General features: G+C 51.2%; 105 protein-coding genes and 1 tRNA gene (2 of these 106 cut by a window edge). 76 read left to right on the top strand and 30 right to left on the bottom strand.

All coding sequences use genetic code 11. The annotated features are described in order from the left end of the window. The 12 genes from H6624_06540 to H6624_06485 all read left to right on the top strand — a co-directional run. Positions 1–603: the 3' portion of a hypothetical protein gene (locus H6624_06540; protein ID MCB9083982.1), read on the top strand. The gene continues 30 nt to the left of window position 1, outside the view; the window shows 603 of its 633 coding nt (coding positions 31–633); its start codon lies off the left edge, out of view; the stop codon is at positions 601–603. 217 nt (positions 604–820) lie between these two features. After that, positions 821–1,144, top strand: coding sequence for a hypothetical protein (locus H6624_06535; GenBank protein MCB9083981.1), 324 nt, complete (start codon positions 821–823; stop codon positions 1,142–1,144). Between the two features lie 59 nt (positions 1,145–1,203). Next, on the top strand, positions 1,204–2,151 hold the full coding sequence (locus H6624_06530; protein ID MCB9083980.1) for a hydrogen peroxide-inducible genes activator: 948 nt from the start codon (positions 1,204–1,206) through the stop codon (positions 2,149–2,151). A gap of 156 nt (positions 2,152–2,307) precedes the next feature. Further along, positions 2,308–2,874 carry a peroxiredoxin gene (gene ahpC, locus H6624_06525; GenBank protein MCB9083979.1) on the top strand — a complete coding sequence of 189 codons (567 nt, stop codon included), beginning with the start codon at positions 2,308–2,310 and terminating at the stop codon, positions 2,872–2,874. Positions 2,875–2,946: 72 nt separating this feature from the next. Beyond that, the gene (gene ahpF, locus H6624_06520) at positions 2,947–4,494 is read left to right on the top strand and encodes an alkyl hydroperoxide reductase subunit F (GenBank protein MCB9083978.1); all 1,548 of its coding nucleotides are present in this window, start codon (positions 2,947–2,949) and stop codon (positions 4,492–4,494) included. Between the two features lie 113 nt (positions 4,495–4,607). Then, entirely contained in the window at positions 4,608–4,892 is a 285-nt protein-coding gene (locus tag H6624_06515; GenBank protein ID MCB9083977.1) for a hypothetical protein, read from the top strand. 73 nt (positions 4,893–4,965) lie between these two features. Continuing rightward, positions 4,966–5,436: a hypothetical protein gene (locus tag H6624_06510; protein ID MCB9083976.1), complete on the top strand. Its 471-nt coding sequence runs from the start codon at positions 4,966–4,968 to the stop codon at positions 5,434–5,436. Between the two features lie 22 nt (positions 5,437–5,458). Next, a complete protein-coding gene (locus H6624_06505; GenBank protein ID MCB9083975.1) occupies positions 5,459–6,931 on the top strand; it encodes a multicopper oxidase domain-containing protein in 1,473 nt (490 codons plus the stop codon). 428 nt (positions 6,932–7,359) lie between these two features. Beyond that, complete coding sequence (locus H6624_06500) at positions 7,360–8,043, top strand: DUF4956 domain-containing protein (protein ID MCB9083974.1); 684 nt, start codon at positions 7,360–7,362, stop codon at positions 8,041–8,043. Further along, on the top strand, positions 8,033–9,064 hold the full coding sequence (locus H6624_06495; GenBank protein MCB9083973.1) for an HlyD family efflux transporter periplasmic adaptor subunit: 1,032 nt from the start codon (positions 8,033–8,035) through the stop codon (positions 9,062–9,064). The genes H6624_06500 and H6624_06495 overlap by 11 nt, the downstream gene beginning before the upstream one ends. Further along, positions 9,049–10,239 (top strand): hypothetical protein, encoded by a 1,191-nt coding sequence (locus H6624_06490; GenBank protein MCB9083972.1) that lies wholly within the window; start codon positions 9,049–9,051, stop codon positions 10,237–10,239. The genes H6624_06495 and H6624_06490 overlap by 16 nt, the downstream gene beginning before the upstream one ends. A 3-nt stretch (positions 10,240–10,242) precedes the next feature. Continuing rightward, positions 10,243–10,995: a polyphosphate polymerase domain-containing protein gene (locus H6624_06485; protein MCB9083971.1), complete on the top strand. Its 753-nt coding sequence runs from the start codon at positions 10,243–10,245 to the stop codon at positions 10,993–10,995. 65 nt (positions 10,996–11,060) lie between these two features. Here H6624_06485 and H6624_06480 read toward each other — a convergent pair whose 3' ends face one another. From H6624_06480 to H6624_06465, 4 genes are all read right to left on the bottom strand, one after another. After that, entirely contained in the window at positions 11,061–12,560 is a 1,500-nt protein-coding gene (locus tag H6624_06480; GenBank protein ID MCB9083970.1) for a mechanosensitive ion channel, read from the bottom strand. A gap of 262 nt (positions 12,561–12,822) precedes the next feature. After that, on the bottom strand, positions 12,823–13,884 hold the full coding sequence (locus tag H6624_06475; GenBank protein MCB9083969.1) for a hypothetical protein: 1,062 nt from the start codon (positions 13,882–13,884) through the stop codon (positions 12,823–12,825). Positions 13,885–13,969: 85 nt separating this feature from the next. Continuing rightward, complete coding sequence (locus tag H6624_06470) at positions 13,970–14,860, bottom strand: hypothetical protein (GenBank protein MCB9083968.1); 891 nt, start codon at positions 14,858–14,860, stop codon at positions 13,970–13,972. A gap of 24 nt (positions 14,861–14,884) precedes the next feature. Continuing rightward, positions 14,885–15,574 carry a nitroreductase family protein gene (locus H6624_06465; GenBank protein MCB9083967.1) on the bottom strand — a complete coding sequence of 230 codons (690 nt, stop codon included), beginning with the start codon at positions 15,572–15,574 and terminating at the stop codon, positions 14,885–14,887. Between the two features lie 144 nt (positions 15,575–15,718). Here H6624_06465 and H6624_06460 point away from each other — a divergent pair, with 144 nt between their 5' ends. Next, positions 15,719–16,618, top strand: a complete 900-nt coding sequence (locus tag H6624_06460) for a LysR family transcriptional regulator (GenBank protein ID MCB9083966.1) — start codon at positions 15,719–15,721, stop codon at positions 16,616–16,618. A gap of 17 nt (positions 16,619–16,635) precedes the next feature. Here the strand turns inward: H6624_06460 and H6624_06455 are convergent, their stop codons facing one another. Further along, positions 16,636–17,379: a hypothetical protein gene (locus H6624_06455; protein ID MCB9083965.1), complete on the bottom strand. Its 744-nt coding sequence runs from the start codon at positions 17,377–17,379 to the stop codon at positions 16,636–16,638. Positions 17,380–17,521: 142 nt separating this feature from the next. Between H6624_06455 and H6624_06450 the strand changes: the two genes are divergently transcribed. The 8 genes from H6624_06450 (at position 17,522) to H6624_06415 (ending at position 31,458) form a co-directional block, all read left to right on the top strand. Continuing rightward, positions 17,522–18,082, top strand: a complete 561-nt coding sequence (locus H6624_06450) for a hypothetical protein (GenBank protein MCB9083964.1) — start codon at positions 17,522–17,524, stop codon at positions 18,080–18,082. A gap of 454 nt (positions 18,083–18,536) precedes the next feature. Further along, positions 18,537–19,196 (top strand): hypothetical protein, encoded by a 660-nt coding sequence (locus tag H6624_06445; protein ID MCB9083963.1) that lies wholly within the window; start codon positions 18,537–18,539, stop codon positions 19,194–19,196. A gap of 126 nt (positions 19,197–19,322) precedes the next feature. Then, the gene (locus tag H6624_06440; protein ID MCB9083962.1) at positions 19,323–24,623 is read left to right on the top strand and encodes a M48 family metalloprotease; all 5,301 of its coding nucleotides are present in this window, start codon (positions 19,323–19,325) and stop codon (positions 24,621–24,623) included. A gap of 151 nt (positions 24,624–24,774) precedes the next feature. Continuing rightward, the gene (locus H6624_06435) at positions 24,775–26,658 is read left to right on the top strand and encodes a hypothetical protein (protein ID MCB9083961.1); all 1,884 of its coding nucleotides are present in this window, start codon (positions 24,775–24,777) and stop codon (positions 26,656–26,658) included. Between the two features lie 111 nt (positions 26,659–26,769). After that, positions 26,770–27,837 (top strand): helix-turn-helix transcriptional regulator, encoded by a 1,068-nt coding sequence (locus H6624_06430; GenBank protein MCB9083960.1) that lies wholly within the window; start codon positions 26,770–26,772, stop codon positions 27,835–27,837. A gap of 103 nt (positions 27,838–27,940) precedes the next feature. Next, positions 27,941–28,849, top strand: coding sequence for a ThiF family adenylyltransferase (locus tag H6624_06425; GenBank protein ID MCB9083959.1), 909 nt, complete (start codon positions 27,941–27,943; stop codon positions 28,847–28,849). After that, positions 28,839–29,672, top strand: coding sequence for an outer membrane lipoprotein-sorting protein (locus tag H6624_06420; protein MCB9083958.1), 834 nt, complete (start codon positions 28,839–28,841; stop codon positions 29,670–29,672). Before H6624_06425 ends, H6624_06420 begins: the two co-directional genes overlap by 11 nt. Further along, on the top strand, positions 29,644–31,458 hold the full coding sequence (locus tag H6624_06415) for a hypothetical protein (protein MCB9083957.1): 1,815 nt from the start codon (positions 29,644–29,646) through the stop codon (positions 31,456–31,458). The genes H6624_06420 and H6624_06415 overlap by 29 nt, the downstream gene beginning before the upstream one ends. Here the strand turns inward: H6624_06415 and H6624_06410 are convergent. The 4 genes from H6624_06410 to H6624_06395 all read right to left on the bottom strand — a co-directional run bounded on the left by H6624_06410 (position 31,442) and on the right by H6624_06395 (position 36,817). Continuing rightward, positions 31,442–33,727: an MMPL family transporter gene (locus tag H6624_06410; protein MCB9083956.1), complete on the bottom strand. Its 2,286-nt coding sequence runs from the start codon at positions 33,725–33,727 to the stop codon at positions 31,442–31,444. The genes H6624_06415 and H6624_06410 overlap by 17 nt on opposite strands. Positions 33,728–33,807: 80 nt before the next feature. Then, on the bottom strand, positions 33,808–35,094 hold the full coding sequence (locus H6624_06405; protein MCB9083955.1) for a hypothetical protein: 1,287 nt from the start codon (positions 35,092–35,094) through the stop codon (positions 33,808–33,810). Further along, positions 35,091–35,867, bottom strand: a complete 777-nt coding sequence (locus H6624_06400) for a helix-turn-helix transcriptional regulator (GenBank protein MCB9083954.1) — start codon at positions 35,865–35,867, stop codon at positions 35,091–35,093. Before H6624_06400 ends, H6624_06405 begins: the two co-directional genes overlap by 4 nt. 203 nt (positions 35,868–36,070) lie before the next feature. Then, positions 36,071–36,817, bottom strand: a complete 747-nt coding sequence (locus H6624_06395) for a TIGR02147 family protein (GenBank protein ID MCB9083953.1) — start codon at positions 36,815–36,817, stop codon at positions 36,071–36,073. A 100-nt stretch (positions 36,818–36,917) separates the two neighbouring features. Here H6624_06395 and H6624_06390 point away from each other — a divergent pair, with 100 nt between their 5' ends. After that, on the top strand, positions 36,918–37,817 hold the full coding sequence (locus tag H6624_06390; GenBank protein MCB9083952.1) for a class I SAM-dependent methyltransferase: 900 nt from the start codon (positions 36,918–36,920) through the stop codon (positions 37,815–37,817). Between the two features lie 2 nt (positions 37,818–37,819). On the opposite strand, the gene H6624_06385 is transcribed toward H6624_06390, so the two are convergent. Both H6624_06385 and H6624_06380 read right to left on the bottom strand, forming a co-directional pair. Then, a complete protein-coding gene (locus tag H6624_06385) occupies positions 37,820–38,602 on the bottom strand; it encodes a helix-turn-helix transcriptional regulator (protein MCB9083951.1) in 783 nt (260 codons plus the stop codon). 41 nt (positions 38,603–38,643) lie between these two features. Beyond that, entirely contained in the window at positions 38,644–39,894 is a 1,251-nt protein-coding gene (locus H6624_06380) for a PilZ domain-containing protein (GenBank protein MCB9083950.1), read from the bottom strand. A gap of 354 nt (positions 39,895–40,248) precedes the next feature. Between H6624_06380 and H6624_06375 the strand changes: the two genes are divergently transcribed. From H6624_06375 to H6624_06365, 3 genes are all read left to right on the top strand, one after another. After that, positions 40,249–41,127, top strand: a complete 879-nt coding sequence (locus H6624_06375) for a glycerophosphodiester phosphodiesterase (protein ID MCB9083949.1) — start codon at positions 40,249–40,251, stop codon at positions 41,125–41,127. A 183-nt stretch (positions 41,128–41,310) separates the two neighbouring features. Next, positions 41,311–41,727 carry a hypothetical protein gene (locus H6624_06370; protein MCB9083948.1) on the top strand — a complete coding sequence of 139 codons (417 nt, stop codon included), beginning with the start codon at positions 41,311–41,313 and terminating at the stop codon, positions 41,725–41,727. 254 nt (positions 41,728–41,981) lie between these two features. Further along, entirely contained in the window at positions 41,982–42,374 is a 393-nt protein-coding gene (locus H6624_06365) for a hypothetical protein (GenBank protein MCB9083947.1), read from the top strand. Between the two features lie 36 nt (positions 42,375–42,410). On the opposite strand, the gene H6624_06360 is transcribed toward H6624_06365, so the two are convergent. The 4 genes from H6624_06360 to pgsA form a co-directional block, all read right to left on the bottom strand. Continuing rightward, positions 42,411–42,487 (bottom strand) — tRNA-Gly (locus H6624_06360). Between the two features lie 163 nt (positions 42,488–42,650). Then, positions 42,651–44,105, bottom strand: a complete 1,455-nt coding sequence (locus H6624_06355; protein ID MCB9083946.1) for a PQQ-like beta-propeller repeat protein — start codon at positions 44,103–44,105, stop codon at positions 42,651–42,653. Further along, on the bottom strand, positions 44,081–45,307 hold the full coding sequence (locus tag H6624_06350) for a hypothetical protein (GenBank protein MCB9083945.1): 1,227 nt from the start codon (positions 45,305–45,307) through the stop codon (positions 44,081–44,083). The genes H6624_06355 and H6624_06350 overlap by 25 nt, the downstream gene beginning before the upstream one ends. 111 nt (positions 45,308–45,418) lie before the next feature. Next, complete coding sequence (gene pgsA, locus H6624_06345) at positions 45,419–45,982, bottom strand: CDP-diacylglycerol--glycerol-3-phosphate 3-phosphatidyltransferase (protein MCB9083944.1); 564 nt, start codon at positions 45,980–45,982, stop codon at positions 45,419–45,421. Positions 45,983–46,042: 60 nt separating this feature from the next. Between pgsA and H6624_06340 the strand changes: the two genes are divergently transcribed. The 9 genes from H6624_06340 to H6624_06300 all read left to right on the top strand — a co-directional run bounded on the left by H6624_06340 (position 46,043) and on the right by H6624_06300 (position 54,146). Next, a complete protein-coding gene (locus H6624_06340; GenBank protein ID MCB9083943.1) occupies positions 46,043–46,843 on the top strand; it encodes a hypothetical protein in 801 nt (266 codons plus the stop codon). 9 nt (positions 46,844–46,852) lie between these two features. Beyond that, positions 46,853–47,623 (top strand): PilZ domain-containing protein, encoded by a 771-nt coding sequence (locus tag H6624_06335; protein ID MCB9083942.1) that lies wholly within the window; start codon positions 46,853–46,855, stop codon positions 47,621–47,623. Further along, positions 47,623–48,054 (top strand): acyl-CoA thioesterase, encoded by a 432-nt coding sequence (locus H6624_06330; protein ID MCB9083941.1) that lies wholly within the window; start codon positions 47,623–47,625, stop codon positions 48,052–48,054. Before H6624_06335 ends, H6624_06330 begins: the two co-directional genes overlap by 1 nt. After that, entirely contained in the window at positions 48,024–48,986 is a 963-nt protein-coding gene (glpX, locus tag H6624_06325; protein MCB9083940.1) for a class II fructose-bisphosphatase, read from the top strand. The genes H6624_06330 and glpX overlap by 31 nt, the downstream gene beginning before the upstream one ends. Before the next feature lie 13 nt (positions 48,987–48,999). Next, a complete protein-coding gene (locus H6624_06320; GenBank protein MCB9083939.1) occupies positions 49,000–49,287 on the top strand; it encodes a hypothetical protein in 288 nt (95 codons plus the stop codon). Positions 49,288–49,425: 138 nt separating this feature from the next. Continuing rightward, the gene (locus tag H6624_06315) at positions 49,426–50,880 is read left to right on the top strand and encodes a cobalamin B12-binding domain-containing protein (protein ID MCB9083938.1); all 1,455 of its coding nucleotides are present in this window, start codon (positions 49,426–49,428) and stop codon (positions 50,878–50,880) included. A gap of 104 nt (positions 50,881–50,984) precedes the next feature. Further along, positions 50,985–51,629, top strand: coding sequence for a hypothetical protein (locus H6624_06310; protein MCB9083937.1), 645 nt, complete (start codon positions 50,985–50,987; stop codon positions 51,627–51,629). Further along, positions 51,629–52,630 carry a transglutaminase domain-containing protein gene (locus tag H6624_06305; GenBank protein MCB9083936.1) on the top strand — a complete coding sequence of 334 codons (1,002 nt, stop codon included), beginning with the start codon at positions 51,629–51,631 and terminating at the stop codon, positions 52,628–52,630. The genes H6624_06310 and H6624_06305 overlap by 1 nt, the downstream gene beginning before the upstream one ends. Positions 52,631–52,784: 154 nt before the next feature. Next, positions 52,785–54,146 carry an OmpA family protein gene (locus tag H6624_06300; protein MCB9083935.1) on the top strand — a complete coding sequence of 454 codons (1,362 nt, stop codon included), beginning with the start codon at positions 52,785–52,787 and terminating at the stop codon, positions 54,144–54,146. Between the two features lie 109 nt (positions 54,147–54,255). Here the strand turns inward: H6624_06300 and H6624_06295 are convergent, their stop codons facing one another. Continuing rightward, complete coding sequence (locus H6624_06295; protein MCB9083934.1) at positions 54,256–56,112, bottom strand: hypothetical protein; 1,857 nt, start codon at positions 56,110–56,112, stop codon at positions 54,256–54,258. Between the two features lie 301 nt (positions 56,113–56,413). Between H6624_06295 and H6624_06290 the strand changes: the two genes are divergently transcribed. The 3 genes from H6624_06290 to H6624_06280 all read left to right on the top strand — a co-directional run bounded on the left by H6624_06290 (position 56,414) and on the right by H6624_06280 (position 57,778). After that, a complete protein-coding gene (locus tag H6624_06290; protein MCB9083933.1) occupies positions 56,414–56,854 on the top strand; it encodes a hypothetical protein in 441 nt (146 codons plus the stop codon). Between the two features lie 83 nt (positions 56,855–56,937). Next, complete coding sequence (locus H6624_06285) at positions 56,938–57,372, top strand: SRPBCC family protein (GenBank protein ID MCB9083932.1); 435 nt, start codon at positions 56,938–56,940, stop codon at positions 57,370–57,372. Next, entirely contained in the window at positions 57,362–57,778 is a 417-nt protein-coding gene (locus H6624_06280; protein MCB9083931.1) for a hypothetical protein, read from the top strand. Before H6624_06285 ends, H6624_06280 begins: the two co-directional genes overlap by 11 nt. Positions 57,779–57,835: 57 nt before the next feature. On the opposite strand, the gene H6624_06275 is transcribed toward H6624_06280, so the two are convergent. Further along, positions 57,836–58,507: a hypothetical protein gene (locus tag H6624_06275; protein MCB9083930.1), complete on the bottom strand. Its 672-nt coding sequence runs from the start codon at positions 58,505–58,507 to the stop codon at positions 57,836–57,838. Positions 58,508–58,874: 367 nt separating this feature from the next. Between H6624_06275 and H6624_06270 the strand changes: the two genes are divergently transcribed. Next, positions 58,875–60,977 carry a trypsin-like serine protease gene (locus H6624_06270; GenBank protein ID MCB9083929.1) on the top strand — a complete coding sequence of 701 codons (2,103 nt, stop codon included), beginning with the start codon at positions 58,875–58,877 and terminating at the stop codon, positions 60,975–60,977. A 4-nt stretch (positions 60,978–60,981) separates the two neighbouring features. Here the strand turns inward: H6624_06270 and H6624_06265 are convergent, their stop codons facing one another. Together H6624_06265 and H6624_06260 are read right to left on the bottom strand one after the other, a co-directional pair. Then, positions 60,982–61,635: a DUF1109 family protein gene (locus H6624_06265; GenBank protein MCB9083928.1), complete on the bottom strand. Its 654-nt coding sequence runs from the start codon at positions 61,633–61,635 to the stop codon at positions 60,982–60,984. Next, entirely contained in the window at positions 61,625–62,191 is a 567-nt protein-coding gene (locus tag H6624_06260; GenBank protein ID MCB9083927.1) for a sigma-70 family RNA polymerase sigma factor, read from the bottom strand. The genes H6624_06265 and H6624_06260 overlap by 11 nt, the downstream gene beginning before the upstream one ends. A 178-nt stretch (positions 62,192–62,369) precedes the next feature. Between H6624_06260 and H6624_06255 the strand changes: the two genes are divergently transcribed. Further along, entirely contained in the window at positions 62,370–62,603 is a 234-nt protein-coding gene (locus tag H6624_06255) for a hypothetical protein (protein ID MCB9083926.1), read from the top strand. Between the two features lie 16 nt (positions 62,604–62,619). Here the strand turns inward: H6624_06255 and H6624_06250 are convergent, their stop codons facing one another. After that, positions 62,620–63,645, bottom strand: a complete 1,026-nt coding sequence (locus H6624_06250; protein ID MCB9083925.1) for a hypothetical protein — start codon at positions 63,643–63,645, stop codon at positions 62,620–62,622. Between the two features lie 284 nt (positions 63,646–63,929). On the opposite strand from H6624_06250, the gene H6624_06245 reads away from it, so the two are divergent. From H6624_06245 to tsaE, 8 genes are all read left to right on the top strand, one after another. Further along, positions 63,930–64,436 carry a hypothetical protein gene (locus H6624_06245; protein MCB9083924.1) on the top strand — a complete coding sequence of 169 codons (507 nt, stop codon included), beginning with the start codon at positions 63,930–63,932 and terminating at the stop codon, positions 64,434–64,436. Then, a complete protein-coding gene (tilS, locus tag H6624_06240; protein ID MCB9083923.1) occupies positions 64,418–65,467 on the top strand; it encodes a tRNA lysidine(34) synthetase TilS in 1,050 nt (349 codons plus the stop codon). The genes H6624_06245 and tilS overlap by 19 nt, the downstream gene beginning before the upstream one ends. A 67-nt stretch (positions 65,468–65,534) precedes the next feature. Further along, complete coding sequence (locus H6624_06235) at positions 65,535–67,517, top strand: ATP-dependent metallopeptidase FtsH/Yme1/Tma family protein (protein MCB9083922.1); 1,983 nt, start codon at positions 65,535–65,537, stop codon at positions 67,515–67,517. A 13-nt stretch (positions 67,518–67,530) separates the two neighbouring features. Further along, the gene (locus H6624_06230; GenBank protein MCB9083921.1) at positions 67,531–68,334 is read left to right on the top strand and encodes a TIGR00159 family protein; all 804 of its coding nucleotides are present in this window, start codon (positions 67,531–67,533) and stop codon (positions 68,332–68,334) included. Next, a complete protein-coding gene (locus H6624_06225) occupies positions 68,331–68,750 on the top strand; it encodes a hypothetical protein (GenBank protein MCB9083920.1) in 420 nt (139 codons plus the stop codon). The genes H6624_06230 and H6624_06225 overlap by 4 nt, the downstream gene beginning before the upstream one ends. 83 nt (positions 68,751–68,833) lie before the next feature. Continuing rightward, on the top strand, positions 68,834–70,195 hold the full coding sequence (locus H6624_06220; protein ID MCB9083919.1) for a phosphoglucosamine mutase: 1,362 nt from the start codon (positions 68,834–68,836) through the stop codon (positions 70,193–70,195). A 3-nt stretch (positions 70,196–70,198) separates the two neighbouring features. After that, positions 70,199–71,713, top strand: a complete 1,515-nt coding sequence (locus tag H6624_06215; protein ID MCB9083918.1) for an NAD(P)H-hydrate dehydratase — start codon at positions 70,199–70,201, stop codon at positions 71,711–71,713. Positions 71,714–71,723: 10 nt separating this feature from the next. Further along, positions 71,724–72,185 carry a tRNA (adenosine(37)-N6)-threonylcarbamoyltransferase complex ATPase subunit type 1 TsaE gene (tsaE, locus tag H6624_06210; protein ID MCB9083917.1) on the top strand — a complete coding sequence of 154 codons (462 nt, stop codon included), beginning with the start codon at positions 71,724–71,726 and terminating at the stop codon, positions 72,183–72,185. Here tsaE and H6624_06205 read toward each other — a convergent pair. Next, positions 72,166–73,914 carry a hypothetical protein gene (locus H6624_06205; protein ID MCB9083916.1) on the bottom strand — a complete coding sequence of 583 codons (1,749 nt, stop codon included), beginning with the start codon at positions 73,912–73,914 and terminating at the stop codon, positions 72,166–72,168. The two genes, tsaE and H6624_06205, sit on opposite strands and share 20 nt — an antisense overlap. An 89-nt stretch (positions 73,915–74,003) precedes the next feature. Between H6624_06205 and H6624_06200 the strand changes: the two genes are divergently transcribed. Genes H6624_06200 through H6624_06170 form a run of 7 tightly spaced genes read left to right on the top strand, consistent with a single transcriptional unit; the run spans position 74,004 to position 82,192 of the window. Further along, positions 74,004–75,215 (top strand): cysteine desulfurase, encoded by a 1,212-nt coding sequence (locus H6624_06200; GenBank protein MCB9083915.1) that lies wholly within the window; start codon positions 74,004–74,006, stop codon positions 75,213–75,215. Continuing rightward, positions 75,215–76,318 (top strand): tRNA 2-thiouridine(34) synthase MnmA, encoded by a 1,104-nt coding sequence (gene mnmA / locus H6624_06195; GenBank protein ID MCB9083914.1) that lies wholly within the window; start codon positions 75,215–75,217, stop codon positions 76,316–76,318. Before H6624_06200 ends, mnmA begins: the two co-directional genes overlap by 1 nt. After that, positions 76,315–77,649 (top strand): tRNA (N(6)-L-threonylcarbamoyladenosine(37)-C(2))-methylthiotransferase MtaB, encoded by a 1,335-nt coding sequence (gene mtaB / locus H6624_06190; GenBank protein ID MCB9083913.1) that lies wholly within the window; start codon positions 76,315–76,317, stop codon positions 77,647–77,649. Before mnmA ends, mtaB begins: the two co-directional genes overlap by 4 nt. Positions 77,650–77,703: 54 nt before the next feature. Next, positions 77,704–78,381 carry a ribonuclease III gene (rnc, locus tag H6624_06185; protein ID MCB9083912.1) on the top strand — a complete coding sequence of 226 codons (678 nt, stop codon included), beginning with the start codon at positions 77,704–77,706 and terminating at the stop codon, positions 78,379–78,381. Continuing rightward, positions 78,378–79,280, top strand: a complete 903-nt coding sequence (era, locus tag H6624_06180) for a GTPase Era (GenBank protein ID MCB9083911.1) — start codon at positions 78,378–78,380, stop codon at positions 79,278–79,280. Before rnc ends, era begins: the two co-directional genes overlap by 4 nt. Then, a complete protein-coding gene (gene der, locus H6624_06175) occupies positions 79,258–80,763 on the top strand; it encodes a ribosome biogenesis GTPase Der (protein MCB9083910.1) in 1,506 nt (501 codons plus the stop codon). Before era ends, der begins: the two co-directional genes overlap by 23 nt. Then, positions 80,750–82,192: a sodium-dependent transporter gene (locus H6624_06170; protein ID MCB9083909.1), complete on the top strand. Its 1,443-nt coding sequence runs from the start codon at positions 80,750–80,752 to the stop codon at positions 82,190–82,192. The genes der and H6624_06170 overlap by 14 nt, the downstream gene beginning before the upstream one ends. On the opposite strand, the gene H6624_06165 is transcribed toward H6624_06170, so the two are convergent. Next, complete coding sequence (locus tag H6624_06165) at positions 82,189–82,986, bottom strand: outer membrane beta-barrel protein (GenBank protein MCB9083908.1); 798 nt, start codon at positions 82,984–82,986, stop codon at positions 82,189–82,191. The genes H6624_06170 and H6624_06165 overlap by 4 nt on opposite strands. A 466-nt stretch (positions 82,987–83,452) precedes the next feature. On the opposite strand from H6624_06165, the gene H6624_06160 reads away from it, so the two are divergent. The 9 genes from H6624_06160 (at position 83,453) to H6624_06120 (ending at position 93,884) form a co-directional block, all read left to right on the top strand. Beyond that, the gene (locus H6624_06160; protein ID MCB9083907.1) at positions 83,453–84,751 is read left to right on the top strand and encodes a hypothetical protein; all 1,299 of its coding nucleotides are present in this window, start codon (positions 83,453–83,455) and stop codon (positions 84,749–84,751) included. 223 nt (positions 84,752–84,974) lie between these two features. After that, complete coding sequence (locus tag H6624_06155) at positions 84,975–85,997, top strand: phosphoribosylformylglycinamidine cyclo-ligase (GenBank protein ID MCB9083906.1); 1,023 nt, start codon at positions 84,975–84,977, stop codon at positions 85,995–85,997. 28 nt (positions 85,998–86,025) lie between these two features. Next, entirely contained in the window at positions 86,026–87,318 is a 1,293-nt protein-coding gene (locus H6624_06150) for a hypothetical protein (protein MCB9083905.1), read from the top strand. Positions 87,319–87,342: 24 nt separating this feature from the next. Further along, a complete protein-coding gene (locus tag H6624_06145) occupies positions 87,343–88,641 on the top strand; it encodes an adenylosuccinate lyase (protein MCB9083904.1) in 1,299 nt (432 codons plus the stop codon). A gap of 14 nt (positions 88,642–88,655) precedes the next feature. After that, entirely contained in the window at positions 88,656–89,393 is a 738-nt protein-coding gene (locus tag H6624_06140; GenBank protein ID MCB9083903.1) for a phosphoribosylaminoimidazolesuccinocarboxamide synthase, read from the top strand. Then, the gene (purS, locus tag H6624_06135) at positions 89,390–89,629 is read left to right on the top strand and encodes a phosphoribosylformylglycinamidine synthase subunit PurS (GenBank protein ID MCB9083902.1); all 240 of its coding nucleotides are present in this window, start codon (positions 89,390–89,392) and stop codon (positions 89,627–89,629) included. The genes H6624_06140 and purS overlap by 4 nt, the downstream gene beginning before the upstream one ends. A gap of 1 nt (position 89,630) precedes the next feature. After that, entirely contained in the window at positions 89,631–90,290 is a 660-nt protein-coding gene (gene purQ, locus H6624_06130; protein ID MCB9083901.1) for a phosphoribosylformylglycinamidine synthase subunit PurQ, read from the top strand. Positions 90,291–90,307: 17 nt separating this feature from the next. Next, the gene (gene purL / locus H6624_06125; GenBank protein MCB9083900.1) at positions 90,308–92,524 is read left to right on the top strand and encodes a phosphoribosylformylglycinamidine synthase subunit PurL; all 2,217 of its coding nucleotides are present in this window, start codon (positions 90,308–90,310) and stop codon (positions 92,522–92,524) included. Then, complete coding sequence (locus tag H6624_06120; GenBank protein MCB9083899.1) at positions 92,505–93,884, top strand: amidophosphoribosyltransferase; 1,380 nt, start codon at positions 92,505–92,507, stop codon at positions 93,882–93,884. Before purL ends, H6624_06120 begins: the two co-directional genes overlap by 20 nt. Positions 93,885–93,900: 16 nt before the next feature. Here the strand turns inward: H6624_06120 and H6624_06115 are convergent, their stop codons facing one another. The 3 genes from H6624_06115 to H6624_06105 all read right to left on the bottom strand — a co-directional run bounded on the left by H6624_06115 (position 93,901) and on the right by H6624_06105 (position 96,980). Beyond that, positions 93,901–95,217 (bottom strand): hypothetical protein, encoded by a 1,317-nt coding sequence (locus H6624_06115; GenBank protein ID MCB9083898.1) that lies wholly within the window; start codon positions 95,215–95,217, stop codon positions 93,901–93,903. After that, positions 95,214–95,714 carry a hypothetical protein gene (locus H6624_06110; GenBank protein ID MCB9083897.1) on the bottom strand — a complete coding sequence of 167 codons (501 nt, stop codon included), beginning with the start codon at positions 95,712–95,714 and terminating at the stop codon, positions 95,214–95,216. Before H6624_06110 ends, H6624_06115 begins: the two co-directional genes overlap by 4 nt. 69 nt (positions 95,715–95,783) lie before the next feature. Next, positions 95,784–96,980 (bottom strand): hypothetical protein, encoded by a 1,197-nt coding sequence (locus H6624_06105; GenBank protein MCB9083896.1) that lies wholly within the window; start codon positions 96,978–96,980, stop codon positions 95,784–95,786. Positions 96,981–97,232: 252 nt separating this feature from the next. Between H6624_06105 and H6624_06100 the strand changes: the two genes are divergently transcribed. The 3 genes from H6624_06100 to H6624_06090 all read left to right on the top strand — a co-directional run bounded on the left by H6624_06100 (position 97,233) and on the right by H6624_06090 (position 100,874). Beyond that, positions 97,233–97,547: a cytochrome c gene (locus tag H6624_06100; protein MCB9083895.1), complete on the top strand. Its 315-nt coding sequence runs from the start codon at positions 97,233–97,235 to the stop codon at positions 97,545–97,547. 366 nt (positions 97,548–97,913) lie between these two features. After that, entirely contained in the window at positions 97,914–99,416 is a 1,503-nt protein-coding gene (locus tag H6624_06095; GenBank protein ID MCB9083894.1) for a hypothetical protein, read from the top strand. A 180-nt stretch (positions 99,417–99,596) separates the two neighbouring features. After that, complete coding sequence (locus H6624_06090; GenBank protein ID MCB9083893.1) at positions 99,597–100,874, top strand: hypothetical protein; 1,278 nt, start codon at positions 99,597–99,599, stop codon at positions 100,872–100,874. Between the two features lie 290 nt (positions 100,875–101,164). Here H6624_06090 and H6624_06085 read toward each other — a convergent pair whose 3' ends face one another. Further along, positions 101,165–102,094, bottom strand: a complete 930-nt coding sequence (locus H6624_06085; GenBank protein ID MCB9083892.1) for a hypothetical protein — start codon at positions 102,092–102,094, stop codon at positions 101,165–101,167. Positions 102,095–102,550: 456 nt separating this feature from the next. Here H6624_06085 and H6624_06080 point away from each other — a divergent pair, with 456 nt between their 5' ends. The 4 genes from H6624_06080 (at position 102,551) to H6624_06065 (ending at position 106,354) form a co-directional block, all read left to right on the top strand. Then, positions 102,551–103,171: a hypothetical protein gene (locus H6624_06080; protein MCB9083891.1), complete on the top strand. Its 621-nt coding sequence runs from the start codon at positions 102,551–102,553 to the stop codon at positions 103,169–103,171. Positions 103,172–103,316: 145 nt separating this feature from the next. Beyond that, positions 103,317–104,309, top strand: a complete 993-nt coding sequence (locus H6624_06075; GenBank protein ID MCB9083890.1) for a VWA domain-containing protein — start codon at positions 103,317–103,319, stop codon at positions 104,307–104,309. Positions 104,310–104,321: 12 nt separating this feature from the next. Next, the gene (locus H6624_06070; protein ID MCB9083889.1) at positions 104,322–105,035 is read left to right on the top strand and encodes a hypothetical protein; all 714 of its coding nucleotides are present in this window, start codon (positions 104,322–104,324) and stop codon (positions 105,033–105,035) included. Positions 105,036–105,355: 320 nt separating this feature from the next. Further along, positions 105,356–106,354 (top strand): hypothetical protein, encoded by a 999-nt coding sequence (locus tag H6624_06065; protein ID MCB9083888.1) that lies wholly within the window; start codon positions 105,356–105,358, stop codon positions 106,352–106,354. A 3-nt stretch (positions 106,355–106,357) separates the two neighbouring features. Here H6624_06065 and H6624_06060 read toward each other — a convergent pair whose 3' ends face one another. After that, positions 106,358–107,470, bottom strand: a complete 1,113-nt coding sequence (locus H6624_06060; GenBank protein ID MCB9083887.1) for a glycosyltransferase family 4 protein — start codon at positions 107,468–107,470, stop codon at positions 106,358–106,360. Positions 107,471–107,526: 56 nt separating this feature from the next. Between H6624_06060 and H6624_06055 the strand changes: the two genes are divergently transcribed. The 3 genes from H6624_06055 to H6624_06045 all read left to right on the top strand — a co-directional run bounded on the left by H6624_06055 (position 107,527) and on the right by H6624_06045 (position 110,109). After that, complete coding sequence (locus H6624_06055) at positions 107,527–107,970, top strand: hypothetical protein (protein MCB9083886.1); 444 nt, start codon at positions 107,527–107,529, stop codon at positions 107,968–107,970. A gap of 105 nt (positions 107,971–108,075) precedes the next feature. Beyond that, the gene (locus H6624_06050) at positions 108,076–109,035 is read left to right on the top strand and encodes an LD-carboxypeptidase (protein ID MCB9083885.1); all 960 of its coding nucleotides are present in this window, start codon (positions 108,076–108,078) and stop codon (positions 109,033–109,035) included. Between the two features lie 12 nt (positions 109,036–109,047). After that, positions 109,048–110,109: a serine hydrolase gene (locus tag H6624_06045; protein ID MCB9083884.1), complete on the top strand. Its 1,062-nt coding sequence runs from the start codon at positions 109,048–109,050 to the stop codon at positions 110,107–110,109. Positions 110,110–110,318: 209 nt separating this feature from the next. Here H6624_06045 and H6624_06040 read toward each other — a convergent pair whose 3' ends face one another. From H6624_06040 to H6624_06030, 3 genes are all read right to left on the bottom strand, one after another. Then, positions 110,319–110,981: a hypothetical protein gene (locus tag H6624_06040; protein MCB9083883.1), complete on the bottom strand. Its 663-nt coding sequence runs from the start codon at positions 110,979–110,981 to the stop codon at positions 110,319–110,321. 125 nt (positions 110,982–111,106) lie between these two features. Further along, positions 111,107–111,967, bottom strand: coding sequence for a hypothetical protein (locus H6624_06035; GenBank protein ID MCB9083882.1), 861 nt, complete (start codon positions 111,965–111,967; stop codon positions 111,107–111,109). A 65-nt stretch (positions 111,968–112,032) separates the two neighbouring features. Next, positions 112,033–112,434, bottom strand: coding sequence for a DUF2784 domain-containing protein (locus tag H6624_06030; GenBank protein MCB9083881.1), 402 nt, complete (start codon positions 112,432–112,434; stop codon positions 112,033–112,035). Positions 112,435–112,580: 146 nt separating this feature from the next. Here H6624_06030 and mpl point away from each other — a divergent pair, with 146 nt between their 5' ends. From mpl to H6624_06015, 3 genes are all read left to right on the top strand, one after another. After that, positions 112,581–113,981 (top strand): UDP-N-acetylmuramate:L-alanyl-gamma-D-glutamyl-meso-diaminopimelate ligase, encoded by a 1,401-nt coding sequence (mpl, locus tag H6624_06025; protein MCB9083880.1) that lies wholly within the window; start codon positions 112,581–112,583, stop codon positions 113,979–113,981. 17 nt (positions 113,982–113,998) lie between these two features. Beyond that, on the top strand, positions 113,999–115,078 hold the full coding sequence (locus H6624_06020; protein ID MCB9083879.1) for a hypothetical protein: 1,080 nt from the start codon (positions 113,999–114,001) through the stop codon (positions 115,076–115,078). Between the two features lie 185 nt (positions 115,079–115,263). Continuing rightward, positions 115,264–115,343, top strand: partial view of a PilZ domain-containing protein gene (locus H6624_06015; protein MCB9083878.1) — the start only. The gene runs 1,258 nt beyond the window's last position; the window shows 80 of its 1,338 coding nt (coding positions 1–80); the start codon lies at positions 115,264–115,266; its stop codon lies beyond the right edge, outside the window.

Below are 115,343 nucleotides of genomic sequence, written 5' to 3'. Positions count from 1 at the left end.
CTGGTTCTCATGGAGACTCCCGCTTGGGGAAGCCCTTTGGGAGTGGAACTACAAACCGGGGACGTGATCCTCTTGTCCTTGGATTGCTATGAGTGTCGGATGATCGAAGATGAAACCCAAACTCGGTTCTCCCACTCAGGTTTGGTCATCGTTGATAGCCGAGAACAGGTCTTTGTGGCCGAGGCCTTAGGTGATGTTCACCATGTGCCTCTAGCAGATTTTATTGCCCGCTCCTCACCGGGTAGACCTCCGGTGGTAATGAGACTACGGGAGCTGCAGAGCCTTCAGCCTACTCCCAGCGAATTGAAACGACGACAACAGGATCTTATCCGCCGCTATGTTAATCACTTTGTAGGCCTGCCATTTGATTCCGACTATCGGTGGAATAATTTTACATCCGATGGGGTGGAGCTTCTTTACTGCTCAGAATTTATCGTCAAGCTTCTCAACGAGATCCTGGAGAAGCCAATCCAAGCCAAGCCCATGTCGTTTAAGCGCAATTGGGAATACTGGCAGAAGCACTTTCCGCAAGGAGTCCCCGAGGGGCTACCCGGCTATTCCCCTGCCGATTTCTACCAGTCCCCTTTAATGATTCGGCTTTGAGTGTTTGCTTCGGAACAATCGATTGAGAGGTTTCCGGTTTTGAGGAGCTCAAGCTCATCCAAACCGGGGTAGGGTTCTTGGCAAAGCTGGGACTATCCTCTTCTTTCTGTTTTTTAACCACGAGTCCTCTTGGTGGTCTTTGGCGCCCAGCCTGAGTCGGCATGAGAAGTGCTAATTAAAACATCAGGGGCAATTTGGCCCCGGATAGGGGGTTGTGGTGAGTACAAATAGATTTGGATCAATGGCCGTCCTTCTTTTGGGCAGTTCGCTATGGTTTGCAGCCGGACCGAAGGCCAGCGCAGCGACGGTTTCGAAAGACACTCTGAGGGGTGCCTGCGAAAGAGCTGGCGGAGAGTTCAACGAGCTGGAAAATGGGGACTATGAATGCCTTCTTCCCGATGGGCGTCACGTCTACTGCGTAGGATTTCTCGAAATGTGTGAGTTCATCCAAGACGTGAAGCCGACACCTGAGGAGGTTCAGCCCATCCGAAGGCTGCCGGCACCGATTCGCAATGGCAACCGGGTATTGCGCGGTCCCTAATCAATGATCACTTGAGATAAGTATTGGTCGGCGGTATTTTGAGCTTACGAGGGATTGAAATGCCGACGATCACACAGTTGGAGTATTTGCTGGCGGTGGACAAGGAGCGCCACTTTGGCAAGGCGGCGCGAGAGTGCAATGTCTCCCAGCCATCTCTCTCCACTCAAATCCACAAGCTTGAAGAAGAGTTGGAGACGGTGATTTTTGACCGCTCCAAAAAACCCATCATCGCCACTGAAACTGGTAAAGAGATCATCGATCAGGCCAAGCTGGTGTTAAAAGAGCACCGCAAACTAGGCTCGATTGCCAGCCTCGGACAGAGGGAGCCCAAAGGGGAATTTCATTTGGCTGTGATTCCCACCCTTGCTCCTTATCTCATCCCCTTGTTTATTGGTGAGTTCTCTGAGGAAAATCCCAAGGTCAAGCTTAAGGTCAACGAGCACAAGACCGACGATATCATCAAGCTCCTCGTCAATGACGAAATCGACGCCGCTCTTTTGGTGACACCACTGGGTGATGATCGATTGATTGAGCGGCATCTCTATTTTGAGCCTTTTTATGCCTACATCTCCGAGGGGCACCGACTGGCCAAGAAAAAACAGATTTCGGAAAGCGACTTGGATGAAGAGGATCTATGGCTTTTAGAAGAAGGCCATTGTTTTCGCGATCAGGTTTTGAGGGTCTGTTCCCTCGACAAGAAGAACCGAGTCTTGCCTAATGTGGAATTCGAGAGTGGAAATCTGGAAACTCTGAAGAACCTGATAAAGAAAAACTCCGGGTACACGCTGTTGCCACAAATGGCTGTGGACGATTTGCCTAAAGATGAGGCAGGTCTCCATGTGAGAAGGTTTGTTAAACCCGTGCCCACCCGGGAAGTGAGTTTGGTGTATAGTCGGACCTTTCTCAAGGAAGCCATTATCGATGCCATGGAAAAGATGATCCTCAAGAACCTGCCTCGGAACATCCGCTCCTTAAAGAAGCAAGATGTTGAAATTATTGATATATAATGGAATTCCTTTAGATTTCGCCCTGTATTAAAAACTATCGACACGCGGCATTCCAATAGGTAAAAACTATTAGCCCATTGAGGCAAAGAATTGGAAAATTCTCTGTCGAAACCGTAAATTGGATATGTAACCAAGACGTTTAATTGAGGAGGTCAAATGCAAACGTTAATTAACACCAAGCTGCCTGAGTTTAAGGTTCAGTCTTATCACAACAACGACTTTAAAACTGTGACTCACAATGATTTCAACGGCAAGTGGTCCATTCTGTTCTTCTACCCTGCGGACTTTACTTTTGTATGTCCTACAGAGTTGGGAGACATGGCCGATAAGTATGCCGAATTCCAAAAAATGGGAGTCGAGGTCTACGCGGTGAGCACAGACACTCACTTTAGCCACAAGGCTTGGCACGACACTTCTGATACAGTTGGTAAGATCAAGTACCACATGTTGGCTGACCCCACCGGTCACCTGTCCCGCGCCTTTGGCGTGTACATTGAAGAGGCGGGTCTTGCCTACCGTGGAACTTTCCTGATCAACCCAGAAGGTCAGATTAAGCTGGCTGAAGTTCAGGATAACGGCATTGGCCGCAATGCGGATGAGCTGATGCGCAAAGTGCAAGCGGCTCAGTTTATCGCCAAAAACCCCAAGGAAGTCTGCCCCGCAAAGTGGAAGCCGGGTGCAGATACTTTGAAGCCAGGCTTGGATCTCGTCGGTAAGATCTAACAACAGCCCTTTGGCTTAGCAGTAGTAGTTTTAAATGGCCGCCTTTGGGCGGCCTTTGTTTAGGAGGAAGTCATGTTGGACAATCAGATGCTCGAACAACTCAAACAGGTCTTTGCCAAATTAGAGAACAAGGTGGAATTGGTCTATGAATCATCGGCTCACGAAAAACAGTCCGAGCTAGTGGATATGCTGACGGCGGTCGCCGGGACCTCAGATTTGATTTCGGCCAAGGCCTCAGATGTGAAGAGCCGTCTTCCTCAATTTAGTGTCCACTACAAGGGCCAGCCAACCGGAGTTTCCTTTGTCGGGATTCCCGGAGGGCACGAGTTCACTTCGTTGATCCTGGCGATTCTTAATGTGGACGGCAAAGGCAAACTGCCTGATCCTCAGATGATCAATCGGATTAAAAAAATCAAGGGACCGATTGAGATCAAAACTTATATTTCTCTTTCCTGTGAGAACTGCCCGGATGTGGTTCAGGCTTTGAACCTAATGGCTTACTTTCACCCCAACATGAAGCACCAAATGATTGATGGGGGCTTAGACCAGGAGGAGATCCAGAGGTTGGGAATTCAAGGTGTGCCCAGCGTGGTCAGCGGAGACAAGCTGATCAGTGTGGGGAAAGCCGGATTTCTTGATCTTCTGCAAAGCCTTGAGGAAACCTACGGCTCAGACCAAGCAGGTTCCGGGGAGCCAGTGGATCTGGGAGAATTTGATGTGGTCGTCATCGGCGCCGGCCCTGCCGGAGCCTCCTCGGCCATTTACTCAGCCCGCAAGGGTTTAAAGACCGCGGTGATTGCAGAAAAGTTTGGCGGTCAGGTTCAAGACACCAAGGGAATTGAAAACCTGATTTCAGTTCCTTATACGGAAGGCCCTCAGTTGGCGGCTCAACTGGCAACCCACATGAAGGAATACGACATCCAGCTATTAGAACACCGCCGGGTTCAGTCCGTTGCCGACGAGGGGAAAAAATTGATTAAGCTGGATTCAGGAGAGTTTCTTAAGACCAAATCCCTGATCGTCGCAACTGGCGCAAAATGGCGGGAGTTGGGCATACCAGGTGAAAAAGAATACATTGGCCGGGGAGTGGCCTTTTGTCCTCACTGTGACGGCCCCTTTTACAAGGGCAAAGATGTGGCGGTGATCGGTGGCGGCAACTCAGGAGTTGAGGCGGCGATTGATCTGGCAGGCATTGTGAAATCCGTTGTTTTAATTGAGTTTGCGCCGGAATTGAAGGCCGATGAAGTACTGGTTAGAAAACTTCAGTCCCTGCCTAATGTGACCGTGATCAAAAACGCCCGCACCAGCCAGGTTGTGGGTAATGGGGAAAAAGTTGTCGGTCTTGAGTATGAAGAACGCGCCACAGAGGAAATCAAAAGAGTGGAGCTCAATGGTGTCTTTGTGCAAATAGGCCTGATCCCCAACAGTGCTTTCATCAAAGACCGGGTGGAAACCAACAAGTTTGGCGAAATCATGATTGATGAAAAGTGTCGCACCAGCACACCAGGCATCTATGCTGCGGGCGACGTGACCACGGTTCCCTTTAAGCAAATCGTCATTGCCATGGGTGAGGGGGCCAAAGCAGCCCTTACGGCCTTTGAAGATCAGATGGTTTCCTGAGATAAAGCTCTTTTTAAAGCTGTAACACGGCGAATTAGTGTTGAATTTCTGACCCTCCCGGATTATCAATTCAAATACCCCAAGGGGGTATTTGAATAGGGGAGGGAAAGTCTATGAAATTGATGATGGTTTTTGCTGTGGTGTTTGTCTCAGTCGGCGCTTGGGCCCATGGATCAAGAGTGCAGGCCGTGGAGCAGGCCACAGTGGTTGCTCTTGAAATGTTTGAGACCACCGAACCTCGCGTTGCGGTCGATTCTTTTAATGCTGTGAAGTCTTGGATCAGTGGAGATCAGCTCATGGTCCGTGCTTACTACAACAACAATGCCGAAAATGTTCTTTACGCTTGCGAGTGGGACCACTCAGGCCACGAAGAAAAAATGGTTTGTGAAAAGCGGTAGGACAGGCTTTTCTTATTGCTGCGGAAAATTGGCTGCGGTTGCACTAGGAGCCTTGCTCAGTGGGTGCCCCCTGATGGAGGCCATCCACGATCCGGGTTCCAATGGCCTTGGTGACCTTAAGCCCACATTTAAGTCCGTCTCTGCGGTCATTTTTGCCAACAAGTGTGTCGAGTGTCACTCGGGTGCTAAAACCCCACACGGGATTGATTTGTCCTCTTATGGGGTGATTAAGGGCAATAATTCCTTCCCACCCTTACTTGTTCCGGGAAATCCCCTGGCCAGCAGTCTCTATCGCAGTATTGCCAACGACTCCATGCCAAAGGATCGCCCCCCACTCAGTTTTCAGGAAAAGCAGGCCATTTACGAGTGGATCTTACAGGGTGGTTTGGAAGTTCCCAAAAAAGATGGGGAGCCTGAGTGTGAGAAAGAGGACTGCCAACCAGGGGAGCCGCCAGATGAGCCAGGGCCACTGCCGGGAGAACCTCCTGATGAGCCGCCTAATGAATGTGAACCGGGGGAACCATGTGATGAAACAGAACCCTAAGGGAAAACAAAAGGTGTAAACAATGGCAAAAAAGGAATTTAGCGCCTCAAGGCGCGAGCTAGTAAAAACAATGGGTGTGGTTGGTGCCGGTGGGCTGATGGCTGGATTTCCCATTACGGCCCAAGCGTTTTCTTGGATGGATCGAGTTTCAAGTCGCAAGCCTCTCGCCGCAGTGGATGTGGAGCTAGAGCTTGAAGCGGTTCCGGCCCAATTTGAAATCTTCAGTGGTCAGAACACGGCGATCTTTCAATACCGTGGACGGGTACTGACTGGTTCGGCAGGAACCCTTGTTCACAATGCAAATAGCTATTTGGGGCCAACGATTCGCGTGACCAAAGGTCAACGGGTGCGGATTCATTTTAAGAACAATCTGCCCGAAGCGACGATTGTTCACTGGCATGGTCTCGACGTGCCGGCTGATATGGACGGCCACCCCCAAAGTGCCCAAGAGCCTGGTGGAACTTACCTGTATGAGTTTACCGTCGCGAACCGAGCCGGACTCTATTGGTACCACCCTCATCCCCATGGTCGCACAGGCATTCAGGTCTATCAGGGATTGGCAGGTCTTTTTATTGTCGAGGATCCGGAAGAAAAGGCTTTGGGGCTTCCCAACGGAAAGCAAGAGCACATTGTTGTTCTGCAGGATCGAAGGTTTTCCGCAGACAAACAGTTTGAATACATCCAGAGTGGGCATGATCGCATGATGGGATTGTGGGGTGACACCTATTTGATCAATGGTGCCCTGCAAAGTCCACGTAGCATGACGACTGGCAGTCAGCGCATTCGTGTCCTCAATGGGTCTAATGCCCGCATATACAAACTGCAGTGGAGTCATGGTGCTAATTTGACGGTGATTGGCACGGACGGGGGACTGCTGGACGGGCCTCAATCGATGGCCGAAATCCTTATGGCGCCGGGCGAGCGTTTGGATTTGTGGTTGGATGTGGATCCGACGCTGATTGGTCAAACGATTGTACTGAAGAATCTTATTGTTCCCCAGGGAGAGCCGCCAGAGAATCTGGTGACTTTCCAAATTGTCGAAGAGGTAGGGCCTCAACTCACTTTGCCGAGTCGTTTGTCGGAGCTTTCCGCGTTAAGGGAAGAGGACGCGGTCAACTTTGGCAATCCAAAGCGCTTCACACTGGAGCCAACAAGAAGTGTGGGCTGGTCCATTGATGGTTTAGGATATGAAATGGGGAAGGTCAGACCTAAAGAGACCATTCAAATGGGCACCATGGAAATCTGGGAGTTCCACAATCCCACTGGTATGCCTCATCCCATGCACATTCATGGCTCTCAATTTCAGATATTGGGCCGCGAGCGGAGCCACCCGGCCATCGTGGACCGAGGATGGAAGGACGTCGTCCTAGTATTGGGTGGCGACACGGTTCGTGTCCTCAAGCGCTTTGATCATCACAAGGGCTTGTTTGTCTTTCACTGCCATAACCTGGAGCACGAAGACATGAGCATGATGAGAGATTACCTCGTGGTGTAGGGGTCTCCAAGATCCGTTGTTCGAAAGCTCAGCCCATTGGCGAGCAATTTCCGCAAATCCTCACGCGCCTTATCGGCCGCAGGCTCGTCTTCGGGTCGCATCAGCCTTGCTGCTGCGACTCGGATACGCCCTGCGCGACGGCGAGGATTCGGATTTCCGGAATTGCTCGCCAATGGGCTGCCCTTGTCGCCAGCGGCGGTCTTGGGATTTCATCATAAAAAGTTATATGCAAGATTGAGAAGGGTCAGCTGCAAATATGCTGGCCCTTTTGTTTTCTGACTGTCCAAACTCTAGTCAGTCACTGGAATGTTTTCCTGTAAAGGGATCAAAAATGGCAGCAGAGACCGAGTTGAGGTAGATTCCGCGGTTACGGTTATTGAGGTTATGTCTGAAATTCTAATTGGCTGTTCAAAATCGGGGGGCAGCTTATGCTCGATCACACAGTGATCAAGTCGACACTATTAAATGCGAGTCTGATCGACATACTTTATGCCTGTATGTTGGCCTTCTTGTTTGGCGTGACCATCGCTCTCACCTATGTGCGGACTTTTAGCGGTCTCACCTACTCGCGGGCATTTATCCAGGCGGTGATATTTGCACCTTTGCTGACATCCGTTGCGATGCAGGCCATTGGCGACAGCATGGCCCGTGGTTTGGGCATGATGGGGGCCTTTTCGCTGCTCCGATTTCGCACTAATATTAAGGATTCACGGGACATGATGTTTATGTTTGCCGCATTGGCTTCGGGCCTGGCCTGTGGTGTTTACGCCTATCAGATTGCCTTAGTGGCCGTGGTCTTCTTTTGTCTTGCGGTTTTTGTGGTTCACAACATCCCCTTTAGTGTGGAGGCCGATTACGATGCCGTGTTAAGGCTTCAGGTCGCCAATCAACCAGAAAGCCAAAAACTCATCGACCTGGTGTTGGCCAAGTATGCCCGGCGCTTTTCCATTCTTTCTCTTAAGGACGCGGCCCAGGGGCAACGACTGGATTTATCCTATCAGCTCCGAATGAAAGATTCTGGGGTGCAAAGCTTAATTATTAGTGACCTGTCTAAAATCAACTCCGCTCGGGACATACACCTTTTTATGCAGGACAAAGCTCATGAAGTTTAAGAGCATTTGGCAAAGCACCAGGGATTTTACCGAGGTCAATCGCAAGTTGGTGATTGCCTTCGTGGTGTGTTTGCTCGGAGTCTTTCTTCTGCAGTTTTACGTGACCCGGCCGACCCTGGAGATTCTCGGCATTGCCGACTCCAAAGAGACAGCGATCGCCTATGAGTCCGCTGTGGTGGTGAAGCGCATATTTGTTTTACCGGGTCAAAAAGTCATCAAAGGCCAGCGTTTAGTAGAGGTGGAGCAGAATGAAATCAACCTCAAGCTGGCTGAGCTTGAAACTCAATTGGATACATTGAAGTCACAAAAAGAGCTAAGGGATGTGCTTGTTTCCAGTCTTCAGGACAGGAAACCGAGGAAAGTAAAGGGGAAGAAAGGGAAGAAGGGGAAAGCGGTACGTGAGGCGCCGTCTCCCACCTCCTCACCCATGGATGAGGAGATCATTGGTCTGGAAAAGCAGATTGACCAGATCAAAAAACAAAAGGAGATGGCTGTCCGCTACGCCAATCATGATGGCGTAGTGGCAGCTGTCAATTTTAAAGCACATGAGTCTGTGGCCCCCTTTCAACCCATATTGACCCTCACCACCCATGTTCCCAATCTTGTCTATGGCTTTGTAAACGAAAACCGGCATTCACAACTTCACGTCGGGGACTGGGTCCAGGTGGAGGCTGCCTCCGGCGAACCCCGCCGGGTGAGGGGTGAGATTGTTTCCCTGGGAAGTCGAATCACCCCATTCCCGGAGCGCCTACAGAGTCCTTTAGGGAATCTCTATTGGGGGCGTGAAGTGGTGGTGGCCCTGCCGGATTCCAATGAGTTTTTGATGGCCGAGAAGGTAAGAATCAAACTGGGTTATGGCTCAGCGAAGATTGAATCGGGGGAGCGCATCGACTACGCCCTGAGAACAGGTGGGGAAGTCGATGGCGGTTCTACAGAAGAATGCATGGGCCCTCGGGTGGGGCTAAAAAGTGATGGTCGTCTCACGCCTATGTTGGAGACGAAGGTATGCCAAACCAAGTAAAATTGGGCCTGGCTGTTTTGCTGGCCCTTTGTTGCCTGCAGACCAGGGCCGATCAGATTTCAAATCTGCTCGTAGAGGCTTATAAATCCGGAGAAGTTGAGGATTCAGTTGATTCTGGCGCCACATCCTACGGTCTGGAACGGCTGGTTCCTGTTCAGTCTATCGAATACCACTATGGAGCCGAAGAGAATGAGTCCAATAGGACTCATATATTTCGCCTTAAGATGAAGAGCTTTAGGGAGATGACTACGGCATCCGAATCTCACCGTCTCTCCCAAGAGCTCAAGGATCTCACGCAAAAATCAGCCGTGAATCAGGTTGCCTTCGAAGCTCACCGACAGGTGGTCGAGTCCATTTTGCACTCACAGCTGTTACATGTCATTTCCCAGAGGCAAAAGGAAACCGATCGCCTGATCAATCGTAAACTTCACTTACTTAGTGAAAGCAGATCAAGCGCCAAAGAACTGCTCCGGGAGAGCCTTGGCTCTCAGCAGCTGCAGGGGCAGTTGGCCATCGTTCAGGGAGCCTTGGTTGGTAAAGAGGAGATATCCTCTGCAAAGGCGGAATCCCTGACACAGACTCTGGTTTCTCGGGCTTCACGATTAGCCAACAAGATCAAAAGATCTGCCCTGCAGTCTCAAGAGCTGCGACGTCAACAGTTGGCAGCCAGACTTGAGCACATCGACAAGGAAGTGGATTGGGCGAACGACAGCAAGATTCTTTCCCAGGTGGATTTTCGTTACGATTCGGAAAATCGTGAGAATTCCTTCCGCGTGGGATTCAACATCCCCTTCGCTAGATTTGACCGCAGCAAAAAGGAGAGAGAAAGTGCCTTGCTGCGGTCCAAAGAGGCAATAGGTCAAGTCAAGCAGCAGGAGACAAAACGGGAGGTAGAAGAACGCGCAGCCCGAGTGCAGAGTTTGGCTGAAGCTCTGCGGATCTCCCAGGAGAAGCTGGCACAAATTGCAGCGGTTAAGCAGAGGCTTCGTAAATCAAAAGATGCCGAGGTTTTGCTGGCCATTAGGCAAAGCCTCTACGAAATGAACAAAGAGGTGGCTGAGCTGGCTTTGGAGTTTTATCTGACCTATCTCACCCATCTGAGAGATCTGGGCGAGTTTTCCGCCAAAGAGTCAGTGAATTTTTTAGATCCCTCTTGGGCCGCACTTAAGAGGTAAGATATGGATCTGTTTAGACGAGAGATTAAGTTTCAGATTAACCAGGAGCAAATGGACGGCATCTGTGATTTCCTACGTGCCCACTGCGAAATGGACAAACACTCGGTTCTTTCTGCTGACGGCCACTACACCATTAATTCCTTGTATTTGGATACGGAGAACATGCTGCTCCTGGAAACCAAACGTAAAAACCTGTCGAGCCGCTTTTCCATTCGCATCCGCTCATATGGGGATCCTGCCGTTGACTATCCGGTGTTTTTGGAAATCAAAAAGAAGGTCAACGGGATGGTGGCTAAACAAAGGATTACAGTCACCAACCCTCAGGTTTGGGAGTTCCTTGAGTACGGAATTGCAGATGAAGGTAATGCAGATTTTCGGCAGGCCTTTTTATCGCCCATTGCCTATCAGATTTGGCGTTTAGGTTTAGGGCCGAGAATCATGACTCAATATCGGCGTAAGGCCTATTTCGGCCGTAATGAGCCGTACACTCGTGTGACATTTGACCGCAGTTTACGCTGTTACCCGGAAACCACCTACAATCCCTTTCCTCGTGAAGAGAAATTCGCCAATTACGACAATATTGATGTCTACAAGAGTCCAACGAGCAATATCATTCTAGAGCTTAAGTGTGAGCTGAAGGTTCCCCTGTGGATGAGGGATCTGGTCCGTCGCTTTGGTCTTAAGCACTCGTCCTTCTCCAAATTTGATTCGAGTTACACCTTCGCCAGCGACAAGCTCACTTCTGTCGGCTTGTGAAGGGTATGGACACACCTTTGAGACGTACAGCGTCTCAAAGGTGTGTCCATACCGAAGTCGAAGTCTTATTTGAACTTACTAAGAAGCTCTTTAACTAAATCAGAGGCACTGTCTTTGCCGCCGAGTCCGAAAGCAATGCCGGTGGCAATGGCCAGGGCGCCAAGTACCAGGCCAAAGGTGATGGTGACGATTTCATCGGCAATACCCATCTGCTTAAGTCCCATGGCGAAGCCAAGAATCAACACAGCGGTGCGCGCCAGGCCTGAAAGAAACTTCGCCTGTGGGGCAGAGCTGGATGCAACGACCTTGGCGACAATATTGGCGATATAAAAACCCAGGCCAATAATGACCAGGCCAAAGGCCACTTGGCCGGCAAAGACGGTAAACTGACTGAGAATCTCAGCCAATGACTGAAATCCAATGAGATTGAGAGACTCTATCCCAGCAAACAAGAGGACAGCAATTAGTGCCACGACACCCATGACTTCCGAGGGTTTTTTATGATTGGCATCGGGGCGAATGGAAATGCCTAACTTGGACAAAAGATTATCAAAGCCCACGCTCTGTAAAAACTTGGAAACTAGATCGGCGATGACGCGACCAACAACGTAGGAAATAAACAAAACCAAGATGGCCGCAAAGACGGCGGGGATGGCCTGCAAAAATGTATTCAGCATGGCGCTGGCGGGTTGGGTGATGGCCTCAAGCTTTAGGGAATTCAAGCTTGAAATGAGGACAGGGATAATAATCAGAATATAAACCACCATCCCAGCGACCTCAGACAGCTGCTGGTCGCCAAGAAGAGCCTTAAGGCCCAACTTATCCGATAGGCGGTTGGCTCCGGCTGAGCTGAGAAGGTTGACCACGATCTTTTTTACCACTCGCGCTACGAACCAACCGATGGCAAAAATAACGATGGCGGCAAAGACGTTGGGGAGAAAACCCAAAAACTTGTGAACCATGGCATTCACCGGTTCAATCAGGCCCTTCAATGCAAGAGCGTCAAGAACAGCCGGCAAAAACAGGAGAAAGACCAGCCAGTAGACGGTTTCAGCAAAGGCTGTTGAAACAGGGAGGTCCTTGGCTAGATCTCGTTCCTCAACCTGTTCGCCAATTTTCTCGTCCAGCTTGGCTTGTTTGGATAGGCGCAGAATCAAAAAGCGCAGAGCACTGGCGATGATCCAAGCCAGAGTCAGGAGGACGATGGGTGCCACCAGCCGTGGAGCATACTCAAAAACGGTGGCCAATAGACGGTTAATCGGTTCATTGAGAAGGCTGAGCCCAAGAGACTGGAAAAAGCCCACCAAGACAAAAAGCATTAGGATAAAAAACAGCACCTGTCCGGCGGCAACCTCAAACTCGGCCACCCGCTTGGTCTCATCAGCGCCGATAAGTCGAGAGATCTTTTCTCCCACCTTAAACTTGCGACAAGTGGCGATAAAAAGCTTTGAGGTCAAATGGGCGACCAGCCAACCTAAGATAAGCACGGCCATGGCGCCGATGAGGTTAGGGATGTAGGAATTAACAAGACTCAGAATCTGTTCCATGGAACTGGACAAGTCCATTTAGTTAGCCCTCCTGATAAAATCGGGTCCACAACTCTACTGAAAAGCTGCTCAACTCAATCTGTTGTGTGACAAACTGTTGCTATATATAAGGAACAAACCAGCAAGAGACGCCAGTTCTACAGCTTTCGCGACCAATGAATATTGTCTATTCATGTTGTTATCATTATTGAATTGCGGATGGGATGCAAGGTGCAAAGCAGTATTGGCCAGGGAAAAGGAGGCAGTCCACTAGTGGGAAGTGAACTGCCTAAAGAAAAGATTAACGAGTGGTGACGAGCAGAATACCCAAGGGGTTGAGTCCTGACTCGACTGTTTTGAGAAATTTGGAATCTCCAGCGACGGAGAACAGAGAAACATTGGTGTTCAGGTTTCCGTCTTTGTTTGGACCTGAATGGGTGACAAACATCACCTGGTTGGCAAAGTCCACGGTCACATTATGTGCCTTGGCATCTTGAAGAGCGTGGGTTTTGATCAACTTAGCCTGGAAGTTCAATGTGCCTTCCTTTTGTCTCACTTCATAAACCGACATGGGGCCTTGGGAAGTGAAGTTGGCCAGGTAGATTCGCGAAGCATCGCTGTTCCAGTAAATGCCGTGAGAGCCGGGAACACCTTCCACGGTAGTGACCACTTTAAAGGTCTTTTTGTCGACAAAGTTCAGGCGGCCGGCGGTCTGCTCGGGAATCAAAAGATAAGGTGATTCGGCAGGAATTCCCAAATGAGTGTCAAAGCTCAAACGCATTTGATCCAACAGAGCGAGCGTGCGGCGGTTGTACTTGAGGATGTAATCATACTTGCTACTGCCTTCCTCAACCCCGATCATGGTGATAAAGATATAATCTTTGTCAGCCACAATGTCATGGGGCTTGCCGGTGGCAAACAGGGCGCCCACATCAATCCGGTGTTTGTGGTAGGCAATTTGGTCGTCAAATCGATTAATGGCAACCACATCAACCACGCGATCAATGTCCGCCACAGCGTAAATCTCTTTTTGATCGGGTGAGGGCCACATGTGAAACATGCCCTGGGAGGTCGGCACAGATCCCAGGTAACGAAAGTCGCGGTTGTCAAAGAACAAGAGCTGACTGTTCTTGCGATCTGAAACGGCCACTGTCTGATACCGTGGAACGCTGGAGGCGTAAATCGGTTCAAAAGATTGACCCACATGGGTGGCATCTACTTTTTGAATCACATCCCCTTTAGGGGTGCTCAAGAGCGTAATGGTGGAATCGCTGCGATTGGGGACGACCACATATTTGTCGGGAAGTCCAAAGGCGAGCGAGGTGGTGGTAGCTAGAGATAATAGAGCGATAAGTTTAAACATGAATGTCTCCTAATGGTGTAGCCAGAAGCCTGAAGGGACCTCCCCACTTGGGCGGGGAGGCTCAGAGGTTCTGTGTGAACATGTGTTAGTGGAGGTGGGCCTGACCGCTGGGTACAGTGTCAGAGATGTTGTTCAACATCATGGGTGTCATGCCTGGTGCATTGGCGTAAACACCTGCCATCAAGATCTTGATCGCATAAGGAGCTGGATCAAAATCAGGGTAGGGTTCAACTGTGACTACAATGGCATGAATACCGTCATCCAAAACAACTGGAGTGCGCACGATGTCCTGGCCTGGAACTTTAGGGAAGTTCAGCTTCAGTGGGCCGGCCAGAGGACCTGCATTGTCAGAATCGGCCAAAGTGGCATCCTTGAATACTCCGGTGGAAAACTTACCACCATTTTCAGTGTTCACAATCCATCCCTCGTAGGCCCATCCATCAGGAAGGCTAGGTAGGCTAAGAGAACCCTGGCCGTTTCCGGGATTAAGAAACCAAACCCCTTGATTGGGCATGCCACCAGTGGGTGCGGCGAGAATAAAACTTCCCTGGGCCGCCGCAAAGTCAGTGGCAATACTTGAGCCATGGGCCACGGAAAGACTGGCTTGCCGTCTGCTGTAGTCGCCCCCCATTACGTGAACATCGCTGGGACCCATGTCAGTATCACCATTGGGTTCGATGGTGAGGACAAACAGACTGGCCTTTAGGTGACTGCGGTCGACGGGAAAACTGGCGTGACCATTTTGCCCGACCTTCTTAAGGCTTTTTCCCATGGCATTGACAAGGTACACGCCTCCGTCTTTGCCAATGGAGAAGCGTCCAGTGGACAGAGCTGCTCCGTCGACGATGTTCCAGCCTTCATAGTGTTGGCCTTTCATCGGCTCAAGACCTGAAAGCTCCAGGCCTAGCTGGACTTGACTGGCTTGGGCTGTGGAGACAGCAACCGAGGCTAATAGAGTGAGTAATGCGGTTTTCATGTGATTCCTCCCCTGAGTGAGTGTTTAGGTTTCAATGGTTGAGTTGCGCTCGCTGACATTTTTATAAATGGTGAGTATGTCAGAGAGGGTCTTTTTGCTGAGTTGTGGGACGCGGGCTTCCGGGTGGGGAAGGCCGACGGCTAACACCAAAAAGGCGTTTTCGTTTTCCTGCCGATTCAACAGGCGGGTCATAAATCGGCGGTTGGAAGGGGTATAGGTCAGGACTGATAGGCCTGCCAAATGAAGGGCTGCGATCAACAGTCCGGTGGCAATGCCGACCGATTCCTTGGCATAGTAATGGGTGGACTTGGCCCCTTGGGCATCCACATCAAAAGTGGCGTAGAAGATGGGGATCAAATAGCTGGCTTCAGTGAGAAACTCCTTGGTCGCATCTGTATGTAAAGGCTCTAGATCGCGAAGCCACTTTTGTGGAGCTCGCTCGGCATAAAAGAGACTCTCTTCCTCTTCAGCCTTTTGGCGAATTGCCGATTTGAGCTCTTGCTCTTGGATAATGGCAAAGGACCAAGGCTGTTTGTTGGCCCCGCTGGGAGCCGTACCGGCAATGGCCACGGCCATCTTGATGATTTCAATGTCTATGGGGGCTTGATCAAAGTGCCTGGTGCTTCTCCTCTTGCGGAACACGGACAGCAAGGACCTGACAATCGTCCGGGCTGTTGCGTTACTAAATTCTTGTTGTGTGAGCTTTTCCAGCACCTTTTACTCCTTGGGGCAGTGACGCCATCTGTTTCGCACATTCTTTATCGCGCACTTGCCGAGATAAAAAAAATGAATTAAAAGAATCCGTGATATAGCTAAAAAGAATATGGCTAAGGATTGGGGTATGAGAACGGAGAATCGATGCGGCTCAAAGATCACTTGGAAAAACTGAGCTATTTTTATCAAGTTGGAAAAGAAGGATCGATCAAGGAGGCCTCATCAGTCCTAGGGATCACTCAGCCTTCGCTGACTAAATCCATCAAGATTCTCGAAGATGCGGTGGGAAGCGATCTCTTCGTGCGTCTTCCCCGGGGAGTGGAGCTGACTAAGCAGGGCCGGGTTCTCTTTGAGTACTGCCATCAGTTGTTCGCGGGTCTGGAGGACTTGGAGGCAAGACTTCTGGCCCCGGATGATCCCATGTCGGGGCATTTGCGCGTGGGGACTTATGACAGTATTGCGATTTACTTTTGGCCCAAGTTTTTGCGGAGTTTTCTCCATGAGTTTCCCAACCTGGATTTGGAACTCACCACCAACCGTAGTCATGAGATTCAGAGCATGGTGGAGTCCGGAGAGCTGGACGTGGGTTTGATCATTGAGCCGCAGTCGACGGCGCAACTCGACGTAATGGACCTGGCTACGGACACCTTTCAGCTCTATGCGGCCACAAAAATGGCCAGTGAGCAGGAAGCGCAATTATCTGCCCCCTTGATCTATATGCCCGATGCCCTAGCGGGGGAAAAGGGGCGGTTGGAGCACATGATCTCTGCTCAAGGTGGAGACTATGGACGGGCCAAGCACTACGGGACTTCCAGCCTGGAGTCAGCGAAGGAGTTGGTGATCAATGGTATCGGTGTGGGGCTGCTACCAAAAATGGTGGCCCAGGACGCGGTTAAGAAAAAACGCATCAAGCAGATTTATCCCAAGGGATTTCCCAAATCTGGAATCGGCAAACACCGCATCGGAGTGGTGTTTGCCAAACATAAAAAAGATTCGCGGATCATGAAGGAGCTCTTTTCACGGTTGAAGAGTCATCCTTGGTAGTCCGCAATCTGGTGTAATCAGTTGCAGTTACCTTTGACCTTGCTGGCTCCAGCGACTTGGAGAATATGATCGACAAAGGTTTTGGCTCGTCGGGGAGTGCGAATCCAGGTCAGGGGAATGGATTCCGCCAAGCCACGGGATTGGCACAGGCCGGACTCACATTCGAAACATTCAGCGCAATCCGAGTCCCAAGTGCACTCAAAGCCGCCACGACCGGTGGCAATGCACTCACCGCTCTCGCATTCGTAACCATCTATGCAGTCTGAATCCCAGGTGCAGCCGCCATCGGGCCAGCGTCCCATTCGGCAGGTCCCATCATTACAGTGAAACCCCTCGGAGCAGTCGGAATCAAATGTGCATTCAGAGCCACTCCAGCCCTCTTGTTCACATTCGCCGGAGCTGTTACAGGAATAGCCATCCATACAATCCGAGTCCCAGGTGCAGCCGCCGTCAGGCCAGCGTCCCATACGACAGGTGCCGTCATTACATTGAAAGCCATCGGAGCAATCGGAATCAAAGGTGCATTCTGACCCTGACCACCCGGACTTTTCGCACTCCCCTGAGCTGTTGCAGGAATAGCCGTCGAGACAATCCGAATCCCAAGTACAGCCGCCATCGGGAAATCTGCCCATGCGACAGGCATTGGTGGACGAGTCACAATAGAATCCATCGTCGCAGTCGGAATCAAAGGTGCAGGCATTGGCACTAGCGCCAAGCATTAAAAACAATGCAGCAAACAATGCTGAATATACTGGTGTCATTATATCCCCCCAAAAAACGTTTAAGCCTGGAATTGCAAGTGGGGGGCCACGCTCGCGGGCTTGTCAGATATCTAAAGACGTGTTGCACTAAGGCCCACCGCTCCGAATTGCGCGGCTGGGTGGAATTGAAAAGGTGAACGAAATGGGTGATGAGCTTCAGAGTTGGCAATCAGTTTTCAAATCTCCGTCTTGGCAGGCTTATGAAAGACTGTGGCTGCAAATCAATGCCCTTCAGGAAGTGGGCAAAGTGGATTCCCTTTTTGATCAGATCACGGAGTTGGAGAGGCGACTCGATCCGCTATTTTCGACCGATGGTCGGGACGGTAATCATCTTTCCCTGGTAAAGGACTTGTCCTATTTGTTGTACGACCGCCTCAAGTCAGTAGAAAAGCGCTTGCGACCCAGTCGGCGGCGAGAACCAAAACCTGATTGGTGTCGAGAGCTCTCCCGTTCTCATCAGCGGGTTTGCGCTGGACTTAACATTCTCACTTTCTGCCAAGACCGAGGGCTACAGTTTTCTTTTCTTCAAGTGGAGTTGATGCCTGACTTTAAGCGATCCGTGGAGATCATGCTTGAAAACCAAAGGCAGGTGGCGAGTGATCCTCAGCTCAAGAATTCATCCGCAGGGGCTGAGTCCCTGGAACAAGTGGCATTGACCCTTGTCGATCTCAAGCCCCTGATGAAGGAATTGGCCAAAGAGTAAAATGCTAACGATCTGGTTATGAGATCCCACAAAACGCTTTATGTAAATCCGGTCCATAATTGTGAACCACAAAATCCTTTGTCAGTGAAGGCGGTCCTTTGCCGACCGTTCTCCCCAAATCCTCACGCACCTTTTCGGCCGCAGGCTCGTCTTCGGGTCGCGTCAGGTTTCCTGCCGCGCCTCGGATACGCCCTGCGCGACGGTGAGGATTCGGATTTACGGGAACGGCTCGGCAATCGGACCAATTCCCAGGCAATGGCGACACATAGTATTGTGGTTCAAAATTAAGGGCCTGGATTTCTTTGTGTACACCATGAGTTCAAGATTCCACGTAGTTAGGATTGCTGTACACATCCTACATATAGCCATTAGTTATATATAAATAGATATAAGCGATTTGTTTTTGTCTCTGATTTACTCCACAGTTGGTTTCAATAAACCAAAAGGGGGAGACATGAAAAAGATATTCCTAGTTTTACTGGCTACGACTGCCATGAGCAGTCAGGCTCTCGCTGACCAGTTTTCTCAGTTCGCCTGCGAAAATTTGTCCTTAAACCAACCAGCTCCACGGCTTTTTGATAAGGTGCAGTTTCCGGAAGTGGGAATGGCCGTGCTCGCCTTGGGCTGTCAAACTAAACTCACTTTCTCTAACGGCCTCACGGCACTGGTGGAAAGAGATGTTGTAACTGATCAGGGTGAGAATCAAAAGCAGTTGCTTGTGGTTTCGCTACAGACCCAACAGATCAATCCCATTCTTGCCAGCTCTCGCTATTTGCGGGCACGATTCACCGATGGTCATCCCATTGGCCCGGACCGGGGAGGTACACCTTTGCCGCCTTCTTTGGATCAAATTGAAGTATTGAAGACTCGTAGCCTTGGACTCAGTAATGTTGGTCTGGAGACTTTTGACGTGGGCTTTAGCTATACTCGAACCTATCGCCGGTCGGCCAATGGCCGGGAGATCACGGACGAAACCAAGTTTCGCTCGGAATTTGATCTTTGCGGCAATCGGCTTGATCGACGTTATATGAGTGCCATTCTCAGTAACATTAAAAACTGCTCTCACTACACGGCCACAGAGCTGCGTGAGTTTGAGGAATTTCACAACCTCTAAGATAGAGGAAGTCTCAGAAAACGTGGCCTTGCCTGAAGGGAAGCACCGAATCCCACAGGCGAGGCCATTTGCTTTTCTGGCCCTTGGCCTCTGTAACCAGGGAGTGGTGAAGCCGATAAGCTATCTATGTTATGGCCCTTTCTCCTTACGGACTTTAGTCTCCGTCATGTTTATAAAGTCATTTTGACGTTCGCTTATTCCGTTTTTTTGGCGATCAGTTTTGGTCAAGTGGCCGCAGGCCAGGAGCAACAGGTGATTGCCGTGTCCGATCCTGCCTTTGTACTTCCCGGAGGAGAGCCTTTGCGTGTCGTTCTTGGCGAGATAGGTGAGACTCCCCTGGATGCGGATTTGGCCAAAAGACTGGACGGGGTCACGGATCAGGTTGCCGGGCTGGTTAAGCGTCTCATCAAAACCAAAGATGGCAAAGGTCCCTTTCATGTGGTGGTCAGTAACAATCTCAGCCCAGGCGCCTTTGTCTATTTTAGCCCACAGTCGACAGAGCGGTTGATCGTGGTTTCAGCCGGTCTCCTGGAGACCGTCAAAAGCGATGATGAACTGGCCTATGTCATCGGCCATGAATTGGAACATCCAATTTCGAACCTCGGCAGGTACCGAGACGAGTTGAAGAAAAAGGGTTACACGAGTGAGGAGACAATGCCCTGGCGGCGCATCGAGGAAATTGAAGTCGATGTGAAGTCGGTGATTGAACGGACTCATGAAGGGGGGTTCAATCCCAATGCAGGACCTGAGCTGCTCTCCCGAATGTCCAATCACAGGGAAGGTTCCCTGGCTCAGCACGCCAGTGATCGCTCCCGCATTGACGCAATGAACTCGGCCATCACGGCTCTTGAACGGGTCTTTGGTGAGGACCTTTCCAAACGCCAACCGCAAACGGCCATCGTCGAGCGCTATCGTCCGACCTTCGAGTCAAAGTTCTATCTGCGTAAGAGAATGGCCTTGATTCAAGAGGTCGTCAGCCGTCCAATACCAGAGGCACTTGACCTATTTGAGAGAATTAAAAAGGGGGATTTTAAAAATCTTCCGCCTGACCGCATTGATGAACTTATCAATGAGGAGATTAGATTTCGAATAGAACAGTTGCGCATGTATGGTGGTTTTGCCCTCAGCGAAAAACAGTTTCTCCATTACGAACAGCAGATCGCGGCCCAAGTGAACCAGGAGTTGGAAAAGGCGAGAAGGCAGGTGCTGGGAACGCGGTTTAAGCCCACTCACCCGGATCAGGTGATTGCCCTTTACCAAATCGACAATCGAACTTCAGTCACTTCGTCTGGTGTGCGCAGCTATCGGCCGAAAGTCATGACCCTAGAGGATACGCTTTCTGGATTCAATTCGGCCGAGGCAAGACTCAAGAAGGAACTAGCTGAGAGTAAAGGCGAAGCCAAGGAAGCCGCCCAATCGAGACTTAACGAACTCTATGCCAAGCGCAAATTGGTGGAAAAGGAGTATGCTGATCTGGTTTCCTCCTATGAAGGCAACTGGCGAGGGGTCCTTCGCCAGATGCGCAATCGGTTGGACAACATGCCTGCCGGCTCCCGACCGGCAGAAGATCCTGTTTATGCAGCATTGATGACTGAGCTTGATAGCCGTCAGCGCTTTATCGGCAAGCAGGTCAGGAGAAACCGGGACCGGGCGCAGAAGATGGTGGTGGATGAATTTGAGCAGCTGGCTAAGGGAATTGACGGAAACATGGATCGGGCCATCCAGGTGGCTGAGATCTACGGAAGACTGCCCGATGCCGATCAGGCCAAGCACTTTGATCTGCTCATGGAGAACTTTCACAAGGCCTACAAGGATAATTTGTCGAAGGCCAATTCGACTTTGAAGGCGACAAGAGTCAATAACAAAGGAGTGCAGTTTTGGCAGAGAGTTTCAGAGTCCCGCTATTTGTCAGAGAAACCAACTAAGGTGGCGAGAGAGAAGTTGGGGACCAATCTGCGTCTGTTTTACGACGTCACCAATAGTGAGGCTAAGGTTCCCTTGCACCCCAATCGACTGATACCTCAGGCAAACCCACGCATGTGGGGGAGAGCGATGTTTGTTCCCACGGAAGGGGAAAGAAGAGGCTCCGGAAAAGAGAGGGTCAAGGGTGTCATTCAAATTCCCTCTGCCCAGGTCGACGAAGTTGTTTCGACTGAGAGTTTTCTCAAGGCGATCAAGGCTCAGATGTTGAGAAGCAAGCGGCTGATAGATGGAGCGCAAAATCCAAGGTCGGCCCGTCAGGCCCTGGAGACGGTGGACCAAGTCCTGTCCCGTATTGAAGATTATCTGCGCTATAAAAAACTATCTCCGGTTGAAAAGGCAAATATAGTCAAGGAGCTGGCCGCCCATTTTGAGACCGAGGTGTCGACGTCATTCGAAAAAATGGTCACCCGGCTCGGCATGGAGGGCGACGGCCATTCGGCACGGGCTCTGCTTAAACTTCGTTTTCCCAAAATTGCCAACATTGGCTTGCCCCAGATACCGGCGCAAAGCTATCGGGGTGTACTCACCAGAGCTGCAGCCAGTCCAGAAATCTCACAAGTCTTTCGCCATGAGCTTCAGCTGCCCGACACCTTGGGTGTTATGAGGGGGGCCTATCGAAAGGAAGCGGAGAGATTTGCCGAGGTCGTCAACGGGCGGGAGCTGTTCAAGCATTTTGATGACGGCAGATCCATTTATTCAGAATTAAACCGCCGCCAGCAGCGGGAGCATTACCGTTTATCCCGTTGGGCCATGGTGAACCGTTCAGACGATTTTGGTGAGGTCTATCGAACCTCTCACATTTGGGATACCCATCTTCCTCACAGGAGGGGGCCAGGAAACAAAAGGCAGGAAAAGAGTTTTTATCTGAAAAGGTATGAACAGCTGGTGAATTCTTACCGAGCAAAAGGCCACAAGAATGCCCAGAGAGCAGCTGTTGATCAAGTGGTCGGGGAAATGGGTTTGAACAGGGATGCAATGAAAAGGATCGCCTCTGCTCAGTCGGGTTTCGAAGGCCGCATGCGTTTGGCGGCGGACTTCTCATTTGCAATCAAAAAGCATTTTTTGAACGACACGGTTGATGGCTACACCAGGTCCAAGGCGCAGGATTTTGCGCCGGATTACATCAATCAGATTACGGGTGAGGTTTCCCAAAAAAGAATCAAGGGTGTCTCGGGCGAGGTGTTGACGGACTATTTTAGGGATACTCACGGAGTTCTGTCCAACACGGCCTCCCGAGATGGTGTGTTTGAGGAAGTCTGGAAGAGGACAGAAAAAGACCCCACTCTGAGAGCGATGCTTCGAGATGAGGACTTGGCTTCTGGGCTTCTATTCTCTCGCAATCAGGAGCAGCTGGTAATGTGGCAACTGGAGGACTCTTTTGGCCTGGAGGACAAAGCCAAGGCCTTGCGCGCGCCAGGTGGCCAACCTCCCCCCAATCGCAAGATTAGACCTGAAATGGTGGAGATTAGAAAAAAAATGGACCGCATTTACCCTCAACCTGGGTTGGTTAAGGATTCGGTACTGGATAAGGTCCAGACCGCCCTTCAAAGCAATGATGTGGAAACCCGCTATTTGGGGCAAAGCCGCATCAACCAGGGCAATTGGCACCGGGCACCGGAAGTGATCGTGGGTGATATGCCAGACTTAGTTTCCCAGGGGATGACTTCCCAGTACGACCGCTTTGAACTGGTGGAGTATGTCTTGGGCAAGCGAAAAAAATATCCTGGATTCGCCGATTGGGCGGTTAAGGAACAAGGGAAGATCATGCGCAATCTGGGAGCTTCCCGGCACGAGGCCAGTCGCTCTAAAGAACTACTTCAATATCTGGATACCTTAAGGCGTCACTTCGGTGAAGCCAACGTGGTGGCCAAGAACTACTTTCTCCAGTCCTTCCTGGGAGAAACAGATGGCATTTTGAGTGAGGCCGCCTCGAAAGAGAAGCTGTATCGTTTGATATTAGGGGACAACTATGACAACAAAGTCATCAACCGCTTGTTCAATGGTTATATGGATGCCATCCCTGAAAACCAAAAAAAGGCCGTGCTTGGTCACATCGTCGCATCCATTGGTTCCAGTGGTGAAAAAGTCAGTCGTGGGAAATCGGCGAAGCTTGTGCTGGAGTCTTTGGGCCCGTTTGGAGTCAAGGCCGCTCAGTTCATTCGCACCAACGGGCTTGCGCCTGATGATGTACTGCGAGAACTCGATACGTTTTTGGATGATGCTCTGAAGCCCATGCGGGGACAGATCTTCACGGACATGAAAAAGGTCTTTGGCAAGGAGCTCAAAGGTGTGGTGTTGGAGGACCTGGCGGGATCAGGCTCAGTGAATTATGTCGCCAAGGTAAAAGTCATTCGCCATGGCAAAGATCCACTGTACGCAGCCGTTCGCATTCAGCGTCCGAATATTGCCGGTGTGGTGGAAAATGAAAATGCCATTTGGGAGAAGGTCGTCAAGGACATGATTGATGATCCGGATATGGACATTAAGGACCTGGCCATGGGACTTGATGAAATTCGAAGAGGAGCACATGACACTCTAAAACCAGGTGGAGTGGAACTGGATCAAAGAATCGAAAGAGCCTCACGGGCCGATATGGCCCGCTCCTACGAAAGATTTTTTCCCGATTCCGGAATTCGTGTTGAGGTGGTGGACACCATCGATGAGCTGCAAAAGAGAGTTCCGGCTGAACTTCAAGGAGAGATCTCCTTTTTCGAATATGTGGACGGGCAAACCGTTCACAAGATCAAAGATCGAGCCGTCAGAGAGGAAGTCTCGCGAATTGTAGCTGATACGGAACTGAGGGCGATGTTTGAAAACGGTGTTTTCGACCCCGATGGTCATCCGGGCAACTGGATCTATGATGAAAAAAACAAAAGGCTGGTTCGCATTGACTACGCCCAGGCGCAGACGCTAACCGAGGCCGAAAGGAATTCCTTCAAAACAATCTATAGGGCTTTGCTCGCTCCGGAAATCACGGACGAAGCCGTTGATACGATTCACGCCAACCTGAGCACGATGTTTGAGCTGGAAGAAGGAGTTCAAATCGACCGTGAAACGGTCAGAAAGATTTTGCAGAATCGCAAGTATCCTTCTTTTAGTCAGCCCTCCAAGCGGCTATTCGCGTTGCAGAAAGGCTTGGAACAGGCTCTCAAAGAGAAGGGGGTGGCTGATGCGAAAGTGGTTCTGACCTCTCCCATGCGTAACACTTTGGGGTCGCTGGGCCGGGTTTCGACCTATGCGGAACACATGGGGTCCTTAAATTTCTATCGTTTGGTGGCCGATCATGTGGATCTGGATATCAGTCGTAGTCGAGGCGCCATTGCCATGGAGGCCGTGAAAAGGGCGGTCCGCGAGCCGGCGCGAACCTTTCAAGAGGTCAAAGCCGGATTTAAGGCCAAAGTCATGCCCGGGTGTTTTGAATTGTTGTCTGAGGTGGTCAACTAGACTCGTTCCTAGATAAGAGCCCCATTGCATTTTAGTTTTTGTCTGCCGATGACAATAGGTCATGGTGTATGCAATTTTTTGCTCAGGATATTGGTCGAGGTTACTTGGAAGCAGGGGCTATGCGAGTCTCTGTTTGTTGGGGTTTCTACTTTTGTCTTCTGCCATGATTCCGACTCACGTAGGTGCAGAGGAGGAGAAATCCAAATTTGCTGCCTGCCAGAAAGAAGTCATCGACAGAGATTACATGGACGTGGAGAAGTGTGAGAAGGCCACGGCCGATGGTCTTATGGAACAAATGCGAAAAACCCAGGGGCAGGCGCTACTTGACTTCATGAAGACGCGCACCTTGAACAACATGAAGCACCAACACAAGGCCTTTGTGGCACTTCGCGATTGTGCCTCAGGAAAGATCAAAAGCCACAATAACCTCTCCTGTGAAGACATTCTTCACAAGGTGAAGGTGGAGTCCTTGATGGTGGGGCTTCCGGAGATTCGCACAGAGCTGGCCTTAATCGACACGGCTCTTCCGGCGGGAGGGAGTTCGCCCCTAGTTCCCCTCGATTCGGAGAAGGTGAGGGAAGAAGCTGGTAGTGAAAAAGGTCTTTCCCACTACTCTGAACGGGCCATGATGCAAAGATTTAATCCCCAACTTGAGCACGAACTGACTGACGTAAAAATTCCGCCATTGACCACAGCTGAAATGTTGGACGTACTTGACGTCTACGAAAATGAGGAAGAACTCCTTCGCCAAGAGCATCGCAAAGGACTTCATCCGGTGGATTGCGACAAGATGGTGATGACTTCTCCGGCACTGTGCCGGGCCAACATCAATAAGGCCGAAAGAGATGCGATCGCCACGGGGATAAGAGCTTTCAGAAAGTCTCATCGGGCCAACTACCTCAGATTGATCCACGACAATCCACTGTTGGCTCACATTGACGCCCGGGAGGTGACAGATCCCGACATTGACAAAAAGATTGGCGAGGCGGCATCTCGCTACCTAAAGATTCTTGAGAGAGAATACAAAAAGCTACAAAAGAAAAAGGGTGATGATCTCTTGTATCTTGTGGCCAACAATGAGTTGGTGGAGAGTACAATCAAGAGTCTTCCACCTGAGCATCGATCGACGACCTGTAATGTGGCCGAAGGCCTGAGTAAGGATTTGTTCTGGGACGAACTTGGGATGGATCTTTTGCTGGGGGCAGGAATTGCCCTTGGAGGAGTGGCCGTTTGTGCAGCGACGGCAACTTTGGGTTGCGTCGGTGGAGTGGCGGTTGCCGTCGGCGTGGCTTCAGCCGCAGTGGGTGAGGCGGCCATCATTGCCAAGGAGCAGGCCAAGTATGAGCAGACGGTGGCCAATGTTCTCATGGGAACTGGATCGGCGGAAGACGCCGAGGCCCAGCGCATGACCCGCAACCTGTCGGTCGCCATGTCTCCCTTGGCCATGTGGGGAACAGGAGTGGGATCACATATTGTCACGCGAACTTTACGAACTCGGTTTACCAACGAGACTTTTGATCGCATGTGGACGAGGGGGCTGAGTAAGGCCCAGAGGGAGGCATTGCCCACGAAGCTAGTGGGGGATTCGGCGCTAAGAGAAACCCATGGGCAACTCAAGGACACACTCATACAGCTATCGCGAGATAAGTCCAAAGTGTTGCCGGCTCGCGCTCAGGACGATTTGATGAAAAACGTCAACCGGGCTATTGCTGACTTGGGCACTGGAGAGAGTCTTCCCCCCATGGACGTGGCATTGGCGGCCCTTAAGGAAATGGCCGCATCACCAGTGACTTCTCGGGCCTATAAAGAAGCTCTCGGAAGACTGAACACCTACACCAAGGCACTCAAGGAAATAAATCTGGAAAAGGACACTCGCTTTCGCGCCCGCGTGGTGAAGTGGGTCCACAAGCTTGTGGGTCGGGGAAAGATCACTCAGCAATCTGCAGAGAAGCTCCAGCGTTGCCTCCACGAGCCCGGTGGAGGTGCGACCTCTAGAGGAAAGAGCCCCATCTCCGTTGCCAGTTGCTGGTTTTAAGGGATTTAACGAGTGTTTGGGTCCTCAATAATGCATCTTGTCGGCATTTCCCAGTAGAATTCAGGTGATTTTCTTGCAACTCCCGACGGGGCCCTCTATAGGCAAAAGAGTATGGAAACTCAATTTGCCGATAGTGAAATTCGCAGTGAGATGATTAAGGCCCTGAGGGGAGACGACTCCCAATTCGATCTCAGTCGAGAGTTGGGCTTTAGCTTTAACCAGGTTCACAAGTGGGAATCGGGTGCCAAGCGATTTTTGTGGCCCGAATTTGTGGCCCTCTGCCAACTGAAGAAGATTCCGATTTTGGAGATCCTGCGCAAAGTCTTTTCCTTTTTGGGCGACGACCCGGCCGATGCCCAGGAGCTGATGTTTTGTCTCAAACAGTTCTTCGCTCATCTGTCCATTGATGGGTTGGCCAAGGAAGTCGAAGTTCATCCCTCAATGCTGCGTCGTTGGCTGGCCGGGAGCGTGGTGCCGGATTTGGACATTGTTCTGAAGTTGTTGAGCCTCAGACCAGGACTGCTCCAGTCCTTTTTGGCAAATGTGTTCCCGGATCGACAGTTACCGATTTTGCATGAGTCTCTTGATCGTTATAAAAATCAAAAGCTCATGGAAGCCCAATTGCCAATTGCACCAGCGATCGAGGCTGTTTTGTCCACCGAGGATTACCGAAAACTGGTGGACCATTCTGACAACTGGGTGGCTGAGAAAGTTGGAACCACAGCAGATGTGATCAATTCCGCTATGGCTGTTATGTTAAAGGCCGGAACTATTAAGCAAGAGGACCGCAAGTTTGTGGTGACCTACAATCGCATTGATATGCACGGTCTCGACCAAAAAGATCTCTTACGCCTGGCTTGTTACTGGACCCTTAAAGCTGCCAATCGTTTTGCTGTCGAGCGAGTACCCGAGCCGTCAAATGATCCTCATCGGGTCGCCAATTTGCTGGGATATCGGATTGTTCCCATGTCCAAAGAGTCGGCAAAGAAAGTGACAGGGAAGTTGGTCGAATGCCTCGAAGAAATTCTTCGCATTGTTGAAGCCGACGAAGGTCCTATGACCGAAGCCCGGGTGGTGCTGATGCACCACTTTGCGGTGGCTGACCGACCTTTGCCTTCGGATCTTAGTCTAATAGGTCGGGATCTCACCCAGTTGATTGCCAGTTTTGAAAAGCTATAAGCTCATTTGGCGATAGAAATTAAGTCAAAAAAAGCCATTGTGAGATCCGGAGTGCAGCGAGATAATTAAAGAAGGTAGAAAACCCTCTTAAGGTGTCTGGCAGATGATTTCCGGATTTGACTACAATGTGGCTTTTTCCCGCAACTTTGGATGGTTGGGAAAAGCAGAGATGGATCAACTCCGTCACAAGAAGGTGGCCATCGCCGGGTTGGGCGGAGTGGGCGGGCAGTATTGTGAAGTTCTGGCTCGTCTAGGGGTTGGTCATTTTCACATCGCCGATATGGACCACTTTGCCGTGGAAAATTTCAATCGCCAAGCGGGCGCTGCCATGAGTACGGTCGGGAGGCGCAAATCGGATGTGATGAGAGATCGCATTCTCGATATCAATCCTCAAGCTCAGATTCAGGTTTTTGATCAAGGCATTTCACAATCCAACTTGGATGCTTTTTTACAGGGCGTGGATCTTTATGTGGACGGGCTTGATTTCTTTGTTCTGGATCTGCGCATTCCTCTTTTTGATCGGCTGCGTGAACTCAAAATCCCAGCAATTACGGTGGCACCAATTGGAATGGGAGCCGCTTCTCTTGTTTTCACAGACAAGAGTATGAGCTTTCGCGACTACTTTGGACTTCATACGGGCAAGACCCTGGCCGAAAGGGCCCTGCTTTTTTTGGTGGGATTGTCTCCGACACTTATCCAGCAAAAGTATGTGGCTGACAGATCGGCTGTCGATCTTGTCGCCCAAAGGGTTCCCTCCACTCCGATGGGTGTATTTCTCTGCGGAGGGGTGGCTGGGGCCTTGGCAGTAAAGGTTCTGTTCGATCGTGGACCATTGCCACTGGCGCCGACCAGTATGCACTTTGATGCCTACCTGGGGAAGTTGAAGAAACGGACGATTTGGTTTGGTTATCGAAATCCATTGCAAAAGCTCAAGCTTTATATCGCCAAACTATTTCTTAAGAAGACTGGGGACATCAGTTTGCAAGAGAGGAAAGATCAGGATGCAGCCTAGGACATTGCTCACCACGATCGCCAGCCATCTACTCCCTTTGGCAGCTATTATGAGCTTGGTTCTTTCTTTGCCCTCTCATGCCGACAAAAAAGGGGAGGGACTCATGAAGCAGGCCTACGATCACCCCAGCCGGGGTGGAAGTCTAGGGCGATTCAAGATGATCCTTAAGGACAAAGCTGGTGGCGAGAGAACGCGGACATTTTATAGTTTTTCGCATAGGGAAAAAGGAAACTTTGTGTCCTTGATTCGTTTTGTGAATCCGGACAACGTCAAGAATACGGGCCTTTTGACAATGGATAGGCCCGGCGATTCCGGGGATCAGTGGCTCTATATGCCGGCTCTCGGCAAGAGCCGACGTATCGCCTCAAATCGAAAGGGTGGTCGCTTTGTCGGCTCTGATGTTTTTTTTGAAGATCTCAGAGATCGTGAAGTGGAGCTGGACGAACACCGTTATCTGCGGGAAGAAACCATGGGCGGGAGTAAGGTGGCTGTGATTGAGAGTCGACCTCGCAACGCGGGCAATTCTTTCTACTCCAAACGCTTGGTGTGGGTTCACCAGGATATCAAGATTCCTCTGAAGATTGAGTTCTACAAGGGCAAGAGAAAGGAGCCCATCAAACGCTTGGAAGTGAAGAAGCTGGAGCAGATTGATGGTGTATGGACGGCAACCCATAACATTATGTCCGACATTCAGAATGGCTCGACCACAGCCTTGATCGCAGAAAAGATCCAATACGACAATAAAATTCCCAAGTCTTTATTTACGGTAAGATCCCTTGAGGAGCCCTCCCAGGATGAAAAGCTGCGCAGCAGGGTTCGTTGATCTGTTGTCGCCAAGAGGGGCGGCCCTGCTATTCCTCCTTCTTGTAATTTTCGGGACATCTCAGGGTTTCGCCGATGAACAGACCACAACCCACTTGCAGACATTTAATCGCCAACGGGCAAAGGCCACTCTCAAGAAACTAAAGACCCAGGGTCACTCGTCTTTGAGCCTCAAAAAGAAAAGAGTCAGAAAGTATTTCTACGAGTTTCAGTTTTTGACGACAAGTAAGGTCAGGAGCCGAGATCTATCGGCCCTGCGGTTTCTGTCAGTCACCCGAATCACCCAAGGGAAGGAAGCCAGTCAGGTTGTAGTCACCCAGATAACCACTGTCCGAGATGCGAACAAAGTTTTGCAGAGGGCAAAGCTGCTCGGCTGGAAGAAGCTCTCAGGTGAAAGAAAGAGGGCCAAGCTGATCCTCTATTCCTTAGTCGAAACGAAGAAGGCGGCCCCTCAGGTCATGGTCTTTGATACAGTTGCAGAAATGCCATCTCTTGAAGAGTCTGAAACCACTGAGGGAGAGGCCGTCGAGGAGGATGAAGCAGGTGTCGATGCCACCTTGATCTTGCGTCGCGAAGGTTTGGCTTCGGAAAAGGGTCAGGGCCGACCATCCGGTCAAGGGAGCTTGTGGATTGATATTGGACGAAGCTTCAAGCTGAATCCAAAATTTGAGTTTCGGCTTGGTGGGCACTATGATGTAGATGCCATCGAGGGTTCTGAGGAGAACTATCAGTACGCGGATCTGGCCGGCAGTGTTTTCCAATACAAAGACAGGAATTCTAGCCTGTCGGCAGGAGTGGAAAAGATCCAGTGGGGGCGACTGGAGGAAAACTCAACTTTGTTGCGACTAGGAAGAATCGACTGGCGACGAGGACCAGCTCAGCCCTATGAATTTCTCAAGCGCGGAGACCCTCTTCTGCGCTACCAGCGGTTTTTGGGAAATTGGTCTCTCGATGTGGTGGCCATCCCCAGGGCCAAACTCCCCATAGTGGCCAAGGCAGATCAGCTTTGGTCGATTGTTGATCGCTATAATGGTCGGGCATTGGGTCTATCAAAAGAGCCAATTTTGTCTCAATTGATACAACTGGGAAGCATTTCGGAGGAACACCCTGACAAACCGGCTTCTGGGATTTTACTGGAGAGAGTGGGGGAAAGCCTTGATATCGGTTTTTACCTTGTCCATGCTCCGCGACTGATACCCCTAGTAATTCCCAACAAAGAGGTTTTAGCCAGAATTGCTTTGGGCCAACCCCCATCTCTGGCCATTGCCAGCACCAAGGGCTCCACCTTTGTTGAGAAGTCACCTCAGTCGACAATGGTTGCACTGGATGGGTCGGCGGAAATGTTGGGCGGGGTGTGGATGTTTGAAGTGAGTCATGACCCCAGCTATCCGGTCCTGAACACCTCCTTAGAGGTGATTGAGAGGAGTCGTTTGGCATGGAGGTTGGGCTTGGAGTTGAGTGATCTTCCCTGGTTGGGGCAGCTGGCCTTGCGATTGAGCGGGGATAAGGTGAGGGTTAGTGAGCCCATCACTGAACTCAATGAATTTTATGACCTTGGGGTACGCTGGTGGAAAAGATATTCGGCCGACAAATGGGAATTATCGATGAGATCCCTGGTTGCTCTGGGGCGTCACAACCTGTACATCAGTCCCCAGATCCAGTACCTGGGCTGGGAACCGCAAGTGATATCCTTGGAGTACCACTACTTTTCGGGAGCGGAGCGTGAGTTGGGTGGCTTTTACAACAAAAAGGATGTGATTAGTCTGTCTCTCAGATCGTCCTTTTAGAGAGACTTCTTTTGTCGGCAAACGAAAACAAGACCATGATCAGTGCAGGCAACAAGAATAAATCAAATACGAGAGCGCTGGCCAGAGAAATAGCACATAGAAGTCCATATTCAGCACTTGGGATAAACTCCGAGGATGTCAAAATGGCGAATTGAGAGCATATCACCAGGGTCGTCGAAACAACGGATCTGCCCGTCGAATGAAGAGCGCGGGTTATGGAACGCGCTCGTTGAGGTTCCGTGGCGAGAGAGTTGCGCTGAAGGGAATGAACAATGTGAATCGTGTCGTCCACGGCGATGCCAACCACAAGACTCGCCACAAGGGCTGTGGCCATGTCGAGATGAATGCCGAAAACTCCCATTGCAATAAACATGGTCATAGCTGGCGCGATATTGGGTAGCATACACAACAGACCCATCGAGATGGAGCCCGTTTGGATGACCATAAAGAGCCAGATCAGAAACAAGGCACTCGCCAAGCTGTAGAGTTGCCCTTGTATCAAAAGTCGTTCTTGGTCGACCAGAGCCTTCGAGTGCCCGCCAATTTCCCATTTGACCCGAGTAGGCCAGTCCATTTGGGAAAGATAGGTTTTAATTCGTTCAATAACTTTCCCTAAGGATTGAGTGTCGTGGGAGGTGATGCTCACCGAGGAGATCATCCTGGTACGATCGGGCGAGACAAACTCGTCCAGGTCTTTGCCGTCGTAGACAAATAGGTACTGTTGAATCAACTCGGCCGAATCGGGAATGGAGCGAAAACTGGCTTGACCAGAGTTAAACGCCCAATTCATTTCTTTGACGTAATCGACTCCCGAGATGACCTTGTTAATTTCAGGCTGAGCGAGAGCCCAGGTATGGACTTGCTCAATATTCTTGAGCACTTCAGGAGAGAAGAGTGTTTCCTCATTGTCAGCAGAAAACTGAATGCGAAGTTGGGAAAGACCTGAGAGCTTGTTTTCAATCTTGTCACTGGCGACTGAAATGGGGTGATTTGGTTTAAAAAATTCAAAAAAGTTAGTCTCGGTTTCAATCTTGAAGATCTGAGGCAAGAGCAGTAGAGAACCGACAAAGACCAGGCCAACCGTGAGGCCTGGGTGTCGAACAGAAGAACGACTGGCAGCTCGGGTTATCCGGTCAATCCACTTCAGGGACCCTTTAGGTTTAGGCCAAGGGCGATCATCAAACAAGATAAACAAGGGGTAGGTGAATAGGAACAGACTAAGTCCCGAAGAAAGAATGCCGATCCCCCCAAAGAGACCAAAAAAGCGAATCGGAGGAATCTCGCTGAAGCCCAATGACATAAGACCTATGGCCGTCGTCAGACAGGTGAGGAGTGAGGGCTTGATAATTTCTAAAAAAGCTCGAAAGCTTCGTTCAGACCCTTTAACTCCAATGTGGTCCTGCCTTTGTGTGGACCTGAAAAAGTGAATCAACATGGACGTATTGAGGGCAGCCAACATGGTGGGAAGTAAGCCCGTGATCGATGTGACGGGTACTTTGAAGAGCCCGTAGCAGGCCAAGCTGGAGGAAATGACAAAATTTGAAGAGATCAACAGTGCCAGCAGGGCCAGCCAACGACGGTAAAGAAACCAGAGAAGCAGCAGGCCAATGAGAACAGTCAGAGGCGTGTAAATAGATATATCAAAGAGTAAGGCCTTCAATTGGGCTGTATCAAGCGGCAGGAGGCCACCGGTTGCCTGGTGGTCGTCTGCCAATCCATGATCTCGAATAGCCGCGGCAAAATCCTCTTCCAGCTTCAGGCGTTCGGTTGAATCTGAAGCGTGAAGCGGAAACACCACCACAGCCAGGGTGGTTAGGTCCTTTGAGAACAGAAGGTTCTCGGCAAGACTTTCGGAGGCGATTCTCTCTTTTAGGGCTGTGGCCTCATCAGTGTCTGGTGGCACCAGAGGTTCAATGGCAAATCCATCAGGGGTGGGAACCATCTTTTCCTGATGACTCACCGACTTGACCTTGCTCACCAAGGGGTGATCGGTCATGGTTTGAGTGAGTTGTCGAATTGCGTCCAGCTTTTCCCGACTGTACAGATCCTGAGCCGAGAATATGGCGATGAGGACCTCATCTGGGAGGAAAAATTGATTCATCTGCCTTTGCAGGAGGACGGCTTCTGAATTTGGTGGCAGATAAACATCGGGGACATTGTTGATTTCGGCTCGCAAAATCGCAAGCGACGCCAGAATCAACAAAACTCCATAGGCAAAAAGAAAAGCCTTACTGGTGGTTCGAGAAAGGGGCTGATTAAGGAGCTTCATTGATCATTATTATTAGCCGGTTTGAGGCATTCAGCACCAAATTAGTGAAAACTAGTCCATTAAACACGGTCGTTTTTTGATCAGGCAGCCTCGTCAAGGCTGGTGGTTTGAAGACGTCGAACAAAACTCTTCCAGCGATCAGAAGAGCGAAGGATTTCGAGGCCAATCAAGCCTTGTGGGTTTTGCCAGCGGACAATAACTGTAAGAGCCAAAACCTCAAGCGGGGCCACGGCCAAGGTGATTCTATAAGTCTGACCTTCTTCCAGGTTACCCGTCGCTTTGCCACCTAGACCGCTCTCGGAGACATTGGTGACCAGCATAGGAAATTTTGGATCCTTGGCAAAGGGACGGCGAAGCTGGCCGGTGCATTGTACATCATACCTGGGTTCGGCAGGACGTCGCAGACTGAGTTGAATCTTCTCTGTCAGTCTGAGAATTTGTGGTACGTTTTCCGTATAAGAAGGAGTCGAGTAGTGGGACACGACCGTTCTTATCTGCTCCTCATTTAGGTTCTCCAGGGCCTGAGCCTTCTCCACAAACAGAGTCCTCAATAACTCGGGGGTCATGACGGGATCAGATATCCTAAAGTCCTCCCGGTTGGGGAGACAAATGGCAGGGAATTCAACTCCGCCCATGTCCGGAGGCACCATATAGCGGTACAGGTTCTTTGCGTCGGGTTTGTCACCGTACTTCATGGCATAGAGCATGGGAGCTTTTCTTAGGTCTAAGACCTTCGAGACGGCTGGTGCGCCATTGGCAAACCCGTAATTGGGCACTTGCTTTTCTTCGAGAGGGCTAAAGAGCACCAAAGCGTCAAACATCTCGCTCAGCCGTGGATGAGTGGCCATCACGATATAGTCCACAGCAAAATAAAAGCGGCAATAAATCCACAGATAGCGAAAGAGGGGAAACAGGGCGAGCCCCCCTTTGTTGCGGAACTCCTTGTGCACCGCAAGTGAGGAAATCTCGGCGAGTTTGCCACCCTCCTTCCGTAAGCGAGAAAGACTAAAGGCTGAATCCATGGGTAATCCATGTGAGCTATCGCGAATAATGGACAAGGTGGCGACGACTTCGTCTTTGTAAATGCCGACGACGGTCGTCGTGCTTGGGAGTAGGTGATAGAATGTCACCCTCAGCCCGGATGGATGGGGCAACATGTAACCCATGTCGACATAACTGTCATGAAGAAGGGCAAAAGCACCCTGTAGTTCTTTGTCGGTGCGAGCAATCTTGAAATGGAGACCTTCGGGGAGATCATAAATCAAATTCAGTTGGCTACGGATCAATCGGTGTCGGATGCTGGTCGGCAAATATCCGAGAAAAAAGGTGAGACCCTGATGAAAAACTCGTTTGAATCTTCGTCTCACGAGGAGCCTCTTTTGAGCCTTTTCTCCAAACAAAACTGGGAGGGTATGGTGTTCATGAGATTACGAAATTGTTTGTTAAATCGAGCCGTGTCTGTGAATCCCACTTCATGCCCTGCAGTGGTGACATTGTAACCAGACATCAGCATCAGCTTTGTCGACTCAAAAACCCTCAACTTGGTTCGATAGGAAACAGGTGTCAGACCAAAAGCCTTTTTGAATTCGCGGGTCATAAAGGAGTGGGAAACATTGAGGGCTTCGGCCACTTCGGTAACGCCAACTTCTGGATCGCGAAACGTGCGGTCGATAAACTGCTTGGCTCGCAGAGCGATCCCCGACTGTTGATGTTGGTCGTTGATATACTCTGGAGTTTGCACTCCCTTAAGAATTGCAAATAAATCGTCAACCGACTGGGGGGCCCACTGACTGTCCCAGGGAAAGGCAAAGGCTCTGTCGCTTAAAAATTCAGGCAGGGGTGCAATAGACAGATAGGCCTGCCAATGTAGAGCCCCCGCCGAAAGCTGCCAATTCACCATATTAAAGGGTGGAATAAAAGCTGCCCACGACCCGGATTTCTGGATGAGATGATTGCCGCTACGGACGGAAACCTGGCCGGGGCGAAGATTGGCAATTCCCACCGTCCACATGGATGGGAAGGCGTCGATCTCACTGCAGGGGCGGTGACGGTACTGTCTGCGCCTGAAGTAAACCAACTCGGGGCTGATCCACCGGTATTCGGAAGTAGAGTTTTGGCCTTCGACGCTAACCCGCGACATTTATCACCTAGCCCTCTGGAACCTAGGATAGTTTGAAGACTTGATTAAAACCTGTCGTTTTTTGACCTTTCAAGAGAATGCCAGCACGACCTGGACCCATTTGATAACTTCTTGGTCGATTTCGCTTAACTCTAATGACCTTTCGGGACTCGGCGCGCAAAGGACATCCCCATTTGCGAGCGAATAAGGGCAAATCTAGAGATTTAATCGCTCACCGGAAAAAAAGAGAGATTGAGGCGATAGACCCTTCTTTGTCTGGTCTGCCCTGATTCGGCTTCACGGGAAATTTCACGTATCGTCTTGATGAGCTTCTGTCTAATCTCAGGAAGTTTATCCGGATCAAACGCCAAGGTGAGGCCGTAGTGACTCATTTCTTCAAAGGGAAATTTTTCGAAGGCTTCAATCTGCTTGGACATAAAGCCTCTTTGGCATTGTCGTACTGCCGACGCCAAATCCAGATTGGACATCTTGGTTCCACTGAGTGTGGTCGTACAGAATTCAACCACCTCCCACTTATCTTTTGAAACCCGCAGTTCACCCAATGCTGTCAAAAGATCAACTGCTTCCTGAACTTCTGATTCCGACAGGCCGAGTGCCTGAGCCACCCAAGGGACACTGGGCTCAAAATCCTCCAGACGAGTGAGTTCGCAAATGGCGTCCAGGTACCAGCGGTTCTTTCGTGCTATCAGTTGATCGTCTAGAGTCGAGTAACTCTCCAACCCCAGGTCAACCTCGTGTTTCAACTGCTTCACTTGATCATCGGTAAGGTGAAGTGCTTGCGCGATCTTCTCGAAGTTGGCTTTTGAAATGCGTCGCTTGCCTGACAAGATCTGCGACAGAGACGCGTGATCCAGCCCCAAGTCTCGGGCAAAGGCGCGAAGGGAGTAAGCCGGATTGCGCAACTTCCGTTTTTCAAAATCTTCTTTTAGACCGTCACGTACTGAAATCATAGTGGTTCAACTTAGTTGAACCGCTTTCCACGGGCAAGACCTGTTGCCTTGCTCCAGGCCTTGATAGCCTTATGGACACTAGAAAACGATGGGAGTGTCTGTGAGTCTGTTGAATCCCCTCAAAAAGTGTCTGACCTATCTCGTGCTCTCTGGAGCCAACAAGTGGACCTCCCCATACAACCTGGAGCGCCGACCTGAGCCGGAAGTTTCAGATGAGGCAGAACAGGTGGCCCACTACGATAGGGTTATGGAGACCTCGATGGCGGTTGTCTATGGCGTCAGCCTGGAACTCATTTGCCGAATTCTGAGGACTCCAAAATCAGGACAACGGATTGTGGATTTATGCTGTGGCCCTGGGCAATTCACTCGGCTCCTTGGAAAGTCTTTTCCCGATTGTGAAGTTCATGGATTAGATCTATCCCCGCCGATGCTTGAGTGCCTTAGGAAAAATCTTCCTGCGGCCTTTGCTCACTGTGAAAACATGATTGAGGCGCCTTCGCTGGTTAGAGAGGGATTTGAATTGATCACTGCCATGAACTGCCTGCACCATTTACCTGATCAGAAGGACGTGGGCAAAGCCTTGAAGACAATGGAGGACCTCTCATCAGCGGAGGGAGTTATTTTTGTAACGGACCCCTTGCGATTGAAAAACCAGTGGCAAACCAATCTCTACACTGACACTTACGGGATGAAAGGGCGTCCCGACTTCTCCCTTTTTCACCGGGACTTTGAGCTTTCCATGGCGGCGGCCTGGACGGCTGATGAGTTGGTCAGTTGTCTTCCGTCTCCGGCCAAAAAGAGCTGGCATTTGATGATCCCCTTTGGAGTTCCCGTGATGGGGATTCTGGTCGGAATTCCTCGGGAAAGAGGCCAACATCTGTTTGTCGATGAGATTCAGTCACCACTGAAGGTTCACAGTCTTATACCCAAGGAGTTTAGGACTGATTTCCAAATGTTGAAAAGAGCCCTGAAGTTGGGCACCACTCGGAAGATCACTTGATCTCAATTGCCCAGATCCCTGCCTTCAAGGCCCCGTTTAATCCGGAACTGAGAGGGGCGGGCTCTGAAAAGTCGACGAAATTGCTTCATAAAACGTCCAGGATCGGAAAACCCAGAAGCGTAGGCGACGTGAGTGACCTTTGATGACTTGGTCAGAAGCAACATTTGAGCATCAAACAGGCGAAGGCGGGTTCGATACTCGACAGGAGAGATGCCATAAGTAGACTTAAAGCTACGTGTTAAGAACGAATGGGAGTAATTCAGTTGTTTTGCCATCTCGGCCAAACTGATGCGTTGATGGTAATTGTTATCAATAAATATCTTAGTCATTTGCGCCGGAACACTGTAGCGTCCTGGCGGCTTAATGTAAGTCAGGTTTTGCAGATCAGTCAGAAGGGCAAGAATCTCATCCACTGAAGTTGGATCCTGATTACCCGCCCAGGAAAAGAAAAAGGGATCCCGTGGAATCCCCGGGGGCAGGGAGGTTGGACTGATAAAAGCTCGAAACTCCAGTACCGATGGTTCAATTTGCCACTGGATAGGGGAAAAGGGTGGCATAAAAACCCCTACCGGACCCACCAGTTCTGCTGGGCCATTTTCAGTCGGCACTCTGATGATGCCAGGTTCAAAATCCGCGAGGGCCAGGGACCAAATGCGGGGGAGACTGTCCACTTCCTTGGTTGGGCCCACAAAACGGTGAATGCGATCAAAACGGAGAAGATCTTTATCCAGGAAATGAAACCGCGACACATAGTTGTCGGCCTTAACAGTCAGTCTGTCGTTCACGGTAGATACCCCCATAAAGGAAAGCGGCCGACAACCTGAAGTTAGGCCACACGGGTCAACATACTTGTTTGAAACTGGCGGCGCAAGTCCTCGGTCCACCGCAGCCAGGTGCTGGGGGCTGGATCGCAAATCTGAACTCCTGCCACGCGCTGATTAATGTTCCAAACAATCCTAATGGGAACCTCTAGCTTGGGCTGAAGTGGCAACATCAGGCGAATTGGAGAGTGATCAAGGGGGAGTGGAAATTTTGACAGAATCTTAGCCCCACCTGATGAAACATCAGCCACACGGACGGGAAGCAATGCATCCCGAGTTCGCAATTGTCCAGATATGCTCGTAAGACTTCTCAGACGGAGATTTTGCAGAAACGGCAGGCCGAGATGATCGACGAGGTCGCTGTACAAGCCAGAGAGAATCAATCGCTCCCGACAGCTCATGTCACTGATGATGGGTGTCGTCGTCGTGAAGAGTTCTTTAAAGTAAAACCTGGGCATTGAGTTGGTCAGGAAGATGGAGGGAGTGGGGAACTGAAAGCAATTTGAGAAGTCTCGAACAAAGTAAAAGTCGTGAATGTTTTGATGGGGCGGCCGATTTCTGTAGAGGCGAAAAAAGTTTTCTTGTAGTTGGTTGAGGTCGAGCATCTGGGCGAGGCCGAGCGCATTTTTAACGTGGCCGCAGTGTTTAATATCTTCGGACAGAGTTTGAAAGCACAAGACGCCTTGGTAAAAGTCTCTGGTACTTGGGTGGGTGACGATCACCCAGGTGTCCACACCCAGGTGATTGATGGCGTAGTCGAGAAGAAACCGAGTCATGTAGTGGAGAAGGCCATGGTTGTGACGCCATTGCTTACTGATGGCTAAGCTCGATATCTCCGCCGAGAGGTGGCCTTGTTCGCGGAGAGCCTGGATACTCCATTGGTTTTCAATGGGCAGTCCCATTGGATTGTCCAGTATATGAGTGATGGTGGCGATCACTTTCCCGTCCAAAAGGATGATAACCACCTTTGTCGTCGGCAAAGTGTGATACTTGGTGGCCCGCATAGGAGTGGATCGATCGCAATACCCAAGGTGAGCATAGGTCTCTTGAATGAGTCTAAAGGCCTGATTAAATTCATCCGGGGACTCTGCAAATTTAACCAGGATGTTTGATGGTGGAATGATCGGAAGATGGAGCATTTGCCGAAAAAGGCTTTGGCGCAGCTCTCGGGGGGCAAGCTTCAACAACTGATTTAAATTTTTCCGAATGCTTCTCTTGATGTTCACCTGGTCCACCCCGGATTTGATTGTCTTCATTAGTGATTTCGGATGGAGTGCAGAGTGGGAACCGGGCGTTTTTTGAACCAAACCCGCCCATTCGTACAGGTGGGAGACAGGCTGAACAATGTCCAATGACGAAGCTGGAATGCAATTAAGGGGGAGTCCATCGTCTAGAGGATAGGCAAAAGGAGGAAGAATTCGGCGGCAGTGAGAAAAAGGTCAAAAAACGCCATGCTGGACGGATGAGAAAACGGGTGGGGATGCCGGATTGTGAGTTCGGTATGATCCGTGAATGGCTAAGAATGGAGTTTGGCTATCTGGGTTGGAGACGAATCTGTGGGTTGTTCATTGAGATTAGTGACGAAATTTGTCCTTTTTTGGGGCCTTGTTTTGGCTTCATGGGGACCTGTGGCCTCGGCTCAGGGTCGCTGTTGGAAGTTCCTGAGCCGCCAGGCCCTCATAGAAAAGGTCCAGCTCCTGGCTCAAGCCGTCACGGATTTGATCTTCGCATCGGTTCCGCGACCGATTCCTCCCTTGGAAAAGCTCAAAAGAACTAAAGTGGTGGCTCATCGCGGTGCCCACAATAACAAAATGGGCATCTTGGAAAACACCATGGAGGCCTTTGATCTTTGCTTGCAGAATCGGCTTTGGGGAATTGAATTCGACATCCGTTGGACCAAGGACAATGTGCCTGTGATTCACCATGATCCGAATACAGGACGACTGTTTGCCACTGATTTGGTGATCAAAGACCATACGGCGGCTGAGATTCGCCAAGCTCTTCCTAAGATCCCGCGGTTTGAAGAAGTGCTTGCTGCCTACAGTGGCAAGATGCATCTGATGATTGAGATCAAAGAGACGTTAACGCCCGAGCAAGGACAGATGTTGATGCAAATGCTGTTTCACTTGCAACCGGGGCGGGATTATCATCTGCTTGCCTTGGATGCGGCTTTGTTTAACGGCGTTCGTTTTATCCCCACATCAGCATTTTTGCCCGTGGCAGAAACCAACACCTCGCTACAAAGCAAGGCGGCATTGGACCAGAACTTTGGTGGAGTGACTGGGCACTATGCCTTACTTGGTCGGCCCTATCTTGAAATCCACCGCGGGCAATCCCAGCTTGTAGGCACCGGATTTATCAATTCGTCGAATGCCCTTGCTCGCGAGGTCAATCGCGACGTGGAGTGGATCTTCACCAATCACGCGCTTCAGGTGAGAAAATTCCTCGACGAATTAATCGAGCTCTCCGAACGTTTGCAGGGACAATAGTTTAACCGGGAACATTATTTTCAAAAGATGAAGGACTAGAACCAGACTGTCCCTGTGAATCATTCAATCTCCTGGAATTTATTGAGGCCCCATCCCCTTGTGAGTAAGGGAGGGTGAGGCTCATCCTTTGCCCATCATGTCTAAAGGGATGAGCCAGTTAACCACCCTCATAAGGAGATCTTAATGAAAGCAATTATTGGTATGATGGCGATGGCCTTGGTGCTTGTTTCAGCAAAACCCGCGAGCGCCTGTTCCATGGCCCCTCTGGATGTCGACAAGGTGTTGGCTATGTACGATCTGCAAGCAGGAGCCCTTGCTGCTCTTCAAGTTTCGGCTGACAAAGTGACCTCGGTCGACGTGTCCGACAAAGACGGAAACTACATTTGGAATAATCCCATGTGTCCTGAAGGACATTGGGTAAGCGCAACTTACACTGTGACTTTTGACGCTGGCGGTGGATTGGGTGACAGTTGCCTTGGCGTGGCTAAAGTAAAAAGAGAAAAGGCAGCAGCCGTCAACTTCCGCGCCATTTCAGTTCCTGCCATCGATCGCATGACGGTGGATGTGATTCAGTCCCCTGTCTGCACAGCTTCTATGTAATCGAAGCCCTCTGTGAGACGCCCATCTCTTCGATGCCCAGATACCTGCTACTGGGCATCGAGGGAGGGACACGCCCCACTCTAAGCTCCCGCCTAGGGTTTCTGATGCTACAGAATGGATCAGTAGGACATTTCAGCCAGGCGCGTTGCAGGATATGACCGGGAACTTTACTTGAAGAAGTTACAACAGAGTATCAGGTCTTTATTCCCCGAGTTTTCTTGGATAGCTAATTGGCTAATTAATAGTAGGGGGTAATGATGTTTCGCGCACTCTTCGTGACCGCACTTTTGGTTCTGCAAATTCCAGCTTTCGCCGCTCGGGACAGTCGATCTGATGTCATCCTCAAGGAATACAATCGCCTTTATGAATTGGTTCAGACCTTGGAACCTGAATTCGAAGTTGGCGGACTATTGAAAGGTGTCAAAATGAAGGGAGTGGAACTCCTTTGGGATTTGGCCAGTGGTCCTTCTGACTATGATATCATTCGCCTGTTTGTTGATCACCCCACCGATCCCGACAAGTTCTTCTCGGTGGATTACTACCGCGGCACCCATTTGATCGATGGTCACAACGTGGTCCGCCGGTTCATCGAGCCCAGCTCTTCCATGTGGGTCAATCACACCATCGATTTTGACACTGGGGAGTAGAACCGGAAGTACTGACCACACGACAGGCTTAAAATTTGGAGCGGGTGAAGGGGCTCGAACCCTCGACCTCGACCTTGGCAAGGTCGCGCTCTAGCCAACTGAGCTACACCCGCAGTCGTGCGAAAGGAATACTTTTTACTCGCAGACCGGGACCCTTGTCAACGCCCGAAAACAAAAATAAGGCCCTGATATTTCAGGTATTTCTCAAACCAGAGGGGTAGGATCGGGTCTGGATGCAGGGTTAAGGCATTCTGCCCAAAATGAGGGCAAAAGGCCTCAAGACTCCTCTGGGTCACCAGCAGGTTTTGAAGGGCTCCCTCCCGAGGGGGCAGCGGTTGTTTTATCGACCTGGTTCTTTTCACCGAGTCGAAGAAGCTGGGTGGTCTCCTCACCCGTCTCCTTGTTTTTGGTCAAAACTGAAACCATAAATTCTTTGCCATCGACGATGGTTTCAGAGGTAAGCGGTCCATCCAAGTAAATGCGGCCAACAATTTGACCCCTTTCCGGGTTGTATATGCAGACGCGTTTCTCCGCGCAGGGAGCAAGTATCACCCAGCCCTTATAGCGCCACTTCATTTCATGTTCTTCGATCCACTTGCCCTTTAGGCGCAAGGTGATGGTGTTGTGGTGAGGAGAACCGTTGTGGGTCAGAAACTTCCATTTACGCTCACCATTGTTGATGTCGACTGTTTGTAGATACCCATTATTGGTCATGACAGAAATCAAATTATAGTCAGGAATAAAGGTGGGCGTGCTATCAGACGGGGATTCTAGGTCTGTTTCCCAGGCCATGGTTCCAGATTTGGCGTCCACCGCAACGAGTTTGCCGTCCATCGTGGTAAAGATGGCCTTTTTCTCAGCAAGGATCACTCCCGAGAGAATTTTGTCCGAGGTTGAAGTCTTGAACAGCAGTTTTCCTGACTCATAATTGAGAGCAAAAAGATTTCCGGCTTCGCTGGCCACATACAAGGCATTAAGGGTCTCATTGACGGTTGGTGGAAGGTTGTTAATGGGTCCCAAATCCTCTTTGCTCACCCGGGTGACTTCCCCGGTTTCCGGATGAGCAGAGAACAAGTGCGTGCGCTTTTTGAGATCTTCCTCTTCAACTGCAAAGAAAAACAACTGATCGCCAATGAGAATGGGGGCGCCGCGAGTGCCCGAGGCAGCACGAATGGTCCAATAGATGTGGCCGGATTGTTTGTCTAAGCAGAACACGCGTCCATTAGTGGTGGTGGCATATACGCGAGTCTTAGTGATGGCCGGCTGGGCGCTAAACAAAGCGTTCTTCTCGTCCAATTGGAGTTTCCACTTAAGATTTCCCGAGGGGTCGGTTGCCACCAGGACGGGCTGGTCGGCAACGAGAAAGAATCCACTATCGTCAAAAGACCATCGAGCATGGCGGAACAAAGGGTCACCATCGACCCACAAATCACGAGCCCAGAGCTTTTCATATTTGCGATTGAATGTTTCATTGGGGTCATGGGAGGCAGATCGACTGGGGTTCATTCGCCACATAAAAGTGGCTTTAAGATCAGAGGTCTGGAGAAGACCCTTTTGAGGGGTGGGAACCGGAGCTTGGATATCCTGTTTCTCTTTGTGAAAAATGCTTTTCAAAGTCTCCGTCGAATAGAGGTAGGGGTTGTTCTTAAAAACAAAGAACAGGCAGATGACAATGTAGACGATAGATAGGGCCTTGTTTAAGAGACTCAGCCGCCCTTTGTCCGGTTCCATCCTAAAAGCTCCAAGTTACGAAAATTGACCTTTTCACTGCAAATGTCATCGGTTTCAAAAATACGTCGGTAGTCTTTATCATCCAGCTCTCGCAACAAAAAAGAGCTGGCAATATTCTGAAATCCAGGTTCGTTGGCTAACTTTTGACAGAGAATCTTGACGTCCAAAAAGCGCATGAAGGGATCGCAATGAAGGCGCTCAGGCCGGCCTTTCGGCTCGTCCATTCTGATTTCGCGGACTTCTTTGGTAAATAGGGCAAAGGTGGTTTGTTTGCATTCCTTGACGGCCGGATAACCTTCGAGGGCCAGATTTTCACTCACACTTTCCATTGCCGGATTCACATGGCGGGCAAATGGCAGGGCCTGTAAGCTCCAAAAAGTCAGGAGTGCAACGAAAATCCAGGCCCGACTAGCTTCAGGTCGAATGTAAGATTGATAAAGGTATTCCATTTCAATCCGGCGCTGCTCTAGGTAGTAGAAGGGGTAGTATAAAAGGAATAGAATCTGCACGGCTGGGCCCATGGAGTCCGACACAAACCAGTAACTGAGGGAGTAGGCCATAAGGGCAAAAAAACCAATGACAATATTTTGCGACTTCCGCGAGACCAACAGCCAAGGAAGAATCAACTCAGCAATGGCAGAGAGAGCTGCAATCCATTCACTCACTTTGGGGTGGAGTCCCGTGTGCTGTTGCAGCCACAGGCCTGACATCCAATCACCGTTGAGCTTAAGAATGCCTGAAGCTACAAAGAAGGAGACCAGCAGGTATTTCAGAACAGATTTTTTTTGCGGAACAAACAAATAGGCAATGTGGGCAAAAAATAGAAGATAGTGGGCATTACTGCTGAGTCGCGCATCATTAAAATAGAGCAAGGACTTAAACAAAAAGGCCAATAAGAGGAAAAACCAGCTAAAGCCATAAAGTCGCAAAGAAAGAAACATGAGGCCGGAAATGATAGCGAGTACAGGGTAGGTGTAATAGACCAATGTCATTTGGCCATGGCTGAGGACCCTGAGGCTGGCGCAGTCCTCAAAAAAACTCCAGCACAGAGGGGCTGCATCCGCATAATAGGCGAGCGGCGGGTGGCCACCACTGACCCAAAGGAAGAAAGTCATGAGGTGGGAGAGAGCCAGCAAAAACCCAAACCACCTCAAGGCAGAAGATTGTTTGATTTCCCAAAGACCCGATTTAAGCCAATCCATGCGCCTCGTCCGCTTAATGTCCGCACTCGACTTTAGTCAATATGATGCGAAGGAAAATCCTATGTGGGATTGCCCCAGTTGTCCACGGCTTTGATTCGACAGGTCAGGGCGTTAAGTCGCGGCGCGTCCCTTGTAATAACCAAGGGTGTATTCACCGGCAGAGACTAGGCTGAGGCCCACGCTTCCCCACAAGAGCCAATACCCGACTTCAGCAGCAGGCAGACCAAAGGGAGAGGTGTTGATCAGGAGAAGGGGAATTCCCACCATCTGCAAGGCGGTTTTGAATTTGCCGAAAGGTTTGGCGGCAATGATCACATTGTTGGCAGCCGCCACGGACCTGAGGCCGCCGATAAAAATATCACGCGACAGGAGAATCAAAACCATCAAAGGATCAACGCGGTTTACGTCGAGAAGCATGATGAGGGCTCCGAGTACCAAAATCTTGTCCGCAATGGGGTCCATAAACTTGCCCATGGCGCTTTCGGCCTGAAACTTGCGCGCCCAATAGCCATCAAGCCAGTCGGTCAATGAGGCCAGGATGAAAATAACAGCGGCCAGCCAGCCCATCCAGGTTTGGGGGAAGTAAAAGGTGACGACGATAAAGGGTGTCAGGGCAATGCGGGCGTAGGTGGCCCACATGGGAAGATTTTTTTTCCAACTTGGCTGCGAATTCATTCTTTCGTCCCTTTACGAAGCTTGCCAAAACCTTATAGAGTTTCCCCTGATGGGGGACAAGTGAGGAGTCAAAAGAGTTGGATTATTTTGCTGGGACTGATCCCTGTGTGTGCACTCCTTTCCCATGGAGAGGCCAAGGCGCCGGGAAAAAAAGGAAAACCTCCAGCGGCTGAACAACGCGGCGAGCCGATTATGCCGGCGCCAGGGGAGGGTTGGGAAGACATTTCTCCCACTGGATTCCCCAGTGTGTGGGTGGAAAAACAACCCTGGTGGCAGGTCAAGGAAAAGGCTGTCAGAAGGATCAAGGATGAAAGGGCCGTCCTGGTCTCGGTGGTGGCCGAGGAAAAATCTAAAGATCGGCCTTTGAGTCGGTTGCGGATGACTGGGGCGGGCCACGTGAAGGCGCCGGGTGAGTTTTCCTATGCTCGGGTGCGGGAGTTTCATCGCCTGAAGGATCTCAGTGAATATGTGCGCGAGTCCACATTCGACGAGCAGAAGAGTCACCTGTACCTTCACGTCGCAGCTTTTAACTATCATGCACGGATGCTGATGGCCATAGTGCTGCAAAGGCAGGGGAAGCAGAGGCAGATTCTCTTTCACATCGTGGCCGGAACCATGAAAGGCATGAGAGGTGTGGTGCAGCTTGAAGACATCGAGCGTCGCGGTTCGGAAATGTCCATGACAGCCTTTTATGATTACGACAAACTTCCTATTCCCCAGTTCTTCATTGAATTTGGTCTGGAAGTGGTGATGCAAAAAATGGCAGAAACTCTCCGGGCCCATGTGGAAGAACTTTGGTCGAAAGGTCCCCAGGCCGCAGCGGATGAGGACAAAAAAACCAAGCCGGCCACTGAAAAGTAGGATGGGCCCATGGCAAAAAAGACAGAATTCGACGAGTCCAAGCTATCAGCTAAAGAGCGACGTCAGTACCAGCGCTTGTATTTTGATTTTCAACAGGGCCGCTTGCGACAAATTCTGGGCGCCGAGGTGATTTGGCCTGATGACAGCTGTGCCGAAGTTTATGACATGAGCTATTCGGGAGCGGCTCTGCGTCTGCCGAAAAAACTGAGGGTTAAGCGGGGTGAGTTCTATCGATTGAAAATTGCTCTGGGGCAAAATCTGCCCATCGAAGTCGAAGCTGAAATCATTTGGGTTCGGGAGCATATTGCGGGCATTCGTTGGGCGATTATGCCTCCCGAGGTGCATTCGTCCTTTGCCAAGTTTCTTGTGGATAAATTGGTTGGTGCCAACCTCACCCCCATACACCCCCAGTTTTTTAGTGAGTCCATGACGTTTGATTACTGGTTCCATGGGCCGAAGGATACCAATCTCTACCTATGGATGGAGCGCAGCGAGAGGGGAGAAAAGACAAACCGTGTCGATCGGGCCGTGGTGGAGCTCGATGATCAAACTCTAGTCTACGAATACGGCTCACTCAGTTGTGGACAGCGGTCCCCGGACTGGGAGGTGCAGAGGGACTATGGTGATGCAGAGGAATGGCTCGATAACTGGGAAGCCATTGGACAGAATGATGTTATCGTGCAGCGAACCCTGAGTCTGCTCAGTCAGGTGCCCGAAATGAAGGCACCCCTCCGGTCTCTGATGATGGAGTTGGACGAACGGGGCGAGGGAGGGGCCTAGTGGATGGGGTATTTATCTACGACCGCCGGGTGAATTTTGTCGACACCGATGCCATGGGAGTGGTCCATCACGCCAATTATCTGCACTTTTTTGAGGAAGCCCGCGTTGCCTGGCTTCGTGATCGGGGTTTGATCGAGGAGCATTATCCCTATGCTCCTTTGTGTTTTGCAGTTCTTGAGTCCAAAGTGGAGCATCGCCGCGGCCCTCGATTTGATGATGAGATGCGGATTGCTGTTGTTGGCCGTCGGGAAAGATTGAAAATCCGCTTTCGCTATGCCATTTATTCCTCTGACGGCAGTCAAATGTTGGCCACAGGAGAGACTCTGCTGGTCCCTGTAGACACTCAGATCAAACCGGTGCGCCTCAATAAGGACATTATTGCAAAAATGGAGTCGGAACCATGGATAGAAACCTGGCCCTCGAGTTTGTAAGGATCACTGAATTTGCGGCACTCGCCTGCGCCCGCCACATGGGTCGGGGAAACGAAAAAGCAGCCGACCAGGCGGCGGTGGATTCCATGCGCCGGGCCTTTGACTCAGTTAACATTGATGGAACTGTGGTGATTGGAGAGGGTGAACGGGATGAGGCCCCCATGCTCTACATCGGAGAGAAAGTGGGCCGTAAGGGGCCAGAAGCCCCTCAAGTTGATATTGCTCTTGACCCTCTTGAGGGAACGACGATTTGTGCAAAGGGCGGTGTGGGTGCGATCTCAGTCATTGCCATTGCGGAGAGAGGAAATTTCCTTCACGCCCCGGACACCTATATGGATAAAATCGCCTGTGGTCCTGAAGCCAAGGGAGTGATTGATATCAACCTGTCGGCCACCGAAAATGTCAATCGGGTTGCCGAGGCGTTGAACAAGGCAGTTGAAGATATGACCGTGGTGATCTTAGATCGGCCCCGTCACGAAGCCTTGATTACAGAGGTGCGCAAAACAGGGGCTCGTATTCGCTTGATCGGTGATGGAGATGTATCAGCAGGTATTGCCCCTTGCTGGCCTGACTCGGGCATGGATTTGCTGCTGGGAATTGGCGGAGCACCGGAGGGAGTGATCACCGCAGCCGCTTTGAAGTGCATGGGTGGCGACTTCCAAGGTCGTTTGAGCTTTCGTAACGAAAGTGAAAAAGAGCGGGCTCTCAAAATGGGAGTGAAAGACCTCAACAAAGCCTATGGACGCGATGAACTGGCCCAAGGTGATGTCATGTTTTGTGCCACAGGGGTGACGGACGGACCACTGCTCCAAGGGGTTCGCTTTATGTCGCAAAAACGTGCATCGACTCATTCAATTGTCATGAGGTCGGCGACAGGTACAACTCGTATCATTGAAGCTCAGCATGATTTCAGCATTAAGCCTCTGTGGTAATGCTGTGGCCAAGATTCAACTGAAGTGTTTCAAGTGTGGCAAGGAAAGTGAATTCACAGATAGTGTGGGGATTCGCGATGAGTGTGAGTTTTGTGGGGAGGACTCCCATTGCTGTATGAACTGCCGCTTTTATGATCCAAAGGCTTACAATGAGTGCAAAGAAACATCGGCGGACGTGGTTCGCGACAAGGACCGCTCTAATTTTTGTGATTTCTTTCAGCCGGGATCAGGGGAAGGCGGTGCCGGACCCAGCCGCGACGATTTGAAAAATGCGGCAGAGGCCTTGTTCAAAAAGAAGTGATATGTACGGACATACATTCGAGACCGTCCGAGTCATCGGCCGAATCGCGTGTTTTTCTTCCTATGACTCAGACGGTCTCGAATGTATGGTCGCACCTCTCGTTTGACTCACGGGCCGACCTAATGTCAGCCTAAGTCCATGAGAATTGCCCTAATCATAGCACCAGCCTGGTCCACACTGACTGCGCCCCTTGGCATTGCCAGTATGGCCGGGGCCTTTCGCCAGGCAGGCCACGAGGTTAGGGTTTTCGATTTCAACATTCGTCTGTGGAAGATGTTTAATCATTTGCCCGAGGATATGTGGTCCTATTCCAATTTTCGGGATTGGGCCTTTGAGGATGAGTTCAATCAAAAAACCCTGCCAGCTCTTCAGTTAAAGATTCCCCCCCTAGTGGACGAGGTCATGGACTGGTGTCCCGATTTGGTAGGCTTTTCCTTATACGACACGTCGATCAATTGCGGTCGTGTGTTTGCCCTGGAATTCAAAGGCCGCCGCTCGGATTTGCCAATCATTTATGGTGGACCAGGAGCTGGTCTTTGGAATCTACGCAAAGGTCGGGATTTTGAGCGTGGAGCCGTTGATGTGGTTGTAGTCGGTGAAGGGGAGCTCACTGGACTTGAAGTGGTGGACCGTATTAGGCAGGGGATGGATATGTCCGGGTGTTTAGGCACTCTTCACCTGGATGAAAAGGGTGAGCTCAAACAGGAGCTCCCGCGTTCAAACATCCACCTCAATGACCTGCCTCTTCCCTATTTCGGTGACTTTGATTTCAATGATTACCGCCATCTGGCCTTACCCATCATGATGAGTCGCGGCTGTGTCGCCAAATGCACCTTTTGTTCTGAGACCCGCTTTTGGAATAAGTTCCGCTATCGGGAAGCGTCCCATGTGATTCAGGAGATGACTGAATCCCGTCAGTCGGACTGGCCGACTCATTACCTGGTGGCCGACTCCTTGGTGAATGGCAATTTTCGCGTATTGGGTGATTTGGCTCGACAGGTGATAGAAAAGGGTCTCAATGTTACTTGGGGAGGATACGCCCGACTGGATAGACGAATGACTCCTGAGTTACTGTCTGCGATGCATCGGTCCGGTTGTCAGTATCTCTCTTATGGTTTGGAAACCGGATCTCAAGCTGTGATGGATGCCATGGAAAAGCACACGACGGTCGAGGGGGCAAAAAGGGTGATCCGGGATACCTACATGGCCGGAATCGAAGTCCATCTAAATATTGTAGTGGGATTTCCAACCGAAACCGAAGAGGACTTTCAAGATACCCTCAATTTCCTTACTGAATGCCGCGAGTGGATATCAATAGTTAATACCGGAGAAACCTGTGGTATTGCCGTCAATACACCCCTTTGGGATGATCCTCATCGGTTCTTAATCACCACTAATTCCACGGGTGGTGTGATGCCAGGAATCCGTGGCGAATGGGAATCCCAAGGGGGAGCCAATAACGCGGAAGTCCGCCACGATAGACTGCGGCGTTTAAGGGAACTTCTCGATCAGTGGGAAGAGATCATTTGGTTTCCCCGCGGGCCCCGTCCAGATCAAGTGGCCCGTCGCCATATTCCAGAGTTCCATCCCTAATTGTGTCGCAGCACATATCAGTTAAGGACCTGGAACCAAAATACCTTGCGAAGTCAGAAAGAGGACATACAATCGTGAGATTCACACCCCATGAGGAGATGTTTATGAAATACGTTTTGATGATTTTTGTTATGTTGTCCCTTGGTGCTTCTGCCGGCGAACACGGCGGGAAGAAAGTGGAACACGGAGGAAAAAAGGTCGAGCACGGCGGCAAGAAAGTTGAGCATGGCGGAAAAAAGATGGAGCACGGTGGCGAAGGGATGGATGAGGATCACGAGTGCACAGAGGGCGAGGACGGAGAGTCCTGCGATCATGAAAAGGAAGAAAAGGGCAAAGAGTCCAAGAAGGACAAAGAGGGCAGTTTGAAGATGAAACAAGACCGTCAGGTTTCAGTTGAGGACATCAAGTCGGCACTGACGGCCTACATCAAGGAAAAGAGCGATGACAAAGGGATTTTTAACTACATAGATGCTGATCGTAACAATGCACCTATGAAGCTAAAATTTGTGAAGATTCACGATCCTGTTCGTCACATGGAGAAAAAAGGTCAATACTTTGCCTGCACGGACTTCGAAGTGGTGGGACAGTCGGGTAAGCTCCACGATATGGATTTTTGGATGGTTCCGACTGAGGATGGCATGGAAATTGTGTCCACCAAGGTTCACAAGGACCCGGTGAAGAAATCCAAAAAATGGGTGAAGGTCCCCCGTTACACTTTTCAGGGTGAAGAAATGGTGGATGTAAAATAATGCGGGCTCTCCTGATTTTGTTTTTGATGAGTTCAGGTCTTTTTGCCATGGATGGGGGAGCTCAAGCCTCCCCCGGCAAACTTGACCCTTTTTTACAGCCGCAAAAGATCGCCTTTGATTATAAAGTCTATGTGCAAAAGCCAAAGGGCCGATCGCTACGGTTGTGGCTGCCCTTTCCCATGGAAGATGGGGACCAAAAGGTTTTGAGTTACAAGGTGATCACCAAGCCCAACCTCAAGACCGGGTGGTCGCTAAGTGCCAGTGACCCGTATGGCAACAAGATGCTTTACTTTGACCTCCCTAGCTCTGAGATCCCAGCCAAGACAGGATTGGAGATTTCAGTGCGGTATCAAGTGGAACGTCGCCCTACGGGTCCCATTGGAATAAGTGAGTTGAAGGGGCGCTCCGATCTGGATCCTGGCCTCTATTTGTCCTTTAACCAATGGCTTAAGACCAATGAAACGATTGAAAAAATGGGCAAAGTGGCGACGGGTAAGGCCAAGAGTTCCTCGCAAAAGGTGAGGGCTCTCTACGATCATGTCTTCGATATCATGGCCTACAATAAAGATGGAAAGGGATGGGGGCAGGGAGATCCTATTTGGGCTTGCACTGCCAAGAGGGGCAATTGCACGGATTTCCATTCGCTGTACATTGCTATGGCAAGAGGTTTGAATATTCCGGCACGATTTGAAATTGGCGTCCCATTGCCGAACCATCTAAACAAAGGTGAAATTCCCGGCTATCATTGTTGGGCTCGCGTTTATGATGCGGAAAAAGGGTGGATTCCAATTGATGCGAGCGAGGCTAAAAAGGCCAACGCTCGAGATCAGTATTTTGGCCAATTGCCTAGTGATCGCATTGCCTTCTCTGCGGGACGTAACTTGACCTTAAGTCCGCCTCAATCCGGGGGTGGCATCAATTACTTCATCTATCCCTATGCAGAAGTGGATGGAAAGCCCTTTGAGGAAGTGACCAAGAAGTTTGTGTTTCAAAGACTTTAGTCGGGAATAGTGGGATGGCCTCGTTCACTTGGGGCGGTCCCTTCCTCAAGGCTATCTAACGCATTGCCGTTACAAATGGTTGTCGTCACTGTGTTGGCCAAGGTAAAATAATCTTGGCGATTTTCAGAACATTTAACAGCTTAGGTGAGTCGACATGATGAAACGGTCCATGTCCCTGCTTTTAACTTTGGGCGTTTGGTTCTGGTCTTCCCCCGCTTTCGGCAACGTGGTGGGTGTGGACACACAAAATTTCAATCCCATTACCGATGGTTTGGATTACGTTACAGTTCATTCCTCCAAAACTCTTGAACCCGGAATTATCAATCTGGGGGTTTTTCTCAACTATGCAGTCAATAGTTTGCCCAACTACGAGAATGTCTCCAATCAAAGCCGCACGGATTTTGTCGACACCTTGTTTTCATCGGATCTCAACGTGGGGATTGGCCTTACGCGCAATTGGGATGCGGGCTTTAGTATGCCCCAAGTTCATGCCCAGTCAGTCGATAGTGATGTGTTTCGTGGGGAGTTCGAGAACACAGGAGTCACTGAGTTTCGCTTGAATACCAAAGTCCGAATTCTCGGTAACCCAATTGATGGGGGGGTGGCCTTGGTGGCAACCATGAACCTCAATCAGATTGAAGACAATCCCTTCGCCGGCACTAATCCCGGGCCCACATTTAATTTTGAAGCCATTTGGGATCATTCATTTGGTGACACAACAATTGCTGCCAATGTGGGCTATCGTCTACGCAATCCGGGCGATCCCATTGCCGGTGTTCCGGTCAATCCCTTCGGTGATCAATACATTGCCTCCGTGGGAGCGAGCTACCTGATGCCCCAATGGGACACTAAACTGATTGGTGAGATTTATACTAGCTTCCCGGCCGAGTCTGACCAGTTTGCCACTGACCGCGATCACTCGTCGGCCGAGCTGTTGGTCGGTATCAAGACGGACCTTCGTCACGACTTGGCCCTTCATGTGGGCGGCGGAACGGAGATCATCCACGGCACCGGTGCGCCTGACTGGCGGGTTTACACCGGACTGAATTGGAACATAGGTCCTATGTTTGCCAAAAAGGAAGATGTGTTGGTCAAGGTCGATGATACCGGCCCCATGGACCCTCTTGCCGGTGAAGGTGGCGACCCCTTTGCGGGAATTCCCACCTCACAAGAGCGGTTTGTCGCCAAGGATGTTTTATTTGCCTTTGATTCTGCTGACGTAAAAGAGGACTTCAAAGAGATTCTCCGCCGGATGGTGGATTACCTCAATCGCCCGCCGGGATTTGAACGGCTGGTGATTGAAGGTCACACGGATTCCGTGGGCTCTGCTGAATACAACTTGGATTTGAGTCGTCGTCGGGCGGCGAGTGTTCGTCAGGTGCTGATTGATGTGGGACTTGATCCTAACAAGGTCAAATCCGAAGGTTTAGGTGAGACCAATCCTATTGCCAGTAATGCCAATTACCAGGGACGAGCCCGGAACCGGCGTGTGGAGTTCCGAATTTATCGAAAGTAGTCATCATCTTGGTTGAGGAAAATGCAAAAAGGGCTTCCAAACTGGGAAGCCCTTTCTTTTTTTGCAGCCAATAACCGCCAACTAGAAAGCCTTTAGGAGAACCTTCTGGTTAGATTCCTTCCGGGTATTCATCGGCCGGTGCCGCTTGAGGTGCCGACACGGCAGTTGCCGGGTCCACTTCGACCTGCCAGGTGATAGTGATCTTATCCAGGGGTTGAGGCTCATAGTTTTGTCCATTTACTGGAGTATCTTGAGGAAGCACCATCACTTCGTTAGTTTTCTCATCAAAAATAATGCGAAAGATCTCGCTTGGCAGCTGGCTGCCATCAGCTCTGTGGATTTGCACGTCGACGAGGGCACGGCGCTCTTCAGTTCCTTCTTTTTCAACAATCGACACCACCTGATCCTGGGGAATCTGAAACTTGTCCACATACTTTAAGGAGTGGGTGGTAAATTTACCCAAAAACTCCATGGCCACATCAAAGCTGCCTAGTGCCATATCCATGGCCGTGGAACCAGTGAGGGCCATCAACTCCAGATAGCCACGACCGACTTCGTTTTCGTCAAAGTACTGATCGGTGCCTTTGTCATGAGGAACAGTGGCGGGATTGGTGTAGACGATGCCTGAAGCACGAAGAGGCAAATCCCCCTTCACCTGACGAAGGGTTTCGTAGACCGTGCGCTCGGGGACATCGCCCAGTGGTCCACAATATTTCTTGTGGGCTTCCACTTCAACCGGGTCAAAGCCCTTGATGCCGTTGAATTCCACCGCCTTGTACTTGGCACTGTGGTAGCGTTCGTCGTAGGCGGGCTGCTCGCCCTTTTTGTACTTGTAGCAAATGTCATTTTCATCGGCGACAAAGATCACCATTAGAGCCGCGTCCTGACGGAGGAATTGATCCTCAGACTGCAGGCGCTTTGCTTGATCACTAGTGAGGAAGTTGTTAAGCGAAAGCAATCCCAGCTCTCCAGCATCATTGCCCTTTTCTTTCGGAATCTTTTCCATTTTATGGACCAGGGCTTTGGTGATTTCATCCAAGGTCATGCGCCCCTTGCCTTTGTTGCCCAGCACCAGGGGATCATTTGGGTCGCTGGAAAAGAGACGGGCCGAGAATTTACTGTCGGAGCTGTGACCTGGGAGAACACCAATCTTATAGGAGGTGCCATTATCGCCACCTGGCAGCTGGTTGATCAACTTGGGCAGCTGCTCCACGATCCATTTACGCTCGTGGTAAATCGAGGGCGAGGTGTCCATAACAAAGAGAATATCAACCCTTTGGGTGACGGGGCCTTCGGGCTGGAAAAACTCTAGACTCTTAGACTGATAGACAGGCTTTGCCGGCTCCGGTTCCGGAGTGGGAACGACGACGTCAGGGCACTTCACCTTAGGGCAATTATCGACAACAGGCTGTTCAGCTTGTGCGCAAGGATCGACCACCTTTTTCTTGCAAGGATCTTCTTCTACCACTGGGACTGGTTTCACCTCTTGAACCGGCGGGGCAATAACCTCTTCAATTACCGGTTCTTTGCAATCAGGTTTTTTACAGGTGTCGATAACGGAATCCCCTTTGTAGATCACCACTCGGGAATTCGCACCTGAGACGCTGGTTGGGTGCTGGTGAATTGTCGCTGGCTGGTGGATGACGACGGGCTGGTTTTCTCCTCCAACGGGCAAGCCCTCTCCCTCTCCTTGTCTGGTCGTCGTACTGACGGTTGGTACGACCACCGGCTGACCGATGTGTGTGGGCTGCACCGTGGTTGGTTGTACGACTGTGGGCTGGGGAACGGTGGTGCGCTGAGGAGCAGGTCCTGGAGGCGCGGTATCCTGGTCCTGCTGCACCCGCGGGGTGCGCGTACGGTCCTTTTTGGTCATTTTGGCTTTTTGGCAGGCGGGAAGCCCCAGCACCACCACTCCAAGTAGCAGACTCAGGAATTGAATTGTTCTTTTCTTCCTAACCGGTCCCATAGGCCGACTCCTTATTGGTCCATCGCTTAATGTCTACCGGCAAGGCATAGGTAAAAATTCACCTGCCGGTGCTCAGGAGCTAGTCAATGCAAGCCGGGGCCCACGATATTCTTTGATGCCACACAAAATAGGTAAGTAAAAACAATTAGTTACAAATATGCCTTGGGACAGACAAAAAGAGGGGGGTGTTTATTTATGAGACATGGAGCCGCCCTAGGTCACCTGGACCTAGGGCAGCCTTTGTTGACCCTTGATACAGGCCTTCATATCGTGAATGGGTGTACCTAAGAGGAGGTTTGCGGTGATAAATGTGTTGAGAGGTGCGGTCGGGCTGGCGTTGCTGTTGGGTTTTTTGGGTCTGGCTCTGAAATCCCGCGCTGCCACCCCTGAAAAGTCTAAAGGCATGGACTCCATTTCGATCATCAATGCGACTGCCAACCCCACGCCTTCTGGTTGTGAAACACTCAAAGTCCGCATTGAATCCTACAATGATTTGGCTCGGCAGAATGAGGACAATATTGCTGGATATTTGGCTGAGTTGGCCCAGGTGATGAGAGTGTGGCACGGTGAACTGTCGCCACTGGAAGGGCATAATGTATTCATCGAAAAGGGTTCCTTTGATCCCATTCGCAACACGGGGGACAATGTGGCGGCCAGTGTTCAGGCCGTGCGCCGCAATTCTGAGGAACTCAGTCTGTTGGTGAAAGAAATTCTAACTGAACTTCCAGGTTGTTTGAAGTGAGGGCGTGAGCCCCCTTTGGGAATTCCATAGCTTGTCAAGATGAGCAAATGTAGCTAAGATTTTAGGCAAACAAAGGTGAGGTCATGGCAGGAGCAGAAACAACAGAAGTCTTCAATTGTTCGCCGACAGAGCTCTACTCAATCGTGTCGGACTATCCCAATTACCCCAAGTTTCTTTCCGAAGTCACCAAGTGCCTGGTGGTGAAGGAAGAGGGTGGGAGAAAGCTTGTTGAGTTTCAGATATTTCTCATCAAGAACTTCGCCTATCGATTGTGGATTACAGAAAAGCCAGGAAAGGGCATTGAGTGGGAATTCGAGTCAGGTGACCTGTTTAAAATTTCCAACGGCTATTGGCGCCTTGCCGAAGAGTCCGAGGGGCGGGTTCGAGCCACCTACGGTGTTGATGCCAAGTTCAAAATGTTTGTTCCGGGCCCAATCGCCAAGGCCTTAGTCAATGTCAATCTGCCCAATATGATGGCCTCCTACCATAAGAGGGTTAAAGAGTTGTATGGCAAATAAGACTAAAAATGGAAAAACGGCCGAGGCGGATCAATCTTCCAGTGGGGATGAGGAGTTTGTCGCAGATTTCTCTTCCCCTGAGGGCGAAGGGGACCCTCGCAGCAAAGGCGTATCTGATGCCATTAAAAAGGTGATCTCTGCCGGAATTGGCGCTGCCTTTATGACGGAGGAGAGTATTCGCAGTTATTTGGCGGAAGTGAGACTCCCGAAAGATGTGATGAACCTACTTCTCCAAAGCGCCTCAAAGAGCAAGGAAGAGCTTTTGGACAGGGTTGGCAACGAGGTTGTACGGATTATCAGTAAAATTGATTTCGTCGACGAGGCCTCGCGATTTGTGGAGGAACACAAGTTCCGCATCAGTGCGGAAGTCGAAGTCATCAAAAAAGAAAAAGCCGTCGAAGAATAGCCTCCTCCGACGGCGCCCCAAGTGGTCCCCACCACCCTTCCAGTGACAATCAAATAATCAAATGCCTTGGTCTTCAGCCTGTTTCTTGGCGGACTCAAGATGATCAACAGCCGCACCCAGAACCCTGCCAAATGCCCGACGATCTTCTAGGAATTCATTAAAGCTTCGCGCCTCTCCGGAAGCATACTGGCCTGCCAATTCAGAACAGTAGGCTGGGAGATCAAAGTTAAAGTAATCAATGAGGATATCGCCCAACTCCTTAGGGGTGTCCTTGTAGACAAGAACTACCTTAAATGACAAGGAGGGGAGGCTGTCGAGAATCTGCTTGGCGATGGGTAAAGCCCCTGCTTGCCATTTGCCGATTTGAAAGCAATTAAAGGAGCGTTCGTCGGCCACCGGGTTGTCGTCCCGGGAACAGCCATCCTGAAAGTCCTTGTTTTCGATCTTTCTATCCACCAGGCCTGATTTGATGGCCTCCTGAAGTTGTTCCCCAGAAGGGCCTGAGCAATTCTGCCTTTTGGTCATCAACCTCTGGGAAAGGGGCCAGGTGTGGGAGGGGCGCACACCAAACATATCCACATGGCGCTGCCGAAGTTCAGCCATAGACTTCAGAATCTGGCCCATCTTCTCCGATGGCTTTAGCGGCGGAGTCTGTTCTGCTCCAGATGCCAGGCCGGGGCCCATTATTACAAGCCCGATCAGAGTCACGATTCGCATTAATCGACGCATTTAACTTCTCCCATGGTTGATTAAGGCGGTTGTATCGGGGCCTTTCCGCAAAGGACAGAACCAAGTACTCGGGGGAGTAAAGCTTTCATGGAACCAGCTCAAAAAAGTGTTGCTCCATAAGCGGACCTTATGCTGCGAATTATCGGTCTCGTTGAGCCAGGTAAATATTCCTTGCCGATTCTCCGGGAGGAAGCTTCTAAGTAGTGGAATTGACGGGCCTACAGATTTGGTGGGGACAAAAAGCGACATTCTGGCTTTGCTCCAGCCATAAAAAATTGATTTAGATGGGCCTTCTCAAAAGATCTTAGAGCATTCAGTTATTTTAGCTCAGTTGGGTGCAAGGGACTGGCGACAAAGGGGAATTTTGGTGAAGGGCAAGCGCGGAGTCTATTCGGAAAATGAAGCAAGACGATTGCTGTTGTCAGAGCTGATCATGGTGGCTTTGATGATCGTCGCCTTGTTCTTGTCTGAAATGGCTCAGGCTATCGTCGGTGGAGTGCCTGTTCCCCAAGGGTCCGAGGGAAAAAACCATCCCGGCCAATTCAATACCGTGGCCTTTGTCGCCGTTACCGGTAATCACCATCGTACTTTTTGTACAGGCTCTATTATTGGTGAAGACCTCATTCTGACGGCCAAACACTGTATGGCGGGTAAGTCCATCCAGGAACTCAGAGTCTACTTTGGTCCCGATACGGATATGCTCATCCCAACAAGGCTGCGAGAAATTATTCGCGTGGAAGTCTATGGGACTCCAGATTGGGCCAACTATTTCCCGAATATGGACATTGCGGTTGTTCAGTTCAAGGGGGGAATCCCCAATCGAGATGGACAAGACCCGACCCTGCCTCATTATCGACCCCTTGAAATTCTGCGCGATTCGGACCAGATGAAGCCTCATCAGCAGCTGACTCTGGCCGGTTTCGGTAATCGAGTCGCTTCCGACTTTGAGGTGATTGCCGGGCAGCTCTACACGATTGACGTTGAATACCGAGAGTATTTGTTTTCTACCTTTTTTCAGAATCTTTTGCTCCTTCAGGCCAAACCCGGGCAGGGGGCCTGTCACGGCGATTCTGGTGGGCCCGCCTATTTTCCTTACGGTCAGGTTCCTGGAGGAGAAACCCAGTGGCTGATTGGCGGGGTGACCAACGGGTTTGACCTGGCATTAACGCCAAAGGCTCTGCAGCAAACCCAGGACCCTATGTTTCCCCTGAAGGCCAAGTGTGACAGTGGACAAATCCTTTATGGGTTTGCCGGCCACTATGTGGATTGGATCGAGGCCACCTTTGGCACCCAACTTCCTCGCAGCTCTTGGAATACGAGGTCACAGAAGAAACGGCACATTGGTTACGGGCAGAAGAAGTCGTTTGTTGATTGGTGCGCCAATACGGCTTTGGATGAAAAGGGCTGGCTGACCGCGCGCACTCTGGTGTTGGAGGCAAGTAAGCGCAAGGGGTCCGATGAATCAGAGCGGGACTTATTTCTTAACTGTGGGCGAGTGGAAGAACTTTTGAGCGAAGTAACACATCTTGAATTCGATGAGAACGCCACATTGGATTCCCTGTTGCCATTGACGACCTTGCCGCGCCTGCATTCACTTGAGTTGAGCGGGCGCAAAGACTTGGACGAGTTGGGCCTAGATGATTTGGCCCTTGCTCCTGAAATCAAGAAGCTTAAGATCAACTCGTCAATCTTGCGCCGGCACGAGGCGCTAAGAGGGCTTTCTGGGAGTCTTGAGTCCTTAACAATCAGTAATTCTGGGCTTAAGAACCTCAGTTTTTTGGGCGGCTTCAGCAAGCTGACAGAGCTGGACGTCAGAGGCAATTCTCTGTCGGAACTTGGACCAGCTCTCCAGCTAAGAAGCCTGCAGACCCTTCATGCTTCGGGCAATCAACTGGAACATGTGAGTGGAATCGAAGAGTTGAAGAATCTCATGATTTTGAATCTAGCGACCAATGGCATTCGCCAGATGCCTCTTCTTAAGAACTTGGAGAGATTGGTTCAATTAGATGTATCTGCGAACCGTTTGGACGGTCTTGAGTTTCTCCAGGGGTTCAAGGGTGCGTACTTGCGCGAACTGCGGGTGAGCGACAATAGGATAGAATCCGGGCAGGAACTTTTGCGCAATCTGACCGGTCTGACCCTGTTGTCGATGAACAAAACGGGAATCAAGGACCTTGGCCTGTGTGCAGGGATGAAAGATCTCAAGCGTTTGGAAGCTAGTGGTAATGGGGTTGAGACGCTAGAGGTCTTTCGCCAGGCTTCCCATGGCTTTATTGGGCTTCAACGAATGGTTCTGACCTTTAACCTCATTGAGAACTATTCACCTTTGGCAGGGCTGAAAAATCTCACTGGTCTGTGGGTCAATGGTAATCCTTTGTCGAATGGAGATCCCGCCCCTAGCGATCAAAACTGTCCATTGAAGAGTGCCAATTCCGCACTTGATCGGACTTGTCGCAATTTACGGCGTTAGTTGTTTACTTGGAACGCAGGAGAAATTGCCCAACCAGTATTCCGCTCCCACCAATGAGATAGACGGGAACCAGGTGCCACAGGAGGGAGTGGAAGGGGTCGCCAAAACAATGAAATTGAAGAGCAAAGCCGGAAAAGGTTCCTGCCGCCGTCAAAGTGAGAAATCCAGCCCAACCACGATGCAGGGGGTAGCCGGCTCGTACCCGCAAGATTAAGAAAACCCCAAGAGGAAGGGCCGTGATGAGGATCCATTTCACGCAGAACATTCCCCAGTGAAAGAAAAGGCTGTCAGTCCCTCTCTCGGCAATGTCGCGTCCGAGAAAAAACAAGAGAAACACAAGCCAAAAAACCGAAAGGCCTACCGCCCAGGCACGGGGCCAAGACTTCTCCTGGCCAGGAAGAGAAATACTGATGGCTCCATAAACCGATATGGCGGAGGCGGCAAGAAGGACGAGTTGTTTGAGCAGGAACAGGGGGCTCATCAGTGCCTGCCACACTTGTGGGTCGTAGCCCATCAGAGTGTTGGCGACGATGGCGACAAACAGGCAAAGGATCAGCCACTGTCCCACCGTCCACCAAATAGGTTTGGGTGGAGTCACCTCCGTGAGATCCAAGCTCAGCTGGTTGATAAGGTCATTGGTGGAGATTTTATCTGCCATGATGGAATGCCTCAAATATCTTTTTGTAGCCTCGATGGGCTGCAACTTTTACCGCTGCCTCGGACATGGAGAGCATCTCCGCCACCTCTTTAACACTATGGCCTTCAATTTTCAAAAGTCGAATAATCTCCTGTTGAGAATCAGAAAGACCCCCTAGGGCCTTCTTGAGTGTGTCCACCTCAAAACGGGAGATTTCTTCTTCAGCCACCAGCATCTCCGCTTGTTCGTCGATGAGAGGGCTTTCGTATTCCTCCCGTCGCTTGTGTTTTCGCCAAAACTCCATGACCCGGCTGTTAGCAACGGCGTACAGCCAGGGTTTGAAGGGGCGATCCGGATCATAGGTATGGCGGGCCCGGTGAAGGGTGAGGAGGACTTCCTGAAGAACATCCTCTGCCTGGTCCATACCTCCCATCCGCTTCACCAAGAAAGGACGAATGAATTCTGAAACTTCCTGAAGCAGCTGCACGAAGTGCTGACTGCTTCCAGCCTGAGCCTGAGCCATCAACTGACCCCAGCTGTCCTCGTCCTTGGTTTGGGCTGGATGGGACTTGTCCATCAGGAACTACGCCTCGCGTACTAAGAAGTTACAGTCAGAAGTGATGTTTGCTCTTCAACAAGTTTTACGTGGGCCAGGCGTCTGGGTCAATGCGGCAATCACTTAGCCTGCGGTGTGTAGAGTGGCCCTGAGGAGAACTGGACTCAAGGCGATGGGCTGGGATGTCGATTTATGAGACATGGTTAATGGATTGCTTTGTCTCTTTTCAGTGGTTCTCTTCTGCGTTTCCGCACGATTTTTGATGAAGTCCATTTCCATGGCCATAGCTTTACCTGGAGGTCATCAGGTGTTTTCCCGCCGGGCCCGGCGGGTGGAAAGAGCCTACAAGATCCTCGCGTGGTCCTGTCTGACTCTGTTTCTTTTTGTGTCGATGCTTCAGTCCTTTTGGCAGACCTTCAGCCAACCCTATTAAGTGAATATTGCTGGAGCTAGCGCAGCCCTGTGCCAGAAGCCTTGGGCTCCTTTTGGCTGGGAATCTCAACCCCCTTTTTAGGGATCAATTCGACCTTGAGTTCATCAGCCGCGCCCTGAGGAGCGAACTTTTCAGGCAGACCAGTTGGCGGTAAGTTCCCCACTTCGGAGGGAGGCGACTTCTCTCCCGCCTGGGGCATGAGTTGAAACTCCTCGCTCAACCGGTAGCGCATTTCCACATCCGGTTGTTCCTCTGGGTGGGGAGTGAGTTCAGGATTTTCCTTTTCCGGCTCTGGGACATCGGCCTTGAGAGTCGGGGATTTCAACAAGGGCTGTCGTTCCTCAAACTTTTTTGTCGCCTGCTCAAGGACTTTTTGTTTTTCCAGGCGCAGCAGTTTTGCTTCAACCGCATCACCCACCTCAGCCTTGTCGACAGGACGCCCGGGCAGACTGGTGGCCCCATTGGTATAATGGCGAAGACTCACGAATTGGTCTGGTCGCACCGGGTGGGATAAGGTCGAAAACTCCATGTAGCCTTCGACAAAGGACAGAATATTTTCGTTCCTCTCGGGTAGAGTCTTAATGGCCAAGCTCAGGTAAGTGAGAAATCGCCACAAGGGGGATTCTCCTGCAGGGGAGGTGGCCTCGGTGAGAGACATTTCGAGAAGGGTATTCTGCAGGAAATCACGCAAATCCCCCCCGCCATATTTGCTGTCGATTTGGAAGAGCAAGCGATCGAGAAAGTCTTGGCGCAGAATCCGCTCTTTGCGTTGGGCCATGAGCACTTCCATTTCGCCTTCAAAGGCCTTGAAGGCCCGGCTGGCTTTACTGCTGGTGGCGGCCTCTTCCAGGTCCATTTCCTTGTGGGTGTTGAGGAGACTTCGCACTCGGGTATCCACTTCTCGTAGTTTTCTGTGATTGTCTTGCTTGAGGGACATCAGTTGGTTCACGGCTTCTTGCTTTTCTGAGGCAAAGGCCGGCCCGGCCACCATAAGGGGCAAAATAATTAAAAGTCGGAATAGAAGAGCAAGAGGCTTTTTCATCCTAATATTGGGAAGAGCAATTCCAGGGCCAAGAACAGTAGATATTAACCCGTAAAATCAAGTATTTACCAGACCCGGCGGAGCCTGTTTGTGGTCCCCAGATGGGTAGTGACGAGAATTGCTGACAGCTGCCTAAAGTGATGAATGAGGGAACACCAGAAGGCGCCAGGGTCTTTCTTCCCGCAAAAGCCCTCAATAACGCATTGATCTAGTCGGGGATTTCCCTGGAAGCCCCTGTGGGTGGACGTTAGGATGGGGAAAAGATGGACTCAGGGAGGGGACACATGAATGTTTTGCGGATAACGACATGGCTGGTATTTTTGCTCACCGCCTGGTCAGCACAGGCGTCAATTGATGTGAGCTGTGTGGCTCAGGATTGCTTCACCGAAGGCTGGCGAATGCGCGACACCAAGAGTCTGGCCAGGGCATCCGTCGAGTGTGTTGATTTTGATTGCCGCAACAAGGGTTGGTACGAAACCGGCTTTAGTGGTCAGACCTATCTTAACCGTTGTCTCGGTGGAGGCTGTTGGGTCGAGGGCTGGGAAGCCGTGGATCTCAATGGTCGCGTGCTCGCTTGGGCCACCTGTCACCAGGGTCAGGAAGGTGAATCCGATTGTTTGACCTATGGATGGACAGTACGTCAGGTCAACGGAACCACAGCTCGCCTGACTTGTATTGATAACAACTGCCGTGATAAGGGCTGGGAAATTCATTTGCGAGGAGGCGCCCCGCAGTCGGTGATTTGCAAACCCGGCGGGTGTTTTGTTGAAGGATGGCGACTGTATTATTAAAGAAAAAAACTTCTCTCAACGCCTTTGAACATCAGGTGATTCGACAGCTACGGCCCTTGGAACTCAATGGGGCCGTTTTGCTTTTGGCGGTGTCCGGTGGTCGCGACTCTATGACCTTACTCCATCTCATGACTCGGGTGAGTGCCGTTCTTAAAGTGGAACTGGCCGTGGCCCACGTCCACCATGGGCCTGCGGGAGGAAAAAAGGGTCGCTTTCGCCGCCAGGCTTGGGAGTTGGTGGCCCGAGAGAGTCAACGGCTAGGACTCAGGCTGTACTCCAATGTCTGTCCTCACAATTGGCACAGCAAAAGTTGGCGCATGAAGTGGCTGGTCTCCCCACGGTCCCCTCTCAAATCCGAAGATGAGCTCAGGGATTTTCGCCACGGCCTCTTGGAAACTTGGAGAAGCGAGCTGCAAGCGCAGAAGGGACAAAGAACCTTCACTCTCACCGCGCACCACCAGGACGATCTCTTGGAGACGCGAATGATACGCCTTATAAGGGGATCAGGGCTGAAGGGCCTGAGAGCCATGGGGCTCTGTGACGGAATTTTGTTGCGCCCCTTGATTGGCCTCTCTCGTCAGCAAGTGAGTGAATATGGCAAGTCTTGTTCGCTGACTTGGGTCGAGGATCCCAGTAATCAGCAGGTAGATCCCCTGCGCAATTGGCTGCGCCACGAGTGGTTGCCGGCTTTGGAGAAGAGACGTCGTTCCGCTGTTGCCACCCTGGCGCGGTCACTTGAGCTAATTGCCAATGAGGGTGAGGATGATCTGGGAGAGTCGGAGATGGGAGTTCGGGTGCTGGACCGACGAAAGTACCTGGAGATGACTCGTGAACAGAAGAAAAGAACCATCGCCTCTTACCTGCGTCGACTGGGAGTCAAAGGTTACGGCCAAAGTCATGTGGAAGAAATTATCAAACGTCTTGACAGTTCACGGCGTGAACTCAGGTTTACAGTATTGAAGTGGGACTGGTTTGTTAATGCGGAGCAAATCAGAGCCTTCCGGCCCGAAGGCGAGCCAGGAATCAATTGAGGCCTCAGAGTGCGGATGGTATTCTAAATTGAGGCTTTTTCGGGAATTTGCGAAAGGATAAATCAGAATGCGTTCACCTCAAAAAACCATGGCTCTTTGGGCAATGCTCATCGTTGTTGCGATCTTGTTGTTTCAAATGTACGAGGCCCAACGCCATACTCTGATTCGCGATTTTGATTATCCTAAGTTTCTCAAAGCCCTTGAAGCCGGTGAGATTGAGTCGGTCACCTTCAACAAAGACACCGGTGAAATTGAAGGCGATGTGCGCACCGAGTACAAAGACAAATACTCTGGGCGTCACTTTCAGATTTTGGGTAATACTGACTCCGAAGGTTTCAAAATTGTTCGCGAGAATGGTATTACCCCCAAGTATATAGGTTCCGACAATTCCCTGATGACATCCGTGTTTTTGAATTGGCTTCCTTTGATAATCATCATCGGAATGTTCATGTTCTTCATGCGTCAAATCCAGGTCGGAGGTGGCAAGGCCATGAGTTTTGGCAAAAGCCGGGCTCGGCTTTTGACGGAAAACAAAAACAAGGTGACTTTCAAAGATGTGGCAGGCGTGGAAGAGGCCAAAGAGGATTTGCAGGAGATTGTGGCATTTTTGAAAGAGCCTAAAAAGTTCACCCGCTTGGGCGGACGTATTCCCAAAGGCGTTCTGCTGGTGGGCCCTCCTGGAACGGGAAAAACTCTTTTGGGTCGTGCCGTCGCTGGTGAAGCCAATGTTCCCTTCTTCACTATTTCGGGTTCGGACTTTGTGGAAATGTTTGTCGGTGTGGGTGCCAGTCGTGTGCGCGATCTGTTTGAACAAGGAAAGAAAAATGCCCCCTGCTTGATTTTTATCGATGAGATTGACGCCGTCGGACGCCATCGGGGTGCCGGAATGGGTGGAGGTCATGATGAGCGCGAACAAACACTGAACCAGCTTCTTGTCGAGATGGATGGATTTGAAAGTAACGAAGGCGTGATTCTGATTGCTGCCACCAATCGGCCCGATGTTTTGGATCCAGCCCTGTTGCGTCCGGGACGATTTGATCGCCGAGTGGTGGTGAATAAGCCTGATCTCAAAGGTCGTCGAAAGATCCTTGAAGTACATACCCGCAAGACACCATTGTCGGCTGAAGTGAATCTGGATCGCATTGCACGTGGTACCCCCGGATTCTCGGGTGCGGACCTGGAAAACCTCGTCAATGAGGCCGCATTGCAGGCAGCTCGTGAAAATAAGCCCAAGATTGAACAAGAGGATTTTGAGAAGGCTAAAGACAAAGTGATGATGGGCTCCGAGCGTAAGTCGATGGTGATCAGTGAGAAAGACCGAAAGATCACCGCCTACCATGAAGCCGGCCATACTTTGGTGGGGAAAAAGGTTCCTGATCTGGATCCCATTCACAAAGTCACCATTATCCCTCGGGGAATGGCCCTTGGCTTGACCCAGACTCTTCCTGAGGAAGATCAGTTGAATCTTTCCAAAAAGAAGGCTGAGTCCATGATTGCGTTTTTGTTTGGAGGTCGAGCTGCTGAAGAATTGGTCTTTCAGGACTATACCACGGGAGCTGGAAATGACATTGAAAGAGCTACAGAGCTAGCTCGACGAATGGTCTGTGAGTGGGGGATGAGTTCGAAGCTGGGTCCGTTGGCCCTGGAGAGACGAGAAGGTCCAGTTTTCTTGGGTATGCAGTCCTCGCAGCAGAGGGACTACTCCGATGCTAAGGCTGAGGAGATCGACAAAGAGGTCTACCGCCTGGTGATGGAAGGCTACGAGTTGGCCAAGAAGGTTCTGAATGACAACATCGATGTTCTTCATCGCATGGCAGAGGCTCTCTTGGAGCACGAGACCATTGACGGGGAAGAGGTCGAGATCATTGTTAAAGGCGGAGGCCTACAAGAAATCAATGAAAGGCGCGGAATGAAGCAGGAAAAGCTGGTTCAGGAGCGCAAAGCTGCCGAAGAGGAAGAAGCAAAGAAGAAATTGGTCGAGGAAGAAAAGGCCAAAGAGGAAGATGACGACCGTGACCCGGTCGGAAATCCGGGTCCAGTAACCGCGTAGTAAGGCAGTGCCCATTCTTCAAAATTTTGTAGACAACATCATGATGATTTTCTCTCAGCTCCGCCTGATGGATTTGGTGGATCTGTTTCTCGTCTGGGTGGTGGTCTACAGAGTTCTCCATCTCACCAAGCGCTCTGGCGCCGTACAGATTCTCAGTGGCCTGGGGATCTTGGCCATTGCCTATCTGGTGAGTATCTGGCTTGAGCTGATGACCTTCAATTGGCTTCTTGAGAAGTTCTTCTCCAATCTCTTTTTGATTGTCGTTATTCTTTTTCAGACGGAGATTCGTCAGGCTCTGGCCCAGATTGGCTCCAACCCTTTTCTATCTGGAGCTAGTCGGCTTGAAGAGACTCACATTGTGGAGGAGCTGGCAAAGGCAGTCATACTTCTCGCGCAAAAGGGCTACGGTGCTCTGATCGTCATCGAAAGGGAGATTGCTCTAGATTACTTTGTGGAAATGGGCACCAAGCTGGATGCTATCGTCAACAGCGAGACCATCACGTCGCTCTTTCACCCAGCGAGCCCGCTTCATGATGGGGCTCTGGTGGTGCGCGAAGGTCGGCTCTATTCGGCAGGCTGTTTTTTGCCTTTGAGTAAAAATCCGGTGTTGGATCGAAATTTGGGGACCCGTCATCGGGCGGCGATTGGTTTGACTGAAGAAACCGATGCCCTGGTGTTGGTGGTGAGTGAGGAAAACAAGTCCGTAGGTGTGGTCCATGGTGGCCAGCTACAGCCGGAGTTGGACCACGCCGCCGTCAGACAAATGCTCTATGACAGTTTTGGCCTAAAACTGCGAGTTGAGCGGAGCCTGGCATGATTGGTCCGGTCAAAGGCAAAATCAAAAAGCACATCGGCGAAGACACGAGCTACAAGATCGTCGCCCTTTTTGTGACACTGGTTCTGTGGGTCACCATCCTGGGGCGCAAAAACTCCGTGGTCAACAAGGACATGGACCTGGAGATCTTGGTTCGCCCCAACCATGTTATTACCAACCAGATCCGCAAGAAGGTGAGGGTGCAGCTCTCGGGGCCAAGAATGGTGCTCAAGAAGTTTGCCCAGAGTGACCAGTCCTATACGGTGGATTTGTTTGATAGTGACCCCGGGAAGCACCGGATAAACTTAAAAAACAGCAATATGGATTTGCCAGTAGGCTTGAAAGTGATCTCAGTTTCTCCTAAAACAATTGTCGTGCAACTCAGGGAGAACCCTCGTAAGGGAAGGACAGGTCAATAATGGGCAAGTCAACCAAGGGCAATGGTACGGGCAAATTGGCAGGCGAAGGCAAGAAGGAAAAGACGGCCTCAGCCTCCGGAGACATGAGCCTTTTCGGAACGGATGGAATTCGAGGAACCGCCAATCGATTCCCCATGACTCCGGACATCGTGCTCCGGGTCGGGCAGGCCCTTGGCTATGTTTTGCGCCAGCAGCCGAGCAGTCGTCGAGTTAAACATCGCATGGTGATGATTGGTAAAGACACCCGCTTGAGTGGTTATATGGTGGAGCAGGCATTGTCCGCTGGTCTTAATAGCATGGGTGTGTGGACCCAATTGGTAGGTCCTCTGCCGACACCCGGGATTGGTTTTTTGGCTCGCAACATGAGGGCTGATGCTGGCGTGGTCATTTCAGCGTCTCATAATGCTTATTTCGATAACGGTATTAAGATTTTTGGTGCAGATGGTTTCAAGATTTCCGGTGAAATGGAGAAGGAAATTGAACGCCTGGTCCGGGATGTGGACCTAAACTCTCATCTGGCTGACGGCAATGCCATTGGCCGCGCCAAGCGCATCGACGATGCGGCCGGGCGCTACATCGTCTATGTCAAAAACACCTTCCCCTTGGATCTTACGCTCGACGGTGTTCGCATTGTTTTGGACTGTGCCAGTGGTGCCGGCTACAAAGTGGCTCCTGCCGTTTTTGAGGAGTTGGGGGCCGAGGTGATTCTATTGGGCGATCGACCCAATGGATTTAATATCAATGAAAAAACGGGAGCGTTGTTCCCTGAGAAAACCTGCAATGCAGTGGTGAAGTACCGGGCCGACGTGGGTATTAGTCTTGATGGGGACGGCGACCGGGTGATTATGGTGGATGACAAAGGGCAAATCGTAAATGGCGATCACATCTTGGCCATCTGTGGGATTCACTTGGCGAAAAAGAGAGCCTTGCCAGATAACACTATCGTCGCCACTCACATGAGCAATGTGGGCCTTGAATTGGCTCTCAAAGAACATGGAATCAATTTGGTGCGCACCGATGTGGGTGACAAGTATGTGGTCGAGGAAATGCGCAATCATGGTTACACCTTGGGTGGAGAGCAAAGTGGTCACATTATTTCACTTGAGCACAGCACCACGGGCGATGGTTGCGTGGCAGCCCTTCACGTGCTGGCTGTTATGCTTCAGGAAAAGAAGAAGTTGAGCGACCTCACCAAGCTCATGAAAGACGTTCCTCAGGTTCTCATTAACACCCGGGTGAGTGTGCGCAAGGATTTGGAATCGATTCCCGGCTATCGAAACATGATGGATGACATCAATCACAAACTGGAAGGTTCAGGGCGCACCTACGTGCGTTTTTCTGGAACCGAGCCCGTTGTTCGTGTCTTGGTTGAAGGGCAGAATAAAAAGGAAATCGGTCAGTATGCTGAGCAGATCGCCAGCTTTCTGCAAAAGGAGTTGGGATAAAGGATGCGTCTTGCCACCGTAGCCCAGAGTCGGGAAATTGATGAACTCTCGCAAACGGTCTACGGCTTACCTGCTGAAATTTTGATGGAGTCGGCTGGAGCCACAGCGGCCCGCGAACTGGATCAGTCTTATTATCCGGATCTCAAGCGCGGATTATTAAGTGTGGTCTGTGGCCCGGGAAATAACGGGGGCGATGGTTTGGTCTTGGCCCGCCACCTTCATGCAGCTGGACATCGGGATTTGATTGTTTTTGTCTTGGCTCCTCAGGAGAGCCGCTCAGAGCTTTTTACCCGCCAACTGTCACGGGTGGACTTGGCAGGGATTCGTCATGTGAACCTCTGTGATCATCCGGAAAAGATGGAGCAAATCCGTTCCTCAGCCCTCATTGTGGATGCCCTGTTTGGTATCGGCCTGTCTCGACCGATAGAAAGTGATTACCTCAAACTTGTGGAGATCATGAATTCCTGTCGCGTACCGGTGGTGTCTTTGGACTGCCCCAGTGGTTTGGACTGTGACACAGGTGTGGTGAAGGGTCAGGTGATCAAGGCAGACATGACCTTGTCCTTTGGCTTGGCCAAGCCTGGTTTTTTTGTCTCCGATGGCCCCAGACATGTGGGAAAATTGAGAATTCTCCCTATCGGTTTTCCCTATGAGTCTCTGAGAGGGGTCGCCACCAGTCACTTTGCCTTTACCGAAAGGCTGGCGCGCCGCTATTTGCCGCGCCGGCTGGAAACCTCAAACAAGTCGGATCATGGGCATCTGCTGGTGTTAGCTGGGCGTGAGGGGATGTGGGGGGCTGGTCTCCTGGCCTCATCAAGTGCTTATCGGATGGGTACGGGATATGTGACTTGGGCCAGTTTCGAATCGCCGGCAGAGAATATTTTGGAATCCCCTGAGATTCTCACGGGCAAGATCGACTCAGAGGAACTGTGGCAAAAAAAGATTACTGCGGCAGCGGTGGGGCCAGGCTTAGGCGTCAGTCGTGAAACAGCAGATGTGATTGAGCGGCTTAAAGGCATGGATTTGCCCGGCGTGGTTTTGGATGCCGATGCCATCACCACTTGTGTTCAGTTTGAGTTGTTTCCTCTTCCCTGCAACTGGGTACTGACACCCCATATGGGCGAGCTGGCGCGGATTCTTAAAAAAGATGTGGTCCAACTGGAAAACAACCGTTTTCAATCCGCGCTTGAGGGCTCCGAGACAGCCGGATGTCATGTATTGCTAAAAGGCTTTCGCAGCGTGGTTGCCAATGATGGTCGCTGTATGGTGATCAATGCTGGAAACTCCGCCTTGGCCAAGGCCGGTACCGGAGACGTGCTCACCGGAATGATTGGTGGCTTTATGGCTCAGGGCCTGGAACCACTTCAGGCCACAGCCACGGCCGCCTACATTCACGGCCGCCTGGCCGACGAGTGGGTGCGCATTGGCCATGACCGCCGAACTCTGATGGCGTCAGATTTAAGGGATCATTTGCCCAGCTTGATCGGACGTATTGCCGGCGGAACTTTAGTGTTGTAAAGAGATGTTGATGTCCGGTCCAAAAATCATCGAAAATCTTGATCAGTACAGAGAGTGGGTCCAACAGGTTCTGGTTCCGAGTTTGTCCGACCGGGAGGTTCTGTTACTTACTGGTCCGGTTGGGGTGGGAAAGACCCAGTTGGTGAGGTATTTGGTTGAAGCCCTGGGTGCCCACGAGGCCTGCTCCCCGAGTTTTGCTATTCACAACTGTTACGAGGTTATAGACAGACGTATCGATCACGTTGATTTGTATCGTCTGGAAGATGAGCAGGACTTGGAATCAACAGGCTTCTGGGATTTCTTCCTTGAACCTCGGGGCTTGATCATCATTGAGTGGGCGGAGCGATTGGACTCCGACTATCTTCCCCCCGGCTGGACCCTGCGGCAGGTGGACCTGGCTTTTATTGATGAAGGTCAGGAGTCGCAAAGACGGTCTGTGAATTTGCTTGAGCTTAGGCCGCGCTCGAATTGACCTTTTGCATGGCTTCAGACAGTTGAATGGTGATTCTCTCTGAGTGGCTGAGATGCTGGGGGGTATCACATTTTTTGTCACCCACGCTGAGGAGCATTCCCACCAGATGAGAGTCGTATTGAATCGGGCAGATAGTCACGTGATCGGGTAATTCTGAGTGACCCCATAGCCTAAAGAAGTTCTCATTGATTTCATTTTTGACCAAATAGCCATGATAAGGAAGGCGGGTGCGGCGGACCACGCGAAAAACACAGGCTTTACTGATGTCGAAGGCATCAGCAGCACTGGGTAGTGTGGCCACCCACGGGGAGTCCCACTTCCAGGGGCGAATTTTGGTGCCTTCAAAAAGCAAAATCATGGATTTCTCAAATTTGTCGCGCAGCTGCTGAAAGACATAAGAGGCTACCTGGTCTTCGCTCTTTGCGGCAGCGAGACTCATTGGTGGCGCTGGCAAATTGCACTCAACTGCAGTCACTCCAGGAGTGCTTTGTGCCTGGGCCATTGCTTCTGGTGGTGGGAGGGGGGCATCTTTGGTGACCTCTTCCTCAATTCCGTCTGCGGTTGCGTCCTGAGCTTCAGCTAGAGCTCTTTTGGCTTCCTCTTCCTTTAATTTTGCCGCCTCAATGATGGCGGTGGGAATTTCGTCCTGAGCAAACATAGGTTGTTCCTCAGGCGTGGCCTCGGTCGCAGGGGGGGCGTCGCTGGTCACGGCAACCACTTGGGCACCCACTTCTGCATCGATCACATCTTCAATTTCGTCATCAACACTAAGAACAACACCCTCGGCGGTTTCTTCACTCACGGCCTCAGCCGGGGGAGGGGGAGTGACTTCGGGAATGGAAGTGCCGGCAGTGGTATCTAACTTCACCACACTTGAATCTGAACCAGTTTGGGAGTTGACCAAGTACTGGTTCAAACTGTGACTCAAGGTAAAGCCATGAGGTTCTTCAGCGTCAGCCTTATCATCTTCGCCGACTCCGGGCATACCTTTGAGGATTTCAGGGGAACCCCCATTTGCTGAGGCCTTGAGATTCAACTTGCCACTGTCTTCCTCCTCTGGCTTGATCCCGAGTTTGGTCAACACGGATGGGTCCAGGCCTTCCAATGAAGGTGGAGTGGCTTCTTTTTCAGGGGGCAATTCAGGAAATAAATCTTCCTGGGTTTTCTCCTCGTCCTTGTCAATCACCAGCCGAGCGGTGGGAATTGAGGCATCCCCATCGCTTGCAGCACCTGGAGTTGGCTTTTTTGGCGGAGCTGGGGTGTCCTGATCAACAATGAGTTTTGCGGTGGTGACCGCACCCGCATCACCCAGTTTGATGGCTGGTTGAGAATGTTGTTGGAGAAGCTGCCAGGCTACGCGTAACCCCGAGGCCGGAGCGAGAACAAAGCGGACGGGAAAGTCCCAATCGACCTGTCGGGGAGGTTCCACACAGGCGACGAAAACGACGCCTTCCCACTCTCCCACGGGTAGCATCCACTCGTACCAGTTGCCCTCGGCGGCGACCCGGCTCCAGAGAACCAAATCTGGTGAGGTTTGAAAAAACTCAGGTTCCAGAGAGGCAAGGCCATAGTGCTCCCTGGCCCAGTTCAGGTACTGACCTTCACTGAGTCGGCCTGTCTCCAGGCACCAATAGGTGAAATCCCGGTCACTGGGAGCTTGTTGGCCCCAATCGGCGTAGGTTTCACTGGAAACTTGAAATGGCTGAGCCCAAGCTTTTGTATCACTCATCACCTCATTTTTCGGAAAACGGACGCATTCTCTTGAGGTTAGAAACCATCTTGAGTCACTACTGGACCTATGGTAGCGTGCGGCGCACTATGAGTCCCAATCCATTTGCTCTCCATCATCCAGACCGGATTTACCTGGATCACAATGCGACGACTCCTCTGGCTCAAGGTCTAGGAGATGAGTTGGTGGTTTGGTGCTCCAGGTGGGGGAACCCCTCATCCATTCACTGGGATGGTCGAGGCCCCAAAACGCTACTGCGGGAGGCTCGGCAAAATGTTGCGGCCTTGGTTGGGTCTGACCCTCTGGAAATCATCTTTACCAGTGGGGGTAGCGAGGCCAACAATCTGGCCATCAAGGGTGTTTTTGATTCTCGCCGATTAAATGATTTTTCCGGTCAGCGATTGAGTGACCGTCCTCGATTCTTGATGAGTGCCGTTGAGCATCCCAGCGTGCGTAAGACAATGGAGTATATCGCCCGGCAGGGAGCGGATGTTCATGTTATCCCCGTGGATCGCGATGGGCAGATCGACCTGATGGCCTATGATGAACTTCTCAATGAACAAACCAGCTTAGTTTCGGTCATGTATGCCAACAACGAAACCGGGAATATATTTCCTGTCAAAAAGATGGCCAAGATGGCTCATGAGGTGGGAGCCCTCTTTCATTGTGATGGCGTTCAAGCTCTGGGCAAGGCGGTGGTTGATGTGAAAAAGTGGGAGGTGGATCTGGCCTCTTTTTCCGGGCACAAGTTCTACGGGCTCAAGGGTGGTGGCTTTCTCTATGCCAGCAAGGGTGTTCATTTGGAGAGTCTCATCCATGGCGGTGGGCAGGAGCGGGGGAGACGAGCAGGAACAGAAAATGTGCTTTCCATTGCTTCCATGGGCTGGATGGCGCGCTTTAAGAGTGAGGTGGAACAGCGGGCGGGGGAGACGAAGGACCTTCGTGACCATTTGGAGAGTCGGATTACAAAAGAAATCACAGGAACTTCCGTCACCGGCCGAGAAGGGAAGCGTCTACCTAACACATCCTGTGTTTTAATCCCTGGGATCGACGGGGAAACCTTACTGATGAACTTGGACATGAAAGGTTTTGCGGTCTCAACCGGGGCAGCCTGTAGCGCTGGCAATCCCGAGCCCAGTCCTGTGCTGCTGGCAATGGGACTGAGTCGTGAAGAGGCCCAAAGTACCCTGCGTGTGAGTTTGGGCTGGGGAACGACATGCGAAGACATTAACCAGTTTGTTGATGCCCTCAAGGAAACTGTGGACCGATTGCGATCGCTGCATGCAGAAGGGGCTGAGTAATGAATGCCCAGAATGCACCTAACCAAAAAGGGCGGGTCCTGGTTGCCATGAGTGGTGGAGTGGACTCTTCTGTGGCCGCATCTTTACTTGTTGATCAGGGATACGATGTAGTGGGTGTCACGATGCAGGTGTGGGATTACTCCGCCGACAGTTGTGAGATTCAGGAAGGACACGGCACCTGTTGCTCAAGCATTGACGTGGATGATGCCCGGGCTGTGGCGGACAAGTTGAACATTCCCTTTTACGTGATGAACTGCGAGGCCAAGTTTAAGTCCCAAGTGATTGATGATTTTGTTGGTGCCTATCTGCAGGGTCGCACTCCGGTTCCATGTGTGAACTGCAACACTTACCTGAAGTTTGACCACTTGGTGCAGAAGATGAAGGAGCTGGACTGTCAGTTCCTGGCCACGGGTCACTACGCAACACTGCAGACCGGCTCTGAGGGGCAGCCTCAGATCATCACCAGTGAGGATGATTGGAAGGATCAGACTTATTTTCTTTTCACTCTCAATAGGGAGATTCTCCCTTACTTGTTGTTTCCCGTCGGCACGTGGAAAAAGGGCGATCTTCGCCAGTATGCTGAGGACCGGGGACTGTGTGTAGCGCAAAAAAAGGATTCCACCGGCATTTGTTTTATTGGTAAATCCGGTTATGCCCATTTTATTGAAAGTCAGGTGCCTAAAGATCAACTTAAACCCGGTCTGATCAAACGCTTTCCGGGCGGAGAGGTTCTCGGCAAACATCAGGGAATTCATCAATTCACTTATGGCCAACGCAAGGGTCTTGGGGTTGCCGTTGGCGACCCCATTTACGTGGTCAAGATCGATGCTGAAGATCAAAGCGTGTGGTTGGGTGATGAATCTCATCTCTACTCCTCAGTCATGACCATTACCAACCCCACCTGGTTGGACACATGGAAAGAGGGGGAGAAGTTGCGCTGCAAGATTCGTTTTCAACATAAAGGTGCCATGGCTGAGCTGATGCCCCAGGTGAGCGGCGACATCGTTGTGCGTTTTGATGAGCCACAAAGGGCCATCACCCCGGGACAAGCAGCTGTCTTTTATCGCGGGCAGCAGCTTTTGGGCGGAGGGTGGATTGAATGAGCCATCCGTCATCGACCCGATACGCTATTCACACCTTTGGCTGTAAGGTTAACACTTACGATACGGGCCTTTTGGAAAAGCGTCTCAGTACCGCTGGCTTTGCCCGAGGAGGGGAGGCCCCCCACGTCCATATTCTGAATACCTGTGCGGTGACAGCAGAAGCAACAAAAGAGGCTCAGCGGTGGATCAGGCGTATTAAGGCTAAAGACCCTCTGGCTTTGGTGGTGGTCACTGGCTGCGCCGCCCAAGTGGATACGGATCGCTTTGCTGGAATGAAAGGCGCCGATTTGATTGTTGCCAACTCCCACAAGGGTCAGTTGGAAGATTTGATTCGCCAACACTATTCAGGACAGCTCAAGGAGAGGATTTTCAAGTCCAATATCTTCAAAAAATTAGATCTGGAAGAAGGCGGGGGGCTGGAAAGCCAGCACACCCGGACTTTTCTCAAAATCCAGGACGGCTGCAACTCCTTTTGCACTTACTGTGTGATTCCCTTTGCCAGAGGTAAAAGTCGCAGTCTGCCGCTGGACACTTTGGTCCGGCGAATTCAGGAATTGGAGTCCCAGGGCGTGGGTGAAGTGGTCCTTACCGGTGTTCATATCGGTGACTACCTGGATGAAAAGTACGGCAGTCAGGCAGGTCCCGAGGTTTTGTTAAAGGAAATCTTGAAGCGCACACAAATGGGCCGAATACGGGTATCAAGCCTGGAGCCACTTGAAGTCAGTGATGAGCTTTTGGAAATCTATCAGGACCCGCGCATGTGTCCTCACTTTCATATGTCTATCCAGAGTGCTTGCGGAAAAATCCTTCACGACATGAAAAGGCAGTACACGGCGAAAGATGTGGAGACCTCCTTGCAGCAGATTTACGATCGGGTCCCCGGCGTGTTTGTGGGCATGGACGTGATCGCCGGATTTCCCGGCGAAACTCCTGAAGATTTTAAGGAAACACTTGATCGCCTGCGCGCTCTTCCCTGGACACGGATTCATGTCTTCCCATATAGTGAGCGGCCGGGAACCTATGCGGCTCGGCTGCCAGATCGTCTGCAAAGAGCTGAAATCATGGCGCGGTCCAAAGATCTAAGGGAACTGTCGAGTGATCGCTACGCCTGTGAAGCTCTGGCCCAAATTGGCAGCCTTAAAAAGGTCCTGACATTGGCAGGGCAGGGGGCCCAGGGCTTGAGCCGGGATTACTGGCCGGTGCAAATTGAAGGTCCCTCGCTGAGCCCGGGACAAGAGCTAAGTGTCCGAATTCTGGGCTATGATCACTCGGATCAGGGGCGCATGGAGGGCTGCCTGAGAGGACAAGTGGAGATTGACGCAACGCACTAAAGTGCGGTATGAAGGACGAATTGTTGGGCCAACACCTTGAGAGGAGAGCCCTTGATGACCTTACAAGAGAAACTGGGGCATAGGTTCCAGAACGAAAGCCTGCTGGTTCAGGCTTTGACTCACAAGAGCTTCCACAATGAGAACGGCGAGTCCTCGCCGGGCCATAATGAAAGATTAGAATTTCTGGGCGATGCAGTTTTGGATTTGGTCCTCAGTGATTTGTTGATGCAAAGGTTTCCGGAGCTTCCGGAAGGAGATCTTTCAAAAATCCGTGCCAGTTTTGTCAATGAAGCTGTGTTGGCCCAGATGGCGCAGGAGTTTGGATTGGATCAATACATGCGCTTGGGGCGGGGGGAAATCCTCACCGGGGGAGCCGCAAAGCCCCGAATCTTGGCTTCGGCTCTTGAGGCCATCATCGGCGCCTATTATCAGGATGCGGGTTTTCAGCCTTCCTATGAGTGGATCAGCCAACTGTTTGGCTCACGCATTGATAACTTGGACCTCAGTCTTCACTTTGCTACCGATTATAAGACCCGCCTTCAGGAGCTGGTTCAGGAGAGACACAAAGAGGCCCCTCGCTACGCGGTGACAAAGTCTGAGGGCCCCGATCATGAAAAGACTTTTTATGTGGATGTTCGCATTGGCGAGAGAGTCGTGGCTTCGGGGCAAGGTCGGTCTAAAAAGAGCGCTGAACAAGAAGCAGCCCGAGTGGCATTGGAGAGTCTAAAATGAGTTATCATGCAGGATTTATTGGCTTGATTGGCCTTCCTAACGCCGGCAAAAGCACATTGGCCAATGCCTTGGTCAAAGAAAAGGTGTCCATCGTGACGGCCAAACCTCAAACCACTCGGCAGAGGGTCTTGGGCATTGTTTCGGATGAGGAGGCACAAATTCTCTTCGTCGATGCTCCTGGGCAGGTCAAGGCCACTTCGGGATTGAATCAGTTTTTGGGCGAAGAGTATCGGGCAGTCATAGGTGAGAGCGATGCTCTGATGGCTGTCCTCAATATGGATCACAAGAATCTGGATGATCTGTTAGCCATCGCCCAAACCTGTGCGGATTCGGGCAAACCGTGGATGGCAGTGATTACCAAAACGGATCATCCAGAACCTCAGAGGGTGGCGATTCTTCGTCAACATCTTGAAGGTTTCAAGGTGCCGGTCGTGGCCACCAGTGCCCTCAAGGCTCCTGATCAAGCTCGTGAGTTGATCTTACCCCTTGCCAAGAATTTGGTCCCGGAAAGTCCGGCACCTCTTTTTGATCCGGAGACCTTTACCACCCAGAACTTGCGCGAGATGGCGGCAGAGATTGTTCGCGAGAAGTGCTTTGAATATCTACATCAGGAGATTCCCTACGGCCTAGCTGTCAAAGTGAAAAAGTTTGATGAAGAGGACCGGCGAACCACCAAAATCTACGCCGATATTATGGTGACTAAAGATGGGCATAAAGCCATTGTCGTCGGCAAGGGTGGCAGCTCTCTCAAGCGCATCGGCAGTTTGGCCCGGCAGGATTTGGAAAAATTGGTGGGCCGCAAGGTCTTTTTGGAATTGCATGTGATTGTTCGCAAAAACTGGGCGCGCAATCCTCAGATTCTCCAGGAGTTGGGTTATGTCGTCCCTCAGCCAAACTAGAATTGGGAGAGTGGCCATCATTGGCCGACCCAATGTGGGGAAGTCCACCTTGTTCAATGTCTTGACTAGGACTCGTAAGGCGGTTGTGCGCAATGAACCAGGCGTAACCCGGGACGTGCAGATTGAACAAACTGAATGGTGGGGCAGCCAATTTGAAGTGATGGATACGGGTGGTATCACCGACGACAAAGAAGGTTTTTCTCCGCTGATTCGCGAACAGGTCCTCTCAGTGCTGGCTAATGTTGACCTCGTCCTCTGTGTGATGGATGGACGGGCGGGCTTGGTACCAGAAGACCGGGACATCATTCGCATTGCCAAGGAGTCAGGGAAGGAATTCCTCTTGGTGGTGAATAAAGTCGATCGCCAGACGGACTATGAATTAGCTTCAGCTGAATTCTATGAGTTTGGTATGGATGTGATTCCCACCTCTTTTGAAAAGCGGGACAACGTGGACCGTATCGTCGAGTGGATCAGAAGTCGCCTACCTCAAGCCGAACAAGACGCTCGTGAGGGGGTTCGTATATCCCTTGTGGGAAAGCCCAATGTCGGCAAAAGTTCCTTAGCCAATCGTTTGCTCGGCGAAAGGCGCATGTTGGTCTCTGACATAGCCGGAACCACAGTTGATGCCATTGAGGCGCAGATTGAATACAATGGGAACAAATACATATTGGTCGATACGGCGGGGTTGAGGCGCTCCGCCAAGCGTCAGGATGGCGTGGAATTTTTGTCTGCGGTTATGTCCCATCGAAGTATGGATCAGTCGGATATTGTCTTGCTGCTGGTCGATGGCACGGTTGGACCCACGGATCAGGACGCCAAAGTTTTGGAATACGCGCTGACCCGGCACAAGGGAGTGATCCTGGTTGCCAATAAGTCTGATCTGGGGCAACAGGAGATCCCTGAGTATCGCAAATGGTTTCGTAGCCGAATTGCCGAAGTCTTTCATTTCTTTCCTGACATACCAGTGGAGTTTATCAGTGCAAAAACGGGTGCTGGACTGGATCGCTTGTTTAGTCGTATTGAAGATGTTTGGGAAAAGCTTAACTTTCATATCACCACCAGTAAACTCAACGATTTCTTCTTTCGCGTGATTCGCCAAGCTCCGGCCCCGGTTTGGGGAACGCAGAATGTGAAGTTTTATTATCTGGTGAAAACCCAACAGCGGCCTCCGAGCTTCATTGCCTTTGCCAATTATCCAAAGGGTGTCACCCCTGCTTATCGTCGGTTCCTGGCTAAGAGGATTCAGGAGGAGTGGGGTCTGGAAGGGATTCCGATTCGCATCTTTGTCATGCAGAGCCGACGTAAAAAAGCACGAGGAAGTCGCAGTGAAGAGCCAATGCCCGTTGAGCTGGATACAATCAATGAAGAGGCAGTGGGTGAGGGAGATTTTGACTACTCTGTTGATGATCAGGAATCCTGGGGAGAGGCCATTTATCAATTTGATTTAGGTGGTGGGGGCGATTCCATCGATGGACAATCGTAAGCGTGCCGTTTGGGGAACCCGTCTGGGATTCTATTTTGCTGCCATTGGCTCGGCCTTCGGCCTAGGCAATGTTTGGCGCTTTCCCTATGTAGTGACTGAAAATGGCGGAGGAGCTTTTGTGCTTCTCTATCTGTTTTTCCTCTTCCTTATCGGCATGCCCTTGCTCATGGCGGAACTCTTGCTTGGTAAGACCACTCGGCGAAGTGTGGTGGCCGCACTGGACCGTGTCCGTCGGCCCATGGGGGGCAAACATCCCCCTCTGGCTGGCAAAGCCCCTTCAATCATTGTTGGCAAAGAGCCCTGGCTGGTGCGCTACCTGCCCGTAGTGGGCAAGGTGAGCGTTTTGGTTGGTCTGATTGTTTTGGCCTACTTCGGTGTGATTTCCGGTTGGGTGCTTTACTTCCTTGGCCACACTCTGGGTGCCCTTGTTCTCGGGCAGAGTTTCTCTCCTGACCTGGCTTTGTCCACTCTGTTGGAAAACGGCTGGTTGCAGGTGGTATTAACATCGGTTCATCTTCTCCTGGTGATTGTTGTCGTTGCCAAGGACGTGGAAGATGGACTGGAAAGATGGGTGGGCTTCATGATGCCGGTGTTCGGTGTTTTGATGGTGGCCCTGGCCAGCCAAACCCTATCACTTCCCACTTCTGGTGATGCCTTGAGATTTTTGTTTTATCCAGACTTCTCCCAATTGACCTATTCGTCCATGAGTCAGGCTCTCGGCCACGTATTCTTTACTCTCAGTATTGGTTTTGGTTCAATGGTGACGTTTGGGAGCTACTTGCAGCAAAAGGCCTTTATCCCCATTGCCGGGTTTCGGGTGGCCACCATTGATTCGATCATTTCCTTGGGCGCTGGCCTGCTGATTTTCCCGCTCTTGCTTTCGACTGTCTCCGGCAGTGCCGGGCCTGAGCTTCTCTTCCGCACGGTTCCGGTTTTGTTTCGGGAAATCTCCGGGGGTCTGTGGTTTGGTGCGGGGTTCTTCTTGTGCCTCTACCTGGCGGCTTTGGGGGCAAGCATTGGTCTTTTGGAAACCGTTGTCTCCAATTTGAAGGACTCGCAAAAGGTGAAACGGGAAAAGGGGGCCTGGTGGGCAGGGTTTATTTGTTTGTCTTTGGCCGTCGTTCCAGCTCTTAGTACCAGCGTCTTGAGCAATGTGAAGGTGCGAGGTTTAGGTCTCCTGGAGATCTGTGATGCCCTATTGATCAATTGGATATTGCCAGTGGTGGCTCTGTTGGTCTGTCAGGGTGTTCTTTATGGGCTCTCAGACCAGGTGAAGAGGGGAGAATTTATTGAAGACACCGAAGGTCTGCCCAATCCGGAACAGGACCGTCTCTATGGGCACTGGGTGTTTATTCTACGTTGGGTCGTGCCGACGGTGATTCTCTCAGCATTGGCGCTGCAGTTAATAGGTTTGATTAGGAACCTTTAAAAATTGATCCCGAGAATAATGACCATGTTCATGAAATCACCGGTCGGGAAGATGCCGGTTTTCTCACCTCCGGCGAGATTGATCTCGGAGTTTTCATCTTTAAAACTGACTAGATGATAAGTGGCCTGAAAGCCGAGGTACATTTTGTTTCTTAACATGGGCACTTCCATGCCAGCACCCACGTCAAAACCCAATGCACCTTCCTTGGAAAAGGCACTTTGTCCGGTAACGGTTGCGGTCCGGTAGACCTGAGAAAAACCACCAATAAAGTAAGGGTTGAGCTTTGCCAGTCCACGGGTCACATTCTGGGTGTTCAAGTAGTATTTAAGATCGAACCCCATCTGCGTTAGTGATGCCGTTCCCCGCACCCTGGTGCCTGCAGGCGAAGTAAAGTCAATGGTGTGATCACCCGTCACAAAGGCCAGCTGCATGGCAAAACGGAGATCAAAAAAGTAAGAGAGAAAGATCCCAAACGTTGGCGCGGGAGCATAAATGTCGCCGAGGGTCTCAGTCAGGCTGCGGTAGCCACCAATAAATCCGAGGGTGAAAAACCGGCCGTTGCGGAAAAAGTTAATGTCCGCCTCTTCCTCCGAAGCCTCATCAAATTCACTGTAGTCAGCAAAGGGGTCGTAGGAATCATCACTTTCAAACTGGGCCAGCATGTAGCCTTTGGAGGCTTGGTCCTGGGCCCATTGATCGTCATTGAGAAGGCCAACGCCTTCGGCATGAGCACTTAGGCCAAGGATCGAGATAGATAGTGAAATCAGAAGTGTGATGAGCCCAGCTCTTGTCAATCGATCCTCCCCACCGAAGCGGCTGTCCAAATCGCATGTCCATCGAGGCGTCTGGCAAACGATTTGTCTGTGTCTCTATTCGGAAAATTGATCCAATTTCCGGAGGCCCTCATCCAGAAACGACACCAGCCAAATGGTCTTGTTTTAATAATGATACGGGGTTCGGCGGCTCTCAGGCTAAGATTTTTGTCATTTTTTGAGAAGACTGGCTGGATTTGTGTCATTGTGAGACGCTCATTCCGGAAAGCGAAAGGCTCTATGGCCTGGTCATCTGGCCACAAGATGTTCAATTTTGAGATTTCTGACTCATCCTCAAAACTTAGTCAGCCATTAGCCCGGGTATGTGTCGACTTGGGCCAAAATACGGTGAGCTCAGATTGAATCCAGTGGGATCTGGTTTGGTGCGCCTCTTGCTGTAAAATACCTCTGGGTGCTTCACTTAGGCCGGTGAAGTTTGGAGGAGCGGATGAGAAGTGTGCTTGGGAAGGCGCTAGGCTTGGCTTGTGGCCTGGTGCTGGTTTCGTGTTCAGAAACGGCATTTAAATCAATTGAGACATTAGAACAAACTCCTTTGGTCAAATTACCGAATGGTGTTCAGTCCCTGGGACCACCTAAAGTGGTTTTGCAGGTGGCCAATTACAGGTTTTGCCGTCGATTGAAACATCCTGAGGAGACGGCGATTTACTCTTACGCGGCTGCAAGTGGGACATCGAAGTTGTTCTTTGGCCTGATCAATATTGAAGGGTCATTTGTGCCAAATGATGACAGTGCCAAAACCTATGAACGCCTTATCATTCAGGCCTTCAACGATCCAGACTCCCAGGTGGGAGAGATCCCATCTGAAATCAAGGGTGGGATGACGCGGTTTCCGGCAGTCGAGAATCCCGTGGTTGCAGTTAAAGTCGACCCAGAGAAGTTGGCTCGATTGAAAGCCCAGGCCAGTACTAAGTTAAAGACCACTTTTTTATTGTTTGATGACAGGGACAGCAATGGACGTTTTAGCGCGGGCGACCGCATTGTCAGCTCCAACTCCGGCATCAATTTGGGCGGCATTAAAGGTCTGACGCCACCCATGGGGTCTGATGATGGGACTTATGCCTTCGCCTTTGGCACTGGCAACGACTCTCCCAAGGTCTACGAGTTTATGACTCGAACCTATTTATTTAACGGAGCCGGCAATAATTGTGGCGACGTCGACTATACCGGTGGATTGGATGAGGTTTGCAAAAAGAAATGTGATCAAACGAGCTCGCCCCTGGCGATTGACTTAGCTGGAGATGGCTTTGCCACCACAAGCTTGGCCGAAGGAGTGAAGTTTGATGTGGATGGCACTGGCGAAAAGCAGCAGGTGTCTTGGTTTACAGCTGGCACCGACAATGCTTTTGTCGCCGTGGACCTCAATGGCAATGGTCGCATTGACGGCGGCCAGGAGCTGTTTGGGACTTCCACTCGCCTGCGCAATGGCCTGACGGCCTCCAATGGATTTGTGGCCTTGGCTGATCTGGATGCCAATAGCGATGGTGTCATTGATCAAAGGGACAGTGGCTTCAACAATCTTTTGCTGTGGACAGATACCAATCACAATGGTGAGAGCGAGGGGCAGGAGCTTCAGAGCCTGGGCGAGGTGGTCACCTCCATTAAGCTGGACTACAAGGCCCGACGGATGATGGACGCCAATGGCAATTTGATATTTGCCGACTCCGAGGCCAAACTTTTGGGTCTGGGCCCCAGGCAGGTGGTGGACATTTGGTTTCGCACGGAATGATTTTGAAATTGAAATGGTTTTGGGCCCGGTTATCCCCTAGCCGGTCCCAGTTGTCCATAAAACGGTAAAGGACAAGATTTCAGTTACGGGTTGGGTGCCGGCCATGGAGGCCGGCGCCTTTTTTTTGGGCAAATCAAACGCTCCGGGTCGCGAGCGAATACATTGAATTCACAGGTCCTTTTTGCTACAAAGGGGCCAATTCGCCCTCCCAAGGAGACTGTCCGTGTCAATGGACTACAAAAAGGCCGGTGTGGACATAGCGGCCGGAGAAGCCCTCGTAGACTGGTTAAAATCGAATCAACCGCCGAAATGGCCCCATCAGGAACGACTTGTTTCTGGGATTGGCGGCTTTGCAGCTTTGTTTCGCGGTGGTTTTCCAGAGATGGAGTCCCCTTGTTTGGTGAGTTGCACAGATGGGGTGGGAACCAAGCTCAAATTAGCTGTGGAGTTTCACAGTTATCACAGGGTGGCCCAGGATTTGGTGGCCATGTGTGTGAACGACATGGTCTGCTCTGGGGCCTCACCTTTGTTTTTTCTCGACTATTATGCCTGTGGAAAGCTGGACGTGGAAAAGGCCAAGCAATTTCTCACTGGCTTGCAGAAGGCCTGTTTGGAATCCGACTGTCTGTTGATCGGTGGCGAGACGGCGGAAATGCCAGGGGTTTACGCGGGTGATGATTTCGACTGCGCTGGCTTTTCCGTTGGTGTGGTCGATGAGCCCAAAGTACTTGGTGCGCATCGAGTGCAGCCAGGCGATGTGGCCATTGGTGTGTCCAGCTCGGGATTTCATTCCAATGGTTTTTCTCTCTTGCGCAAAATCTTTGCAAGTGATCTAGCCGAGTGGGCGGATCGCCTGCTGGAACCCACGGCTCTGTATGTAAAACTCGCCAAGCGATTGATGGAGATTGCAGAAGTTCATGCCTTTGCCCATGTGACGGGCGGAGGGATGGATAACCTATTGCGGGTGATCCCCAAGGGCACTCAATTACAGTTAAAACCTTGGTCCATTCCTCAGCCTTTTTTGGAAGTGAAAAGACGGGGACAGATGTCCTGGCGGAGCCTGCTGCAGACGCTCAACTGTGGAATCGGATTTGTTGTTTATGCGCCTGAGCGGGACGAGTCGGTCATTCGCGAAACCATTCGCGCCTTAGGCTTTGAGTCTTGGAGGCTGGCCGAGTTGAGTGACCCGATGGAGGGCGAGAGCCAGTGGTCAATGAATGAAGAGGAATTAAACGCCCAGCTGTGAGTCAATCGCAGGGGCAGTGGAGAAGTGCATGGAAGGTCGAGCAGATGTGGTTCTAGTTTCCGCTTTTGGGCGGGGGAATTGGATGGCCGCTGAGCTGGCGACTCAAGGCATGCAGGTGAGTCTGGTGGAAGTCTCTGACCACTTGGGACGTTGGACCCCTGAAGACTGGGAGGGTCCTTTTGGTTACTTTCAGTCAGAGCAGCTGGCGGCCTCCCAGCGGGAAAGACTAATTGAAGAGGATTACATCGAGGACATTCCGGAGGGGTTTATCCTTTGGCTTGCGGATGGTCCCATTGATTTTAAGAGTTCATTGAGTTCACATCTGTTGAGTGAATCAGGGATTTCATCTGAGGCATTGGACTTTCTCAACAACTATGAAAATTTGTCGCCAGAAGAGATTCGTGACAAAAGGGAAAGCCTTCGTCGCTCCCCGTACCGGGAGTCTTGGCTGGTTCATCTGGCCTATCAGTTGGCCAGTCACGTCTATAAGCCAAATGCAGAGGGAGTTTCTTACGGCAAGCCTTTGCCCCTCTCAGCCCCATGGATCATTCGCCGTGTGAGTCGTAAGGGGGCGGGTCAATCTTTGGATTGGGTGGAGTCAAAGGGAGTCAAGGTTTTCCCTGGTGCCCAGTTAGTGGATTTGCTGACCGAAGGATCTGAATGCCGGAGTCTTGAAATTCGCAGTGGTTGGTCCGGAGCACTCACCGGTCGTCAGTTTGTGTGGTTATTGTCTGGGGAAGAGACTCTCAAGCTGTCGGAATCCATTGCCACCTTGCTGTTTCCCAAAGGAGTGGTAAAGCCCACTTGGAGCTGGATGCGTTATCGTTTCCGTGTTGAACAGGGGATGCACCTGGAAACTCTGCCAGCGAAATTTGTCCTGATTGATGATCTCTATGCCCCTTGGACCCATACCAATCTGATGATTGTGCAAAGAACGGTGCAGGCTCAGGACCTCGATGTGTGGCTGCGAATTCCCACTCAGCATCGATTTCAACGGGCCTATTTGGAAGAACAGAGTCAGAGTATTTTGAACCTCTTGGCCAAAAAGATACCCGGTTCCCATCCTGTCCTTGCCGACATGCCCCAGGATCATCTTTATGAATATCAGGAATTGGGACCGCCAAGATTTCCGGTCTACAACCTGGAGGACCTGGATCATTTGCACAGGGGCTCCTTTCCAAACGTCCATTATTCAGCTCCTGAGGATTGGGTGTTGCTGGAGTGGACCTCTTTGTTGAGGGATCAGGTGCCTGTCGCGGCCAAAATTAAGAAGTGGAAAAAGGACCAGGATGCGCGAAAGCAAAAGGAAGCTCAGGCCTAGGTCTGACAAGAATAGGAGTCTGAATTGATCGCTCGTTACAGTCGCGAAGAGATGGATAAAATCTGGCAGCTGCAGAATCGGTTTCAGCAGATGCTTGAAGTGGAGCAGGCGGTTGCCGAAACCCAGGCCGAGTTGGGGTTAATCCCCAAAGAGGCGGCCCGGGACATTCGCCAAAAAGGAAAGTTCAAGATCGAGCGCATCGACGAAATCGAAAAGACCACCCGCCATGATGTGATTGCCTTTGTCTCCGCAGTTGCTGAGAACGTGGGCGACAACGGACGCTATGTTCACTATGGAATGACCTCGTCCGATGTTTTGGACACCGCCCTAAGTCTGCAGATTCGTCAGGGTGGACAAGTTCTTTTGGCCTCACTCGACAGGCTGTTGGCCGCTTTGCGCCGGCAAATGGAACAGCACCAGGAGAGTCTCTGTCCAGGGCGCACCCATGGGATGCATGCGGAGCCGACCAGCTTTGGCATGAAGATGGCCGGCTTTGTGGCCGAGTTTATGCGCCACCGGTCGAGACTTGAGGCAGCTCTTAAGCAAATGGCAGTTGGAAAGCTAAGTGGAGCTGTTGGGACATATTCAACTCAACCTGAAGAGGTGGAAAAGGGCGTTTGCAACCGCTTGGGGCTGCTACCGGAAACTATTGCCACCCAAGTCATACCACGAGATCGCCACGCAGAATTGTTTTTTGCTATCGCCATGGTCGGCGCCGGGCTTGAGCGTTTGGCAATCGAATTGCGCCACCTCCAGCGTACTGAAGTGGGTGAGGTCATTGAAGGTTTTACGCCTGGGCAAAAGGGCTCAAGCGCCATGCCTCACAAGAAAAATCCAATCAGTGCAGAAAACATCACAGGAGCCGCACGACTCTTGCGTTCCTACCTCCAGGCCGGCATGGAGAATGTGGCCTTGTGGCACGAGAGGGACATTAGCCATTCCAGTGTGGAGCGTGTGGCGCTTCCGGATGCCTTTATCCTTTGCGACTATGCGGTCGACCGGATGGCGGGGGTGATAGAACGGATCTTCGTTGATGTGGAGAGGATGCGGGCCAATATGGAAATGTCCGGAGGGCATCTGTTTAGCTCACATGTCTTGCTGGCCCTGGTGGATGGTGGCTTGAGCCGCGAAGAGGCCTACAAAGTTGTTCAGTCCCACGCACACAAAATGAACAAGGGCGATCATTTGCTGGCTTCTCTGCTTCAGGATGGAGAGGTGATGAAAAGGGTAAGTCGGAAAAAGCTGGATGAGATTTTTGCCGGGCAGACCCATCGATCAGCGATTAGCAAGGTTTTAAATAGAATGGTAACCCTACTGAAGTGATGAAGGAGAAACTCATGAAGTACCAAAAAGGGGTATTTCAGTACGAAGGCAAGGCCAAAAAAATCTATCAAGTTGAAGGTGAAAGCGATCTTCTCTGGCTGGAGTTCAAAGACAGCCTCACGGCTTTTAATGCCCAAAAGAAGGGCTCTTTTGCTGACAAAGGGGTGATCAACAAGAAAATTGCGGTGCTGATTTTTCGCTATCTGCAGACTAAGGGAATCGGCAGCCATTTGATTGCAGACATTTCAGATCGGGAGTTGGTTTGTCGCAAGCTCACGATCATCCCTTTGGAAGTGGTGGTCCGTAACTGGTTAGCTGGGTCCACGGCGAAAAAGTTTGCCATCGAAGAGGGCACGGCACTGGAGAAGCCTTTGGTGGAGTTTTACTACAAAAAGGACGAGCTCAATGATCCTTTCGTCAGTGACGATCAGGCTCTCATGCTCAAGGCGGCCAAAGATCAGGCGCAATTGGACGATTTAAAGGAAAAAGCCCTAAAGGTGAATGGGGCTTTGATTGAATTCTTCAAGGCCATCGGCATTCGTCTCATTGATTTCAAAATTGAATTTGGCGTCAACTCCAAGGGCGAGGTGGTCTTGGGAGATGAGATCACTCCAGACAGCTGTCGTCTGTGGGATCTGGAAACCAACGAAAAACTGGACAAAGACCGTTTCCGTCGGGACTTGGGCCAGGTGGAAGAGAGTTATCAGGAAGTGTTGAACCGAATGAGTCAAACCTGGGAGAAGCAGTTATGAAAATCGGAGTAAAGATCCTTCCTCGCAATGAGGTGTTGGACAGCCAAGGCCGGGCGGTTGAAAAAACCCTTTCTCAGCACGGCAAGACGGTCGATGCCTGTCGCGTGGGCAAGTATGTGCAGTTGGATATTGAGGCGAGCAACGAGGAACAGGCCCTGAACAAGGCTCGTGAAATTGCCGAGTTCGTTCTTTACAACCCATTGATTGAAACTTTTGAATTGGAAGTGGTGTCCTAATATGTCGCAAAAGAAAATTGGCATTCTGAGATTTCTCGGTACCAATTGTGATCGGGATATTTGGCAGGCGGTTGAGTCTGTGGGGCTGCAGCCCGAGTGGCTTTGGTACCAGGACCAGTTTAATACCGGTGACTATGGCGCTCTGGTCCTCCCTGGGGGATTTAGTTACGGAGATTATTTGCGCTGTGGGGCCTTGGCCGCAAAAGCGCCAGTGATGGAATCCTTGCGTGAAGCTGCCGGCAAGGGTGTGCCCGTCATGGGGATCTGCAATGGTTTTCAGATCCTTTGCGATTCGGGTCTGTTGCCTGGAGTTTTAGTTCGCAATGAGGGTCTGCGTTTTATTGACGACTGGGTGGAGTTGAGTCTTGCCAATCCCTGTTCGGCTTTTGGCTCGGACAACAGGGGGCAAAGTCGGTCGAGACTCCCCATCGCACACGGCGAGGGCCGATACGTGATTGATGAGGACGGCCTAAAGGCCATTCAGGATCGCGGACAAATCTGGTGGACTTACAACAAGAATCCTAATGGTTCGGTCCATGACATTGCCGGCGTGATGAATGAAGGAAAAAACGTGGCGGGACTGATGCCTCATCCTGAGAGAGCCTTGTTTGACTGGATGGGTGGTGAGGACGGACGTTTATTTTTTGAAAGCTTGCTCTAATTAAGGGAGACCGACGAGTGGAATTGTCAGCTAAACTGAAACATTATCGACTGAATCAGGACGAGTACAAAAAAATCCTGGAAGTCCTGGGTCGTGAGCCACAGGGCGTGGAGTGGGCCCTGTTTTCGGCCCTATGGAGCGAGCATTGCAGCTACAAAAGTTCTAAGGTCCATCTGAAGAAGTTTTTCAATAAAACAGAGCGGGTGTTGGAGAGCTTTGGTGAAAACGCCGGAGTGATTGACCTGGGTGAGGGCGAGAGAGTGGCCTTTAAAATGGAAAGCCATAATCACCCCAGCTATATTGAGCCCTACCAGGGAGCAGCCACTGGCGTGGGCGGGATTCTGCGTGATATTTTCACTATGGGTGCAAGGCCTTTGGCCCTGGCCAACTTTCTCTGCTTTGGTGAGGCCAAGGCCTCGCGCATGACCCACTTGGTGGATGGTGTGGTGCGGGGAATTGCCGGTTATGGAAACTGTGTGGGAGTGCCTACCGTCACAGGGCAAACAGAGTTTCATCCCTCTTACAATGGCAACATTTTGGTTAACGCTTTTGCCTTGGGTTTGTTCCGTCCCGATATGCAGGTGGTGAATTCCAAAGCAAGAGGGACAGGTAACTATGTGGTCTACGTTGGGGCCAAGACCGGACGCGATGGCGTTCACGGCGCCTCCATGGCCAGTGAGTCCTTTGATGACAATAGTGAATCCAAAAAACCCACGGTACAGATTGGAGATCCCTTCTTTGAAAAGCTTTTGATTGAGTCCTGTCTTGAAGTCATGGAGAAGGACTTGGTTGTGGCCATTCAGGATATGGGTGCTGCGGGACTGACAAGTTCCAGCTTTGAAATGGCCTCAAAAGGGGGAGTGGGTCTGACCCTTCATTTGGATCAGGTGCCTCTTCGCGATAGTACCATTACGCCTGAGGAGATTTTACTCTCTGAAAGCCAGGAGAGAATGCTACTGGTGTGTGAGCCGGCCAAATTTGAGGACCTCAAGGCCGTCTTTGATCATTGGAATTTGGATGCCTCCATCGTTGGTGAAGTTAAAGATGAAAAGACTATCGATCTTTATTGGCATGGCGAAATAATTTGTTCAATTGATCCCGATGTTTTGGTTGAAAATGCACCCATGTATGAAAGACCTTACGACAAATGGGAAAACCGCAATCGGGCAGAGTCACTGGAGAAGGTGGTTCCCCAGGTGGACGACCCCAATGAGCAGCTTTTGAAGGTCTTAAAAGATTTGCGTGGGACTTCCCGCGAGTGGGTCTATCGCCAATATGACCAACGAGTGGGCGGTGCCACCTCTCGGGACGCCACCGATTCGGTAGCGGTGATGCGCCTTCCGGATTCTGGTCGAGCCCTAGGTTTGGTCTTGGGATGTCGCCCCTTTATGATGAGATGGGACGCCCGCCAGGGAGGAATGGATGCTGTGGCTTATCCTGCGCTGGAACTGGCGGCTAAAGGTTTTGAGCCCCTGGCCCTGACGGATTGTTTGAATTTTGGCAATCCCGAAAAGCCAGAACTCATGAGTGAGTTTGTAGCGGCTGTCGAAGGCATGAGTGAAACCTGTGAAGCTCTGAGGACGCCCGTCATCAGTGGAAACGTCAGCTTTTACAATGAAACCCTGAATAAAAATGTCACCTCGACACCATCCACAGGTCTGGTCGGGCTACGGCCGGAGTTGGGTGGGATTCCCAAGTCTTATTTCACCGGCATGGCCCAAGGGGTTTACTTAGTTCGATTGCCTCAGGTCCATTTGAATGGTCAATGGTCAGAAATGGAAACTGGCCAGCCCATGAAGGGAGTGGGTGAGTTTGAAGTTCAGGGTCTCATGAGTTTTACTAAGCTCATCACCGATTTGGGGCGGCAGCCTTATGTATATTCTAGCCGGTTGGTTGGTAAGTTTGGCTTGGCCTATGCGCTGGCAAGAATGTGTCTACCTCTGGGTGTGGGTGTGCGAACAGCAGCGGGAGATTGGTTCCTCAATCCTCGGAACCCAGGAGGAAGTCTTTTTGCGGAAACCTGCTACGAGGTGCTCTTTGCTGTGGATCGGGAGAGGGAAGCCGAGTTCAAGGAGCTGGCCAAATCTTCGGGCACCGAAGGTCTGCGAGTATATAAGATTGGGGAAACAGGTGGCGACCGCATTGTTGGTGGTCGTGCTTTAGACGTCCCCATTGATCAAGCGCGACGGGCTTACGATTCCGGTTGGGAGGCGAATTTTGAAGGACTGGAATGAGGAATGTGCCGTCTTTGGCATTTGGGGAGATCCGGAAGCCGGTAAGATGGCCTATTTGGGATTGTACGCCCAACAACACCGGGGTCAGGAGTCGGCGGGGATCTCAACCTTGTCTTACGGGGGAAGACAGATTCATCACAAAGGTGTAGGTCTTGTGGGCGAAGTCTTTCCAGCGGATGTCTTGGAGCGTTTGAATGGGCGAGCGGCCATTGGCCATGTTCGCTATTCAACCACTGGGACCAATTCCCTTCACAATGTGCAGCCCTTAACAGCGGGTCTTCTCACAGGTCCTGTGGCCATGGCTCACAACGGTAATATCGTGAATTCCAAGACACTGCGAAAAGAGCTTAAGAAGTTAGGAGCTATCTTTCAGGGAACCAACGATACGGAGTGTTTGTTGCATTTGCTGGCCCGTCACCCGAGCAACAACTTGGTGACTTGCCTCAAGGAATCAGTGCAGCGCCTGGATGGGGCTTACAGTCTGGTGCTTTTGGCCAAGGACAAGCTGGTGGCTATGCGGGACCCACGTGGTATGCGGCCACTCATTCTGGGCCAGCGCCATTTGGAGGAAGGCGGCTTTTCCTGGGTGGTCGCATCCGAAACCTGCGCCTTTGACCTTATTGGCGCCAAATACATTCGTGAGATCGAGCCCGGTGAAATATGGTGGGTGGATGAAAACGGCGAACACAGTGAAAGGTTTGCCGAGCCTTCTCAGCCCTTGGCTCAATGTGTTTTTGAGCACGTCTACTTTGCTCGCCCTGACTCCAAAGTCTTTGGCAAAAGTGTCTACGAGACCCGCAAGAGAATGGGTGAAATTCTTGCCGAAGAAAACCCAGTGGAGGCAGACTTCGTGATTCCCGTTCCCGACAGTGGAACACCGGCGGCCATTGGCTATTCACAGAAAAGTGGGATTCCCTTTGAGTTAGGCATTATCCGCAACCATTACATTGGTCGTACCTTTATTCAGCCCAGCCAGAGCATTCGCTCTTTTGGCGTGAAGATTAAACTGAATCCCCAGGCTGAAATTCTAAAGGGTAAGCGTGTCGTGGTGGTGGACGACTCCTTGGTGCGGGGGACAACGAGCCAAAAGATCATTCGTTTGGTTCGCCAGGCTGGTGCGAAGGAGGTGCATTTTCGCATTGCCTCGCCGCCAACTACGGGACCTTGTTACTATGGAGTCGACACGCCAGAGAAATCGGAGCTCATTGCCAATCAAAAGTCCCTGGAAGGAATTCGCAGTTTTATCGATGCCGATACTTTGGCTTATCTGACAATTAACGGAATGATGCAGGCGGTGGGATCAAGCAAGGCTGGCTACTGTGCCGCCTGTTTTGATGGGCAATATCCTACGGACATCTAGGTCAGGCAGCCGCGGATTATTTGTGAACCCGAGCGATTTGTCTTTCCAGGCGTTTGATCTCAACCAGATCTGTCTTGCGCCTTTTTTCAAAGCGAATGACGTCGGATTTGTACTGTGAGACCTTTTCCCGCGCCTTGGCCTTTTCTCTTTTTAATTCCTCGCGAAGATCTTTTACCTTTTTTTCCGTGTCTTCGGCCTTGTCTCGGGCCCGCCAGGAGGCCTTCTTGGCGGAATCCACGGCATCGCTCAGGTCTTCCATTTTGCCCCGAAGGTTGTCGGCGTCCTTTACGGCCTTTTTCGTTCGCTCTTCAAAACCACGTTTCTCTTCCTCGTATTTGGCAATCGATGTGTTGCTACGATCTCTTTCCCGTTCATGCTTGGACTTGGTTGCAGCCAGTTCCTTTTGAGCCTTGGCCTCTTCGCTTTTGGCATTGGCCAACTCTTGCTTGGTTTTAGCTTCATCCTGTTTGGCTCTTTCGATTTGTTTAAGAAGGTCAGCAACGTTGGATTTTGCGTCCTTGATGTCTCCTTCCACATCTTTGATCTCACCTTCCAATTTGCGCCGGTCGGACTCTGCATTTTTGAGTGTGGAGCGGTGGGCTTCGGCCTCTGACTTGGCATTTTTCAAATCGCGCTCTTTGTGTTTCAAGTCGTTTTTGAGGCGAGCGACAACGGCCTCTTCCTCTTCAACTGCCACTTTTGATTTGGCAATTTCGCCCTTAACCATGTCCACCTGTTGTTGGTTTTGTCGGATTTGGACTTCTATTTCCTTCTTTTTAGCTTCAACCTCCTGGACGGCCGCATCGGTTGACGCCTTAGCTTGACTGATTTCCTTTTGTAGGCCTTCGTGTTCGGTTTTCAGTTTTGAGATCTGAACGTTGAGTTGCGTGAGCTCTTTATTGACTCTCGTGGCATCCCCAGTGGCCTGATCTCTTTGTTTTTGAGCTTCATCTCTTTCGCCTTGAGTGGTTTTTAAGAGGTTTTGGGCATCGGTGATGCGCGAAACGAGCTCCTGGTATTCCCTTTGCGCGTCTTCTTTTTCCCGGCGCCAACGGTCGGCTTCTTTGCGAACTTGCTCAATCTCACGATTGATGCTTTTGATTTCCTGTTCCATCCCTCGCTGTTTGGATTTCAGATTGGCCGAGGCCTGACCGGCCGCTGCCTTCTCCTGGGTGAGAATCGCCTTTTCGCCATCGAGTTCAGCTTGAACCATTTCGACTTCGTCAGAGTCTTCCTCAATCGCCCAGGAGATTTGCGGTTCCAGACTGAGAGATAAGAATATTGCGGTCAAAAGAAGGAGAAAGGTTGTGTTCGGTTTTCCAGCTGTCATCATGTGCCCCCTGCTAAACTCGTCACCCGTACAATGGTGTAAATCACAATGCCTAAAACAAAAAACAATGCCGATAGTTTGATGCGGAACTTCCCAAACTGAACCATGCGGTTGAGGAGATGTTCCTTCAGAATCTCTCGTGTTGCCAACTCTGCCGGGCTTGGTTCCACTCTTTCCCGAGGGGCGACCTTGAGCGCCGACAGGGCACTGAGAGCCATAAAGCCGGAAAAAAGACCACCAAAGCCAAAACCGGGGATCATAATCATGATTAAAAGCATCCCCGGGCCGTCACTCGTCCATTTGGCCTTCATGCCGACGGAAAAGAGAAATAAGGAAAGGCCGATGCCGGCGATACAACAGGTGGAAAAGAACACCAGAGAGACGAACTTGAGGAAGGGCCATTTCATGTATTGGGCGGCAATCATTAACACGAAGACAATGACACCGAGATCAAAAATAATGGCAGGCGACAAACCAGCTGCTCTGTCCAATGAAACCATCCCACATCATTTTACCGGGTTAGAGAGGGAAAAGGTATGTTTCCTGGCCCTAGGAAGAGGGGGGTTGCACTAATGGCTGGACCCGGGTGGGAGAGATCGGCTGTCACGGAGGAAGCGGCGACAAGCCCAGGCCTTGCGAAAGGTGGCGCGGGTCTTCGCCACCCGACGCATTCCCTTTTGAAAGAGCTTCTCCTCCATTTTTGCGATGCTCTCCAGAGCCACGCGAAGCGGTTTCACGTACTTAAGGCTAGCCGCAATTCCGGCGTAACCAGCAAGAATCAGAGTGGTGGAGAGATTAAGGTGAAAATAGCCAATCTCAAATAGGGTCGCAAGGTGAATGCCCGACCAATCCATGAGTGTCAGAGGTGTCATTAGGATAAACTGATTGAAGTTGGCCCAACGGGAGATCTCAGGCCTATTGGAGTAAAGTTGGTCTCGGACAGTATTGAACAAAGCCATTCCCAAACCGTAGGCACCAACGAAAGAAAGCACTTCTGCCTGGCCAGTCATGGAGAAAAAGGAGTGAGCATCACCAATCGGACCTGAGATTAATCTTACCGTTTCAGTCATCATCAGGGTAAAAAAGGAGCGGCGGAAAATTTGATTGAGACCGCTGACCTTAGAGTGGTCCCCGTTGCCATTTTGGCTGCTGCCAAATATGCGATCCAGGCGATGGATGTGGGTGGTTTGCAGCCAAATGATCAGGGCCTCGTACCCCGCCAATGCTCCCACCGTCCAAGGGTCTAAGGTTCCGTGATGAGCCCAGGCCCAAACTCCTGCTGCTCCCGAATAAGAGGCCATGGTAACACCCAAAAACCAGTCTGCCGCAGAAGGCTTGGCCCTCATGACATAGTCCATCCGAGATTTAAGGCGACCCATCCAAGTGTTACGTGCTTGGTTGACCAAATCCAACTGCGGAGTGGGAAGAGAGACAATCTCGTAAGGGATGTTGGCTTTTGTGAGCATGACCTCCATGTCGACGGAGACACTGGTACCATCGGGAACATAAAGGCTCAGAGGTCGACCGCTTTGTTGGGTGATCATCCTAAGTTTTTCCAGAGTCTCCGCCTGGTCAGTGGCACTCATGGAGGAACCCAAGGCCATCCCCACTGTGGTATCCATTTCAATGCGTCCCCCGCCATCAGTTTCAATGGCGTAGCGAATTCTCTCGGCGGGAGCTGAGTCATCACCAAGCGCCCACTCACCCGGGAGGGTGGCGGCGAATGCCAGCAGTAGGCCTATGAAGATGTCTCCAATGCCTTTCAAGTCATTTCCTTTCAGACAGATCACCCGTTTGGAATCTGGGAAAAAGCATCAAGATTCGTACCAGAGAAACATCGCCTAACCCCCTATAACTAGGTGGGTTTCTCGGCGTTTTTAGGGCCTTGCCACGAAAAATTGTCATTGCCGGTGAAGGGATTGTTGACCCAACCAAAAGTCGAGGGAGACAATACTGGGCAAAATGCACCAACGCTTTTATGGGTTGGGGGAGTAATCACATAACCTTTGGGGGGAGAGATGAAGGTAAAGTTCGTTGGTCTGGTATTGGCCATCATCGGTCTTCAGTTGTCGGCTTGGGCGGCAGGTGATGCCAATAACGGGAAAATTATTGCACAAGGCTGTGTCGGCTGCCACGGAACTGATGGAGTTTCCAAGCAACCCATGCACCCAAATTTGGCCGGTCAAAAGGAAAATTATTTGATTTGGCAATTGAGTGCCTTCCGTGATGGGTCTCGTCCGTCTCACATCATGAATCATGTTGCTGAGGGTTTGGATGATCAGGCGATTGCCGACCTTTCGGCCTATTACAGCCAACTCGGCGCTTGCCAATAAGCAAGTCGCCTTACCAATAGAGATGGAAACCGGGGTCCATCTCAATAGGTAGCAAGCCACGGTCGGTAGCGCTCAGACTTGTCGGGTTGAACTAAACCCTTTTGACTCCTGACCAAAACTTCGTCTGTCTCTGTTTGAGACTTCCTTTCTGTTTCTTCTGGATTGTTTATTAGCGATTCATATTGGGAATATCTTTGGCACTTTGATTGAAAGAATTAAGTGTCAGCGCCATCAATTAGGTTCCAGGTCCTCAAACGGGATGCACGAAGACAAATTCGCGTTCCTCCTTTGAGGATCGACTTTGTCTTCGTGCATCCCGTTTGAGGACCTGGAACCTAATTGAGGCTCAGTGCTTGGGGGTATCAGATGAAGGTCATTTCTTGGTCCGCTAGGATCATCATTGCCATCAGTTTTGTTTTACTCGGATTGCATTCAGCATCTGCAAAAATCAGAAGCGGTGGAACAGATCACTCGGCGCCCGAGTCCTCTGTGACCCCGCCATCGAGTGCAGCGGGTATCCCCAGTGATGAACAGTCCCCCACGGGGAGTGTCACTGAGGCCGATCCAGCCGGTAGCGGTCATCAAACTGATCCAAAAGCCAATGGCGGTGAGGGAGCTGGGGATCCCGAGTCGACAGCGGGCAACTACTGTGGGAATCCCACCTACAACCAGGCTTACATTAACTCCCTTCGAGAGTGTGACAATCAAATGAGGCAGGCACTGGAAAGATGTGACTCCAGTGACATTCAGGCTGTCGTCGGTTTTCAAAGTCACATGGTCAATGAGGGTGCCTATGGAACTGATTTTGGAGAGCGTAAGCAGGTAACTGCCGATGCCCAGGCGATGGTGGAAGAAAAGCGTCGAGGCTGCGATTCCATCACCCGCAGTTGCTATGCCACCTGCAAGAAAACTCGGGAGCTGGCGGCGGAAGGGCAATGTCAGACCAAGGGTTATGAGACCACGCTTTACTCATGTGAAAAAGGCGAAGTCTATGCCAAGTGGTTTGACCTCACCGGAGCATCCCATGGAGCCAATTCGCTGAAAGACTCCACCGCCAGTCAAAGTCAGTTTTTGCATTCTGGAGGAGGCTCCGGAGCTGATTCCGTTGCCACCTCAGATTTGGCCTCTCAGGCGACTCAGGATTTGGACCGGATGAACGCCGGAGGATCGGGAGCCTTCGCTCAGCAAAATCCGGATCAGCCAAATGACGGTGGGTTGGCTCTCGCCCAACAGACGGGTGACTACTCTCAGGTCGATTGTTCCATGGTCTCCGATTCAGGTGCCGGTCGGGTGATCAACTCAGGCGGTGTCTGCGATCGTCAAGGGCGAAATCTTTTTGGCGGCTCCTTTGATCAGGGCAGCAGTTACCAAGTGGCTTCCAATGGAAACGTCCCGCTGGGTGAAAAAAAACTGGAGTACATGGAACTGCGTGAGATGCCCGTGAGTGATTTAGATCGCCTCGAAGCCGATCGCCGCAAAGTCATCAAGAGATACGAAGGGGATTTGGCCACTCAAAATTCTATGGCCGATTCGGCGATCAACAACACTTCCAAATCGGATCGTAACTCCTATTGGCGCCTGACCAACTCAGGAAACGGCTCAATGGCAGCCAAACGCTTTCCCAAGCTTCATGAGGCCTACCAAACCAAAAAGACCGCTCGGGTGGAGATGGCCCGCGACCCTGGCTACATTCGGGCTCAGGAAGAGCTTTATCTGATTGACCGTGCCAGACCCCAGCCCAAGGGGCTTTATCAAGGCTCGGGCACTGAGACCCGCCAGCCTGCCTTTGATAAGAACATGTGCTTTTGCACTCTGGCTGATTCCATGAGCTCTTGTGAGGCCCGCTTGTACAAGAATGGGTGCATGTAGGGGTTGGAACCAAAATAAACAGCTGGCTAACTCCTAGTCTCCTCTAGGCGGCAAAACCTCCGTCATGTCAAACTTATGGGCCTTTGAACGTCTCATTCCTGGACCGATTTTCGCATAACCCATGGGTAGTACCACGCGGGCACCATGATGGTGGGGATGCAACTTAGAGGGTATTCAGGGATGACTGGACGACAAATTATCGGCCGCACACTGCTAATGAGTGTACTTTTGGGGTTGGGAGTTCTTTCCGCCCAAGCCAATATTATTTTTTCCGAAGATTCAAAAACCCAAAACACGGATCAGGACCAGGTTGTGGAAGTTCAGGGAAGTGAGTCCCCTCCGCAAGGGGCAGTTTCCGCAGCCCATGTCTGTCTAGTTCAAGAGATGAACCAGAAGTTTATTGAGGCCATGCGCCAATGCGAGCACCAGACTCAAGAGGCATTAGAAACTTGTGATTCTAAAAGAATCGATGCCTTAGTGGTTGTACAAAAATCAATCGCCGTCAGCAATGGTCTGTCCAACTCTGCCGAATTGACCAATCAGGGGCGAACAATGCTGGAAGAAAAAAAGAAGAGCTGCGATCGCATCGCCCGTGCTTGTTACACCACATGCACAGAGGTGAGAAACATGGCCCTTAAGGGCAAGTGCAACACCAGTGGATTTGAAGGCTCCATGACCTCCTGTGAACGGGGAGAGGCCTATGCCCGTTGGATCCAAATGGCCGGGGCGGTGGCTACCGCCACCAGGTTTGAGGATGCGGCGGAAGACGAAATCGGATACCCCGCTAAGGCAAAGACCCCTGTGGTCCAAAGAGATCAAGTGTCACCGATCCATGGTGGTGTTCGTCCAGCCTCCACTGGTGAAACATTTAGATCTTGGCAGGCAAACCCCGCAGCGACAAGCTCGGCTCGGGAGTGGGCCGAGAACTCTCGCGAATCAAAGCCAAAGCCTCGCTCGCCTGGGGCATCCTTTCCTCCACTCGCAAAGGTCAAACGGCCTTCTGCACTCAGCTATTCTCAGCTTCGCCGGTTGTCTCCCATTCAATTGGACCGATTGGAAAACCAAAGGCGACATTTGATTGAAAAGTACCAGAGCCGATTAGTCAGGCAACAAGCCCAAGTCGATCGTCTCATACAGGATGAAAAGCTATTTCATCGCCAGTCCTATTGGCACTTACGCAATTCAGGCAAGGTCAATCAGGCTGCCGAAGAGTTTCCCAAACTTCATCAAGCCTATATGATGAAGCAAAAATACCATCTACTGATGGCTAAAGATCCAGGTTACATCCGCGCCCATGAAGAACTCTATCTGATCACCCGAGTTCGCTACCAAGGCCAGGTTATTGCGACCGGGGGGAACCGGGTTCCTGCTCGAGACCCTAATCAGATGTGTGTTTGCGCCATGAGTGACACTCTGGAGTTGTGTCGGCTCAGGCTGCGCAAGAACCAGTGTCTTTAGCTTTTTGGTTCCAGGTCCTATTCGTGGTCACACTGCATCCACTTTTGGTTCCAGGTCCTATTCGTGGTTACGCCGCATCCAACTAAGGTCATTTAATGGATTCATGTAAAGACCAAGAATTAGTCTTCCACGTAGACCCATAGAAGGTCATCTGGCGAGATGCAGTGTGACCACGAATAGGACCTGGAACCAAAAGTGGATGCAGTGTGACCACGAATAGGACCTGGAACCAAAAAAGCCAGGTGGGGACACCTGGCTTTTTTGTGCTCTGAAAATTGGTGAGCAAGTGACTACTTTAGTACCGCACCCAACTCTGCAAAAGCGGCAATGGCCGACTGCTGGGCAGGAGTGAGTTTGGCCATCAAGGGCTTAAGCTCTGGAGAGCTGGCCATTCCGGCGATACCCGCAAGCGGCTGTGCCTTGGGGTGAAGAACAACAGGCAGGCCTTTGCTCTTCATGTACATGATCTCTTCTTTGGCCTTTTCCATTTTGGCGATGGCTTCACTTAATGCGCCACCATTGGCAGTCATGGAAAAAGGAGCCTGAGCTGCCACTGCACCCTCATTCATTTTGAATTCAGTCATATGAGCTGCCAACAGGATCAAGCCGTTGATGCGCAGATTGAGAAAGCCAATGACCTCTTTTTGTTTGCTAATCAAGCGAGTCAGGTAATCGGGTTGACCGCGAGTCAAAGCCTTAGGGTCCAATTCCAAACTTTTCTTAACCAGATTTACAAAACTCAACACAGGACGACCCGTCTTAGCGGCAACTCCGGGCTGGTTGAAGTTAATGGCTTCCGCACCAATCGCCAGAGCCAATTGATTCCAGTTGGGTTCTTGGGACTCTGCCGGTTGCTCAGTGAGGGGCATGGTCTTCAGGAAGAATTCTGAAACCGCGATGTTGTAGTGAAACTCCCGTCGAGCTTCATCACCAGTGGTGATCACTTGGTAAGGCATAGACATGAAATAGGAGTAAGCCTCAAATAGCTTCACATCCAGTTTATCTGTAGCCATCAGCGACTCAAGAGCGTCCTCACGAGACTCTTCGCCACTCTTGAGTAGTGAGAGTTCAGATAGCTCAAGTCCCAGGGCTTCCCCTCGGGCCGAGCGTGCGGTGAGTTCATTTGAGTTATCCAACATCTTCTTAGTATCGCTGCAGCCAAATGCCAGCAGCGATCCCAGGGACAAGGTCACCAGACCGAGAATTCCCTTTTTCATCATTACCTCCTCGATAAGACCTGGGGGGGCAATCCAGCTGCCCAGGGCAGGTCAGACAATTGAGCCACTATTCAGTTTCAATTAACGATGCGAGTCACATAACAGGGCGTGCCATAAAGGACAATTCCCCAATTGCAGGCTTAGGTTAAGATTGTCCATCCCCTCATAAAACGCAGAAGAAAGGGAAAGTTTTACACCTAAAGCTGTGAAATCATTCAATATATCCCATGCTTGGGCGGAGCGGATGGGGCACCATCAGTGCTCTATCTCCAAAAACCTCATGTCAAAGTGGAGGCACCCTATCATAAAAGATGCAAGGCGTCATCAGGGAACTTGCGGAGTGATGAAAATCCCCTGGGCCTGTGAAGGGGCAAAAATGAAGTAAAACTCACCAGATGCGAAAGAGGCCTTGTCCTCTTGGCCAGAATTAGGGCAATTTCCGGGCTTGGAGGGGGCTCAATGGTCAATCGGCGATTTTGGCTTTTGGTGGTTTTAGCTGTCCTGGTGTTCTCAGTGGCCGAGGTCAAACCCCGTTGGCCAATCAGTGCCCGGGTTTTGGACAATCGTGACCTGGCTTTTCTTCCTCATGTGGGTTCAACACCCTACCTCGCTATGAATGTGCGTTTTGCCCCAGTGGATGAATTCAAATCACAAGTGGAATCCCAACTCAATATTGCCTTGAAGTCTCGTGGGGAAGCCCATGTGACGGTGATCACCCCACCAGAATTTCAAAAGGTTTTGCGACATCATCTCACCATAGGGGAGATCAATCGCATTGCCCTGGAATTGGACATTCAGGCCGCAGACCTGGAGCTTGTCTGCCTAGGGCGGGGAGAAAAACTTGAGCCTCGCCAATTGTTGTCGACTTACTTTTTGGTGGTGAAGAGCCAAAAGCTCTTGGAGATCCGCGAGAAGATTCTTGAACAATATGTTGCAAAGGGTGGGCAGGCTGAGGATTTCGACCCTGAGGCTTACCATCCACATGTCACTCTTGGATTTAGCAAAAGAGATCTTCATAGTAGCGATGGTGTCACTAAGAATGCAGACTCCTGTATCGCAGACTTAAAGATCGTCGAGTAAGAGCGATACTTCGAGGAAATACTTTGGGATCAGTAAGTGATCTTGCCACCCCTCACCATTGGAACAAAGCCTTTACAGCAACGGACTTCATTTCCTAAGATCGATCCGACTTGGGGAAACACACATTTCAATCAGGAGGGGATCTATGCATCTGCTGCGCAAGGTGATGTACCGAGCTGCGCTTTGTCTGAGTTTGGGAGGCGTTCTAGCTGCCCAAGCCGAGTGGGGAACGATTGAGGGTAAGACCTTTGATCTTATGCGCTTTCCAGGAAAGGTAAAAATCGAGTATCTCGGGCAAGCGGTCGATATTCTGTTCGTTGTCGACGATTCGGGGAGCATGGGCTCTCATCAAAACAATCTGGCTCAAAACATTGATCTGTTTTTAGCTCAGATTCAGTCTCTTACAGATTACCAAGTCGGAGTCATCACCACCAGTTGTGATTACACCGGTGCTCGGTGTGGTGTTCTCCGCAATGGATTTGTCACACCCGCGACTTCCGACCCAATCAAAACTTTGCGAGAAAACCTTCTCGTGGGAACAAGTGGCTCGGGCACTGAAACCCATTTTAAATCTCTGGCCGCGGCCTTGAGTGATGACATTCGCCATGGGGCCAATGCCGGCTTTATCCGCGAGCAAGCTCACCTGATGATTGTCTTTGTTTCAGATGCGGAAGATCAGTCAGACGACATAGGTGTTCAAGTGGTCGCCGATCGGTTGTTGGCGGTGAAGGGGTCCCCCTCCATGGCCAGTGCTCATGGTATTTTGGTGCCCTCAAATGACACCACCAACTGTATTCGCGATGACGGCAACACCACGCCTGCTCGCATTGAAGATCTCATTGGCCGTTTCAACGGCCAGGTGTCGTCTCTGTGTTCAGCCACCTACGGGGAAGATCTGGTGCGCATGGCCCAGGCAGTGACCGGTCTCTCTCGTCGCATTCCCCTGTTGCTTCAGCCTCTTGTAGAAACCATTCGGGTGTTTTTTAATGCGGTGGAAATTCCCACCGGCATTCTTGGTCAGGGTTGGGCCTACTCGCCTGAGACCAATGAAGTGGTGATTGGGGAGTTGGTGGATCTCAGTGGTGCGCCCGACCACACTCCCGTAATTGTTGAATTTGTTCCGGCTGACGAAAAGTAATTGGAGGCAAACATGAAACAACTTAAGCAGATTTTGTTAGCTTTGGTTCTGGTGGCCCCTTTGGCTTCTCAGGCCAGTGAGTGTAAGGACAACCGCTTTGAAGTGCAGGCCAGCGACACCATGGTGTTCGTGGAGGGTGTTGAGTCCGCCTACACCATCCGGGGAGTGGTCCCAGGCGGTGGCGACTACGCTATTGGTTTTAATCAGTTGCCGGTTGGCGCCGCCTACGATCAGGCGACCCGGCAATTGGTTTGGCAGCCGGAAGTGAGTTTTGTCACAAGTGGCGAGACAAGAAGCCTGACCGTGACGGTGCAACTCTACTCTAATTCACAACCAGTGTTGATTAAGGAGCAGGATGTGAAACTTCTGGTGATGGATCGCCCGCAGCGTCCGCTTTTGGGGGCGATCACTGGTGTCAAAGACATCACCAACGGCGACCGCTTTAACTTTGAAGTGGAAGTGGAGCAACCGGGGAGCATGGTGATGAAACCCAAGATGGTCATGCTCAGCAATCTGGCAGGTCTTAAGGACACTTCGCGCTTTGGCTGTAGCTCGGCGCGGGAAGCGGGACCGGGTAAGTGGCTTTTTAACTGCAACGTGGTCATCGACTTTTTGGTGCCACCCACAGCTGAGGTGGCCATGGACTTAAGCCTACAAGCCATCAGCGATGGTGGGCTTTCAAGCGTCGGTAACGTCCGCTTTAAAGTGCTGCCACTGAGTCCTTAAGGATTTCTGTTTCAGGGTTCCGAGTCTCCACTCGGAACCCTGAAAACCAAACCTCTATTTTTTTAGATTTAGCCTGTGTTTGCCGATAGAAAAGGGACATGAACCGGGCCTTTCTATTCTTCATTTCGATATTCGTATTGATCACTTCCGCTTGGGCGGGGGGTGGGCCCTACTTCCAGCGGGGTAACAAAGGCCAAGTCAAGCTGGTGGACAGTTGCAGATTGATTGAGGCGCGATTCCAGGAGGTCAATGCCTGGACCCAGGTCGTAGAAGGGAAGTCCTGCTCGACCGTGCCCCCGGTCCGGGAAGACGGAGAGGGAATGTGTCAGATGAATGTCCATTCCTGTTTGCCGGAACACGTGCAAAAGTACCAGGGCCTTTCCAGCGAGGTGGGTGGTCCCAACTGTTGGAACCTAGCTCTGGTGATGGGCAAGGTGGTGCCCTTTATGCGTCAGTCGTCGGATGAGGAGTGGGATTTTTTTCTTCGTTCACCACTGTGTCGTGAACTGCAGCCAGGAGAGAAAAAACAGCCAGGTGATTTTGGTTCTCTCGAAGTCAGGACTCCCGAGGGGCGTACTCGGCATGAGCATGGCTTTGTCTATGTTTCAGATTCCATGGTCTACGCAAAAAATGGTGTATTGACTAAAGATGCCTACTCTCTGCAAAGTGCCGAGGAAAATGCCAAACGCTATCCCGCCGGAGTCCTGTCAGGTGAATGCCTCAGCGATTGTGGCAAAGCCCCTTTGAGTTGGTTCATGACGGCTGACGACCGTAAGGCCCACGATTATCAGCCGGTGGAATTGGACCCGGATATTTGCAATTACCTTGATGGTTCAAAACGCCCGCGCGAAATTGTCGAGGCGGTGAGAAAGGCCTGCGATCGCTTTCGTGAGTCCCGCATGACCAATGAAGAAGCCTGTTCCAAGTACTGTGCAGCTTCAAGTGAGCACTTTTACCGCTGTCAGGACTTCGATAGCTTTTACAAGCAGCATGCGGCCAACCCCGATATGCATGAGTTAAAAACCCGTGTAGAAGAACTGGAATGCGAAGCAGAACAGGTGGCTATGGAAGGAAAGGTGCTGACCAACACGGCTTATGAAAATGCCTACGACACTCTTCACGCCTTGCAAGCTTATTTGGATCGGCAGGATTATGATCAAGCCAGTCCGGAAACCAAATTCGTCCTTGGCGCTCTTCGCGTTCGCCTGGCTTCCGCAGGCGATCAACTGAGAAATGGCGGCGGGGACTCGGACTTGCGTCACCGGCTCGGCAACAAATTTGAGAGCACCTTAAAATTCTGGCGGGATAAACTCCAGTAGAGATCACTTCACCACATGTTGATAGACGGCCCAGTTGCCTTCGACCATGGAATCCAAAGAGAACTGGGCGCGCACCAGTTTGCGGGCAGCCTCAACAGACTTTTCTCTCAGGGCAGGCTCGGACATCATGCGGGCCATGGCCTGGGCCAAGGCTTCGGGATTTTCCGGTGGTACGAGTAATCCCGTCTCCTCTTGATGGACCATCTCGGGAATGCCACCCACGCTACAGCCCACAACAGGGGTTCCAGCCAACATGGCTTCAAGAACAAGCGTTCCCAAGCCCTCGTTGCGAGAGGGGAGGACCAAACAGTCCAAAGCGCTGAGGAGTTCCGGAATGTCGTCCACGAAGCCCGCAAAGGTCACGTAATTCTCCAGCTCCAGTTTTTTGGTCAGCTTCAGCAACTCGTCCTTCATATCGCCAACACCGGCAAACACGCAGTGAAAACCCACTTTGGCTTGGCTCTGATCCCGCAGCAGGGCCAGGGACTGGACGAGAATATCGGGAGCCTTTTGTTCACTCAGGGCCGAGGCACTGCCAAACAAAAACAAACTCTCATCAATCTCCAACTGGCGTCGCCACTTGCTGGCGCACTCTTTGCGGTTGAGGCCTTCATAGGGCCGGTGATCCACCGCACTTCGCACCACGGAGACCCTTTCCTGGGGAAGGCCGTACTCCACAAGCATCTGGCCAATGAAATAGGAAATGGCCACAAAGCGATCAACCTCATCACTGCTGTACTTGCGTCGCGTGGACCAGCGGTCTTTGATGGGGTTATCCACACGCCTGTGGACAACCACCTTAACGGCGGGACAAAACTTCTTTACCCAAAGTGCTAAAGAGTGAGCACCGCTGGAATGGGCATCGATAATATGAATCTGGTTGTCTTTGACCCACTTGGCCAATTGCATGACAGACCTGAGGTCGCCAGAGCTGGAAGAGGGTAGGGGAAGAACCGGGCAAATCTTGGCAAACCTCTCCATGGCCGGGCTTCCCTGGGGGTAGGCCACCCAGTTTTCGGCATGGTATTTGGCCTTGAGGCCCTCAATGAGTAGGCGGATTTGGTTTTCGCCCCCGCGCCAGGTTTTTTCCGTCCCTAAATGGAGAATACGCATCATTCCATCCTACCGGGATTGGGTTTGCTCCGTCATGGGAAAGTTGTTACAAATTTCTCATGGAATTGACAAGACAAAGACCCTCGTTTCAGCACCTTTACATGGATTTAGCCCACAAATTGGCCGAGCGCTCCACCTGCAAGCGCCTTAATGTGGGGACGGTCATCACCAGCGTGGACTTTCGCAAGGTATTGGCCGTGGGTTACAACGGCAATGCCACCGGCCTTCCCAATGAATGTGATCGGGACGAGGCGGGCAATTGCGGGTGCCTTCACTCCGAGGAAAATGCGGTCATCAACTGCGACTCGCCTCGGTTTATCGAAAAGATTGTCTTTGTAACTCATCTGCCCTGTACGGCTTGTGCCAAGCGGCTGATCAATATGGGTGGAGTCAAAAAGATCTACTTCGCTCAAGACTACCGCTGCCGCAAATCCCTTGAGATTCTCACTCAAGTCGGCATTGAGGTGGAGCAGATGGAGATCATGACGACCCCCTCAGTCTGATTCCTCCCTAAGGGATGAGGTCTTCAGGACTTGCTCCTATTGCCAATGCTCATTAGAATCTTGGTAGCATCAGGGATCTGATTTCTTTCCTAAAAAGGATTCTCCATGACTCGCAGCTTGTTTCGTCGCAAACCAAAAATGATCTCGTGGCGTCCATTAGTTGAGGGTGATGTGGTGGACCTCATTGCGCCCGGATTTGCGCCTACCAAAGGGGAAATTAGGGGGGCGGTGGCCTTTCTTCGCAGCTGGGGACTCAAACCTCGTGTGCCCCCCGGTCTTCTTGGCGCCGATGTCTTGTGTTCCAACAGCGACAAAAAACGCTTTCAGTTTTTAAAACGGGCTCTATTGGCCAAAGACTCCCGCGCCATTTGGTGTTTGCGTGGTGGCTACGGGGCGAATCGATTGTTGCCGGACCTCAACTCTTTGCGCAGACCCGCTCAAAGTAAAGTCCTGATCGGCTACAGTGACGTGACCACTCTTCATTTGTTTCTCAATCATAAATGGGGCTGGAACACCATTCATGGTCCGCTTTTGGATCGCTTTGGCCAGGGTGTGGGCCGGCCGCGGGACAAGCGCGAGATGAAAGCTCTGTTGTTCGGCGACAAACCGATTTTGGAGTTTTCAGAGCTGAGGCCATTGAATACGAAAGCCAGTCGCCAACAAACACTGCGCGCGCCGATCACGGGTGGCAACCTCACCACTTGGGCATCGGCGATCGGCACTCCCTGGGAAGGGGTACCGCGCGGAAAAATTCTATTTTTTGAGGACATCGGTGAGCAGGGTCGCAAGGTGGATCGTATGCTAGTGCAAATGGATCAGGCAGGCCACCTTAAAGGCGTCAAGGCCATGATCTTTGGCGAATTCATTGGCGGCGCCCAATCCAACGGTCGTTATCTTTGGCGGGAAGTGATTCGTCGTTTTGCCGATGAGGCTCCCTTTCCAGTGTTTGATCATTTCCCTGCCGGTCATGGGCCCGCCCAGCGGCCCATCCCCTTTGGTCCACGGGCAGAACTGCAGATGGGTAAAGAGCCTCATCTGCGTGTGGGATCAGGATTCCTTTCATGAGATGGAGTGTGCATGAATCGCTTTGAAAAGCGACTGGCGCAGATTATTGACGAGCGTCTTGAGCACCATTTGGATCATGTGACTCCAGGAATAAAGCTTCGCGCCTATCGTAAAGGGAAACTCGCAGGTGAGTTGAGTTTGGGGAAGACCTATCGCTTTTATGATCTGGCCTCGCTGACAAAAATATTGTTTACCGTGCCGGTATTGATGCGTTTGGTGGAAGAGAAGGAACTCAATCTCAATCATCCTATGCGCCACTACCTGGATTGGTACCCAAGTCCGCGCACCCAGGTGAAAGAAGTTCTGAGTCACTTTGCCGGCCTTCCCTGGTGGGCCCCCTTTTACAAAAAAATGCGCGGGCCGATGAATCCGGAAAAAAGATGGAGGCAGTTGGAAGGCCATTTGCGCAAGGTCAAACCCGGTCCCAAGACCCGGGCCATCTATTCAGACATCGATTTTTTTATGCTTGGCATGCTGGTGGAAGAAATCCACGGAGCACCTCTTGAAGAAGTGTGGCGGGACTACCGAGAAAGTTTGGATCTTAAGGGTTTCACCATGCACTTTAACCCCGGCAACAGGCCAAAGTACAAAAGGTCTCTCTATGCCCCGACGGAGACCTGCTCTTGGCGGGGGAAAACCATGCAGGGCGAAGTCCATGACGAAAACTGTTGGTCATTAGGGGGAGTGGCTCCTCACGCGGGACTCTTTGGCACTTTGGATGACGTCAGCCAGTGGGCATTACTGTTGAGAAGGTCTTATCTGCAAAAGTCCGGATCCCAATTGATCGGCCAGAAAACCCTGCACCACTTTGCCAAACGGGCCGTTCCCCGAGGCAAAGGCGACTGGGCCAGTGGTTTTATGATTCCTACTAAAGGCAAAGCCAGCTGTGGTAGAAACCTTTCATTGCGGAGCTTTGGCCATACCGGTTTTACCGGCACCTCGCTTTGGTATGATCCCGTTAAAGATCTGATGGTGATCATTCTCTCCAACCGTGTCCATCCCACCAGGGAAAACACCGCTTTTGTTGCCCTGAGGCCTTTACTTCATGATTGGATTGTCGAGGCCCTTGGTTAATTGGGTTCCAGGTCCTATTCGTGGTCACGCTGCATCCACTTTTGGTTCCAGGTCCTATTCGTGGTCAGGCCGCATCCAACTAAGGTCACTTTATGAATCCATGTAAAGACCAAAAATTGGTCTTCCATGCCGACCTGTAGAAGGTCTTCAAGCTAGATGCAGTGTGACCACGAATAGGACCTGGAACCCAATTAGGGCCTGGAACCCAATTACCGGCCGCCGAAGACTTGTTCGGGGCCATCAGCTGGGTTCGCAGCAGGTTTTTTGAATTCGACGCGGATATGGCGGACAAAACACATATCCCCCTGGAGGAGACTCGCGCTCAGGCCCGTCATTGGGTAAGTGCCCAATGGGTCGGCCTCAATTTCAGCCAAGTCTTCATTACATACGGCTTTCAGGTCTCGGTTGCATTTTTCATTTTGTGCCTTAGTGCTTGCGGAAAAACAATTATCCCGAGCTTTTGCTTCGAGCTCTTGCAAGATCCAAGTGCGGTGTTTGGTCACCGCACCTTTGACCAACACATCTTCTCGAGTGGAGTGGATTTCAATTTGGCATTCAATGCTGTGGGGCTTCTCCGTGACCGGATCAACCAGGGTGGTGGCGATGAAGTTCTCAAAGGTGAAGTTGCCCTTGAGATCGTTGGCCTCTTCGATTTTATTCAGGCCCTCCGTGAGGCGCTGGTAAAAGCTCTCGCACTTTGCGCCCAGATCCAGTCTGGAGCCGCGAACTTTCCATTCCAGCACACGATGGGTGGGAACGCCAAACACACAGTTGCGTCCCTCGGCGTTGCAGCCGACACCTTCATAATAAGGGGCTGCGCTTAAGCTCACGGACCAGCCAGAAAAGACAAAAAACAGAACCAATGCCCTCATTTTAAACTCCTATAAAAACCCGAGCCCATGATCAGAGCAAAAGGGTGGCCAGAGAGCGCGGCCAACAGCGTGAGGGTGAACAGATGTCGGTTGGAGATTATTACAGGCCTAGGCGCAAAATGGGCCTATTGGGCTCCTTTGGTGGTTCTTCGCCCTTTGACTTCCCGGCCCAGGCGCACGGCACTCCAGTCGGAGAGGGCGGGAATACCCGGGTGGTTGCAGTCGCGCAGGGTGAGCTCACAACGGCGTTGGTCGGCCAAAGGATCATAGCGGTCATTGATTTCGCCTTCGAGGGGCGGCTTCTCCTGGGCCTTGTAGTAGCGCAGGTTCTGCTTATGCTTAGTTTTTACATCGCCCACCAGGAGTTGAGTGAATCGGGGTCTTTCCTTTCCTAAGATTTTCTTGCAGTCGGAGGTGTAGTTCTTGAAAGGGTCCAAAGGTTTCAATCCCACTTCTTCCTTGAGATGAAAACACAAAGACACCGTCAAGGTTCGGCAGGAGTCCGCTTCATAGACCATTTGCGCGGGATCCGACATTCCCTTGGTTTTATTGAGTGTCTTGCAGGTGGTGATTGAGGCCGGCTTGGTCGTATCCATCACGGTGACTTGCCCCCCGCGCAGGACATCCTGGTTGCCTAGGCTTCTTTCCCAGTAGGAGCGGGGAGTGATAATGCGCTCCGGTGGCTCATGGGGACTGTTGCTCAGTTTAATACTAACGGGACCATCCACCGGGTAGGTGTCGCCGGCCTCCACACTTCGTCTTTCTTTGGCGGCAAGACTGGGGTCAGGCGTAAACAGGGTCCAATCCTGTCTGGGTTCAGAGGACGTCCACTTTGCTTTGTCGAAGGCAATGTCGGTTGTGTCGTCCGTTAGAGTTAGGCCATCAAAGTCCAAAAAGGTGATGCGCTTGTTGTCGGCCGCTCCCGCCGAAGAGGCCAGACCAAACACCACCAGACTCGAAAGCAAAGACTTTGAAAGTGTACTCATGAACCATCCTTTTTCCCGGTAAGATCAGGATATCATTTTCCTTGGGGGGGCGGCACCGGCAGGGGCTAGGGGATGGAATTTTCTGACTGAAGTCGGGGTCTGCGCCAATCACGGTAGTTTAAAATCAAACTGAGGACCACGGCCAAGGTGAAGACCCCGCCCACCCAGCCATCTACCATCTGGGAATCCACATCCAATGGCGTAAAGTACTCGATCATAAACTCAATGTAAGAGGCCGGCATATCGCCATGGCCCAATCTCTCTCGCACCAGCCAGTGCCAGTGGGTGAGAGGACAATAGCCAAGACCATACCAAATTCCCAAGCCCAGCCAAGAGAAGGCCGTCAGGCCCACTGTGATCAGGTGAATGCTCCTGGTTTTTCGCCACGCCCACCCCAGCGTGTTAAACAAGGTGAGCACCAGGTGGAAGTAAATAAAGAACTGATCAAGAATCTTAAGGCCCAACATGGGACCACCTTACTCTCCTCCAGCACAGAGATCAAACCGTCCCTGATCAGAACTCGGTTCCCAATCCAGCCTTGTTTTTACCCAGACTTTATTGACCCACCAGGCCCCTGGGTAGACACTAGAGCCTAACAAGCGGGTTGAAGCTCATGTTAGAACAAGGCGCACACATACATCTAATGGGAATTTGTGGAACGGCCATGGCCAGCCTTGCCGGGATGTTGAAGGACATGGGATACAAAATCACCGGTAGTGATCAGAATGTCTACCCACCCATGTCGACTCAGTTGGCTGAGCTTGGTATTCCCATTATGGAAGGTTACAAAAAAGAAAACCTCCAGTCGCGACCTGATTTGGTGATCGTTGGTAATGTTATCACCCGCAAGCATGAGGAGGCCGAAGCCCTGCTGGCCAGTGATATTCCCTATACCAGTCTTCCCAAAGCTCTCGGTGAGTACGCCATTGCCGAGCGACATTCGGTCGTCATTGCCGGAACGCACGGGAAGACGACCACGACTTCATTAATGAGCTGGATCGCTGAGTCCTGTGGCAAAAAGCCGGGTTTTTTGGTGGGAGGTATTCCTCTCAATTTCTCCCGATCTTTCCGTGCCCCTCAAGGTGATTGGTTTGTGATTGAAGGGGACGAGTATGACACGGCTTTCTTCGATAAGGTTCCCAAGTTCATTCACTACAAGCCCAAGTATGTGGTACTTACCAGTGTGGAGTTTGACCACGCTGATATCTACAACAACCTAGAAGATGTGAAGAAGGCCTTTCATATGCTGATGGATCTCATCCCTCAGGATGGTCTTTTGGTGGTCAATGGGGAAGACCCTGTGGCCATGGATTTGGCCAAAAGATGTAAGGCTCGGGTGGTCACCTACGGATTGGAAAAGGGCGACTACCAAGTGGCATCACGCCAGGTCCTTGTCGGCCGCAATCAGTTTGCCGTGGTTCACCAAGGAAGGCGCATTGCCGATTTGGCCATCAAACAGTTTGGCCCCCATAACACAATGAATGCCTTGGCCACCTTCGCCATGGCCCGCGAACTCAAATGGCCACTGGTCGATATTCTTAATGGCTTTGCTGAGTTCAAAGGGGTCAAGCGTCGTCAGGAAGTGATTGGTGAGCCTCGTGGCATCACCGTGATCGAAGACTTCGCTCATCACCCGACGGCGGTGGACCTGACCATTAAGACCATGCGCGAGCGGTTCTCAGGTCACAAACTGTTTGCCGTGTTTGAACCTCGTTCAGCGACCAGTCGTAGACGCATCTTTCAGCAGGACTACATTAAGGCCTTGCAACAGGCCGAGGTGGCCATAGTGGCTAAGCCCTACGATCAATCTAAAATCGCTGAAGAGGATCGTTTCTCCACCGAGGAATTGGTGGAAGCCATCAAAGCCCACGGCAAGTCGGCCTATGAAGGCGATAACGTGGATCACATCATTGAGCTTCTGACCAGCCAGGCTCAGCCGGGAGATGTGATCCTCATTATGTCCAACGGGGGATTTGACGGCATTTACGGAAAGCTCCTCAATGCACTAGGGTGATCAGGACCGGGGGACATATGGAAAATTCAATTCTGGCGGACCGGATTGAAAGGGTTCTTGAGTTGGCTCGTTGGTACCCTTCAGGGGACAATTGCCAGCCATTTCGTTTTCGCATCACCAAAGATCGCCTACAGATTTTCCATTCTGAGGTCAAAGCAAGACACATTCTCAACGGCCAGAACCACGCTTCCTGTTTGTCACTCGGTGCACTTTTGGAATACCTGGTCGTTGCCGCAACTGATTTTGATTTAGAGCCAGTTTTCGAACTATTTGAGTCCAATTTCCTCTCAACTGAGGAGCTTTCTCTGTGGGCTGAAGTGGCATTCGCAGAGCGACCGCTGGCGTCTGATCCTCTAGTTCCTCTGTTGTCTCAGCGTCGGACAGAAAGGCGACCATTTAGTGGTGAGATTGATTTGGCAAAAGTCCACTCTGTTTTGGAAGAGGGTAAGAAGGATCATCAAGAAGTGGATGTCCATTTACTTTCTTCACCGAGTGAGGAATTCAAAAGTCATTGTGTCGCTGGAGAGACCCTGATGTGGTGTTGGCCGGAATTGAATCGGGCCATTTTTGATTGGGTGTGCCTAAAGAATCCACAGTGCTCCGAAGGAATGCCCTTTGCCACTCTAGGAGCTTTAATTAGCGATTATCCTCTCATCTACTTGTTAAAGAATTACCCAGGTACCTTTGGCTTCTTCCGATCGATGGGTTTTTATGCAGTCCCCAAGGGTCGGGTGAAAAAAACCTATGATAGGGGCCCAGCCTTTTTCGCCGTGTCGACGCCGGAGCTGTCCTCTTGCAACATGATCAAGGTGGGTCAGATGTCTTGTCGCAAATGGCTGCGGCTTCAGGCCGAGGGCTATTCTGTTCAGCCTTTGACTCTGCCAGCTCTCGGACCGAGTTTTATCGATACGGCAGGTTTACCGGTAGAAGTAGGAGAAATAGTCAGGCAAATGCAGACCTCCTTAAACCATCTCAAACAGGAGTTCGCCTTAAAAAGTCAGTGGCAATTGGCCTGGATGTTTCGTGTGGGCAAAGCCAAGGGCAAGCAACCGGCTCCTCCAAGCTACCGCCACTCAGTCAAAGAACTCCTGGTGTGATTCGTCCACATCCCAAATGCATTGATCACATGTCTCAACCTGAGACAGTTGATGTTTCGTATTTAAAAAACCGGATGACAGGAGTAAATTGAAAATAGGGCATTTTGCAGACAGGGCTGTCTGTGGGCTGGTCGAGGCGAGCAAGAGGAAGCTTGTTTCGAACAACTTGAGTGAGAGACAGTCTTATGGGGAAAATCTTAAAAGGGGTGCGGGTGCTTCGGCGGCACCTTTCACGCTGGTTTTACGTCACATCAATGTGGGCGAT

It is taken from the genome of Pseudobdellovibrionaceae bacterium (genome assembly GCA_020635075.1).
In the GTDB taxonomy this organism is placed as follows: domain Bacteria; phylum Bdellovibrionota; class Bdellovibrionia; order Bdellovibrionales; family UBA1609; genus JADZEO01.
The sequence above is the reverse complement of the archived record's forward strand: the minus strand, read 5'-3'. Positions and strand labels throughout refer to the sequence as shown.

Coding starts and splice junctions, on each gene's coding strand:
- H6624_06400 (MCB9083954.1), bottom strand. CDS start 35,867: ATGTCGCGGGTTAGCGTCGAAGGCCAAAACTCTACTTCCGAATACCGG.
- H6624_06515 (MCB9083977.1), top strand. CDS start 4,608: ATGAAATTGATGATGGTTTTTGCTGTGGTGTTTGTCTCAGTCGGCGCT.
- H6624_06160 (MCB9083907.1), top strand. CDS start 83,453: ATGAGAAGTGTGCTTGGGAAGGCGCTAGGCTTGGCTTGTGGCCTGGTG.
- H6624_06200 (MCB9083915.1), top strand. CDS start 74,004: ATGAGTCCCAATCCATTTGCTCTCCATCATCCAGACCGGATTTACCTG.
- H6624_06505 (MCB9083975.1), top strand. CDS start 5,459: ATGGCAAAAAAGGAATTTAGCGCCTCAAGGCGCGAGCTAGTAAAAACA.
- H6624_06460 (MCB9083966.1), top strand. CDS start 15,719: ATGCGGCTCAAAGATCACTTGGAAAAACTGAGCTATTTTTATCAAGTT.
- H6624_06350 (MCB9083945.1), bottom strand. CDS start 45,307: ATGGATTGGCTTAAATCGGGTCTTTGGGAAATCAAACAATCTTCTGCC.
- H6624_06095 (MCB9083894.1), top strand. CDS start 97,914: ATGAAGGTCATTTCTTGGTCCGCTAGGATCATCATTGCCATCAGTTTT.
- mnmA (MCB9083914.1), top strand. CDS start 75,215: ATGAATGCCCAGAATGCACCTAACCAAAAAGGGCGGGTCCTGGTTGCC.
- H6624_06035 (MCB9083882.1), bottom strand. CDS start 111,967: ATGAGTACACTTTCAAAGTCTTTGCTTTCGAGTCTGGTGGTGTTTGGT.
- H6624_06235 (MCB9083922.1), top strand. CDS start 65,535: ATGCGTTCACCTCAAAAAACCATGGCTCTTTGGGCAATGCTCATCGTT.
- H6624_06205 (MCB9083916.1), bottom strand. CDS start 73,914: ATGAGTGATACAAAAGCTTGGGCTCAGCCATTTCAAGTTTCCAGTGAA.
- H6624_06445 (MCB9083963.1), top strand. CDS start 18,537: ATGAAAAAGATATTCCTAGTTTTACTGGCTACGACTGCCATGAGCAGT.
- tilS (MCB9083923.1), top strand. CDS start 64,418: ATGGCGACTGTATTATTAAAGAAAAAAACTTCTCTCAACGCCTTTGAA.
- ahpF (MCB9083978.1), top strand. CDS start 2,947: ATGTTGGACAATCAGATGCTCGAACAACTCAAACAGGTCTTTGCCAAA.
- era (MCB9083911.1), top strand. CDS start 78,378: ATGAGTTATCATGCAGGATTTATTGGCTTGATTGGCCTTCCTAACGCC.
- H6624_06225 (MCB9083920.1), top strand. CDS start 68,331: ATGATTGGTCCGGTCAAAGGCAAAATCAAAAAGCACATCGGCGAAGAC.
- H6624_06055 (MCB9083886.1), top strand. CDS start 107,527: ATGGAATTGACAAGACAAAGACCCTCGTTTCAGCACCTTTACATGGAT.
- H6624_06220 (MCB9083919.1), top strand. CDS start 68,834: ATGAGCCTTTTCGGAACGGATGGAATTCGAGGAACCGCCAATCGATTC.
- H6624_06335 (MCB9083942.1), top strand. CDS start 46,853: ATGGCAAAAAAGACAGAATTCGACGAGTCCAAGCTATCAGCTAAAGAG.
- H6624_06285 (MCB9083932.1), top strand. CDS start 56,938: ATGGCAGGAGCAGAAACAACAGAAGTCTTCAATTGTTCGCCGACAGAG.
- H6624_06110 (MCB9083897.1), bottom strand. CDS start 95,714: ATGGTTTCATTGGACAGAGCAGCTGGTTTGTCGCCTGCCATTATTTTT.
- H6624_06150 (MCB9083905.1), top strand. CDS start 86,026: ATGGAAGGTCGAGCAGATGTGGTTCTAGTTTCCGCTTTTGGGCGGGGG.
- H6624_06490 (MCB9083972.1), top strand. CDS start 9,049: ATGCCAAACCAAGTAAAATTGGGCCTGGCTGTTTTGCTGGCCCTTTGT.
- H6624_06080 (MCB9083891.1), top strand. CDS start 102,551: ATGGTCAATCGGCGATTTTGGCTTTTGGTGGTTTTAGCTGTCCTGGTG.
- H6624_06300 (MCB9083935.1), top strand. CDS start 52,785: ATGATGAAACGGTCCATGTCCCTGCTTTTAACTTTGGGCGTTTGGTTC.
- H6624_06265 (MCB9083928.1), bottom strand. CDS start 61,635: ATGGCAGATAAAATCTCCACCAATGACCTTATCAACCAGCTGAGCTTG.
- H6624_06065 (MCB9083888.1), top strand. CDS start 105,356: ATGTGTCAGATGAATGTCCATTCCTGTTTGCCGGAACACGTGCAAAAG.
- H6624_06315 (MCB9083938.1), top strand. CDS start 49,426: ATGAGAATTGCCCTAATCATAGCACCAGCCTGGTCCACACTGACTGCG.
- H6624_06310 (MCB9083937.1), top strand. CDS start 50,985: ATGAAATACGTTTTGATGATTTTTGTTATGTTGTCCCTTGGTGCTTCT.
- H6624_06275 (MCB9083930.1), bottom strand. CDS start 58,507: ATGCGTCGATTAATGCGAATCGTGACTCTGATCGGGCTTGTAATAATG.
- H6624_06085 (MCB9083892.1), bottom strand. CDS start 102,094: ATGATGAAAAAGGGAATTCTCGGTCTGGTGACCTTGTCCCTGGGATCG.
- H6624_06420 (MCB9083958.1), top strand. CDS start 28,839: ATGCAGCCTAGGACATTGCTCACCACGATCGCCAGCCATCTACTCCCT.
- pgsA (MCB9083944.1), bottom strand. CDS start 45,982: ATGAATTCGCAGCCAAGTTGGAAAAAAAATCTTCCCATGTGGGCCACC.
- der (MCB9083910.1), top strand. CDS start 79,258: ATGTCGTCCCTCAGCCAAACTAGAATTGGGAGAGTGGCCATCATTGGC.
- H6624_06040 (MCB9083883.1), bottom strand. CDS start 110,981: ATGAGGGCATTGGTTCTGTTTTTTGTCTTTTCTGGCTGGTCCGTGAGC.
- H6624_06485 (MCB9083971.1), top strand. CDS start 10,243: ATGGATCTGTTTAGACGAGAGATTAAGTTTCAGATTAACCAGGAGCAA.
- H6624_06250 (MCB9083925.1), bottom strand. CDS start 63,645: ATGAAAAAGCCTCTTGCTCTTCTATTCCGACTTTTAATTATTTTGCCC.
- H6624_06020 (MCB9083879.1), top strand. CDS start 113,999: ATGGAAAATTCAATTCTGGCGGACCGGATTGAAAGGGTTCTTGAGTTG.
- H6624_06260 (MCB9083927.1), bottom strand. CDS start 62,191: ATGGACAAGTCCCATCCAGCCCAAACCAAGGACGAGGACAGCTGGGGT.
- tsaE (MCB9083917.1), top strand. CDS start 71,724: ATGTCCGGTCCAAAAATCATCGAAAATCTTGATCAGTACAGAGAGTGG.
- H6624_06480 (MCB9083970.1), bottom strand. CDS start 12,560: ATGGACTTGTCCAGTTCCATGGAACAGATTCTGAGTCTTGTTAATTCC.
- H6624_06415 (MCB9083957.1), top strand. CDS start 29,644: ATGAAAAGCTGCGCAGCAGGGTTCGTTGATCTGTTGTCGCCAAGAGGG.
- H6624_06455 (MCB9083965.1), bottom strand. CDS start 17,379: ATGACACCAGTATATTCAGCATTGTTTGCTGCATTGTTTTTAATGCTT.
- H6624_06075 (MCB9083890.1), top strand. CDS start 103,317: ATGCATCTGCTGCGCAAGGTGATGTACCGAGCTGCGCTTTGTCTGAGT.
- H6624_06170 (MCB9083909.1), top strand. CDS start 80,750: ATGGACAATCGTAAGCGTGCCGTTTGGGGAACCCGTCTGGGATTCTAT.
- H6624_06365 (MCB9083947.1), top strand. CDS start 41,982: ATGATGTTTCGCGCACTCTTCGTGACCGCACTTTTGGTTCTGCAAATT.
- H6624_06305 (MCB9083936.1), top strand. CDS start 51,629: ATGCGGGCTCTCCTGATTTTGTTTTTGATGAGTTCAGGTCTTTTTGCC.
- H6624_06530 (MCB9083980.1), top strand. CDS start 1,204: ATGCCGACGATCACACAGTTGGAGTATTTGCTGGCGGTGGACAAGGAG.
- ahpC (MCB9083979.1), top strand. CDS start 2,308: ATGCAAACGTTAATTAACACCAAGCTGCCTGAGTTTAAGGTTCAGTCT.
- H6624_06380 (MCB9083950.1), bottom strand. CDS start 39,894: ATGAAGACAATCAAATCCGGGGTGGACCAGGTGAACATCAAGAGAAGC.
- H6624_06355 (MCB9083946.1), bottom strand. CDS start 44,105: ATGGAACCGGACAAAGGGCGGCTGAGTCTCTTAAACAAGGCCCTATCT.
- H6624_06245 (MCB9083924.1), top strand. CDS start 63,930: ATGAATGTTTTGCGGATAACGACATGGCTGGTATTTTTGCTCACCGCC.
- H6624_06395 (MCB9083953.1), bottom strand. CDS start 36,817: ATGATTTCAGTACGTGACGGTCTAAAAGAAGATTTTGAAAAACGGAAG.
- H6624_06450 (MCB9083964.1), top strand. CDS start 17,522: ATGGGTGATGAGCTTCAGAGTTGGCAATCAGTTTTCAAATCTCCGTCT.
- H6624_06140 (MCB9083903.1), top strand. CDS start 88,656: ATGAAGTACCAAAAAGGGGTATTTCAGTACGAAGGCAAGGCCAAAAAA.
- H6624_06425 (MCB9083959.1), top strand. CDS start 27,941: ATGATTTCCGGATTTGACTACAATGTGGCTTTTTCCCGCAACTTTGGA.
- H6624_06410 (MCB9083956.1), bottom strand. CDS start 33,727: ATGAAGCTCCTTAATCAGCCCCTTTCTCGAACCACCAGTAAGGCTTTT.
- H6624_06070 (MCB9083889.1), top strand. CDS start 104,322: ATGAAACAACTTAAGCAGATTTTGTTAGCTTTGGTTCTGGTGGCCCCT.
- H6624_06430 (MCB9083960.1), top strand. CDS start 26,770: ATGGAAACTCAATTTGCCGATAGTGAAATTCGCAGTGAGATGATTAAG.
- H6624_06045 (MCB9083884.1), top strand. CDS start 109,048: ATGAATCGCTTTGAAAAGCGACTGGCGCAGATTATTGACGAGCGTCTT.
- H6624_06115 (MCB9083898.1), bottom strand. CDS start 95,217: ATGATGACAGCTGGAAAACCGAACACAACCTTTCTCCTTCTTTTGACC.
- H6624_06495 (MCB9083973.1), top strand. CDS start 8,033: ATGAAGTTTAAGAGCATTTGGCAAAGCACCAGGGATTTTACCGAGGTC.
- mtaB (MCB9083913.1), top strand. CDS start 76,315: ATGAGCCATCCGTCATCGACCCGATACGCTATTCACACCTTTGGCTGT.
- H6624_06500 (MCB9083974.1), top strand. CDS start 7,360: ATGCTCGATCACACAGTGATCAAGTCGACACTATTAAATGCGAGTCTG.
- H6624_06100 (MCB9083895.1), top strand. CDS start 97,233: ATGAAGGTAAAGTTCGTTGGTCTGGTATTGGCCATCATCGGTCTTCAG.
- H6624_06030 (MCB9083881.1), bottom strand. CDS start 112,434: ATGTTGGGCCTTAAGATTCTTGATCAGTTCTTTATTTACTTCCACCTG.
- purQ (MCB9083901.1), top strand. CDS start 89,631: ATGTCGCAAAAGAAAATTGGCATTCTGAGATTTCTCGGTACCAATTGT.
- H6624_06475 (MCB9083969.1), bottom strand. CDS start 13,884: ATGTTTAAACTTATCGCTCTATTATCTCTAGCTACCACCACCTCGCTC.
- H6624_06470 (MCB9083968.1), bottom strand. CDS start 14,860: ATGAAAACCGCATTACTCACTCTATTAGCCTCGGTTGCTGTCTCCACA.
- H6624_06060 (MCB9083887.1), bottom strand. CDS start 107,470: ATGATGCGTATTCTCCATTTAGGGACGGAAAAAACCTGGCGCGGGGGC.
- glpX (MCB9083940.1), top strand. CDS start 48,024: ATGGATAGAAACCTGGCCCTCGAGTTTGTAAGGATCACTGAATTTGCG.
- H6624_06280 (MCB9083931.1), top strand. CDS start 57,362: ATGGCAAATAAGACTAAAAATGGAAAAACGGCCGAGGCGGATCAATCT.
- H6624_06370 (MCB9083948.1), top strand. CDS start 41,311: ATGAAAGCAATTATTGGTATGATGGCGATGGCCTTGGTGCTTGTTTCA.
- H6624_06215 (MCB9083918.1), top strand. CDS start 70,199: ATGCGTCTTGCCACCGTAGCCCAGAGTCGGGAAATTGATGAACTCTCG.
- H6624_06440 (MCB9083962.1), top strand. CDS start 19,323: ATGTTATGGCCCTTTCTCCTTACGGACTTTAGTCTCCGTCATGTTTAT.
- H6624_06050 (MCB9083885.1), top strand. CDS start 108,076: ATGACTCGCAGCTTGTTTCGTCGCAAACCAAAAATGATCTCGTGGCGT.
- rnc (MCB9083912.1), top strand. CDS start 77,704: ATGACCTTACAAGAGAAACTGGGGCATAGGTTCCAGAACGAAAGCCTG.
- H6624_06295 (MCB9083934.1), bottom strand. CDS start 56,112: ATGGGACCGGTTAGGAAGAAAAGAACAATTCAATTCCTGAGTCTGCTA.
- H6624_06090 (MCB9083893.1), top strand. CDS start 99,597: ATGACTGGACGACAAATTATCGGCCGCACACTGCTAATGAGTGTACTT.
- purS (MCB9083902.1), top strand. CDS start 89,390: ATGAAAATCGGAGTAAAGATCCTTCCTCGCAATGAGGTGTTGGACAGC.
- mpl (MCB9083880.1), top strand. CDS start 112,581: ATGTTAGAACAAGGCGCACACATACATCTAATGGGAATTTGTGGAACG.
- H6624_06510 (MCB9083976.1), top strand. CDS start 4,966: ATGGAGGCCATCCACGATCCGGGTTCCAATGGCCTTGGTGACCTTAAG.
- H6624_06255 (MCB9083926.1), top strand. CDS start 62,370: ATGGTTAATGGATTGCTTTGTCTCTTTTCAGTGGTTCTCTTCTGCGTT.